Source organism: Mesorhizobium sp. USDA 3734 (assembly GCF_056279665.1).
Genome location: NZ_JBWCCW010000001.1, coordinates 1702251 through 1817593 on the forward strand (window position 1 = coordinate 1702251; position 115343 = coordinate 1817593).

The 115343-nt window shown below is 63.9% G+C and carries 101 protein-coding genes and 2 pseudogenes (2 of these 103 cut by a window edge); 65 read left to right on the forward strand and 38 right to left on the reverse strand.

What is annotated here, in order from left to right; translation table 11 throughout:
- Positions 1–198, reverse strand: partial view of a glycoside hydrolase family 5 protein gene (locus ACZ89F_RS08115; RefSeq protein WP_476091217.1) — the beginning only. 1059 nt of this gene lie to the left of the window's left edge; 198 of the gene's 1257 nt are visible here — the first part of the coding sequence; the start codon lies at positions 196–198; its stop codon lies beyond the left edge, outside the window.
- Entirely contained in the window at positions 195–1364 is a 1170-nt protein-coding gene (locus ACZ89F_RS08120) for a DUF1972 domain-containing protein (RefSeq protein WP_476097239.1), read from the reverse strand. Before ACZ89F_RS08120 ends, ACZ89F_RS08115 begins: the two co-directional genes overlap by 4 nt.
- Positions 1365–1736: 372 nt before the next feature.
- On the opposite strand from ACZ89F_RS08120, the gene ACZ89F_RS08125 reads away from it, so the two are divergent.
- From ACZ89F_RS08125 to ACZ89F_RS08185, 13 genes are all read left to right on the forward strand, one after another.
- The gene (locus ACZ89F_RS08125) at positions 1737–2906 is read left to right on the forward strand and encodes a glycosyltransferase (protein WP_476091218.1); all 1170 of its coding nucleotides are present in this window, start codon (positions 1737–1739) and stop codon (positions 2904–2906) included.
- Entirely contained in the window at positions 2903–4210 is a 1308-nt protein-coding gene (locus ACZ89F_RS08130) for a lipopolysaccharide biosynthesis protein (protein WP_476091219.1), read from the forward strand. The genes ACZ89F_RS08125 and ACZ89F_RS08130 overlap by 4 nt, the downstream gene beginning before the upstream one ends.
- 13 nt (positions 4211–4223) lie before the next feature.
- A complete protein-coding gene (locus tag ACZ89F_RS08135; protein ID WP_476091220.1) occupies positions 4224–5453 on the forward strand; it encodes a GNAT family N-acetyltransferase in 1230 nt (409 codons plus the stop codon).
- Positions 5454–5495: 42 nt separating this feature from the next.
- The gene (locus tag ACZ89F_RS08140; RefSeq protein WP_476091221.1) at positions 5496–6683 is read left to right on the forward strand and encodes a GNAT family N-acetyltransferase; all 1188 of its coding nucleotides are present in this window, start codon (positions 5496–5498) and stop codon (positions 6681–6683) included.
- Between the two features lie 71 nt (positions 6684–6754).
- The gene (locus tag ACZ89F_RS08145) at positions 6755–7945 is read left to right on the forward strand and encodes a glycosyltransferase family 9 protein (protein ID WP_476091222.1); all 1191 of its coding nucleotides are present in this window, start codon (positions 6755–6757) and stop codon (positions 7943–7945) included.
- Positions 7946–8249: 304 nt separating this feature from the next.
- Positions 8250–8426 carry a Flp family type IVb pilin gene (locus tag ACZ89F_RS08150; protein WP_476091223.1) on the forward strand — a complete coding sequence of 59 codons (177 nt, stop codon included), beginning with the start codon at positions 8250–8252 and terminating at the stop codon, positions 8424–8426.
- A gap of 121 nt (positions 8427–8547) precedes the next feature.
- A complete protein-coding gene (locus tag ACZ89F_RS08155) occupies positions 8548–8772 on the forward strand; it encodes a hypothetical protein (protein ID WP_476097240.1) in 225 nt (74 codons plus the stop codon).
- 45 nt (positions 8773–8817) lie between these two features.
- The gene (gene ligD / locus ACZ89F_RS08160; protein ID WP_476091224.1) at positions 8818–11304 is read left to right on the forward strand and encodes a DNA ligase D; all 2487 of its coding nucleotides are present in this window, start codon (positions 8818–8820) and stop codon (positions 11302–11304) included.
- Between the two features lie 225 nt (positions 11305–11529).
- Positions 11530–12435, forward strand: a complete 906-nt coding sequence (ku, locus tag ACZ89F_RS08165) for a non-homologous end joining protein Ku (protein ID WP_476091225.1) — start codon at positions 11530–11532, stop codon at positions 12433–12435.
- The gene (locus ACZ89F_RS08170) at positions 12432–13559 is read left to right on the forward strand and encodes a tetratricopeptide repeat protein (RefSeq protein WP_476091226.1); all 1128 of its coding nucleotides are present in this window, start codon (positions 12432–12434) and stop codon (positions 13557–13559) included. Before ku ends, ACZ89F_RS08170 begins: the two co-directional genes overlap by 4 nt.
- A gap of 211 nt (positions 13560–13770) precedes the next feature.
- Entirely contained in the window at positions 13771–14442 is a 672-nt protein-coding gene (locus ACZ89F_RS08175; RefSeq protein ID WP_476091227.1) for an alpha/beta hydrolase family protein, read from the forward strand.
- A 9-nt stretch (positions 14443–14451) separates the two neighbouring features.
- Positions 14452–15222 carry an exodeoxyribonuclease III gene (locus ACZ89F_RS08180; RefSeq protein WP_476091228.1) on the forward strand — a complete coding sequence of 257 codons (771 nt, stop codon included), beginning with the start codon at positions 14452–14454 and terminating at the stop codon, positions 15220–15222.
- A gap of 148 nt (positions 15223–15370) precedes the next feature.
- Positions 15371–16570, forward strand: a complete 1200-nt coding sequence (locus ACZ89F_RS08185) for a hypothetical protein (RefSeq protein ID WP_476091229.1) — start codon at positions 15371–15373, stop codon at positions 16568–16570.
- A 273-nt stretch (positions 16571–16843) separates the two neighbouring features.
- Here ACZ89F_RS08185 and ACZ89F_RS08190 read toward each other — a convergent pair whose 3' ends face one another.
- Positions 16844–16933, reverse strand: a complete 90-nt coding sequence (locus ACZ89F_RS08190; protein WP_136621924.1) for a putative RiPP precursor — start codon at positions 16931–16933, stop codon at positions 16844–16846.
- 175 nt (positions 16934–17108) lie between these two features.
- Here ACZ89F_RS08190 and ACZ89F_RS08195 point away from each other — a divergent pair, with 175 nt between their 5' ends.
- The 3 genes and pseudogenes from ACZ89F_RS08195 to ACZ89F_RS08205 all read left to right on the forward strand — a co-directional run.
- Positions 17109–18650, forward strand: a complete 1542-nt coding sequence (locus tag ACZ89F_RS08195) for a WD40 repeat domain-containing protein (RefSeq protein ID WP_476091230.1) — start codon at positions 17109–17111, stop codon at positions 18648–18650.
- Positions 18651–18692: 42 nt separating this feature from the next.
- Positions 18693–19244 (forward strand): isochorismatase family protein, encoded by a 552-nt coding sequence (locus ACZ89F_RS08200; protein ID WP_476091231.1) that lies wholly within the window; start codon positions 18693–18695, stop codon positions 19242–19244.
- Positions 19245–19532: 288 nt separating this feature from the next.
- Positions 19533–19885: pseudogene (locus ACZ89F_RS08205) on the forward strand (amidohydrolase family protein); the annotation flags it as partial.
- Between the two features lie 322 nt (positions 19886–20207).
- Here the strand turns inward: ACZ89F_RS08205 and ACZ89F_RS08210 are convergent.
- The 3 genes from ACZ89F_RS08210 to ACZ89F_RS08220 form a co-directional block, all read right to left on the reverse strand.
- Positions 20208–20474: a hypothetical protein gene (locus ACZ89F_RS08210; protein WP_476091232.1), complete on the reverse strand. Its 267-nt coding sequence runs from the start codon at positions 20472–20474 to the stop codon at positions 20208–20210.
- A 72-nt stretch (positions 20475–20546) separates the two neighbouring features.
- Complete coding sequence (locus ACZ89F_RS08215; protein WP_476091233.1) at positions 20547–20753, reverse strand: hypothetical protein; 207 nt, start codon at positions 20751–20753, stop codon at positions 20547–20549.
- 622 nt (positions 20754–21375) lie between these two features.
- Positions 21376–22116 (reverse strand): sulfotransferase family protein, encoded by a 741-nt coding sequence (locus ACZ89F_RS08220; protein WP_476091234.1) that lies wholly within the window; start codon positions 22114–22116, stop codon positions 21376–21378.
- A 242-nt stretch (positions 22117–22358) separates the two neighbouring features.
- Here ACZ89F_RS08220 and ACZ89F_RS08225 point away from each other — a divergent pair, with 242 nt between their 5' ends.
- Positions 22359–22577, forward strand: a complete 219-nt coding sequence (locus ACZ89F_RS08225) for an exopolysaccharide production repressor protein (RefSeq protein ID WP_476091235.1) — start codon at positions 22359–22361, stop codon at positions 22575–22577.
- 45 nt (positions 22578–22622) lie between these two features.
- Here the strand turns inward: ACZ89F_RS08225 and ACZ89F_RS08230 are convergent, their stop codons facing one another.
- Positions 22623–23666: a helix-turn-helix transcriptional regulator gene (locus ACZ89F_RS08230; protein WP_476091236.1), complete on the reverse strand. Its 1044-nt coding sequence runs from the start codon at positions 23664–23666 to the stop codon at positions 22623–22625.
- Positions 23667–24041: 375 nt separating this feature from the next.
- Between ACZ89F_RS08230 and ACZ89F_RS08235 the strand changes: the two genes are divergently transcribed.
- The 5 genes from ACZ89F_RS08235 to ACZ89F_RS08255 all read left to right on the forward strand — a co-directional run bounded on the left by ACZ89F_RS08235 (position 24042) and on the right by ACZ89F_RS08255 (position 27822).
- Positions 24042–25139, forward strand: coding sequence for a YadA-like family protein (locus tag ACZ89F_RS08235; RefSeq protein WP_476091237.1), 1098 nt, complete (start codon positions 24042–24044; stop codon positions 25137–25139).
- A 26-nt stretch (positions 25140–25165) separates the two neighbouring features.
- Positions 25166–25786 carry a hypothetical protein gene (locus ACZ89F_RS08240; protein WP_476091238.1) on the forward strand — a complete coding sequence of 207 codons (621 nt, stop codon included), beginning with the start codon at positions 25166–25168 and terminating at the stop codon, positions 25784–25786.
- 746 nt (positions 25787–26532) lie between these two features.
- A complete protein-coding gene (locus ACZ89F_RS08245; protein WP_476091239.1) occupies positions 26533–26835 on the forward strand; it encodes a DUF1236 domain-containing protein in 303 nt (100 codons plus the stop codon).
- A 193-nt stretch (positions 26836–27028) separates the two neighbouring features.
- Positions 27029–27637 carry a hypothetical protein gene (locus ACZ89F_RS08250; protein WP_476091240.1) on the forward strand — a complete coding sequence of 203 codons (609 nt, stop codon included), beginning with the start codon at positions 27029–27031 and terminating at the stop codon, positions 27635–27637.
- Complete coding sequence (locus ACZ89F_RS08255; RefSeq protein ID WP_476091241.1) at positions 27634–27822, forward strand: hypothetical protein; 189 nt, start codon at positions 27634–27636, stop codon at positions 27820–27822. The genes ACZ89F_RS08250 and ACZ89F_RS08255 overlap by 4 nt, the downstream gene beginning before the upstream one ends.
- A gap of 58 nt (positions 27823–27880) precedes the next feature.
- On the opposite strand, the gene yghU is transcribed toward ACZ89F_RS08255, so the two are convergent.
- The gene (gene yghU / locus ACZ89F_RS08260) at positions 27881–28747 is read right to left on the reverse strand and encodes a glutathione-dependent disulfide-bond oxidoreductase (RefSeq protein WP_476091242.1); all 867 of its coding nucleotides are present in this window, start codon (positions 28745–28747) and stop codon (positions 27881–27883) included.
- Positions 28748–29086: 339 nt separating this feature from the next.
- Here yghU and ACZ89F_RS08265 point away from each other — a divergent pair, with 339 nt between their 5' ends.
- Positions 29087–29992, forward strand: a complete 906-nt coding sequence (locus tag ACZ89F_RS08265; protein WP_476091243.1) for a S1C family serine protease — start codon at positions 29087–29089, stop codon at positions 29990–29992.
- Positions 29993–30168: 176 nt separating this feature from the next.
- Here ACZ89F_RS08265 and ACZ89F_RS08270 read toward each other — a convergent pair whose 3' ends face one another.
- On the reverse strand, positions 30169–30780 hold the full coding sequence (locus ACZ89F_RS08270; protein ID WP_476091244.1) for a hypothetical protein: 612 nt from the start codon (positions 30778–30780) through the stop codon (positions 30169–30171).
- Positions 30781–31058: 278 nt separating this feature from the next.
- Between ACZ89F_RS08270 and ACZ89F_RS08275 the strand changes: the two genes are divergently transcribed.
- Positions 31059–31652 (forward strand): YdeI/OmpD-associated family protein, encoded by a 594-nt coding sequence (locus ACZ89F_RS08275; protein ID WP_476091245.1) that lies wholly within the window; start codon positions 31059–31061, stop codon positions 31650–31652.
- 5 nt (positions 31653–31657) lie between these two features.
- Here ACZ89F_RS08275 and ACZ89F_RS08280 read toward each other — a convergent pair whose 3' ends face one another.
- The 3 genes from ACZ89F_RS08280 to ACZ89F_RS08290 all read right to left on the reverse strand — a co-directional run bounded on the left by ACZ89F_RS08280 (position 31658) and on the right by ACZ89F_RS08290 (position 33597).
- Entirely contained in the window at positions 31658–32287 is a 630-nt protein-coding gene (locus tag ACZ89F_RS08280; protein ID WP_476091246.1) for a glutathione S-transferase family protein, read from the reverse strand.
- Between the two features lie 105 nt (positions 32288–32392).
- Positions 32393–32962, reverse strand: a complete 570-nt coding sequence (locus tag ACZ89F_RS08285; RefSeq protein WP_476091247.1) for a hypothetical protein — start codon at positions 32960–32962, stop codon at positions 32393–32395.
- A gap of 323 nt (positions 32963–33285) precedes the next feature.
- The gene (locus ACZ89F_RS08290) at positions 33286–33597 is read right to left on the reverse strand and encodes a hypothetical protein (protein WP_476097241.1); all 312 of its coding nucleotides are present in this window, start codon (positions 33595–33597) and stop codon (positions 33286–33288) included.
- 257 nt (positions 33598–33854) lie between these two features.
- Here ACZ89F_RS08290 and ACZ89F_RS08295 point away from each other — a divergent pair, with 257 nt between their 5' ends.
- Both ACZ89F_RS08295 and ACZ89F_RS08300 read left to right on the forward strand, forming a co-directional pair.
- Positions 33855–35477 carry an ABC-F family ATP-binding cassette domain-containing protein gene (locus tag ACZ89F_RS08295; protein ID WP_476091248.1) on the forward strand — a complete coding sequence of 541 codons (1623 nt, stop codon included), beginning with the start codon at positions 33855–33857 and terminating at the stop codon, positions 35475–35477.
- Between the two features lie 117 nt (positions 35478–35594).
- Positions 35595–35948 carry a hypothetical protein gene (locus tag ACZ89F_RS08300; protein WP_476091249.1) on the forward strand — a complete coding sequence of 118 codons (354 nt, stop codon included), beginning with the start codon at positions 35595–35597 and terminating at the stop codon, positions 35946–35948.
- 64 nt (positions 35949–36012) lie between these two features.
- Here ACZ89F_RS08300 and ACZ89F_RS08305 read toward each other — a convergent pair whose 3' ends face one another.
- From ACZ89F_RS08305 to ACZ89F_RS08345, 9 genes are all read right to left on the reverse strand, one after another.
- Entirely contained in the window at positions 36013–36666 is a 654-nt protein-coding gene (locus tag ACZ89F_RS08305) for a glutathione S-transferase family protein (protein WP_476091250.1), read from the reverse strand.
- Between the two features lie 90 nt (positions 36667–36756).
- Positions 36757–38322: an FAD-dependent monooxygenase gene (locus ACZ89F_RS08310; protein WP_476091251.1), complete on the reverse strand. Its 1566-nt coding sequence runs from the start codon at positions 38320–38322 to the stop codon at positions 36757–36759.
- A 339-nt stretch (positions 38323–38661) separates the two neighbouring features.
- Positions 38662–38907: an alpha/beta hydrolase gene (locus tag ACZ89F_RS08315; protein ID WP_476091252.1), complete on the reverse strand. Its 246-nt coding sequence runs from the start codon at positions 38905–38907 to the stop codon at positions 38662–38664.
- A complete protein-coding gene (locus tag ACZ89F_RS08320; protein WP_476091253.1) occupies positions 38835–39263 on the reverse strand; it encodes an alpha/beta hydrolase family protein in 429 nt (142 codons plus the stop codon). The genes ACZ89F_RS08315 and ACZ89F_RS08320 overlap by 73 nt, the downstream gene beginning before the upstream one ends.
- Positions 39263–40240, reverse strand: coding sequence for a glutathione S-transferase family protein (locus ACZ89F_RS08325; protein ID WP_476091254.1), 978 nt, complete (start codon positions 40238–40240; stop codon positions 39263–39265). The genes ACZ89F_RS08320 and ACZ89F_RS08325 overlap by 1 nt, the downstream gene beginning before the upstream one ends.
- Before the next feature lie 154 nt (positions 40241–40394).
- Entirely contained in the window at positions 40395–41141 is a 747-nt protein-coding gene (locus ACZ89F_RS08330; RefSeq protein WP_476091255.1) for an NADPH-dependent F420 reductase, read from the reverse strand.
- Complete coding sequence (locus tag ACZ89F_RS08335; RefSeq protein ID WP_109660604.1) at positions 41135–42034, reverse strand: LysR family transcriptional regulator; 900 nt, start codon at positions 42032–42034, stop codon at positions 41135–41137. The genes ACZ89F_RS08330 and ACZ89F_RS08335 overlap by 7 nt, the downstream gene beginning before the upstream one ends.
- A gap of 128 nt (positions 42035–42162) precedes the next feature.
- Complete coding sequence (locus ACZ89F_RS08340; RefSeq protein ID WP_476097242.1) at positions 42163–44766, reverse strand: bifunctional diguanylate cyclase/phosphodiesterase; 2604 nt, start codon at positions 44764–44766, stop codon at positions 42163–42165.
- Positions 44767–44984: 218 nt separating this feature from the next.
- Positions 44985–45677, reverse strand: coding sequence for a response regulator (locus ACZ89F_RS08345; protein WP_476091256.1), 693 nt, complete (start codon positions 45675–45677; stop codon positions 44985–44987).
- Between the two features lie 824 nt (positions 45678–46501).
- Between ACZ89F_RS08345 and ACZ89F_RS08350 the strand changes: the two genes are divergently transcribed.
- The 3 genes from ACZ89F_RS08350 (at position 46502) to ACZ89F_RS08360 (ending at position 53186) form a co-directional block, all read left to right on the forward strand.
- The gene (locus ACZ89F_RS08350; RefSeq protein ID WP_476091257.1) at positions 46502–49864 is read left to right on the forward strand and encodes a beta strand repeat-containing protein; all 3363 of its coding nucleotides are present in this window, start codon (positions 46502–46504) and stop codon (positions 49862–49864) included.
- A gap of 214 nt (positions 49865–50078) precedes the next feature.
- Complete coding sequence (locus ACZ89F_RS08355) at positions 50079–51881, forward strand: type I secretion system permease/ATPase (protein WP_476097243.1); 1803 nt, start codon at positions 50079–50081, stop codon at positions 51879–51881.
- Positions 51882–51890: 9 nt separating this feature from the next.
- A complete protein-coding gene (locus ACZ89F_RS08360; RefSeq protein ID WP_476091258.1) occupies positions 51891–53186 on the forward strand; it encodes an HlyD family type I secretion periplasmic adaptor subunit in 1296 nt (431 codons plus the stop codon).
- 31 nt (positions 53187–53217) lie between these two features.
- Here the strand turns inward: ACZ89F_RS08360 and ACZ89F_RS08365 are convergent, their stop codons facing one another.
- Positions 53218–54111, reverse strand: coding sequence for a LysR family transcriptional regulator (locus ACZ89F_RS08365; protein ID WP_476091259.1), 894 nt, complete (start codon positions 54109–54111; stop codon positions 53218–53220).
- A 103-nt stretch (positions 54112–54214) separates the two neighbouring features.
- Here ACZ89F_RS08365 and ACZ89F_RS08370 point away from each other — a divergent pair, with 103 nt between their 5' ends.
- The 3 genes from ACZ89F_RS08370 to ACZ89F_RS08380 are packed head-to-tail and all read left to right on the forward strand — an operon-like array spanning position 54215 to position 56120.
- Positions 54215–54973, forward strand: a complete 759-nt coding sequence (locus ACZ89F_RS08370) for an SDR family oxidoreductase (RefSeq protein ID WP_476091260.1) — start codon at positions 54215–54217, stop codon at positions 54971–54973.
- Between the two features lie 7 nt (positions 54974–54980).
- The gene (locus tag ACZ89F_RS08375) at positions 54981–55877 is read left to right on the forward strand and encodes an SDR family oxidoreductase (protein ID WP_476097244.1); all 897 of its coding nucleotides are present in this window, start codon (positions 54981–54983) and stop codon (positions 55875–55877) included.
- 30 nt (positions 55878–55907) lie between these two features.
- The gene (locus tag ACZ89F_RS08380) at positions 55908–56120 is read left to right on the forward strand and encodes a tautomerase family protein (protein ID WP_127263805.1); all 213 of its coding nucleotides are present in this window, start codon (positions 55908–55910) and stop codon (positions 56118–56120) included.
- A 28-nt stretch (positions 56121–56148) separates the two neighbouring features.
- Here ACZ89F_RS08380 and ACZ89F_RS08385 read toward each other — a convergent pair whose 3' ends face one another.
- The gene (locus ACZ89F_RS08385) at positions 56149–57102 is read right to left on the reverse strand and encodes an AraC family transcriptional regulator (protein ID WP_476091261.1); all 954 of its coding nucleotides are present in this window, start codon (positions 57100–57102) and stop codon (positions 56149–56151) included.
- A 115-nt stretch (positions 57103–57217) separates the two neighbouring features.
- On the opposite strand from ACZ89F_RS08385, the gene ACZ89F_RS08390 reads away from it, so the two are divergent.
- A complete protein-coding gene (locus ACZ89F_RS08390; protein ID WP_476091262.1) occupies positions 57218–58258 on the forward strand; it encodes an SDR family oxidoreductase in 1041 nt (346 codons plus the stop codon).
- Positions 58259–58608: 350 nt separating this feature from the next.
- On the opposite strand, the gene ACZ89F_RS08395 is transcribed toward ACZ89F_RS08390, so the two are convergent.
- Positions 58609–59502, reverse strand: a complete 894-nt coding sequence (locus tag ACZ89F_RS08395) for a hypothetical protein (RefSeq protein ID WP_476091263.1) — start codon at positions 59500–59502, stop codon at positions 58609–58611.
- Positions 59503–59832: 330 nt separating this feature from the next.
- On the opposite strand from ACZ89F_RS08395, the gene ACZ89F_RS08400 reads away from it, so the two are divergent.
- Entirely contained in the window at positions 59833–60114 is a 282-nt protein-coding gene (locus ACZ89F_RS08400; RefSeq protein WP_476091264.1) for a hypothetical protein, read from the forward strand.
- A 44-nt stretch (positions 60115–60158) separates the two neighbouring features.
- On the opposite strand, the pseudogene ACZ89F_RS08405 reads toward ACZ89F_RS08400, so the two are convergent.
- Positions 60159–61133: pseudogene (locus ACZ89F_RS08405) on the reverse strand (nucleoside hydrolase).
- A gap of 115 nt (positions 61134–61248) precedes the next feature.
- Positions 61249–62907, reverse strand: a complete 1659-nt coding sequence (locus tag ACZ89F_RS08410) for an acyl-CoA synthetase (RefSeq protein WP_476091265.1) — start codon at positions 62905–62907, stop codon at positions 61249–61251.
- Between the two features lie 303 nt (positions 62908–63210).
- Here ACZ89F_RS08410 and ACZ89F_RS08415 point away from each other — a divergent pair, with 303 nt between their 5' ends.
- Together ACZ89F_RS08415 and ACZ89F_RS08420 are read left to right on the forward strand one after the other, a co-directional pair.
- Complete coding sequence (locus ACZ89F_RS08415) at positions 63211–64293, forward strand: transposase (protein WP_123150424.1); 1083 nt, start codon at positions 63211–63213, stop codon at positions 64291–64293.
- 325 nt (positions 64294–64618) lie between these two features.
- The gene (locus tag ACZ89F_RS08420; protein WP_476091266.1) at positions 64619–65728 is read left to right on the forward strand and encodes a KamA family radical SAM protein; all 1110 of its coding nucleotides are present in this window, start codon (positions 64619–64621) and stop codon (positions 65726–65728) included.
- Between the two features lie 2 nt (positions 65729–65730).
- On the opposite strand, the gene ACZ89F_RS08425 is transcribed toward ACZ89F_RS08420, so the two are convergent.
- Genes ACZ89F_RS08425 through ACZ89F_RS08435 form a run of 3 tightly spaced genes read right to left on the reverse strand, consistent with a single transcriptional unit; the run spans position 65731 to position 70959 of the window.
- Positions 65731–66336 carry a 4'-phosphopantetheinyl transferase family protein gene (locus tag ACZ89F_RS08425; RefSeq protein ID WP_476097245.1) on the reverse strand — a complete coding sequence of 202 codons (606 nt, stop codon included), beginning with the start codon at positions 66334–66336 and terminating at the stop codon, positions 65731–65733.
- A 47-nt stretch (positions 66337–66383) separates the two neighbouring features.
- Positions 66384–66833, reverse strand: a complete 450-nt coding sequence (locus ACZ89F_RS08430) for a GNAT family N-acetyltransferase (protein ID WP_476091267.1) — start codon at positions 66831–66833, stop codon at positions 66384–66386.
- 13 nt (positions 66834–66846) lie between these two features.
- Positions 66847–70959 (reverse strand): Pls/PosA family non-ribosomal peptide synthetase, encoded by a 4113-nt coding sequence (locus tag ACZ89F_RS08435; RefSeq protein ID WP_476091268.1) that lies wholly within the window; start codon positions 70957–70959, stop codon positions 66847–66849.
- A 737-nt stretch (positions 70960–71696) separates the two neighbouring features.
- On the opposite strand from ACZ89F_RS08435, the gene ACZ89F_RS08440 reads away from it, so the two are divergent.
- The 3 genes from ACZ89F_RS08440 to ACZ89F_RS08450 all read left to right on the forward strand — a co-directional run bounded on the left by ACZ89F_RS08440 (position 71697) and on the right by ACZ89F_RS08450 (position 72626).
- Positions 71697–71942, forward strand: a complete 246-nt coding sequence (locus ACZ89F_RS08440; protein ID WP_476091269.1) for a hypothetical protein — start codon at positions 71697–71699, stop codon at positions 71940–71942.
- A 190-nt stretch (positions 71943–72132) separates the two neighbouring features.
- Positions 72133–72480 (forward strand): DUF2934 domain-containing protein, encoded by a 348-nt coding sequence (locus tag ACZ89F_RS08445; protein WP_476091270.1) that lies wholly within the window; start codon positions 72133–72135, stop codon positions 72478–72480.
- Positions 72477–72626: a hypothetical protein gene (locus tag ACZ89F_RS08450; RefSeq protein ID WP_109660636.1), complete on the forward strand. Its 150-nt coding sequence runs from the start codon at positions 72477–72479 to the stop codon at positions 72624–72626. The genes ACZ89F_RS08445 and ACZ89F_RS08450 overlap by 4 nt, the downstream gene beginning before the upstream one ends.
- A 197-nt stretch (positions 72627–72823) precedes the next feature.
- Here ACZ89F_RS08450 and ACZ89F_RS08455 read toward each other — a convergent pair whose 3' ends face one another.
- The 4 genes from ACZ89F_RS08455 to ACZ89F_RS08470 form a co-directional block, all read right to left on the reverse strand.
- Positions 72824–73975: a sulfite oxidase gene (locus tag ACZ89F_RS08455; protein ID WP_476091271.1), complete on the reverse strand. Its 1152-nt coding sequence runs from the start codon at positions 73973–73975 to the stop codon at positions 72824–72826.
- Between the two features lie 304 nt (positions 73976–74279).
- The gene (locus tag ACZ89F_RS08460; RefSeq protein ID WP_476091272.1) at positions 74280–76160 is read right to left on the reverse strand and encodes a CHASE2 domain-containing protein; all 1881 of its coding nucleotides are present in this window, start codon (positions 76158–76160) and stop codon (positions 74280–74282) included.
- Positions 76161–76166: 6 nt separating this feature from the next.
- Positions 76167–76700 (reverse strand): FecR domain-containing protein, encoded by a 534-nt coding sequence (locus ACZ89F_RS08465; RefSeq protein ID WP_476091273.1) that lies wholly within the window; start codon positions 76698–76700, stop codon positions 76167–76169.
- Between the two features lie 157 nt (positions 76701–76857).
- Entirely contained in the window at positions 76858–77277 is a 420-nt protein-coding gene (locus tag ACZ89F_RS08470; protein WP_476091274.1) for a VOC family protein, read from the reverse strand.
- A 197-nt stretch (positions 77278–77474) separates the two neighbouring features.
- On the opposite strand from ACZ89F_RS08470, the gene ACZ89F_RS08475 reads away from it, so the two are divergent.
- From ACZ89F_RS08475 to ACZ89F_RS08495, 5 genes are all read left to right on the forward strand, one after another.
- Positions 77475–78776 carry an ImmA/IrrE family metallo-endopeptidase gene (locus ACZ89F_RS08475; RefSeq protein ID WP_476091275.1) on the forward strand — a complete coding sequence of 434 codons (1302 nt, stop codon included), beginning with the start codon at positions 77475–77477 and terminating at the stop codon, positions 78774–78776.
- 318 nt (positions 78777–79094) lie between these two features.
- Positions 79095–79916 carry a septum site-determining protein MinC gene (gene minC, locus ACZ89F_RS08480; RefSeq protein ID WP_476091276.1) on the forward strand — a complete coding sequence of 274 codons (822 nt, stop codon included), beginning with the start codon at positions 79095–79097 and terminating at the stop codon, positions 79914–79916.
- A 97-nt stretch (positions 79917–80013) separates the two neighbouring features.
- Entirely contained in the window at positions 80014–80829 is an 816-nt protein-coding gene (minD, locus tag ACZ89F_RS08485; RefSeq protein ID WP_136621761.1) for a septum site-determining protein MinD, read from the forward strand.
- Complete coding sequence (gene minE / locus ACZ89F_RS08490) at positions 80826–81098, forward strand: cell division topological specificity factor MinE (protein ID WP_056591728.1); 273 nt, start codon at positions 80826–80828, stop codon at positions 81096–81098. The genes minD and minE overlap by 4 nt, the downstream gene beginning before the upstream one ends.
- A gap of 226 nt (positions 81099–81324) precedes the next feature.
- A complete protein-coding gene (locus tag ACZ89F_RS08495; RefSeq protein WP_476091277.1) occupies positions 81325–82797 on the forward strand; it encodes a coiled-coil domain-containing protein in 1473 nt (490 codons plus the stop codon).
- A 115-nt stretch (positions 82798–82912) separates the two neighbouring features.
- Here the strand turns inward: ACZ89F_RS08495 and ACZ89F_RS08500 are convergent, their stop codons facing one another.
- Positions 82913–84157 (reverse strand): ATP-binding protein, encoded by a 1245-nt coding sequence (locus ACZ89F_RS08500; protein ID WP_476091278.1) that lies wholly within the window; start codon positions 84155–84157, stop codon positions 82913–82915.
- Positions 84154–84882: a response regulator gene (locus tag ACZ89F_RS08505; RefSeq protein ID WP_476091279.1), complete on the reverse strand. Its 729-nt coding sequence runs from the start codon at positions 84880–84882 to the stop codon at positions 84154–84156. Before ACZ89F_RS08505 ends, ACZ89F_RS08500 begins: the two co-directional genes overlap by 4 nt.
- Before the next feature lie 211 nt (positions 84883–85093).
- On the opposite strand from ACZ89F_RS08505, the gene ACZ89F_RS08510 reads away from it, so the two are divergent.
- The 13 genes from ACZ89F_RS08510 (at position 85094) to ACZ89F_RS08570 (ending at position 103083) form a co-directional block, all read left to right on the forward strand.
- Complete coding sequence (locus tag ACZ89F_RS08510) at positions 85094–85792, forward strand: hypothetical protein (protein WP_476091280.1); 699 nt, start codon at positions 85094–85096, stop codon at positions 85790–85792.
- Between the two features lie 160 nt (positions 85793–85952).
- Positions 85953–86147: a hypothetical protein gene (locus ACZ89F_RS08515; protein WP_476091281.1), complete on the forward strand. Its 195-nt coding sequence runs from the start codon at positions 85953–85955 to the stop codon at positions 86145–86147.
- On the forward strand, positions 86110–87282 hold the full coding sequence (locus tag ACZ89F_RS08520; protein ID WP_476091282.1) for an efflux RND transporter periplasmic adaptor subunit: 1173 nt from the start codon (positions 86110–86112) through the stop codon (positions 87280–87282). The genes ACZ89F_RS08515 and ACZ89F_RS08520 overlap by 38 nt, the downstream gene beginning before the upstream one ends.
- Positions 87279–90428, forward strand: coding sequence for an efflux RND transporter permease subunit (locus ACZ89F_RS08525; protein ID WP_476091283.1), 3150 nt, complete (start codon positions 87279–87281; stop codon positions 90426–90428). The genes ACZ89F_RS08520 and ACZ89F_RS08525 overlap by 4 nt, the downstream gene beginning before the upstream one ends.
- Positions 90412–91683 carry an efflux RND transporter periplasmic adaptor subunit gene (locus tag ACZ89F_RS08530; RefSeq protein WP_476091284.1) on the forward strand — a complete coding sequence of 424 codons (1272 nt, stop codon included), beginning with the start codon at positions 90412–90414 and terminating at the stop codon, positions 91681–91683. The genes ACZ89F_RS08525 and ACZ89F_RS08530 overlap by 17 nt, the downstream gene beginning before the upstream one ends.
- A 3-nt stretch (positions 91684–91686) precedes the next feature.
- Complete coding sequence (locus ACZ89F_RS08535) at positions 91687–94830, forward strand: efflux RND transporter permease subunit (protein WP_476091285.1); 3144 nt, start codon at positions 91687–91689, stop codon at positions 94828–94830.
- A gap of 11 nt (positions 94831–94841) precedes the next feature.
- Positions 94842–96332 (forward strand): efflux transporter outer membrane subunit, encoded by a 1491-nt coding sequence (locus ACZ89F_RS08540; RefSeq protein WP_476091286.1) that lies wholly within the window; start codon positions 94842–94844, stop codon positions 96330–96332.
- A 158-nt stretch (positions 96333–96490) separates the two neighbouring features.
- Positions 96491–97576 carry a sensor histidine kinase gene (locus ACZ89F_RS08545; protein ID WP_476091287.1) on the forward strand — a complete coding sequence of 362 codons (1086 nt, stop codon included), beginning with the start codon at positions 96491–96493 and terminating at the stop codon, positions 97574–97576.
- Between the two features lie 226 nt (positions 97577–97802).
- Positions 97803–98933, forward strand: coding sequence for an ROK family transcriptional regulator (locus tag ACZ89F_RS08550; RefSeq protein WP_476091288.1), 1131 nt, complete (start codon positions 97803–97805; stop codon positions 98931–98933).
- A complete protein-coding gene (locus ACZ89F_RS08555; protein WP_476091289.1) occupies positions 98930–99733 on the forward strand; it encodes an ABC transporter permease in 804 nt (267 codons plus the stop codon). The genes ACZ89F_RS08550 and ACZ89F_RS08555 overlap by 4 nt, the downstream gene beginning before the upstream one ends.
- Before the next feature lie 11 nt (positions 99734–99744).
- Complete coding sequence (locus tag ACZ89F_RS08560) at positions 99745–100503, forward strand: ABC transporter ATP-binding protein (protein WP_476097246.1); 759 nt, start codon at positions 99745–99747, stop codon at positions 100501–100503.
- A gap of 33 nt (positions 100504–100536) precedes the next feature.
- Positions 100537–101505 (forward strand): aliphatic sulfonate ABC transporter substrate-binding protein, encoded by a 969-nt coding sequence (locus ACZ89F_RS08565; RefSeq protein ID WP_476097247.1) that lies wholly within the window; start codon positions 100537–100539, stop codon positions 101503–101505.
- An 81-nt stretch (positions 101506–101586) separates the two neighbouring features.
- Positions 101587–103083, forward strand: a complete 1497-nt coding sequence (locus ACZ89F_RS08570; protein ID WP_476091290.1) for a sulfatase family protein — start codon at positions 101587–101589, stop codon at positions 103081–103083.
- A 21-nt stretch (positions 103084–103104) separates the two neighbouring features.
- On the opposite strand, the gene ACZ89F_RS08575 is transcribed toward ACZ89F_RS08570, so the two are convergent.
- Complete coding sequence (locus ACZ89F_RS08575) at positions 103105–103290, reverse strand: hypothetical protein (RefSeq protein ID WP_476091291.1); 186 nt, start codon at positions 103288–103290, stop codon at positions 103105–103107.
- Between the two features lie 37 nt (positions 103291–103327).
- A complete protein-coding gene (locus ACZ89F_RS08580) occupies positions 103328–104353 on the reverse strand; it encodes a LacI family DNA-binding transcriptional regulator (protein ID WP_476091292.1) in 1026 nt (341 codons plus the stop codon).
- A gap of 205 nt (positions 104354–104558) precedes the next feature.
- Between ACZ89F_RS08580 and ACZ89F_RS08585 the strand changes: the two genes are divergently transcribed.
- The 8 genes from ACZ89F_RS08585 (at position 104559) to ACZ89F_RS08620 (ending at position 113845) form a co-directional block, all read left to right on the forward strand.
- Positions 104559–105395, forward strand: coding sequence for an inositol monophosphatase family protein (locus ACZ89F_RS08585; protein WP_476097248.1), 837 nt, complete (start codon positions 104559–104561; stop codon positions 105393–105395).
- A 33-nt stretch (positions 105396–105428) separates the two neighbouring features.
- Positions 105429–106484, forward strand: a complete 1056-nt coding sequence (locus ACZ89F_RS08590) for an ABC transporter substrate-binding protein (protein ID WP_476091293.1) — start codon at positions 105429–105431, stop codon at positions 106482–106484.
- Between the two features lie 153 nt (positions 106485–106637).
- Positions 106638–108824, forward strand: a complete 2187-nt coding sequence (locus tag ACZ89F_RS08595) for an ABC transporter permease (protein WP_476091294.1) — start codon at positions 106638–106640, stop codon at positions 108822–108824.
- Positions 108825–108838: 14 nt separating this feature from the next.
- A complete protein-coding gene (locus ACZ89F_RS08600; RefSeq protein WP_476091295.1) occupies positions 108839–109942 on the forward strand; it encodes an ABC transporter ATP-binding protein in 1104 nt (367 codons plus the stop codon).
- Positions 109943–110082: 140 nt separating this feature from the next.
- On the forward strand, positions 110083–110964 hold the full coding sequence (locus ACZ89F_RS08605) for an EamA family transporter (protein ID WP_476091296.1): 882 nt from the start codon (positions 110083–110085) through the stop codon (positions 110962–110964).
- A gap of 207 nt (positions 110965–111171) precedes the next feature.
- Positions 111172–112131: an AraC family transcriptional regulator gene (locus tag ACZ89F_RS08610; protein ID WP_476091297.1), complete on the forward strand. Its 960-nt coding sequence runs from the start codon at positions 111172–111174 to the stop codon at positions 112129–112131.
- A gap of 217 nt (positions 112132–112348) precedes the next feature.
- Positions 112349–113050, forward strand: coding sequence for an outer membrane protein (locus tag ACZ89F_RS08615; RefSeq protein ID WP_476091298.1), 702 nt, complete (start codon positions 112349–112351; stop codon positions 113048–113050).
- Between the two features lie 78 nt (positions 113051–113128).
- A complete protein-coding gene (locus ACZ89F_RS08620) occupies positions 113129–113845 on the forward strand; it encodes an outer membrane protein (RefSeq protein WP_476091299.1) in 717 nt (238 codons plus the stop codon).
- A 176-nt stretch (positions 113846–114021) separates the two neighbouring features.
- Here ACZ89F_RS08620 and ACZ89F_RS08625 read toward each other — a convergent pair whose 3' ends face one another.
- Positions 114022–115343: the 3' portion of a xanthine dehydrogenase family protein molybdopterin-binding subunit gene (locus ACZ89F_RS08625; RefSeq protein WP_476091300.1), read on the reverse strand. The gene runs 970 nt beyond the window's last position; 1322 of the gene's 2292 nt are visible here — the last part of the coding sequence; the start codon falls outside the window, past its right edge — the gene reads right to left on this strand; it ends in the stop codon at positions 114022–114024.

Genomic DNA, 115343 nt, shown 5'->3' on the forward strand with positions numbered 1-115343 from the left:
CGACTGGAAGGGCGGCCAGTCATAGTCGGTGCGTGGTGCCGGAAATTCGCGCGTCAGCGAGAACCAGGGCCAGGCGTTGACGCCGCGCCGAAACAGCGGCCCGGCGGCGTGGGCGGTTGGCGCGATCGGGAGCGAACCAAGGGCCGCCGCCGCGGACAGCGCCGTCCGCAGCACCCGCCGGCGCGACCAGCCTGTCATACAGTTCCGTGCGATGCGTGATCCATCGCGGTGGTCTTGGCGGCGGTCACGCCGAGCAAGCGGTAAGCCTCATTTTCATAGGCAAGCAGGACTTCGTCCCAGCGGAAGGCTTCGCGGGCGCGCGCCCTGGCGGCAGCGCCGCAGGTCCTGACCAGGTCATCATCGTCCAGCGCCTGCTGCATCCGCGCGGCGCAACTGTCCTTGTCGGTGAAGTAGATCGCCGCGGCCCCCGCGGTCCACCTGTTGTAGGGATTGTCGTGCGCGATCACCATGTTGCCGGCCGCCAGCGCCTCGACCAGCGACGGGTTGGTGCCGCCGACCGTGTGGCCGTGCAGATAGGCGCGGGCGTGGAAGCGCAATGCCTTCACCGTTGCCTGGTCGTAAATGGCGCCCGGCAGGACCACCGAACCGTTCGCCGCCTTGCGGATGGCGGCATGGTAGGGGATGTCGTCGGACAGTGTTCCCAGCACCACCAGCTTCATGTCGCGTTTGCGGCTGCAAAAGGCTTCGACGATCGGCAGGATGTTGTTGTCGGGTTCGATGCGCGCGATCGAGACCAGGTAACGCCCCGGCTCGAGGCCGAGCGCCCGCACCGGCGCCTCCGGTGCCGATGTCACCGGATCGGCGCCATAGGCGATGGTGGCGATGGCGCTGCGCGGCCGGCGCGTCGCCAGGTGATCGGCGATGGCGGGATGATCGGCGACCAGCCGATGCGAGGCCCAGGCGCCGATCCATTCGTTGAGCCAGAACCAGGTGCGCGCCGCCATGCCCCATTTGGGGCGGCGCCACTCAATGCCGTCCATGTTGGTGAAGATCTTGCGTCGCTTCAGCCTGAGCCAGGTCAGGAAGACCGCGCCGTTGTAGCCGAGCACGAGGCAGACGCCCGGCCGTCCGGCGGCGTCGCGGACGCATTGCCAGTCGAATTCCAGGGTCGCGCGCGGCCCCTTGGAGGCAACCTGGATGTGGATGAGCTCGATGCCACGCCAGGTTTCGCTGCGCACCCGCTGGTCGATCCGCTCGACCTCATCCTGGCAATAGACGCCAACCTTCCAGCCTCGCCCGACAAGAAACAGCGCCAGTCTTTCGGCAAAGGTTTCAAAGCCGCCATGGGCCGCGGGTATTCCGCGGGTCCCCAGGATCAGAATGGCGGGCGTCTCTGGTTTCATGGCTGGTGGCACTTTCAGATGCATCATATATATTAGCTTCTGCTTAATTTTTAGGAAGCAGGGGGCAACTTCCGTGCCATCCGCCGATTTTCGGCGTACTGGCGGGTGATCATCGCGCGGGGTTGTAAAAAAAACGGTGTTGAACCCGGTGGTTGTTTCATTCTCGGTCAACCCTTCTGTGCGTAGCTGTATCGAAACGAGGCATTGCCAGGGTCGTGGCCAGGGTCGTGCGGCCGGCAGTCGGACATATCGACCGATAGCCGGGCATATCGACCGATAGCCGGGCATATCGAACCAGGCATGATTCTTGCGACAAGGATTCTGGACACCCTCGTCGAGCGCGATGGTTGCAGCACCTGGCGGGATACAAAGATGCGGATTGCCTGCGTTCATCAGGGCTATGAACTCTATGGTTCCGACCGCAGCTTCGCGGAGAGCGTTGCTGCGTTGCGCGCCGCGTTTCCGTCGGCCGACATCGAGGTGGTCTTGCCGCGCAGCGGGCCGATCGTGCAGATTTTGGAAGCGCATGCCAGCCGGATCGTTTTCGAACCGCTCTGGGTGCTGAGGCGCCAGGCCATAGCGCGCCTTGCAACGGTCGAGATGGCGCGATTGCCGGTTGCGGTCTTCAGGGCGTGGCGGCGTCTCAGGGATTGCGACCTGGTCTACGTCAACACCTCGATCGTGGCCGATTATGCGCTGGCCGCGCGCTTGCTGCCTCACAAGGCCGTCCTGCACATCCACGAAATCCCCGAAGGCGCCATGCGCAGGATACTCGTCGGCCTCATGCACTGGAGCCATGCGGATCTGATCTTCAACTCGCGCGCAACGCGCGCCGCTTTCGGAGATCCCAAGGCCGCGCGCACGCATGTCGTCTACAACGGCGTTGCCGGGCCGGCGGCGGTCGAACCGACGACCTATGACGGCAAGCGCCCGTTGCGCGTGCTGCTGCTCGGCCGCATCAACCGGATCAAGGGGCAGGAGGTTCTGCTGGAGGCGATCGCGTCGATGCCGGCAGAACTCCAGTCGAGGATCGAGGTGCGGCTGGTCGGCGGCGCCTTCGAAAGCACCGAGCGCGAGCGCGCTTTGGCCGAACTGGTCGAGACGATGGGCCTCACCGGGCGCGTCAGCGTCTTGCCCTTCGTGCCGGACCCTTCGGAGCACTACCGCTGGGCCGACATCGTCACCGTGCCGTCGCGGCGTCCGGAATCGCTGGGGCGTGTCGCCATCGAGGCGATGGCCTACGGCCGGCCGCCGCTGGTGTCGGCGATCGGCGGACTGGTGGAAGTGGTCAGCGACGGCGAGACCGGCTGGCATGTTCCGCCCGGCGACGCAGCAGCTCTTGCCGCGAAATTGCAGGAGATTGTCCTGCAGCCTCAGGCCTGGCGCGGGTTTGTCGCTGCCGGGCGCGCGCGCTACGAGGCAATCTTCAGCGAGCCGGTCGCGGCCGCCGCGATCGCGGCGATCGCCGCCGACAAGCTGAGGACGACCCTAGCGCGGCCGGGTAGGGCGCGGGCTCCCCGCCAAGCGGAGACAAGGCCGTGAAGCTCGCGTTCCCGAGCCATCTGGTTCGACGCCTCGTGCTGATGATCGGCGGCGAGGCGATGCAGAGCGGCTTTCACTTTGTCCTCAACATCATGCTGTTGCACATGCTGTCGGCGCAAGGCTACGGCCTCTTCGCCATCGGCATGGTGATGGGCGGCGTCGGCCTGTCCTACATCAGATCGCTCACCGCCGTTCCCGCCAGCATCTGGATGAGCAAAAGCACCAACAGCGCCGGCGTCGATGCCTATGACGTGGCGTTTGGAACGGCAGCGCTGATCGTGGCGTTGCTGATGGCCGTCGGTACGGCTGTTCTGATGCATCTCCTTGGCGATCCAAGCGGAATTGCCGCCGGCTGCTTCGTCGGCGCCTGGTCGTTGCGCAGCCATATGCGCACGGCTTTCTTCGCACGTCGCCAGCAGGTGGTCGTATCCATCAGCGATGGCGCTTTTACAATCGCCGGCATTGTCCTGACGGGGCTGACGATCTGGAAGGTCCAGGACCCGCTGCAGACCGTCTTTTATGCACTTGCCGCGGCAAATGTGTTCGGCATTTTCGTCCTGGCCCGGCTGGCGCGGCGCACACTTCGCATCAGCTTCCGCATGCCGACGCGGCGACGCTATATCGGGCTCTGGCACCAGTTGCGCTGGTCGGCATTCAGCGCGACCACCACCAACATCCAGGGTCAATGCCTGGCGCTGCTGGTCGCGGGCATTGCCGGGCCTGCCGCCTACGCACCGCTGGCGGCGGTCCTGGTGCTGTTTGCCCCGCTGCGCATCATCAGTCTTGCTTTCGTCAACATGACGCAGCCGGATCTTGCCAGACTGATGCGCAACAACGAAACAGGCCGTGTCTGGGCGCAGGCAAAGATCTGGGCGCTCGTCATGGGGTTCGGCGGCCTGGTCTATGGATGCGCCATCATGTTCGTCCTGCCGATGATAAAATCCCAGGCCCTCCAGGATGCTTCGATCTGGTTCATCGGGATTTTCGTGATCGCGAATTTTGTCCCGATCATGCTCTACATCATGCCCCGCATCGTGCTTGAGATACTCGGCGATTTCCGGATCGTCGCGTTCACCACGCTGGGCGGCGCGGTGGTCGGGCTGGTCCTGATCGCGATCCTGCTGGCGATTGCGTCTCCGCCGTGGGCGCTGGTGGGTTCCGCCGTCTCCGAGACCTTCGTGCTCGTGGCATCATGGTATTTCGCGCATCACCGCATATGGAATCTCGAGCATCCGGATGAGGCTCGCGACAGCCGGTTGGGCTCGTGGCGGCGGGCGGTCACGTTCGCGACGGCAAAACGATAGGAGAAGAGAAGATATGGCAGGCCAGGCAGTGCAAAGTGCTGCGGCGACCGGCTTGCCCGAAGGGCAGGCCCCCAATCCCGCAACCGTCGCCGCGAACGATGCCTACACGGCGCGATTGCACACCAGCCTGGAAGCGGCCAGACCACTCTGGCTGCGCTACGAGGCGGACGGTGTGTGCACCGCCCACCAGCATTATGCGTGGGCCGAGGGAATCGTCGCGCGGCTGATGCCGAAAGGCGCGGACGTGCTCATCGTGGAGGTGAACGACGCCGCGACGGGCGCGCCCCGTATGCTGGTGCCGCTGATGCGGCGACCGGCTTTTCGTCATCGGGTGATCGAATGGCTGAGCTGTGGCGTTTGCGACTATTCGGCACCGCTGCTGGCCGATGCGAGCCCGTGGACGAGGCAATCCGCACAGGCCGCGTGGGCCGCGGTGCGTTCCGTCCTGCCGCCGGCGGACCGCATCAACATCACAGGAATTCCGCAATCGATCAGCGGCGTCGCCAACCCGCTGGCCTTGCTCGCGGCCACGCGCGATTCCCCTCATACCAGCTTCGGCCTCGCTATCGACGGCGACCCGGAAACCGTCCTCAAGCGTCTATGCAGGCCATCCTTCGTCAAGGCCTTCAACAAGGACTGGCGCCGGATCGAACGGCTCGGCGGCGTGGAACTGGTCGAGGCCAACACACCGGCCCTGGTGGAGCTCATCTTCGGCAGCCTGGTACGGATGCGGCTCAGCCGCTTTCGCGAATTGGGCCGTTTCGACCTGCTGACGCAGGGGACGGTTGTCGACTTCTACCGAAACGCCGCCCTTGAGGGGCTGTCGGATGGATCGGTGCGGCTCTTCGGGCTGCGCGTTGGCGAAGCTCTGATCGCGGTCCAATACCTGCTGACCCATCAAGTCACTGTTCATGCTCTGCTGATATCAATCGACCAGGGCGCGGTGCCCAACGTCTCACCGGGACTTCTGATCATGGGCAAATTGATGAGCTGGGCGCGCGAGAAGGGTTTCGACTATTTCGACCTGTCGGTAGGCAACCAGAGCTACAAGGAACATATGGGCGCCACGGGTTCGGTCCTGCGCGAACTTTGCCACGGGATTACGCTCCGGGGCAATGCCGTGAGCACCGCCCTCGAGGCCCGCAACCGGACCGAGGTGTTCGTGCGCTCCAAACCGCGGCTGCTCAAGACGATCCAGGGACTGATGCGGGGTTTGCGGCGCTTGCGTAGGGGACCGGAATGACGGGACAAGCACGTGGCAAGCCGGGCAATGCAAGTGGTTGCGATGACGGACGATGGCCCGGTTTCCCCGATTGCCGCCAGCGCCGGCGCCGACGCGTGCTATACGGCGCGGCTGCACACCAGCTTTGAGACCGTCAAGCCGCTCTGGCTGCAATACCAGGCGGACGGCGTCTGCACGGCCCATCAGCACTATGCCTGGGTCGAAGGAATTGCCGCACGGCTGATGCCCAAAGACGCGGACCTGCTCTTCGTCGAGGTGAGCGACACCGCTACGGGCGCGTCGGCCATGCTGCTGCCGCTGATGCGGCGCCGGGCCCGGGGCCACCATGTGATCGAATGGCTAAGCTGCCGCGTGTGCGACTATTCGGTGCCGCTGCTGGCGGATGCGAGAGCGTGGACCAGGCAGGGTGCCGACGCCGTCTGGGCGGCGGTCCGCGCCGTGCTGCCGCCGGCCGATCGCATCCACATCGCGGGAATCCCGCAGCAGATCCACGGTGTGGCCAATCCGCTGGCGCTGCTTTCGGTGGCGCGCGATTCCATCCAGATCACCTCCGGCCTCGTCCTGCATGGCGAACCGGAGACGCTCATCAAGCGAATCTGCAAGCCGTCCTTCGCCAAGACCTTCCACAAGCAGTGCCGCGCCTTCGAACGGCGTGTCGGCCTCGCTCTGGTCGAAGCCGACACGCCTGATCTGACCGAGGAGCTCTTCGACACACTGCTGGAACTGCGGTTGAGGCGCTTTCGCGAGCTTGGGCGTTTCGACCTCCTGACGCAGGCCCCGGTCGTCGACTTCTACCGCCACGCGGCGTTGCAAGGCCTGTCCGACGGATCGGTGCGGCTGTTCGGGCTGCGCGCCGGTGAAGCCTGGCTCGCCTCCATCTATGTGTTGGCCAGAAAAGGCACGCTTCACACCCTCCTGCTCGGCATCGACCAGAACGCGGTCGCCAATGTTTCACCCGGCCTGACGACGATGGGCAAGCTGATGATGTGGGCGCGCGGACATGGGTTCGACTATTTCGACCTGTCTGTCGGCAGCCAGGGCTACAAGGAACATATCGGTGCCGCGAGCTCGGTTCTGGCCGAGATTTGCGAACCGATAACGCTGCGGGGCAGGGCTGCGAACGCAGCCATTCTGCTGAGCAGCCGGACCGAGCTTTACGTACGCTCCAACCCGCGGCTGCTCAAGGCCGTCCGGAGCCTGATGAGCCGCTTGCGGCGATTGAAGGACTGAGGGAAGGCCCGTTTTGCCGGTCACGCCGACGACTGACGCGACAAGGCCCCAGGGTCGGCGCGGCAAAATTGTTGACAGATTTGGTTGCCTCTATATTTGAAGGGCGCCGTTTGACGTTCAGAAATGAGTGTCATCTGCGGACTTTTTCAGGCGGAATTTTTCGGCAGATCATTTCAATGAATTCAATTTTAGGAGATGGGATTCGTTCCATCCTCATTATTCAAACAAAGTACATTGGAGATGTCACTCTGACATCTGCTTTGGTTCGCAATTTACGTCTCGCCTATCCGCAAGCATCGATAACAATGCTTTGCACTCCGGGCTTCAAGCAATTCGTTGTCGCGCAGCAGATTGCCGACATTGCTGTTGGCTTTGAATCCGGTGGCAAAAGAAGGACCCCGCTCAAGCGATTGACCCACTATTATGCCGTCATTTCTGAGCTGCGGCGTCGAAAATTCGATCTCAGCATCGATCTTACGGATACAAAAACCTCACGGATCATGCACCGTTTGACCGGCGCCCCACTTCGCGTTGGCTTCGATCCTCCCGAGCGTCCGCTTAAGTTCTGGGAAATCCAGCTGGCAAACGTTCTCGCGGCGACCTTCGGAGATGGCGGGTCCCATTATCTCTACAGGTACCTGTCTCCGCTGGGTGCCCTCGGGTTGGAGATTCAAGACCCAACGCCTCGACTGCAGCCAACCAAGATTGCCCAGGAGGAGTGTGCCAGGCTTCTTTCGGAAAACGCTTTGGCGAAGAAATCATATGTGGCCGTGCATGCGGGCGCGAGGTCTGAGGGGCGTCGTTGGCCGCCGCAATATTTTGCTGCCGTCATTGACGAGATCCATGCCAAAACCGGACTGCGGTCTCTGGTCATCGGCGGGCCTGATGAAAGGCTCGTCGCGCAAAGCATAATTGAAACGGCAATGTCGCCGGCGGCTACTGTCGTCGGCATGGCCTCGCTTGAAGTCCTTGTCGCGTTGTTGGCCGAGGCGGCAGTTTTCCTCGGCAATGACAGTGGCCCGATGCACATTGCAGCGTCTGTTGGAACTCCGGCTGTGGGACTGTTCGGTCAGCAGTCGCCTGATCTATGGGGGCCGTTTGGTGTCCCCAACAGAACGCTTCGGCCGCCCATGCCCTGTCCATGCACCACTCCATGCAACAATTGTGTTCAGCGGCTTCAGATTGCTGAAGTCGCGGAAGCGACACTGGATCTCATCGAGGAAGTTCAAAAATCTGTTCGTTCGGGCTTGCCTGCCTCATAGTTGGGTGGCTGGGCCAAGCTTTACGCGCGCTCCAATCCGGGGCTGCCCGAGGCCGTCCGGAGCCTGATGAGCCGCTTGAGGCGATTGAAGGACTGAACTTGGCCGCATGCGAACTCTCCGCCGCAAGGCACGGATCTGCTTTGCCGGCTCCGGGACAGCACAGGCGCTATCAATCGGCGCCAAAGCTTAACGTGTTGATTCAGGCCCAGACTCGAGTCCCTTCAAAAGTCCGGCAATATTTAACCTAGCTGCAACCTGCGGTCTGTATGGAGTGTGTGAGGGATAAGAAACCAGGGGCCTTAAAATGCCAAGAATAGTTTCTCGCTTCATGCGGGACGAATCCGGCGCGACTGCGATCGAATACGGTCTGATCGCCGCTCTCATAGCGCTGGCCATCATCACCGGCGCAGGTGCGCTCGGCAACGCAATAAATGGCAAGTTCACGAAAATCGGCAACACTCTGAACAGCAGCGGATCGTAAGCAGCGCAGAGCCGCCATTCACCGAAATTGACAGGACTGGGCGTCTCCGTCATCCTTGAGCCCAGTCGCCAGGCTGCGCACAGCGGCCATGTTGCGTGTCAGGGCGACCGAGGGCAGCGTCATGTTCAGTCCCGTCATCGGCCAGAATTCCAAGCGCGCCGCGGTGCGCAAGGCGCTCGACCGCCACAAGGTCTACATCACCGCGCAGAGTTTTTCGGCCGGCACCTACCAGGCCCGCGTTCTGGTCGACGGCGAGGCTTATTGGGTGGACGAATTCCGGTTGAGCCAGCTGCGGCAGGGACTGTCGCCGGCGGAGCTTGAGTTGACGCCGGCCACTGACGATTGAGAGCGTGACTGGCGTGTTCCTGGCCGCCGTGCTTCGCTCCTGGTCATGACAACTCCACCAAAACTCAAAGCCTATCGCGCCAAGCGCGAATTCTCGAAGACGCCGGAACCGGCCGGTGGGCTCATTGCCGGCGACGGCAACCGCTTCGTCGTCCACAAGCACCACGCCACCGCGGATCACTATGATCTACGCCTGCAGGTCGGCGATGTCTTGAAGAGCTGGGCGGTGCCGCGCGGGCCTTCGCTCAATCCGGTCGACAAAAGGCTGGCGGTCCAGACCGAGGATCATCCGCTTGAATATATCGACTTCGAGGGCGTCATTCCCGAGGGCGAATATGGCGGCGGGCCGATGATCGTCTGGGATACCGGCACCTGGGCGCCGATGGACGACGTCGAAAAGAGTTTCAAGACCGGCGCCTTCAAGTTCCGGCTGGCCGGCGACAAGCTCAATGGCGGCTGGATGCTGACCAGGCTGAAACCGAAACCAGGCGAGGATGCTGAGAAGAAGAACTGGCTGCTGTTCAAGGAGCGCGACCTTGCTGCAGACACTGCGCTCGACATCCTCACAGCGCGGCCGGAAAGCGTCAAATCCGGGAAACGCATCGAGGAGATGGTGGCGCCGGCAAAGCCGGCCGCCAAACCCGCACCGAGGCAGGGTTCGCTGAAGCCAGGCACGCTGCCGGGCGCTTTCAAGGCCCCGGCACTCAGCCGCATCGAGCCGCAGCTGGCGACGCAGGTGCCAAAACCGCCTGACGGCGAGGACACAAGGGAAGTCTGGCTGCATGAGATCAAATTCGACGGCTACCGCACCATGGCGCATTTGAGCGACGGCGTGGTCAAGCTGATCACCCGTGGCGGCATCGACTGGACGAAGCGCTATGGCGACCTGCCGCATGCCTTCGCGAAGCTGCCGTGCCGCGATGCCATCATCGACGGCGAGATCGTCGTGCTCGACGCCAAGGGCATCAGCCGTTTCGCGCTGCTGCAGGATGCGCTGGCCGAAGGCGCCGGCAGCAGGCTGCACTTCTACGCCTTCGACCTTCTCTATCTCGACGGCTGGGACCTGACCAAGGCGCCGCTGGTCCGGCGCAAGGCGCTGCTGGCGCAGGTGCTGTCCGGCCTCGGCGCCAATTCCGCCATCCAGTTCTCCGACCATGTCGAGGGCTCTGGGCAGGGGCTCTACGACCAGGCGTCGGAACTTGGGCTGGAGGGTGTCGTCTCGAAGCGCGCCACGGCTATCTACCAGAGCGGCCGCACCAAGAGCTGGACCAAGACCAAGGCGCTGCAAAGCGGCGATTTCGTCATTGCCGGCTACACCACATCGGACGCGGCGGAGGGGTTGGCAGCCCTTGGGCTTGCCGAATTCGAGGACGGCGAATTGCACTATCGCGGCAAGGTCGGCACCGGCTTCGACAGCGAAACCGCTGCAGAATTGCTTGCCCGGCTGGAGCCACTCACCTCCGGCGCGTCCGCACCGGAAGGCGCGCCGCGCGAAATCATGCGCGAGATGAACTGGGTCAAGCCGCTGCTCTCGGCCCGTATCCACTACGCCAACCGCACATCGGACAATGCGCTGCGCCACGCGGTGTTTCGCGGCTTGCGCGATGTCGGCCTGTCGACGCCGGTGTCCTCGACACGCAAGCGGCTGATCTCGGAGGCTGATCTCGCCACCATCTGGGTGACCAATCCGACGCGGCGGCTGTTCGGCAAGACCGGCCCGACCAAGCTCGACATTGCCGTCTACTACGCGCTGGTCGGCGACTTCATGCTGCCGCACATCCTTGGCCGACCGGTGTCGCTGGTGCGCTGCCCGACCGGCCTGCCGAAGGATTGCTTCTTCCAGCGCCATGCCTTCACCGGCATGCCGCCCTCGGTGGTGACGTTCGAGGCGACCAATTCCGAGGGTGAGACCAAGTCCTACCTCTCGGTCGAAGGGGCAAAAGGCTATCTGGCGCTGGCGCAGTTCGGTGTCGTCGAGTTCCACACCTGGGGCACCCACCGCACCAGCCTCGACAGACCCGACCAGATCGTCTTCGACCTCGATCCGGGCGAGGGGATCTCCTGGCGCGAGGTGGTCGAGGCTGCCGTGCACATCAAGGGTGAGCTGGAAGGGCTGGGGCTGGTGCCGTTCGCCAAGACGTCCGGCGGCAGCGGCATCCACATCACGGTGCCGGTGACGCGCAAGCAGAACTGGAAGAAGCTGCACCAGGCGACCAGCGCCATATCAACGCATCTGGCGGCAACCGCGCCCGACACCTTCACCACCACCATGGGCAAGGACAACCGCAAGAAGCGCATCTTCATCGACTACCACCGCAATGCGCGCGGCCACACCTCGGCAGCACCTTATTCGCTGCGCGCCCGCACCAACCTGCCGGCCTCGACACCGGTGAGTTGGAGCGATCTGGAGAGCATCGATGCGCCGCAGGATCTGAACTACTCCTCGCTGCCGGGGTTGCTGGCGACGTCGGGCGATCCATGGGCGGAGATCGAGGAATTTGCGCGGGATTTGCCGGCCTTCCCTTCGCCCTAGGATAACGAAGCTTCGAGGCATTCGGCCAATCGCCTGCGCCTCGCCCTCCATCGACGCTTCATACAATTTGAATTATCCTCCGCCGCGACCCCTCCGGCGACCTAAAACATTTCGTCAGGGATTTGCCTGTATTGTGCGGGGTCGGTGTAGGATTTGCGCAGCCTCGTTCGTCCTTCGGACGAAAACTGCAGCAAATGTCAGTGCATGGCCGCGTAGGAGTGTTTCATGGCGCCCAGAGCAAGTTGGAAAGGTTACCTCAAACTCAGCCTCGTCAGCTGTCCGGTGCGGTTATACCCCGCCACCAGCGCGAGTGAGCGCATCTCGTTCAACCAGCTGCACAAGAAGACCCACAACCGCATCAACATGAAGCCGGTCGACCCCGAACTGGGGCTGGTCGAACGTTCGGATCTGGTCAAGGGCTACGAATACGAGGACAAGCAGTACATCATCATCGATGACGCCGATCTCGACGCGGTGCGCATCGAATCCAACCACACGATGAACATCGAGGCCTTCGTCGACGAGGGCGAGGTCGACGTCATCTACCAGGATGCGCCATACTATCTGGCGCCCGACGGCGCGATGGCGGAAGAAACCTTCGCCGTGCTGCGCGAAGCGATGCGCAAATCCGGCAAGCTGGCGATCGCCCGCCTGGTGCTGTCCAGCCGCGAGCGTGTGGTGACGATCGGCGCGCGCGAGAATGGTATGTTCGTGTGCACGTTGAGGAACCCGAACGAAGTGCGCGGCACAGCTGAATATTTTGGCAACATCCCGGCCGGCAAGCCTGACGCCGAAATGCTGCAGCTCGCCGAAGCGCTGATCAAGCAGAAGGAAACCACCTTCGATCCGAAGAACTATGAGGACCGTTATGAGGCGGCACTCATGACGATGATCCGCGAGAAGCTGAAAGGCCACAAGCCGATCATCGCGGCCGCACCCGAGCGCGGCAATGTCATCAACCTGATGGATGCGTTGAAGGCGAGCCTGTCGCAATCGAAGCCGCCGGCCAAGTCGAAGAGCAAGGCCGACGAGGTCGCCAAGCCAGCCGCGAAGAAGGCGGCAGCGGGTGGTGCTGCTGAAAATCCGCTGAAGGCCAATCTGCTGAAGGCGGTCGGCAAGAGCAAGAAATGACGGCACCGGCCGTCCTGGTCCCGGAGGCCGTCTTCGGCACTATCGGTGCACTAGCGGCGTTTCCGCTCAGGCTGGCAGCGCGTGAAGTGGAACGCCAGCATGGCCAGCTGCGGCGCGGCATCACCAGGCGCACCACGCATGTCGTGTTCGGCCGGACATTGTTGGCCAAGGCCGGACTTTCCAAGAACGGGGATGCCGAGATCGAGCGCCGTGTCGCCGCCGAGCGCGCGGCCGCGCACAAGCTCCTCAGCGAGAACGGCTTCCTGCGCCTGCTCGGGCTGATGAAGGCGCCGGAGGCGTCCACGCTGTCGCGGCATTCGCTGATCGAGCAATCGCGGCTATCGGGCGCCGATCTCGACCTGTTGTCGCTGTTCGATGCCTTCGAGCATGACGCAGAACCCTATTCCTTCCGCGACCTGATCCTGGCGCGCAAATATGCCGGGCTCATCGCCGGCGGTGCGACTTGGGGCGCGATCGCGCGCTCCGTCCATCGCTCCGGCCCGGTGGCTTCGCTGACCGCCAAGTCGCTCAATGTCGGCTCGCAGCATGGGCGCGCTGACGCGATCTATCTCGAGGGTGGGCAGAGCGAACTCGACGGGCAGCTGCTGTTCGATTTGGGCACCGCCGGGGCGGAGGGCGATGACACGCTGGAAGAGTTGTTCGCCGAGGCCGAAGCGGCGGAGGAGGGCGATGACCACGATGGTGCAGCCGCACTCTACCAGCGCTGTCTGGCCATCGACCCGAGCGATGCGATCGCCGCCTTCAACCGCGCCAACTGCCTGCGCGCTGGCGGCCACGCGGCGGACGCCGCGCATGACTATGCCAGGGCGATAAAGCTCGATCCGGCCTTCGTCGAGGCCTGGTTCAACCTCGCCGGACTGATGAGTGAACAAGGCCGCGAGGCCTCGGCGCGACGGCACCTGCAGAAGGCGATCGCGCTCGACAAGAATTATGCCGACCCGGTGTTCAACCTGGCGAGGCTCGAATTCGATGCCGGCAATCTGCTGGAGGCACGCCGGCTGTGGGTGCGCTATCTGGAGCTCGACGCGGATTCGGAATGGGCGCGGGTGGCGGCCAAGGGGGTTCAGTTCGTGGATATGCAGTTGGCGCGGACGGCGGGGTGAGGGCAATGGTCGCGCTTGAACACCCCCCTCTGGCCTGCCGGCCATCTCCCCCGCAAGCGGGGAGATTGGCAGCTTCAGTGCTCCGCTTATACCTACAAAGTGGGAGATTGGCGAAAGCGGTTGAGCGCGCAATCTCCCCCCTTGCGGGGGAGATGTCCGGCAGGACAGAGGGGGGTGCGAAGGAACGCGACCTCTCCGGGAAGGCCGCCCCATGACCAGCTTCCTCTTCGACGGTCCCGACACCGCGCCTGTCACCATCCTGCTCGCGCATGGCGCCGGCGCGTCGATGGATTCTCCCTCGATGACCGCCACCGCCAAGGCGCTTGCCGCAACCGGCTTCCAGGTCGCGCGCTTCGAGTTCCACTACATGGCCGCCCGCCGCTATGGCCACCGCAAGCCGCCGCCGCGCGCCGAGACGGTGAACCCGGAATATGTCAAGGCGATCGCCGACCTCAGGGCGAAGGGCGTGGCCGGCCCGCTCATCATCGGCGGCAAGTCGATGGGTGGGCGTGTTGCCTCGATGGTCGCCGACGAGATGTTCGCCAAGGGCGAGATTTCAGGGCTGGTCTGCCTTGGCTATCCCTTCCACCCTCCGGGCAAGCCCGAGCAGCTGCGGACAAAACACCTCGCCGGTCTGAAGACGCCGACGCTGATCTTCCAAGGCACGCGCGATGAGTTCGGCACGCCGGACGAGGTTGCCGGATATGAGCTGTCGGACAGCATCGAAATTGTCTGGCTGGAGGACGGCGACCATGACCTCAAGCCGCGCAAGAGCATCTCGGGATTTTCGGCTGGCGATCATCTGAAGACGCTGGCCGAGACCATAAAAGCCAAGCTGGCGCGACCATCGATTTCGTCATCTTCGGGTCAAGTCCGAGGATGACGAAGCGCAATGAAAATCGCCACCTTCAACATCAACAACATCAACAGCCGGCTTGAAAACCTGCTGGCGTGGCTGGCTGCCGCAAAGCCCGATGTCGTCTGCCTGCAGGAGCTGAAGGCACGCGACATGCAGTTTCCGCGCACCGCGCTGGCCAATGCCGGCTATGGCGCGGTGTGGAAGGGCGAGCCGACCTGGAACGGCGTTGCCATCCTGGCGCGGGGGTCGGAACCGGTGCTGACCCGCGATGCCTTGCCCGGCGACGATGCCGACAGGCAGAGCCGCTACATCGAGGCGGCGGTGAATGGCATTGTCATCGCTTGCCTGTATGCTCCGAACGGCAATCCACAGCCAGGACCGAAATTCGCCTACAAACTGGCCTGGCACGAGCGGCTGGAGGCGCATGCCGAACAACTGCTCGACACCGGCCTGCCGGTGGTGCTGGCCGGCGACTACAACATCGTGCCCGAGCCGCGCGACATCTATCCCACCCGCTCCTATGACGATAACGCGCTGGTGCAGCCGGAAAGTCGGGCTTCCTTCGCCGCCTTGCTCGAGCAGGGCTGGACGGACGGCCTGCGCAAGAAGCATCCGAAGGAGACGCTCTACACATTCTGGGATTATCGCCGTAACCGTTGGCCGCGCGATGCCGGCTTGAGGCTCGACCACATCTTGCTTTCGAAGAAGCTGGCACGGCGCCTGACCGCCGCCGGCATCGATCGCGACGTGCGCGGTGAGGATGGCGCCAGCGACCATGCGCCGGTGTGGGTGGAATTGAAGTGAGCGATCTTCAAGCCTGCGGCCGCGGTCCCCCTTTGCCGCCGCCAGCGTCGTCTGTGCAGCGACGTCGACGCAGGCTAGTCTGTTGCAAAGTGCTCCAACGCAGCCGGATTGCCCATGATCACCAACAAGACCTGTGGATCGAGGCCCCATGTTTGACCTCGGCCCTGTCGGGATCCTGCTTGCCGCCATCGTGATGCTTGCGGCTGCTGCTGGCGTGGTCTGGCTGCTGTGGCAGAGGCGCAGCCGCCGCAAGGGGCGGCGGCAGGCCAATCCAGCGGACGACTACGCCGTTCGCAGCGATTGGAGCGGCAGTGGCGGCACTTTGAACTATTCGTCCTTCGTTTATTTCGACGTCGATCGCGACGGCAAATATGGCGTCGGCGACCGGCCGATGGCCGGCATCATGGTGCGGCTGTATGACGAGGCCGGCAAGCTCGCCGCTTCAGTGCGCACCAATAATGCCGGCTTTGCCAATTTCCCCATGTCGGTGAAACGCAGAAAGGCCGTGATCCGCGCGCCGGGCAACTGGCGCTTTGCGGTTTCAGTGCCGCCCGGCTGGCAGGCGAAAAGCGAAAACGACATCCAGTCCCGACACCTCCTGTCGATGCCGGGTTCGCCGGCCGGGCTGGTGTCGCACGAGATGCTGCAGCCGGTCGGTCTGGCGCCGCCCCGGCGCCTCGGCGGGCGCGTTGCCGGCGACGGGTCGGCGACGCTGTCGGTGTTGGAGAAAGGGCGTGTGCTGGAGACGCGGCCGCTGGCGCCAGGTGCCGCCTTCAACGTCGATCTGGCCGATGACGCCGATACGGTTCTCGTCAGTGGCGACGGGTTTGAGCGACGGCTGTCGCTGTCGCCCTATCCGGCCGATCTCGGCCTGTTGTCGCCGCAAACCGCTTGCATTGCGTCGGACGTCGCCCTGGAAACGATCGATTTCGACGATGTGACGTCGCGCACCTTCAGGAAGATCCCGTCCGGCCATGCCGGCTTGGCGTGGCGCAACCTGAATGCGATGGCACGCGACTACACCAAGGACAGCCAGGGCTATGTCAATGGCAACGTCTCCGGCGACCATGTGGTCTACACCAGCAGCGGGCTGCCGGCCGAATTCAGCTGCGAACAGCCGTTCGGCTTTCACTCGGTCATGTTGAGCGCTGCCTGGCTGAAGTCGGAAGGGGAGGTGGCGCAGATCGAAAGCTGGCTTGGCGAGCAGCTGATCTCAAGCGATCAGGTGACGCTGTCGGCGCTGACGCCGCTGCACTACGCGCCGATGCTCAAGGCGGTAACGCGTGTTCGCCTGTCAACGAAACACTATTGGCAAATGGTGCTGGACGATCTGGTCCTGACGCGCTGATATCAGGATATCGAGGCGCCGTTTGCCGCCGTGATCGCCGAAAGACGCTCTTTTTTCAAAAGGATCGGCTTCACATAAATCTTCTTCATTTTCAGACTCTCCTAAAATCCCAACTGGATGATGGCAGACTGCGGCCATCTGTCAACCATGCGGGCTGGAAGCAATAATCTTCAATAAATCCGAGGGCAAGCGACAAAGTGCTTGGTCTGTAATTCTTTGTTTTGCGCAATTCCGTCCGGAAAGCCGGCGCGATCCAGCCAGAATGCGCCGGGATTATATTGTGGGGCTGCTCGGGCCGTTTGCCGTGACGGCTGAAAGCTTGCCCTTCCTGACGAAGGTCGGCTTGGCGTAAGTCTTCTTCATCGTGGTCTCTCCTGAATCCCTTTGCGATCAGGGCAGATGCGCGACATGTGTCAACCAAGCTGGGCGCCCAAAGCGGGCTCTTGGCGACACGAGCTCGCCGCTGATAGTCTCGACCTCGAACCATGCGGCGGCGACCGTCACATCGTGAGGGCCGCCAACAACGCCCGGGGGAGTGATGAACAGGGTTGCCGACAGGTTGCTTGCGCTTGCCCTGGCCGTTGTCGCCATAGGCTGCCTGGCGCGGATCTATCCGTCGATCGACGGTGAGGCTCTCGCCTGGTGCGGCTTTTCAGGCCTGCCGGCGGATCCGGCCTCGTTGCGGCTGGTCGGCTTCCTGGCGGCGGCGCTCGCCTGCCTGCTTGGCGCCGGGCTGTTCTGGGCTGGCCTTCTGCCGGGCCGGTCAGGCCAGGCGGCAGGGGCGCCGCTGTTTGGCCGCGCGGCGGAAGTGCAAGACGGTGGCAGGCCCGGCCTGCGCAAGGCCTTTCTCCTGTTGCCATTGGTCGTGGTCGCAGCGCTGGCCGCCGACCGGTTCGGCCCCTGGCATGATGGCGGCGGCGAGATCGCCGGCCTGCCCGGCGAACCGAAGGTCGGCGAACCCAAGGGCAACGAACCCAAGGGGCAGGATGTCGCCAGTGCGCCGCCCGCTCCGCCGCCTGAAGCCGCCAATCCGCCTGCGGCACTCGCACCACCGACGCCGCCTGCGCTGGTGCCACCGTCGCCAGCGCCCGCCGCTCCGACGCCGCCGGAGGTCGCGGTCATTCCGCCGCCCACCGTGGCGCCGCTGCCGCCGGCTCCGCCACCGCTGCCAACGCAGCCCGAGGGCCACCGCGATGCCGTCGTCTGGCTGGCGGTCGCGCTCGACGGGCACTCGATCATGAGCGCCAGCACCGATCACACGATCAAGCTCTGGGATATCGTCGGCAAGCACCTGATCCGCAATCTCGGCATCCACAAGGATATGGCCCGCACGGCATTGTTCATGCCCGATGGTGTCAGCGCGCTGACGGCCGGTGACGACGGCGAGATCGTGCAGCGCAAACTCTCCGATGGCGCGGTGCTGCATGTCTTCTCGTCGGGCGGCAATGGCGGCGTCAACAAGCTGGCGATCAGCCCGGACGGCAAACGCGCCGTCAGCGGGCACGATACGGGCAATGTCATCGTCTGGGACCTCGAGAAGGGCGCCGTGCTGCACGTCATGAGCGGGCACGACTGGTCGGTCAGCGCCGTCGCCGTCTCGGCCGATGGCAAGCAGGCCCTCAGCGGCAGCATCGACGGCACGCTGAAACTCTGGGACATCGAGACCGGCAAGCAGCTGCGCAGCTGGCACGGGCACGAGCAGGGCACCTATGGTGCGGTGTTCACCGCCGACGGGCACCATCTGGTCACCGGCAGCGGCGACTACACGATCAAGCTCTGGGATCTCGACAGCGGCCGCGAAGTGCGCCGCTTCGAAGGCCATGAAGGCACAGTCTATGCATTGGCGCTGTCGGCTGACGGCAGGCGCCTGGTCTCCGGCTCGCTCGACGGCACGGCGCGGCTGTGGGACATGGACAGCGGCAACCAGGTCGCCATGTTCGACAGCCAGACCGGCCCGATCTATGCGGTGGCCTTCGCCGCCGACGGCACGGTGCTGACCGGCGGCAATGACCGCACCATCCGCGACTGGCCGGCCACCGGCGGTGATGGCGTGGTGCTGTTTGCTGGCGCGCCGGAGTGAGCATATCCTTGATCACCTTCCCCGCCGTGCTATGTAAAAACCATGTCAGCTCCCAACCTCCCAGACAACGCGCCGCTCATTGTCATCGATCTCCAGACCGGTATGTTCGACGGCGTGCACGAGCCGCCGATCCATGATGCGCCTGATATTGTCGAGCGCACCAGGACGGTGATCGACTGGGCGCGGCGCGGCGGACGCAAGGTCGCTTTTATCAGGCATGATGGACCCGAAGGCGATCCGCTGGCACCGGGCGAGCCGGGCTGGCCGGTATGGCCCGCACTTGGCCAGGCGGCGGACGAGCCGACTTTCGCCAAATCCGTGCGCGATGCGTTCAGCAATCCCGCCTTCGGCGACTGGGTTGCCGGGCAGGGCGCGGATGCTGTCGTGCTCTTGGGCGCACAGACCGATTTTTGCGTGGCGGCGACGGTCAAGGGCGCGATGGCCAGGGGGCTCGGCGTGACCGTGGTCTCCGATGCCCACAGCACGCTGGACAATGCCAGCGAGAGCGCGGAGCAGGTCATCATCAGGCACAATGGCGAGTTCACTGAAGCCGGCGTCAATTTGGTGACGACGAAGGCGCTGGTCGGCGGCTGAAGCAGCAAGCAATGTCGCGGCAGGTTGTCGCTTGGCGCGATGGCTCGCATGATAGCGCCAGGCGGCTGCCGTGGTCGACGCGGACGGGGGGGCGCATTGTTGGGATGGCTCGGGCGCCCGCGTCAACCAGGGCGGCTCGTACCGCCGCATTAGCAGCATTGCATATTGCGCGCCGGTCGAAACTTCCGCGAAAGCGGAATAGGCCGGGGCTAAAGTGCAGATTCGGCGTCTGGGATTTCGGCGTTCCTGCGCACTGACCGTCGGCGGGCGAGCGGCGACGACTCGCGCTTCAATCCATGGATGGCGCTCAGGCAAGCTGGCGTCATCGTGTTCGGCGGCTCCCACAACATCCGCGATTCCTGGTGGCCTTATGGCGATGGCGACATGCTGGGCCGCGCCAACTGATCGGCTATCGCTCCGGCTTCGTCGAGGACGACGAATTGGCCGCCGCCCTCGACGTGGTGACCCATGCCGGGGGCGAAAGCGCTGGGGCTGGTGGGCTATGGCCTTGCGGTCGGCGCCGGCGCCGACTTCGTCACTCTGCCGCGCAGCATGTGCCCGAGGCGGTGGTGGCGGTGCCCAAGAAGCGCACGGTTTATCGGCAGGGCAGGGCGGTGCCCAGCAGGATGGTGGTGCGCTGACGCATGCCGCATTGCCGGGCGCGTGAAGGCAAGGAGAAAAATGGCCCGGCGGCCAGGTGCAAAGGGAGGCACGCCGGGCCTGGCCGACTTCTGGCGGTCGCCGGCCGATTTATTATATTTTCTATCTCTAATATTAATTCAAGCGCGGTCAAACCTCTTCGGTGGATAAAGGCCGTCCACCTCGGCGTCAGAAGCCGACCGTTCCGGCCACCATCAGCACCAGCATGACGACCGCTGCGCTCCAGACAGCGGCCGTGGCTAAGGTTCTTCCGTTTGGACGAAACCTGCGGTGCGCCTTGGGCGGCGGTAATTTCGACATCGCTCAGAAGCGGTCGGAATTGCAGATGCGCACCTTCTTGATCACCCAGTGGTGGTGGCGCCATTGCTTCTTCACCTTCACGAAGCAGTGGCGATTGTGATGCTTGCGCCAGTGATGCTCGCGGTCGTGATGCCGGCGCCAGTTATGCCGGCCCATGCCGTTATTTCCGTTGTCCGTCGTGATGACGAGGCTGGCGGCTTGCGCTGGGGCGACGATGGTGGGTGACACGACGGAGATGGCGACAAGGGCCGAAAGAATGAAGTTCTTCACTATAGATCCTCCTTAATTAGTTTTTGCTCATGTTAATCTGAAAGACGGCTGTTTGTTCCGCCGTGGTGCGGATCAGTTTGCCGCTCTGCCATCCACCGCCTGGACCGATCGGGCCGGTGGGGAAGACAGTGCGCGTTGATCCGACGGCTGCTCGCTGAAGTAGAGCGAACTGCCCAGAACGAGGAATACGAAGCCCACCGCCATCAATCCGACCATGAGCACGGCGATAGCCGTGCCGGGGCCGTGGCCTGTTTTGATGATGGTGGATCGATGGGGCATTCGCGTGTTCTCCGAGTTGGGCGCGGGCTGTTGTCATACCGGAGCCCTGGCGACAAACGACAAGCAGGCCCCTATGTTCCCTTGTCCGGGCTTCAATCGGTCACATCGGACTTTTGCTTTGTCCTGTAGGACCAAGGTCTTAGCTGCAAAACGCAAAGGTCCGAGGGGCCCTGTTCGGTTCCGGCAATGTCCATTAGACGTTCCGTTATGTTAGTCAAAACTGATATAATGCCCAAGCAAAAACCTCAGCCGGCCAAGCGTCTTGGCCAAGAATTCGGGCATGGAAAATGTGGTTTTGGCAAGTTTCGAAGTCACGCCGTCACATCTCGGCGGGGGCTCGCGGCCCGGTCTGCGTCCCGGCTTGCAGGACTCGCGCCGGCCGAGCGGCGGTGGCGAGATGTCATGGTTCCCACGCGGCTGGATCGTTCGCCGGTGGGGATAGCTCCGGGGCATTATGTCGGCATTACGGGGAAGGCGCTTTATGGCGCAAGACGTCAGAGTGGCTGGGCGTCGCCGCCTAGCTCGCCTATCTCCTTCCTCCCACGTCCTAGTGCTCCGGCTCACGGCGTTTGTTCCCGCGCCCGCCGGGCAAAGACTGGTTCTGGATTGCCGGCGGCTGGAGTCAGCCCAGCCACCACCACAGCGCCGCAAGCACGGTCACTATCGCCGCGATCGCCAGCCCCAGCATGATATAGGAGCCCTTGATGATGTCGCGGATGATCTTCTTGATTGTTTCGCGGTCGTTGAGGTTGGGGAAGGGCTCGTTGGGCAGTGCCACGTCGAGGAACTCGCAAAGCGGGGCCCAGCCTTCGGTCACCTTGTAGACCAGCAGCTTTTGCGGCGGCACCGCCGCTCTCACCTCTTCGATATAGGCGTTGTAGCGCGCCACTGCCTTGGCGCGGCCGTCCATCACGCCTTTCAGGGTGCGGCCCCACACCAGCTTGCTCGACATGTCCCCGAATTTCCGGCCGAAGGGCGTCAGCCATTCCAGGATCTTGAACTGCCAGACAGTTTCGGTGAAATAGATCGTGTCGATCGTGCTCTCATACCATGCTTCGGCGCCGCGCGGGTGCAGAGTCAGCAACACCTTGGCGTCGGGGTAGGCGGCCATCAGTTCCTTCCACACGCAACAGCCGGGATTGTCGACGGTGGCCGTATAGTTGGCGAACACTCGGTTCCAGTCATGCTGGCTGCCCGGCGGGCTGTTGGCCACCTTGCGCCAGAAATCGAGATGGCCTTTGTTGGCCTTGTTCATGACCACTTCCTGCATGTGATAGGATGGCAGACCGAGCCTGTTCAACGCGGCAAAGGTGGACCACGTACCGGTGCGGCCGAAACCGGCCCCGATCAGTTTGAGCGTCATGCCCCCATCCCCCGAATTTGTTTTCTTCGTTACCCCAGTCCGTGAGCATCAAATTGCTCCCGACGAGGTCGGTGCGCAACAAATTTCGCGAGCGCCTGCCGGGCGGGCGATCACGCAGTTGCGAAGTTTCTAAAATAATGGAACGTTGTCCGCGGGTAACGGGAATCTGGGCAGGGAGTCGTTGGAACCGGGCGGTTTCGACGATTTTGGGAACGATGTATTTTGGACAGTTTCTTGTAGGGATGTCAGCCACGGCCGTCATCGTCGCGGTCTGGACCTACATGGCCACCGGTTCTTTCTGGGAGGCATTTGCCTGGACGATCGTGACGCTGCTTGTTGTGCAGGTCGGCTACTTCGTGCTCGTCGTGAGGCTGATCTTCAGGCGGGCGCACCATGCCGCGACGAGCCAGGATCCGGTCGACGCTGCCCCGCCGCTGCATCGCGACGGTGTCTGGCTTTGAGTCTTCCATGGCCTGTCGTTTCGTAGAAAATGTGGGCCGGGCGAGTTAGCCCGGCAGCGTGATCTCGCGGCTGAGCTTCACCAGGTCGCCGCGCGTGTGACGCCCGGTCTTCTCGAATACCTTGAGCAGGTGGGTGCGCACGGTGCTTGGCGCTACGCCCAGCGTCTGCGCGATGGCGGCGGTCTTTTCGCCGGCCACGACGAGCTCGAAAACGCGCTGCTCGGCTGGCGTCAGTTCGTAGAGCAGGCGCATGGCATCGGCGGGCATTTCGAGGGGAGCGGCGGCGTCGCCGATGAACACGGCGACCACGGCACGTCGGTCCACTCCGCCGCGCAAAGAGCGGTTCTCGAGCGGCATAACCTGCACTGCGAGCGCTGTTCCGTCTCGGGACTTTGCCGCGATGCCGATGCCGCGACGCCCAAGTTCCTGTTCGGCGCGAGCGGCGGCCTGCACCGCTGCTTGCAAACGGTTTGGCACGAGTTCGCGCGGCAAGGTGAGCTTGCCGCGCACGGAGGCTATCGGATCACCGTTACCAAACATGGCCCTGGCCACGGCATTGGCATGCACGATCGCCATGTCTTGATCGACCAGCACCACGGCCGAACGCGTTGCGTCGAGCGCGGCCTCGAATGTCGCGGCGGCCGAAGCCGAGTTGTCGAGCAGGCGGCTTATGATCGCCGCGCGCCGCACATGAGGCGCCATGAAGCGCAGGCCGTCCATACGCGACTGCGTGAGCGGTTGAGAGGATTCGTGAATGCCAAGCCCGATATTGCCCACCATTGTCCGGTCGCGCGCCAACATGATGCCGACCTGGTCGACAAGACCGAGCGGGCGCACCCATTCCTCATAGAAGCGGTTGCCTTCCCAGATATCCGGCCCTGTTATCCGCGACTGCAGGATGGGTTCCTCCAGCGGCATCTCGGCCATGCGAGCCACGCCGCCCCAAAGCTCGATCACATCGTCATTATAGGCCTCCATTCCAGCTGCGTATTCAGCGGGGATATTGGTGGATACCTGCACCACGGCGCTCCCCGTCGGCAGCGAGATCACCGAGATCGCCCCCAGGTGGAAGCCGAAATGGCGCCGCATGTCGTCGAGCGCCTTCTGCCACAGGCCAGGTTCAATGACGGCATCATAGAATGTGCCGATCATGCCTGCGAGTTCCGCGAATTCATCTGCCAAGGTTTGCTCCCCCGAAAAGCGCCCAATGGCCGAAATACAGCATAGTGCCGATGTCTTGGCTAGTTTGGACAGTGATCTTGTTCAGCTGGTGGTCGAGCCGCCGTCGATAAACTGATTCAAGCTTGATGTTCTCCACCAGTTGGTGGATGCCGTCCTTCAATCCCGCCGCTAACCTTCAAATCAATTGCGAATCTGGCGTTCGATCAGGCGGGGCGTTTGCGGATGGAAGAACAGTGTGGCGGGGCGCACAGTGCGTTTGAGGTTGGCGGTTCGCGGGGCGGAGTGTTTCCCAGTTCCCCGCCGAGGCTGCGAGCGCTGCTCGGCGTTTCATCGCTCGTGCTCGGCCTCATGATGTCTTCCGAAAGCTCGGCCCTTGCCGATGATTGCGGCGATGGCGACGGCCTAGACGGCGCCTACGCCTGCGGCGTCGACGCCCAGGCATCGGGCAGTGCTTCCAACAGCGCGTTCGGCAACGAGGCTCACGCCTTTAACGGCGGCCGCAACACCGCGGTCGGGGCCTCCGCCCAGGCCTTCAACGGGGCCAACGCCACGGCCTTGGGCGCAGGTGCCGTCGCATTCGGCGACGACACCACTGCTGTCGGCCAAGGCAGCAATGCGGGGTTCGCCGGGTCCACCGCCATAGGCAAGGGCGTTGCCACGACGCGGGCAAATCAGGTCGCCATCGGCGGCAGCCAGGCAACCTATACGCTAGCGGGCCTGCCTTCCGCCGCAAGCACCAGCGCCCAGTCCGGCACCACCTACATGGTGACGACCGACAGCGCCGGGAACCTCGCGGCCTCGACCTTCGATTTCGATTCGCTGGCGGATACGGTGGTGCAAAACAGCTCCGACATCAGCGCCCTGCAGGGCACGGTGAGCGGCCACACCACGGAACTCGCCGACCACGAGACGCGCATCACCAACAACGAGGGAGATATTGCGCAGCACACGACACAGATCGCATCGCTCGACACTAGAGTGACCACGACCACTGCCGACATCGCGACCAACACTGCCGATATCGCCACTAATACCAACAACATTGCCATCAACACCGCCGACATTGCGACCAACACCAACAATATCGCGTTGCTGGACGGCCGGGTGGGAAGCCTGGAGAGCGGGCTGAATGCGGTCAACGGCAGGATCGACAAGGCTTTCGAAGGCACAGCCATGGCGCTGGCGATGGCAGGCAGCGGTCTTCCCGGCGACAAGAACTATGCGGTCTCGCTGAACTGGGGCACGTTCCAAGGCGAAAACGCCTTCGCCGGCAGCGCTCAGGCCCGCATCAGCGAGAACGTCATCCTGAGCGGCGGCATTGGTGTCGGTGCCGGCAACCATACCGTCGGCGGGCGCGCAGGCGTGACAGTTGCCTGGTAGTACGGGATCGGGCCGGGCTATTGGCCATGAGCGCTGCCCACCGGTCAGCTTCGCCCTGGAGAGGAATTGTCCTGGCCGCGCTGCTGCTCGCGATGCAGACAAATGTTGTCGCCTGGCCGGCAATGGCGCAAGCGTCCGGCGCATCTGACAGGAAGCCCCAGCCCAAGCCGGCCCAGATCGATCGCAACGGCGTGCTGATCTTGACGCGCAGCGTCCTTTTGGCACTCGACCAGGCCAACAAGACCGGCAATTACACCGTGCTGCGCGATCTTGGCTCGCCCAATTTCCAGGCCAACAGCGCGGCAGGGCTCGGCGAAATCTTCGCCGCTCAGCGCAAGCAGGCGATCGATTTCAGCGCGATTGCCGTGCTCGAACCACAGCTGACACTTCTGCCGCAGATCGAGCCCAACGGCATGCTACACTTGGCCGGGTTCTTTCCCTCGGCGCCGCTGCAGGTGAATTTCGAACTGCTGTTCGAGCCGATAGACCGCCAGTGGAAGATTTTTGGCGTCTCGGTCAACCTCACGGCGGGCGGGCCGACGGCGCCGGATAGGCCGGCGCCCGATCAGCCCAAGCCTCAGTCATCACCGCCACCCGAGGCCCCATCGGTTGCCGTTGGGAAAAGGACCAAAACGACCAAGCCATAGTTTTGGTTTTGATTTACCCGGGTGGGTGCGAAGCCTACCAACCCATCCACTCGCGCGTGCGCCAGGCAAGTCCGGCGAACGGCGCCACCAGCGCGATGACGACGAATATCAAGGTGAAGGGATGCTTGGTCACTGAAGGTCGGGGCGCCATCCGGAGATCCTTTTGGAGATTTTCGCCACAACGTCATCGTAGCGACATGGTTGCATCCGCGACGGGCTTTGAGGCTGTGTCTGCACAGGCCGCCATAGGTCGGAACCAGTCCCGATGCGTCGCGTTTTCCTGGCGTGACCGGTGAGGCTGCCACCTCCGCCGGCGCTGTCTAAGGCTCGCTCTGCTCCCGGCAGGGCGAGCCTTTTTCGTGTGGAGCTTTTCTTGCGATGCCGGGACAGGCGCTGGAACGACATGGCTCGTCCTACGTTAGCCGTAGCTAAGGCAATTGAGCATTCGAGGCGCAGTTCCGGCCACTGCCGACCTGTCGCCTTGCCAGAGAAACGGGCACTTGCCGTTGCGGCTGCCGTGCGTCAGGCGCCGCTATGTGCTCTCAGCATAAACATACAATCCAGAAATGCAATTTATGCGCGAGATTTTAGCCGTTCTCGCGTGGAAAACCGAATATACGAGAAGCATATGATTACTATTATTGCCGATCCTGTGGTGTCTTGAATTCTGAATCTGAGATGGAACCTCACGGCAGTGGTGGAGTTTCAATGCAGGGCGGAATGAATTCAACCAGTAGGAGATGGTCATGAGATTTTATCTTAAGAGTGCGGCGGCTGCGGCCGTCCTGATTGGCGGCATGGGTGTTGCACTGGCGGAAAATGTCGTCGTCGTGCAGCCGGAGCAGGAGACGGTCGTTCGCGAATACGTCAAGAAGCAGCCGCTTGCATCGGTGAACCTTCTGGGCCTCGAGCTCAAGCTCGGCTCGCCAGTGCCCGATACGGTCGAGTTGCGTGAGGTACCCGACGTTAAATACCGCGTCGCCGTGATCAATGACCAGACTGTGCTGGTCGATCCCGAGACCCGTCAGATCGTCGAAGTCCTGCACTAAAAGTCACCACGTCAGACTTGCCTTGGGAAAAACCCGTCTCCGACGTCGCGTCGGGGGCGGGTTTTCCTTTTGAGGCCGGTTTTTGCGTTGGCCAATTGGGCGGTGAGGGTGCAGGTTGCAGCCGTGCGAAACGTTCGCAAGCCGGCATATTCGCATGCAGCCGGCCTTTCGGCCGAGACCTGAAAGCGCTTCGATGACCATCCCGCCCATCGAGACTGTGCGCGATGACGCACCCCGCATCCTGCTTCTGCTTGGCAGCGCGCCCGACGCGGTGCGCTGCGAGCCCTGGCCGAAGCGGGCGTTCAGCCGGATCGTCGCCATCAACAATGCCTGGCGGGTGCGCCCCGACTGGGATTTCCTCGTCCATGCCGGCGATTTCCCGTCGGACCGGCTGCCTCAGGACGCGACCTTGCGGCAGGCTCGGATATTCAGCGCCACGCAGTATGTCCCGGCGCAGAACGCCTTCGGTGGCTTCGTCTATGCCGGCGCCACGATGGCGCTGACCGCTGCATACTGGACCATTCATAGCCAGAAGCCCGATGTGCTGGCATTCCTGGGCTGTGACATGATCTACGACTGGCCGGACAAGACGCATTTCTATGGCATCGGTCGTCCCGATCCGCTGCGCGATGACGTCACCCTGCGCAACCTCGAGGCCAAGTCGGGGCGCCTGCTCGTCCAGGCGCTGAAGCACGGCTGCCTGTGCATCAATCTGTCGACCTGCCGCGCAGCCGGCTGGTCTTTCCCAGACTCGCCTTCGACGAACTTGGCGGCCTTTCGCAGCCGCGGATTGCCGAAATGAAGGCGGACATTCTTGGCAACATCAGGCTCGACAAGGCCGAAAAGGCCGAGGAGATCGAGAGGGACCTCGGCTATTTCTACGAGGACGGCATGTACTGGAACCACCTCGACGAGATCGACGAGACGTTTCTTGCCGACATCGACGGGCTGTGGATGTCGGCCGTCGAGAAGAGGTGGGCGGGTTGAAGTTGAAGCTGCCAACCTCCCCCGCAGCGGAAGGAGGTCGGCGCGCTAGCCGTTCAGCTCACTCGGCCGCCAGCTTGTCTTGCGTGTTCGTGTCGAAGTCGCTGGCGTCGTGGCGCTCATGCAGCTGCAGGGCCGGTTCGCCGAAGGCGCGGTTGACCATGCGGCCGCGCTTGACCGCCGGGCGGGCGTCGATCGCCTTGGCCCAGCGCTGCACATGCTTGTACTCCTGCACGGACAGGAACTCGGCGGAATCATTGTACATACGGCCGAGCGCCAGCCCGCCATACCAGGGCCACACCGCCATGTCGGCGATGGAGTAGTCCTTGCCGCCGAGATATTCAGCCTCGGCCAGCCGACGGTCGAGCACGTCCATCTGGCGCTTCACCTCCATCGAGAAGCGGTCGATGGCATATTCGAACTTTTCCGGCGCATAGGCGTAGAAATGGCCGAAGCCGCCGCCCAGATACGGCGCCGAGCCCATCTGCCAGAACAGCCAGGACAGCACCTCGGCGCGCGCCGGCTGTTCGCTGGGAAGGAATTCGCCGAATTTTTCGGCGAGATAGACCAGGATCGAACCGGATTCGAAGATGCGCACCGGCGTGGCGCCGCTGCGGTCCATCAAGGCGGGGATCTTGGAGTTGGGGTTGACCTCGACGAAGCCGCTACCGAACTGGTCGCCATCGTTGATCCTGATCAGCCAGGCATCATATTCGGCGCCCGTGTGGCCGCGTGCCAGAAGCTCCTCCAGCATGACCGTCACCTTGACGCCATTCGGCGTCGCCAGCGAATAGAGCTGCAGCGGATGCTTGCCGACCGGCAGTTCCTTGTCATGCGTCGGGCCTGCGATCGGCCGGTTGATGCTGGCAAAGGCGCCGCCACTCGGCTTGTTCCAGGTCCATACTTTCGGCGGGGTGTATTCGGTCATCTCGGGGCCTCGTGTCTTGGGGTAAAGGATGGGCGGGAGCGGGTCTGGCAGATCCACCTACAATTAGGGCTGCAAACAGGGAAGTTCAACTTGCGTTGAACTATTGTCGATGTCAGCGCCGCCCCTCATTGTCCTGCCGGACATTTCTCCCCGTATAGTGACGGGGAGAAAGACGCCTGCGCGGAAGCTTTCGCCAATTTCCGACGTTGAAAAAAGGGCACAACGTTGCGGCGGGGCAGCGCCAACATTGGCAATTGGATTTCTTCTACCCTTGCACCATCTCCCTTGCGGCATACCTATAAGAGATATCGCCAGAGCATTGCATCGCAGGACAAAAGCATGACCATCAATCCCAATCCGCGCTCGGTCGTTGCCGTGCGGGCCACTGTTCCCGAAGATGCCTTTACGGCCGGGGCACTCGGCACGCTCAGGGAAGGCAGCGGCGTCGTCATCCGCAATGACGGGCTGGTGCTGACCATCGGCTATCTCATCACGGAGGCGGAAGAGGTTTGGCTGACCAGCCATGATGGCCGCGTCGTTCCCGCGCACGCGCTCGCCTATGACCAGGAATCGGGCTTCGGCCTGGTGCAGGCGCTGGCGCCGCTCGGCCTGCCGGCCGTGGCGCTGGGCGATGCCGGCAAGGCCAGGATCGGCGACGCGGTGGTGCTGGCCGACGGCATCGGCCAGTCGGTGCAGGCCAGGATCGTCACCAAGCAGGAATTCGCCGGCTATTGGGAGTATCTGCTCGACGAGGCGATCTTCATCGCGCCGGCGCACCCGTCCTGGGGCGGCGCCGGGCTGTTCGGCGCCGATGGCTCGCTGCTCGGTATAGGCTCGCTGCGCCTGCAGATGAGCCGCAACGGCGAAGTCGCCGATATCAACATGGTGGTGCCGATCGATCTGTTGCCGCCCATTCTCGACGATCTCCTGACGCGCGGCCAGGTGGCCAAGCCGCCGCGCCCGTGGCTCGGCGCCCTGTCGGCCGAAAGCGACGGCAAGGTGGTGGTGATGAGCGTGACCGAAGGTGGCCCGGCGGCCAAGGCCGGCCTGCGCCAGGGCGACATCATCTCCGACATTCGCGACGGCGCGGTCGACGGGCTGGCCGATTTCTATCGCAAGCTGTGGGACAGCGGCTCGGCGGGTGCCGAGATCCCGATGCGGGTGCTGCGCGACGGCCGCGAAACCTGGCTGCGCGTCAAGTCGGCCGACCGCGGCAGTTTCCTGAAGAAGCCGCAACTGCAGTAGGCGCGTCAGCCACGCGATGCATCCCAGGCTGCTCAAGACCTTCCTGGCGGTGGCGCGAAGCCGCAACACCACGCGTGCCGCCGAGGCGGATCCAGGCGCTTGAAGGCCAGGATGATGGACATCATGGCTGACGCCGGCAGCGCCGCCACCAACCTGAAGTCGGTCGAAGGCGCCGGTCACGCGCCGCAAGCGGTGAAGGTGGTGCCCGGGTTCCAGTCCTTGAAGGCGATGGTCTGGCCTTCGACAGAGACGGTCTTGTGCTTCGTGCCGCCGTCCGGCTGCTTTTCACTGCTGGTGCCTTTGCCGGTCAGCACATTGTACTCGCAGGCGCTTTCGGCATTCTCCTCCATATAGTCATAATGGTCATAGGCAAAGCTGGCGACGATGAAGGCACCGTTGCGCCAGGCGATGGTCAGCGTCATATCGGTCCGTTCGCTGCCGACCGGCATCGCCGGAAGATAGAATTTGATCGAGCCGTTGGGCAGCATCGTCAGTTCCGGCTCGGTGTCGGAGTTCTCGTAGCCCGGGCGGTCGTAGTTGTTCCATTCGCCGAGGATCTGCCCGTGCACGATTTCAACGGGCTTGAGGTAGTTGTGCTCCTTGTCCCTGAGGAAGAAGTGAACGTCCAACGGATGGCCGGGCTCCGTCTCGACCACCATGGCAAGGTCGACGGCGCCGTCGCCGTTGAAGTCGCCGGTCACCGCGGTGATGATCTTGCGGGTTTCGATCGGCTCGGTGAGGGCGGTTGTGGGCAGCAGGAAGGTGAGGGCGAGCAGCAGAGATTTCATGGCAGCATATTCCCCCGAGGGCGCTATGACCTGCCCGAGCACGAGCATGGCAGGTATTCCGGGATTTTCTACAGCGGGGGCGGGAGAAAAATGTTTCAGGCCGCGAGACAGAGGGGGGCGCGAAGGAACGCCGTACGCGCCCGACAAGTTTGCTGACGGAAACTGACAGCAATTCATGCCACGATGCTGGCCAATGACGATGGGCACGATGCCGGAGGCGGGACGACAGTGAAAGCGATGGTGCGAGCGACAACAGCACTCAACGTGCAGGCCAACTGATGGCGCCGGTCAAGGTCGATCCCGAGAAGGTGCACGAATTCGCGGATCCTGCCAGCTTCCATGCCTGGCTCGGCAAGCACCACGCCACGGAAAGCGAAGTGTGGATCAAGGTGCACAAGGTGGGGTCGGGACTGAAGTCGATCACGCCCAAGGAAGCCATCGATGTGGTGCTGTGCTTTGGCTGGATCGATGCGGTGCGCAAGGGACTGGACGAGAAGAGTTTCCTGCAGCGCTACACGCCGCGCGGCAGGAAGAGCATCTGGAGCCTGATCAACATCGACAACGTCGCGCGGCTGGTCGAGGAGGGCCGCATGACCGAGCATGGGCTCAAACAGGTCGAGGCGGCCAAGGCCGACGGACGCTGGGCGCGCGCCTATGGCAGTGACATGAAAATCCCCGATGATCTGCAAGCGGCCATCGATGCCGAACCGGCGGCGAAAGAGATGCTGGCAAAGCTCAGCGCGCAGAACCGCTTCGCGCTCGCCTTCCGCACCCACAACATGAAGACCGAGGCTGGGCGCAAGAAGAAGATCGAGACTTTTGTGGCGATGTTGAAGCGCGGCGAGACGATCTATCCGCAGGGCAGGAAGTAAGCCCCTCAGGCGCCGGAGTGCGGATCGATGCTGTAGGGATGGACCGGATGGCCGGGACCAATGGCGTCGCGCACGCGGCCAGTCCACGCGGCGAAAGCCGGGTAGTCCGCCAGCGAGAAGCCGCAATCCTCGGCGCGATGGGCGTAGGCATAGACGGCGATGTCTGCGATCGTGACGTCGTTTCCGACGAGAAACGGCGTGTCGCCAAGGCTGCGGTTGAGTGCGGCGAGGGTGCGGGCTCCGGCTTCGCGCTTGCCAGCAACCATGCCCTGGTTGCGCTCAAGCCGTCCGGTCAAGGTCCAGAAGCGCAGCGAGCCGATGACCGGCTCGACATTGTATTGCTCGAAGAACAGCCACTGCATGGTTTTGGCACGCCGATAGCGGTCCGAAGGCAGGAACGGCGTTCCTTCGGCGAAGTAGGTGAGGATCGCATTGGATTCGGCGATGGCGCTGCCGTCTTCGAGCTGAAGCACGGGAACCGAACCGGCCGGGTTGAGAGCAAGGAAGGCGCCGGTGCGGCTCTCGCCCTCGAAAATCGAGACGATGCGACTGTTATAGGAGATGTCGAGCAGCCCGAGGAGGACGCGGGCTTTCCAGCCATTTTGCGATGGCAAATAGTCGTGGAGTGTGAGCATGGCCCATCCTTCTGCGGCGAGAGGTTGGCGTTTCTCATGCGGTCCCGCCACCCGATTCCTGCGCGGGAAATAGGGCGCCGGTGCGAGGCCGGCGTAATCCCGGCGCTAAAAGCTGCTGCCGGCAAGGATGATGCCGAAGCCGGCAAGGCAGATGGCGCTGGCTTGTCGCAGCGACCGCTGGCTGAGCAGGTTTGAACCGCTGCGGCGAACCGCCAGGCCGACGACGACCCAGGCCGCTCCTGCAAGGCCGACCAGAGCGGCGATCGTGGTCAGAAGCTGGGCCGCCATGCCTTCGGACTGAACCAGCATGGCGACGATCATCGCCTTGGGATTGATGAGCGTGGTGAGGAAAACCTGCCTCACCGTCACCAGCCGGACATCGCCGCCGCCGTCGTGCGCCGTCCAGACCCTGTAGGCCAGCCAGAGCAGCCACAGCACCGCACAGATCCTCACGCCGGTCCGCAGCTCGATCTGGTTGCCCGCCGGGACCAGTGCGGCCAGTGCGGCCACCGCCAGGATGATCGCCATATAGGCAAGCACGGCCGCACCCAGCATCGGCACCGTGCGCCGTGCCCCGGACGAGACGGCCGAGAAGGCCAGAAGGATGTTGGTTGGTCCGGGCGTCAGCAGCAGCCCGCCCAGTTCCAGGAGATCAAGCTCGAGCATCCAGGCCATTGTCCCGTATCGTGTCAACCGGACCGGACTGTTAGCGGCCGCGGCGCCACGAGTCGAGCCGACACGGAGCCGCGGCCGTGAGTGCCGCTTTGCCATCCGCATCAAGCAGTTGAACATCTGAATCGTCGGGCCGCTGTAACTGATTGATTTTACGCTATCCTGGGCAGAAAGTCTGCTGCGCGGTTTCCCTGGAGTCGCGGCCAAGAAAAAAGCCGCCCTCGCTTTTGCGAGCGGCGGCCTTTTCCCGGGAGGATGTGAGAAGGGGGGGATCAGGCAGCCTTCGCGTGCTTCTTGCCGGTGTGCTTCTTCACAATGGTTGATGGTCACTGGTTCAGGTCGACCGGTGTCACTCCAAGAAGCTTCAGGGCGTTGGCGAAGGTCCTGATGCCTTGTGCCTGCTTGCGATCGGCACAAAACCGATTCGCCTTGTCCTGGAGCGCGGTTGCCTCGGCGATCTGGCTTGCGTTGGCTCCGGGTTCGGCCTTCGCTTGAATGGCCCCGTCGAGTTGAAGACCGAGCCGGCTGCAATATTCGCTGCGGGTAACCGCCGCTGCCGCACCCGGCTGTGCGACCGCAAGCATGGCGAGCGAAATGCCTGTCAGGGCAGCCATCCATCCGGTCGAACGTCGTTGCATGTTTCGGGACCATTTCTTCGCGTTGCGCCGCAGCCCGCTTCGGCCGCCGCGAGGATGGTTATGACAGGCGATGTTTTCGCCAGTTTTTCCGGAGTGTTGAAACTTGTTTCTGGAGTGTGTCTGAGGTGAAGCTGCCAATCTCCCCCCTCGTGGGGGAGATCGGCTGTCTGCGGCGCTTGCGCCTCTTCCTTTGTAGCCATCCTTCGCGTAAGGCGCCGGGCAAATCCTTTCATCGCAGGCTCAGCCCCGGAAACCGCATGATCAGACTGGAAAGCATCAGCAAGCAGAACGGCCGTCAGCTTGTCTTCATCGAAGCGTCGGCGTCCCTGCAGAAGGGCGAGAAGGTCGGTCTTGTCGGGCCGAACGGCGCCGGCAAGACGACGCTGTTTCGCATGATCACCGGCCAGGAGCAGCCCGACGAGGGTCAGGTGCAGGTCGATCGCGGCGTCACCATAGGCTATTTCAGCCAGGATGTCGGCGACATGGAAGGCCACAGCGCGGTCGCTGAAGTGATGAACGGCGCCGGGCCGGTCTCCGAAGTCGCGGCTGAAATGGCAGCGCTCGAGGCGGCCATGGCCGATCCCGACCAGGCCGACCAGATGGACGAGATCATCGAGAAATATGGCGAGGCACAGCACCGCTTCGAGGAGCTCGACGGCTATGCGCTCGACGGCCGTGCCCGTGAGGTGCTCGATGGCCTGGGTTTCAGCCAGGAGATGATGGACGGCGATGTCGGCAAGCTCTCCGGCGGCTGGAAGATGCGCGTGGCGCTGGCACGTATCCTGCTGATGCGGCCCGACGCCATGCTGCTCGACGAGCCAAGCAACCATCTCGACCTGGAAAGCCTGATCTGGCTGGAATCCTTCCTGAAGAATTATGACGGCGCGCTCTTGATGACCTCGCACGACCGCGAGTTCATGAACCGCATCGTCAACAAGGTGGTTGAGATCGATGGCGGTTCGCTGACCGCTTATTCGGGAAACTACGAATTCTACCAGCAGCAGCGGGCCATCGCCGACAAGCAGCAGCAGGCGCAGTTCGAGCGCCAGCAGGCGATGCTGGCCAAGGAGATCGCCTTTATCGAGCGCTTCAAGGCGCGCGCCTCGCATGCCGCGCAGGTGCAGAGCCGAGTGAAGAAGCTGGACAAGATCGACCGCGTCGAGCCGCCCAAGCGCCGCCAGACCGTTTCCTTTGATTTCCAGCCGGCGCCGCGCTGCGGCGAGGACGTGGTCACGCTGAAGAATGTCCACAAGGGTTACGGCAGCCGCTCCATCTATGAGGGGCTCGACTTCCAGGTCCGCCGCCGCGAGCGCTGGTGCATCATGGGCGTCAATGGCGCCGGCAAGTCGACGCTCTTGAAGCTGGTCGCCGGCGCTTCCGACCCCGACACCGGCACGGTCGCGCGGGGGCCGAGCGTGAAGATGGGCTATTTCGCCCAGCATGCCATGGAAGTGCTGGAAGGCGAGCGCACCGTGTTCCAGACGCTGGAAGATGCGTTCCCCCAGGCCGGCCAGGCGCCGCTGCGGGCACTTGCCGGCTGCTTCGGCTTTTCCGGCGATGAGATCGAGAAGAAGTGCCGCGTGCTGTCAGGTGGCGAGAAGGCGCGGCTGGTGATGGCGCTGATGCTGTTCGACCCGCCCAATCTGCTGGTGCTGGACGAGCCGACCAACCATCTCGACATCGCCACCAAGGAGATGCTGATCACGGCGCTTTCGCAGTATGAAGGCACCATGCTGTTCGTCTCGCACGATCGGCATTTTCTGGCAGCCCTTTCCAACCGCGTGCTGGAACTGACGCCCGAAGGCATCCACACCTATGGCGGTGGCTATACGGAATATGTCGAGCGCACCGGGCAGGAGGCGCCCGGACTGAGGAGCTAGGAACCTGCGGCTATCGCTCCACGACGGTCATCCGGTCGGTGTCCAAGCATCGGAGCGGTCTGCTTGTGGGAAGAAGAGTTCTGTGTACTCTCCACAATGCTTAGGAAAGGCTTCGGGATGAGAATTGCCATGTCCGTCGCATTGGCCGCGACAGTCGCTGGATGCGCGACCTCTCCGGTCGACTATGGAGCGTCGCTTTCGCAGCAGGACCAGAAATGGGCGTCGCCGCAATGCCAGCAAGCCAGGGCAGCGGCTTCGGATTACGACGCTCGCGAAAAACAGCACCCGGGTTGGGCATTCGTCGCGCTTGGCCCATACGGGTTGGGGATTCTGGCGGCCGTCAAGGAGCACGAGCAGAAGCAACGAAAGTTGATCGCCCGCGAGGTGCACTTGCAATGCTCAAGCCTTCCACTGCCGAAGGAACTGCAGGGCGATTTAAGCCCTGCGAGCACAAATCAGAAATATCCATAGCCACGACAGCCTCCTTCGCGACGAAGCGGAGGTGCCCGCGAAGGGGCTCTGAGAAAGGCCCGCATCAGCCGGCCGGTTGCTTGCCGGCGTTGACCGCCAGTTGCGCGTCAAAGGCACGCTTGTAGGCGGGCCGCGCTTCGCCGCGGGCGACATAGGCGGAGAGGTTCGGATAGTCGTCGAGAATACCCGACATTTTCAACCTGAGCAGCACCGACACCATCATCAGGTCGCCGGCGCTGAACGCGCCATCGAGCCAGTCGGCATCGCCAAGGCGACGGGAAAGTTGGCCCAGCCGGTTACGGACGCGATCCTGGACGAGAGGCATGCGTTGCGCGGACCAGGGCTTGTCGCCCTCATGGATCCTGGCGATTCCGAGGTCAAGGATCGGCGGCTCCACCGTGCTGAGCGCGGCGAACATCCATGTGATCGCGCGCGCCCGGGCATTCGCATCGTCCGGCAACAGGCCCGCATGGCGCTCCGCGATATGGAACACGATCGCGCCTGACTCGAACAAACCGAGATCGCCTTCTTCGTAGGTCGGAATCTGCCCGAAAGGATGAAGCGCCAGATGTGCGGGCTCCTTCATCGCGCTGAACGAAACAAGACGAACCTCGTAGGGTTGGCCCACTTCTTCCAGCGCCCAGCGAACGCGCGTATCACGCGCCAGTCCCTTGCCGCCATCGGGCGACCGTTCAAAGGCTGTAATGGTGGGGGTCATTGGAAGGCTCCGGGTTGTCTGCTGTCCAGTTCTCGCTTTGCCTGCAGAGGACGAACGACCGGCGCGACTCCCGACACCTTATCTCGTTTTTTAGCCATGGGATTTCGCGTGCCTCACCTGTTCGGGTTCGCCGAACCATCGCAGCGCGACCTTTGCAGCTTCCTCAAGATCAGGAGCAGCGTCAGCGGCCCAGGCGACGACCCCGTCGGGGCGCACGAGCACGGCGCTCAAGCCGAGCTGCTCCCTGGCGTCACTTGCGACATAGGCGATCTCCCTCCAGCGGCTTGCAAGCGCTTGAAGGGAAGGGCTGATGTCGAAGTCCAGAAGCAGGCCTCGGCCATCCCTGAGGCGCTCGCCGAGCCTCGTCCCGTCGACCAGCTCGAAGTCGGGCGCGCTGCGGCCAACCAGTGGGTGCCCGCAGCCAAGATCGTAGCGGAGAGAAACGCCCCAGACGCGCTCGGCGAAGTATGTCGCGCCGTCGCGTGTGTCGATGAGGTCGCGGATGATCGCTTCGAGCGCACGCGAACTCCGGCTCGGTCGCATGAGGGCGACCTGGGCGCGCGACCAGTCAAGAACCTGCGCTCCCACCGGATGCCGTTCGCTCAAATAGCTGTCGAGCAGACCGGCCGGCGCGTCGCCACGGATCGTGGAAGCCAGCTTCCAGCCAAGGTTCATTGCGTCGCCAAGCCCGAGGTTGAGTCCCTGGCCACCCAGAGGGGAATGGATGTGCGCGGCGTCACCGGCGAGCAGCACCCGTCCCTTGCGGTAAGCGGTCGCCTGGCAGGCGCGATCCGTCCAGGTGGTGGCAAGCCGGAGTGCTGTCACCGTGACGTCTGTGCCGGAGATGTGCCGCAACACCGCCTGCACATGGTCAAGCGTGACCGGCTGGGTTCGGTGGAACGCGCCGTCATCGAAATCGACCATCGCGATCACCCCGGGCGGCGCATAAGTATACATGCCGGTCGGCGTGTAGTGGCGGCCCAGGTTGAGCTTGTCGGGATCGGCCATCTCGACCTCGACGGAATAGCCGGTGAATTCGGGATCGGTGCCGACGAACTCAAAGCCGCCAGCCTTGCGAACCGTGCTGCGGCCGCCATCGCAACCGACGAGCCAACGTCCGCGAAAAGTCTCGTCGCCGGCGCGAATGGTCACGTCTTCATCCGACTGGTCGAGGTCTTCGACGCCGACGCCGCGCCTGATCTCGACCCCCATCTCGCTTGCGCGGGCGGCCAGGGCGGCTTCGAGGGGCTCCATTGCGACCGCCATGCTGGTGCCGGCCGGACCTGGCAGGCGATACGGCCATTTCGAGGCGTCGATGTTGTCGTGGTAGAACTGGATGCCGGCGAAATGGCCAGCCGGGCGGCGTGGCTGTTGCATCCAGTGCGCGACAGCCGAAGCGCTGCCCGCGTCATCTTTCGTGCGCTGAGGCGCCGCGATGTCGTTCAGCAACCCGCGACGATGGAAGGCTTCAAGAGTGGGCGCTGAGAGGCCGCGCATGCCGAATGGAAGCCGCTTCAACGGCGAGCGCGGATCCTCGGCCTGCTCCAGCACCAGGACCCGGAGGTTCGCGAGGCGCAGCTCGCAGGCGAGAAACAATCCGACAGGGCCGGCTCCGGCGATTACGACGTCATAGAGAGGGGAATATCGTTCATACATGGAAGACTCCTTGGTCGATGTTCGACCGGAGCGTTCCTCAAGCTTGAGCACCACACGGACGAACGATTGAACGCTTGGGAAGCGTCCGATGTTCGTCGTGGGGATCTCGTGCACGAAGCCAAAGACCAGAGCTTTCCCTGGCGAAAGGATTTTCGCCTGCGAAAGGACTTGGGCTTACCAAACCAAGTCTGCCTTTTCCGACACGGGCTATATAACGATGTGGCGATTGATCCGCAACGGGTGGCGGTGGTGAAGAGGGTAGTGCCATCGGCCCAAACATTGACTGCCCGAAAGCCGCCTTTCGCTTGGCTGCCGTCCGGTCGTCGGGCGGTTGGACGGTCAGCTCAGCACCTCATTGAGAAACCTGGCCGCCTCGGCGAGGCCGGTGTTCGAAACCTGGTGGCCCAGACCGGGTTCAATCGACGTCCTGGCATGGACACCGGCCGCCGTCAGCAGCTCCGCCGCTCGCACGCTCTCGCTTGACGGCATGACCGGATCGGCGCCGCCGTGAATCAGGAGCAATGGGGTGCCGGTTGCAGGGACAAGCGGCGCTGGGGACGCCAGCCGCCCCGAGAAAGCGACCACCGCCCCGACAGGCCAGCGCCCGCTGGCCAGTGCAGTGCGTCGAGCGCCATGATGGAGCCTTGGGAAAACCCCAGCAGCACAACGCGGTCAACGGCATTCGAAAATCCATGTTGCTCGATCAGATTGGCGATGACCGCGTCAAAGCCGGGCCGCGCCGCAACGACGCGCTCCGGCCGATTGACCTCGGTAACGCCGATGACGCTAAACCACTCACGGCGCGGGCCGCTGCCGCCTGGCGCATCGGGGCTTTCGAAGACGAAGCTGGGCAGTGCGGGTGCCAGCGCCCGCCCGAGCGCTGCCATATTGGCGCCGTTGCTGCCGACTCCGTGCAAAAGAATGACCAGGCCGCGATCCATCAGTGCTGTCCTGTCACGGAGACGGGTGCGAGGCCCGGCAGGTCGGGCCCTTTCGGCACGATGCCGTTAGGGTTGAGAGCCTTGATCGAATAGTAGCCGGCCTTGATGTGCTCGATGCTGACGGTCTCAGCGACGCCCGACACGGCCAGAATCGCGGCCAGATAAGCACTCAGCGCCGGATAGTCGACCAGGCGCCGCAGATTGCATTTGAACAGGCCATGATAGGCGGCATCAAACCGTACCAGCGTGACGAACAGCCTGATGTCGGCCTCGGTAAGGGCGTTGCCGAGGAGGAAAGGGCCACCTTTGCCGAGCCGGGCCTCAAGGATCTCCAGCATCGAGAACACATCGTTGAAGGCTTCTTCGTAGGCGATCTGAGTGGTGGCGAAGCCGGCGCGATAGACGCCGTTGTTGAGCCGCGGATAGATATCGGCGTTGAGCGCGTCGATCTCGGCCCGCAGCGGTGCAGGATAGAGATCCGGCCCGCTGGCGAGGTTACCGAAGCCTGAATTGAACATGCGCACGATGTCGGCGCTCTCATTGTTGACGATGGTGCCCAGCTGTTTGTCCCAAAGCACCGGCACGGTGGCCCGCCCGGTATAGAGCGGGTCGGCCCTGGTGTAGATTTCATGCAGATGGCGGGCACCGTTTATGCCGTCCGGGCCAGTGCCGGGATAGCCGCCGAACGCCCAGCCTTCATCATCCAGGCGAGGGTTGACGATGCTGACGGAAATGGCGTCCTCGAGCCGCTTGAGCTTGCGCGCGATCAGCGTGCGGGATGCCCAGGGGCAGATGAGCGCGACATAGAGATGATAGCGGCCCGCTTCGGCGGCGAAGCCCGCATCACCCGTCGGCCCGGCGCTGCCGTCGGGCGTCACCCAGTTGCGAAAGCCGGAAATCTGCCTGACGAAGCCGCCCTTGGCATCGGTGGCCTGCACCGGCTGCCAGTTGGCCGTCCATTTTCCTTCAATGAGCATAGTCTTCGTCCTTCACCGCAATCGCCGGGGGATTGTCCACGGGTGCTGCGGCGCGTCACTTGGGCGATATCAAGTGACGCGTCGCGGCTTGCTATTTGTTGCCTTATGTCGCTCTCCGGCCATCGTCGCCGGGGAGCGATGAGTGCCTGGGTTATTAGATGCCGACCCAGGTCGGAGCGATATTGGTGCCTTTGCCCTGGCCATAGCCGAGCCCAATGTTGAGAGCGGCCACGGCTTCAATGTTACGCGACGCTGCTAGGGGACCGGCGACGATGGCCTTGAGGCCGGCTGAATTCACCAGCGCCTCGACCTCGGTGACAGCGTCGGCGTCGTCGCCTGCGAGCAGTACCGTTGCCGGGATGTCGGCGACCTGGCCGCCATTCTGCAGCACCGAGGCAAACAGCGTATTGAATCCTTTAACCACCTTGGCCCGCGGGGCGAGCCGCGCGATTTCTTCCGCGGCGCTGGTCGAAAAGCCGATGGCCAGGCCGGAAAAATCGGCCTTCATGGGATTGGTCAGGTCAACGACGATCTTGCCCGCCAGGTCGCCAGCCGCCTTCACCACTTCGGCCGCGGCGCTGTACGGCACGGCGAGGAAGATGATGTCGGCCTTGGCCACGGCATCCGGGATCGAGGCGGCGGAGACGGTGCCGCTAAAGCCAGCGGCGACCGAAGCGGCCTCCGAGGGATCGCGCGAGCCGAAGACGACGGCGTTGCCGGCGCGTGAAAAGACCGTTGCGAGGCCTTTGGCCATATTGCCGGTACCGATGATTGCGAGTGTCATGTTCTGTGCTCCTGTCAGCTTTGCCCTGCGGCGATGACGGGAATATGCATCTGTTCCGGATCGATTATTATCCAGCAAAATTGCAGAAGATTTCTTCCAAAATGGAAAGTCTACCAACCTTGGTCCCAGGGCGGGCTGTCCTGGAAATGCGAGACCAGGAAATCCACCATCACCCGCACCTTGGCCGCCAGGTGCCGGCCGGTGGTGTAGACGGCCCAGAGAGCCATCGGGTCGGCCTCGTGGTCGGCCAGCACCGGAATGAGCTGGCCGCTCCGAATGCGCTCGCCGGCGACGAAGCTCGGACCCTGCACCAGACCCAGACCGATCGCAGCCGCGGCCGCACAGGCCTCGGCGTTGGAAAAGCGCAGCCGGCCGCGGATTGGCACCGTCAAGCCGTGGGCAAAACGCCAGCTGGCCCCGTCGGCGAAGTTGGTGTCGAGAATGCAGGCGTGTCCGGCAACATCCTCGGGACGATCCGGAGCACCAAATGCCGTGAGATAGGATGATGCTGCCGTCGTCACCAGCCGGATCGGGCAAAGCTTTCGCGCAATGAGGCTGCTGTCGCGCAAGGTGCCGATGCGCAAGGCAAGGTCGAAACCTTCCTCCACCAGATTGACCATGCGATCGGAGAACGACACGTCGAGCTCGATCAGCGGATGCGCCCGCGCGAATTCGGCCAAAAGCGGCGCAAGGACCTGGGTGCCAAAAGTAATCGGCACGGACATGACCAGCCGCCCCCGCGGTTCCCCAGAAGCGCTGCGGATGGTGGAATCGAGTTCGTCCATTTCTTCGAGCAGGCCTTTGATCCGCTCGAAATAGGCGCGGCCGGCTTCCGTGGGCGATACGGAGCGGGTCGTGCGGTGGAGCAACTGCACGCCCAGTTCTTCCTCGAGCCGGGAAACCAGCTTGGACGCCTGGCCCGAACTCACGCCGAGCTTTTGCGCCGCGCCGGACAGGCTGCGGCGCTCAATGACCGCGACGAACATCCGGTCGCATGCCAGTCTGTCCATACTGGGGAACCTCAAGCGCGGAGACTCTTTGAGCACCCACCATAATCGCAAACAGTGCGAAGGGTTTTATGAAATACGGTCGGATCTTGGACGAGTTTCTCGATGGCGATCGGCGCGAAGCGGACAAATTAGCCCGCGGCCAGCCATTTGCGCGACTGGGCGAAGGCCTTGAAGGCCTTGGCCTCCATCGGGCGGCCAAAAAAGTAGCCTTGCAGGATATCGCAGCCAAGCTCTTTCAGGATGCGCGCATGCTCCATCGTCTCGACGCCTTCGGCAACCACTTCGATGCCGAGCGATTTGCCGATCTCGATGATCGACGCAACCAGGTGCCGTTGCGCCATCGAGCCGGTGATGGGCGTGATCAGCTGGCGGTCGATCTTGAGGCGGCGCGGCCGCAGCTTGAGCAGTGAGACGATCGAGGCATAGCCGGTGCCGAAATCGTCGATCTCGATGTCGATGCCGAGATCCTTGATGTGCTCGATGTTCCAGGTGACCAGATCATCGTTCTCGTCGAGGAAGATGGACTCCACCAGTTCGAACGATACGGTTCCCGGCTTGATGGCGAGCTTGCGCAGGCCCTCGATCAGGTCCTTGTCCTCCAGGCGCCTGGCCGAGACGTTGACCGACACGCGCGGGATGTTGAGATGGCTGCGTGACCAACGCTCGAGATTCTCCAGCGCGTGTTTGAGGACGATGCGGTCGATCAGCGCCACGACATTGAGCTCTTCGGCCACCTTCAGGTAGGCGTCTGGGGCCAGGATGCCGCGTTGCGGATGCTTCCAGCGCGACAATGCCTCGACGCCGACGATCTCGAGCGTCCGGGCATCGAACTGCGGCTGGTAGTAAGCGATGAATTCGTTCCGCTCCAGCCCGCTCAGGATCTCATCGGCGATCTGCTTGGTCCGCACGATCTCGCTCTGCAGCTCTTCGTTGAAGAACTCGTAGCGGTTGCGGCCGCGGCTTTTCGCCCGGTAGAGCGCGAGATCGGCGTTGACGAGCAGTTGCCTGGCATCGACGCCGCTGTTGGCGGCAATGCCGATGCTCACTCCGAACCGGCACGGATGGCCGCGATAGTCGACAGGCTGGCGCATTGCCTCGATGATGCGGTCGGCGAGCGCCGAGAGGTGTGCGTCGTCACGCCCATGGCTCACCACGACGAACTCGTCGCCGCCGATGCGCGCAACGAAATCGGCTGCGTCCGCATTGGCCTTGATGACATTCGAGGCATGCATCAGCATGGCATCGCCGGCGGCGTGGCCGAGCGTGTCGTTGATTTGCTTGAAGCGGTCGAGGTCGAGATGCAGCAGCGCCGTATGGCGGTCCGGTTCGCTGTTTTCGACCAGCAGCTCGTCGAGATAGCGGCGGTTTGGCAGGCCGGTCAGCGAATCGTGCAGCGCCGCATACTCAATATGCGCCTTGGCAAGCTTCAGCTCGGCATTCTTCGATTCCGTCAATTGGCGCTCGCGCACAAGGGTCTCGTTGAGCAGCACGTCGCTGGTCACGTCCCATTCGGCGCCGATCAGCTTTGGCGTGCCGTCTATATCCTGGAAGAAGCTGGCGCGCGTGCGCACATGGCGGATCGTGCCGTCGGGGCGCAGCAGCCGGTATTGTGAGGAGTAGAGGCCTTTTTTCGCGGTGGCCAGATCAAAGTCCCGCTGCGCCCGCCCGATGTCGTCGGGATGGATCGTGTGCGCCCAGTCATCATAACCGCGCGGCTTGCCATCGGCTGGCTTGCCGTAGATCTCGTTGACGCGGTCATCCCACAGCATTTTGTTGGTGGCGAGGTCGTGTTCCCATACGCCGATGCCCGAGGCCCCCAGCGCCAGCTCCAGGCGCCCGGACAGGCGTCTGAGCTCGGCATAGTGTTTCTGCCTTTCGCCGAACAGCCGCCCGGCAACGAGGATAGGCAGCACCACCAGCGCGCCAGCGAGCGTCATGAGCGCCCTTAGCAGCCACAAATTCTTCGGAGCGGCCGGCCAGCCACCCTTGGGTATGGCCGAAATCCGCCAGGAGCCTGAAGGCAGCTGCACATCGGCAGACACGGGGTTGCCGGCCACGACATTGTCGCCGCCAAAGAAACGTTCGCCGCCTCCGCCGAGCGCATCCGCGCCGGTGAGCGCGACATCGATGTCGAGTTCGGGGTTGGTCAGCCCGCTCGCCGCGTAGAGCCGGTCGACATCGACCACCGCCGAGACGATGCCCCAGAAGCGGTTGCCGCCGCCCGCCGTCGGCACGAAGACCGGAATGCGGCCGATGAAGCCGCGCCCGCCTTGCGCCAGATTGACCGGCCCCGCAAACACCAGCACGCGCTGGTCGCGCGCCCGAAGCGCTGCCATGCGTTGCGCCTCGTTCTTGCGATAATCGAGCCCGATCGCCTTCTCGTTGCCTTCCATCGGGTACATCAGCGAGATGACGAGGTCGGGCGCGCCGGCGATGTTGCGCAATTGCGATTTCTGCTGGAACAGATTGCGCGCGAGCGAGGCAAATCTCTGCTGGCCCATATAGGGCTCCGTGACGATGGTCGAGACGAGCCCCTGAACAAGCTGGAGATTTCCGCCGATGTTGCCTTCGAGCTTGGCGCGGATGATGTTGACCTTGGCCAGGACATCGGCGCGCGCCAGTTGATCCGAGACCCTGCTGTTCTGCTGGTCGGCAAAGACGGCGCAAGCCAAAAGCACGACAAAAGCGATCGTCGCCGGCAAGTTGGCGGAAGAAAAAACGGCCTGCCTCACGCGGCCGAGACTGAGGTTCGTTGTAACCAATTCGACCCGAATACCTGTCCTGAACAATAGCCCACTGGTCGAATCTAGTAGCAAACGCTTAAATTTGCCCTTCCAGGCTGGCGGGAAGTTTCAGCATCTGCCTATGCTGGTCGAGGCCGCGCTCAGCATGGCTTCGACGACATCGACGCCGTCGCTTCGCGCGAAGAACGCAGGAGCGTAGTGCGCGGCTACGCATCCCTGGCCGGATTTGCAAAACCAAACTGATCGCGAGGGGGGCCGGCACTCGTCGCGATCTGGCCGGCGGCCAGCTGCAAAAGCTGCACGCGCGAGGCGACCTCCAATTTGCGGTAGATGTTGTTCATATGGATCTTCAGCGTGCCTTTCGAGATGCCGATGTCGGACGCGACGCGTTCGTACGGCGTGTCCGTAGCAACCAGTCGGGTGATCTCCATTTCTCGCCTAGTCAGCCGCGACGACAGTTTCTGCCATTTGATCCGGCGCGACGCCTCGTCATGCACGGCCTTGCCGACAATCTCGGCCGGCAGCCAACGGCCGCCGCCTGCGACCTCGTGCAGACATCTGAGCAGCGCCTCGACGGCGGTCTCCTTGAACACGATTCCGGCAACGCCAACCGCGACCGCGTCGTAAAGCTGGGCTTGCGAGGCGCCGACCGTCAGAAGCACGCAAAGCGTCGCAAGGCCCTGCCTGCCGATTTCGGCGGCGATGTCGACACCGCTCAATCCCGGCATGCTGATGTCGAGCACGGCAACATCAGGCACGTCGCGCCGGATCATGGCCATGGCGACAGTGCCGTCCTGCGCCGAGCCGATCACCCGGAAACCGGGGTCGCGGGCAATCAGGTCGGTCAGACCGTGCAGCAACAGCGGATGGTCGTCGGCGACGAAAACCGTGGTGACCATCGTCAGATCGCCAGCAGCCGGCCTTTGGCGCCACGGCTCCACGCCGGAAAATTGCCTGCGATGGGTGGCGGCCTGGGCTCGTGCTCGGTCATGGCGTCTTCTCCCTTTACGTGTCTTCGTGACGCGCCAGTGACTGCTTCTTGCCGGAAGCGAGCATCGCAACCTGGCTCGCAACCCCCGAAGCGTGAAGCCATGTTGACAGAAGCAGTGCGGCTGCGCAAAACATTAGCAGTTGCTTAGTTAATCCCGAAGCGGCACCTCCAGCAAGGCGCGCGACGTCGGACTGAAAGAAGACGACGCTCCGGCCTACCGATGCTGGTCTTCATCTTGACAAATCCGCCGGTTGCGCCAGGAAATTTTCATAAATCCATCGTTAAGCTCACCTGATAAAAATAATTCAATCGATATCGTAGGTCTATTCTTTAAGGCAATAAGCACTTTTCCGAAATTAACGCTGCCTTGCTGTCTATAACCGGGGATATATAGACGGCCGCATTGCAACCTGCGAAATATGGTTTGGGAAATATTAACGTCTGGGCGATCGTTGGGGGTCGTGTAGGGGTTTGGGGCTTTGGGCGTGGGTGTAACAGTCAGTCCGACGACGGGCCAGTTCCGTCCGGGGATAGCTGTGTCTGGCGATCGAGAAGTAGTCTTCCCGCCCGCCCTTTCCCTGTTCAAGGCTTTTGTCACGAAACGATTGCTCGCCGGCCTGGCCGTGTTTTGCGGACGGCCGAACGCTCTGCGTTGCAAACAGGTTTGGGTAGTCAGCCGCCTTGCGCGGCCAACAAGGGAACGCGCCTGCGGGCGTAGGAGGAGTTGAGAAAATGGCCACAGAAATCGATCTGACCGGTGCAACCACCTCGGATACATTGACCGATGGCACCATTTTTGCGGCCGCACCTCAAGGTGACGCCGGTACAGGCAACTACGATACGTTCCTTGTGCTTGGCGCGCAGGGTACGGAGAGTGGCTTCAACACGGATGGAACTCCACTGCCGCTGAATGACGGCCAGCAGGAGCACACCAACGCGCTTCTGTTGAGCAACATGCAGGTGGTGACCTTAGAAGGCCACGATTATTACGTGTTCAAGCTCGACGCCAATGAGCCTAATAGCGACAAGGGATCGTTGCTGTCCCTCAATTCATTGCAGATCTATTCGGCCTCAGATCCAAATATCACCAGCCTCCCGACGCTTCAGGGCCAGCAATTGCTTTATAATATGGATGGGAACGTCACCGACGGCGACGTAACCGTTGACTTGAATGCCGGCAAGAACGCCCCCGCAGGCAGTGGCCAAGGCGATCTGTTCGTCTATATCCCCACCAGCTTCTTCGCGAACGCAAGCGGGAACTATGTCTATCTGTATTCGACCTTCGGCACTCCCAACCAATCGGACGGTGGGTTTGAGGAGTGGGGGGTTATCACCAAGGCCAGTGTCGACCACGCTCCAACGGTCGCGATCGAGAAGACGGCCGATCCGGCCTCGATCGACGAAGGCGACGCGACGGCCGTCACCTACACCTACAAGGTGACAAACACGAGCGCGGACGGAGCCGCCGATCCGCTGACGCTGACCTCGCTGGTCGACGACAATGCGACGCCGGGAAGTCCGGGCGACGACATCAACCTGCTCGACGGCTTCGTGGCCAACAGCACGCACGGCACCCACTACGTGTCCGGCGATGCCGACAACGACTATCTTGTCGACAGCAACGAAACCTGGACGTTCAATGCGACCGTCAACATCGCCGCGCACGATGCTGGAAGCAGCATCGTCAACACGGTGGTGGTGCATGCTCATGACGACGACAGCCTCACCGACGTGACCGCCAACGACACGGCGACCGTGACGGTGACGGATGTCGCGCCGTCGATCGCCATCGATAAGACGGCGGATACGGTCTCGATTAATGAGGGCGCGTCCGGCGATGTCACCTACACCTACAAGGTGACGAACACGAGCCCGGCCGGTGCGTTCGATCCGCTGACGCTGACCTCGCTGGTCGACGACAATGCGACGCCGGGAAGCCCGGGCGACGACATCAACCTGCTCGACGGCTTCGTGACCGGCAGCACGCACGGCACCCACTACGTGTCCGGCGATGCCGACAACGACTATCTTGTCGACAGCGACGAGACCTGGACCTTCAACGCGACCGTCAACATCGCCGCGCACAATGCCGGCAGCATCGTCAACACGGTGGTGGTGCATGGCCATGACGACGACAGCCTCACCGACGTGACCGCCAACGACACGGCGACCGTGACGGTGACGGATGTCGCGCCGTCGATCGCCATCGATAAGACGGCGGATACGGTCTCGATTAATGAGGGCGCGTCCGGCGATGTCACCTACACCTACAAGGTGACGAACACGAGCCCGGCCGGTGCGTTCGATCCGCTGACGCTGACCTCGCTGGTCGACGACAATGCGACGCCGGGAAGCCCGGGCGACGACATCAACCTGCTCGACGGCTTCGTGACCGGCAGCACGCACGGCACCCACTACGTGTCCGGCGATGCCGACAACGACTATCTTGTCGACAGCGACGAGACCTGGACCTTCAACGCGACCGTCAACATCGCCGCGCACAATGCCGGCAGCATCGTCAACACGGTGGTGGTGCATGCCCATGACGACGACAGCCTCACCGACGTGACCGCCAACGACACGGCGACCGTGACGGTGACGGATGTCGCGCCGTCGATCGCCATCGATAAGACGGCGGATACGGTCTCGATTAATGAGGGCGCGTCCGGCGATGTCACCTACACCTACAAGGTGACGAACACGAGCCCGGCCGGTGCGCTCGATCCGCTGACGCTGACCTCGCTGGTCGACGACAATGCGACGCCGGGAAGCCCGGGCGACGACATCAACCTGCTCGACGGCTTCGTGGCCAACAGCACGCACGGCACCCACTACGTGTCCGGCGATGCCGACAACGACTATCTTGTCGACAGCGACGAGACCTGGACCTTCAACGCGACCGTCAACATCGCCGCGCACAATGCCGGCAGCATCGTCAACACGGTCGTGGTGCATGCCCATGACGACGACAGCCTCACCGACGTGACCGCTAACGACACGGCGACCGTGACGGTGACGGATGTCGCGCCATCGATCGCCATCGATAAGACTGTCGATGCCAATCATGATGGCATCTTCCATTCTTCCGAGACCGTTCAGTCAGGGGCACAGAACGCCACCTATCACTATGCGATAACCAACACGAGCCCGGCCGGCGCGCTCGACCCGTTGACGCTGACTTCGCTTGTCGATGACAACGGCACGGCGAATACCGGCGACGACATCAATCTGCTCAGCGGCTTCGTGGCCAACAGCTCGCACGGCACCCACTATGTGTCCGGCGATAGCAATGGCGACTACCTGGTCGACAGCACCGAGACCTGGGTCTTCGAAGCGACCAGCGCCTTCAACCTGGCTCCGAATGCCGCCTCCAGAACCAACACCGTGGAAGTCGCCGCTCATGACGATGACAGTCTGAATGAGGTCACCGCCCAGGACACCGCAACTGTATCGTCGTTCGCCGGCCCCGGGGTGCGCACGCCAGGGTTCTGGAGCAATCTCGGCAAGTCGTTCTGGGACGGGGTTGCGGGTGCCGACAAATCAGGCCCGAACTTCGCCTCGGGCGAACTGCGCTACGTTGTCGATGCCGATCACAACGGAAGCCTGGATGCAGGTAAACCCGGTCTTCTGATCGGAGACTACAATAAGAACGGATTGAGTGACGCCGGGGAAGACACGTTCTTCATCTCCTATGCCGATGCGCTCAAGGTGATTGATGCATCCTCCAAGGACTTGCAGGATACGCGCTTTGTGCTTGCCCGCGACGCGGTGGCCACCTGGCTCAACTTCCTCGCCGGGAATCCGATCGGCGATGCTGACGATGCCAACAGCCCGCACAAGTATCTCGACCAGGCGATCGACTGGCTGCAGGTGACGAATGGCGGGAACTCTTCCTCTCAGTTCGAGGATTGGGGTGGCGGGACCGCGGTGAAGGCGAGCACTGCAGCCTGGAACGTCGGACTGGATGCTGAGTCTCTCACCGCCGGATCCGAACTTGCCGGAAACCTCATCCACCAGGAGCTCGATTTCTACAACAACACCGGCATGACGTTCCAAGGGGCGATATTGCACATCTACGCCAATGATGGCGGCTGATCAGGAAGCGCTCGGCATGACACCGCTGATCAGATTTCTCAGGCTCATCATCGGCGCCAGCGTGTTTACGCTTGTATTGGGCGGAGTCGAACTGACAGCGCTGGAAAGCAGCACACGCTGGGCGATTCTTGGGGGAACGCTCGGCGTGCTGCTTTTGCTCCATGTATGGAGCTCTCCTCGGCGCGGGACCGCTGACGATCCGCGCCCGGCTCGCATGTCCGACGGCAAGCCACAGTCGGGGAGGGCAAAGCGGCAAGGGGCGCGACCCTCCGAACTCGCGGCCGCATTGGCCGCGTGCCGTTCAGCCCTCGCTTCGGTCGCGCTTTTCAGCGGCGTGCTCAACGTGCTGATGCTCGCCGGCTCGCTCTACATGCTCGAAGTCTACGATCGCGTGCTGCCGAGCCGCAGCGTGCCGACGCTCATCGGCCTCAGCGTGCTCGTCGCAATCCTTTATGCCGGGCAGGGCGTGCTCGATTTCATCCGCGGCCGCATCCTGGTGCGCATCGGCGGTGCGCTTGACGAGGCGCTCGGCGCCCGCGTCTATTCGAGCGTCCTCAAGCTGCCGCTCAAGGTCGGGCGCAATGGCGACAGCATGCAGCCGGTGCGCGACCTCGACAGCGTGCGCAATTTCCTGTCGGGCACCGGTCCCACCGCACTGTTCGATCTGCCATGGCTGCCGCTCTATCTGGCCATTATCTTCATGTTCCACGTGCTTCTCGGCCTGACCGCCCTGGTCGGGGCGATCGTGCTGGTGCTCTTGACGGTCTATGCCGAGCGGCTGACGCGCAAGCCGGTCACCTCCGGCACCCAGGCCGGCATCGTCCGCAACGGCCTGACCACGGTCGGCAACCGCAATGCGGAAGTCATCGCGGCACTCGGCATGGGCGGCCGGATGGCGAAGCGATGGGAGGAGGCCAATCGCGACTATCTGGCCGAGCAGCGCAGCGTCAGCGATATCGCCGGCGGCTTCGGCGCCGTGTCCAAGGTGCTGCGCATGCTGCTGCAATCGGCGATGCTCGGCGTCGGCGCCTGGCTGGTGATCGAGCAGCAGGCGACGGCCGGCATCATCATCACCGCGTCGATCCTGAGCGGTCGCGCGCTGGCGCCCGTCGATATGGTCATCGCCAACTGGAAAGGTTTCCTGACAGCGCGGCAAGGCTGGCAGCGGCTGAACAGGATTCTCGCCTCCGTGCCGGCCGACGCCGAGCCGATGGCGATGCCGACCCCGAACCGCCACGTTTTCATGCAGGTCGTCAGCGTCGCGGCGCCCGGCACGCAGCGGCTGCTGGTGCAGGATGCCAGCTTTGCGCTGGAGGCTGGACACGCCGTCGGCATCATCGGCCCTAGCGGTTCGGGCAAGTCGACGCTGGTCAGGGCGCTTGTCGGGGTCTGGCAGCCGGCCGCCGGCAGGATTCGGCTCGACGGCGCCGATCTCGACCAATGGTCGCCGGAGGATCGCGGCCGCTTCGTCGGCTATCTGCCGCAGGACGTCGAGCTGTTTGCCGGCTCGATTGCCGAAAACATTGCCCGTTTCGAGTCCGACGCAGATCCCGCGTTGATCATCGCCGCCGCCAACGCAGCCGGCGCGCATGATCTCATCGTCGGTTTCCGTGACGGTTACGAGACGCAGATCGGCGAACTCGGCGAGGCCATCTCGGCCGGCCAGCGCCAGCGCATCGCGCTGGCCCGCGCGCTCTATCGCGATCCTTTCCTGGTGGTGCTTGACGAACCGAACTCCAACCTCGACGCCGAAGGCGAGCAGGCGCTGTTCCAGGCGATTGTCTCCGTGCGGCAGCGCGGCGGCATCGTCGCGCTCGTGGCGCACCGTCCAAGCGCGCTCGTCACGGTCGACTTCGTCCTTGCCATGAACCAGGGCCGCGTCCAGGCGTTCGGTCTCAAGGAAGACGTCCTCAACAAGCTGTTTCCGCGGCCGCAACCAGTGACTGCCGTGCCACACCTCAGGCTCGCCACCGAAGAGCCGGCGCCGCGGCCTGGCGTGGCAGCGGCTGGTGAATGAGGCTCCACGATGCTTAGCTCCTCCCACCAATCCATTCGAGGCTACATGCGTTTAGGCCTCATTGCGGTCGCTCTGCTGGTCGGCGGCGTCGGCGGCTGGGCCTCGCTGACCCGGATTTCGGGAGCGGTCATCGCATCGGGGGTTCTCGTCGTCGATTCCCACGTCAAGGACGTGCAGCATTCGACCGGCGGCATCGTCGGCGAGATCGCCGCGCGGGACGGCGACCGTGTCAAGCGCGGCGCGCTGCTTGTGCGGCTCGACCCGACCATGCCGGCGGCCAATCTGGCCGTCGTCACCAAGGCCCTCGACCAATTGTCGGCACGCGAGGCGCGCCTCGAAGCCGAACGCCAGGGCGCCGACGCCATTGCCTTCCCGCAGGACCTTGTCGATCGCCGCGGCGATGCGGCGATCGCCGAGATCATTGCCGGCGAGGAGCAGGTGTTCGAGACGCGGCGGGCGGCTCGTTCCGGTCAGAAGAGCCAGTTGCAGGAGCGCATCCTCCAGCTGCAGAAGGAGATCGGCGGCGACACGGCCCAGGCGGATGCCAAGTCGCAGGAAATCGCGCTTGTCGAGGAGGAACTGGGCAGCATACGCGCGCTGTGGAAAAAGCGGCTGATCTCGATCGACCGCCTGACCGCGATGGAGCGCGAGTCAGCACGGCTCGACGGCGAGCGCGGCCAATTGACGGCGGCGCTGGCGCAGGCCCAGGGCAAGATCGCCGAGATCAATTTGCAGATCATCCAGATCGATCTCGAGCTCAGCACCGACGTCAACAAGGATCTGCGTGAGATCGACAGCAAGGTCGGCGAACTGACGGAGCGCAAGATCGCCGCCGAGGACCAGCTCAAGCGCATCGACATCCGCGCGCCGCAGGACGGCGTCGTGCAGCAGTCCATCACCCATACGATCGGCGGCGTCATCACTCCTGGACAGACGATCATGCAGATCGTGCCCGACAGTGACAGCCTGACCGTCGAGGCCAAGATCGCGCCGAGCGACATCGACCAGCTCTGGATCGGCCAGCCGGCGGCGCTGCGCTTCTCGGCCTTCAATCAGCGCACCACGCCGCAAATCAACGGCACGGTCGAACGGACCTCGCCGGACACCACGACCGACCAGCGCACCGGCATCAGCTACTACACCGTCCGCATCTCGACCACGACCTCCGAAGTGGCGCGCCTCGGCGAGGTCAAGCTGGTTCCGGGCATGCCGGTCGAATCCTTCATCAAGACCGCCGACCGGACCGTGATCTCCTACCTCGTCAAGCCGCTGCAGGACCAGATCAGCCGCGCCTTCAGGGAATGAGCGAACGCTCGGGCCCCTTCGATCCTTACCCCTACAGGTTCGCCTCGGCGAAGATGTGCGACGCCCAGTCGAGGAAGACGCGAAGGCGTGGCGAGAGCTGTCTGTTCTGCGGGTAAAGCGCCGACAGCGGCGTCGGCGATGGCGGGTAGTCGGCCAGAACCTCGACGAGCGTGCCATCGGCGAGATCCTTCTCGAAGCGATAGCGCGGCGCCTGGATGAGGCCGAGGCCAAGCCGCGCCAGATCGGCGGCGGTGTCGGAATTGTTGGCCGCCACGCGCCCCGGCAGCCTGACTTCAAGGGTCTTGCCGGCGACAGTGAATTCGAACGGAACGGTCTCGCCGGTGCGCGACGAGACAAAGCCCACCGCCTGGTGGCCATCGAGCGCGTCGGGGGAGGCGGGTGTGCCGTGGCGCTCAAGATAGGCGGGACTGGCGCAGGTCATCTCGCGGATGACAGCCAGGCGGCGCATGATCATGCCGCTGTCGGGCGGCTCGCCGACGCGGATGACGCAGTCGACGCCTTCGCGCACGAGATCGACCAGCCGGTCGCTCTGGCCGATCTGCAGGTCGATGCGCGGATACCGGGCGAGGAACTGCGGCAGGCGCGGCAAAAGGAAGGTGCGGGTGAGCAGCGTGCTGGCGTCGATGCGCAGCAGGCCGAAAGGCTCGGCGTTGCGGAAGGCGGCCTCGGCATCCTCGATCTCGGCCAGGATCGACAGGCAGCGCCGGTAATAGGCTTCGCCGTCCTGCGTGGCGTTCACCTGCCGCGTCGTCCGTTCCAGAAGCCGCGCGCCGAGATGCTCTTCCAGCCGCCGGATCGCTTCCGTCGCGGTTGAACGCGCCAGGCCGAGATCGGCCGCGGCAGCGGTGAAGCTGCGCCGCTCCAGAACGCGAACAAAGAGCCGCATCGTGTCCAGTCGATCCATGGTCTTTGTTCGCAGTTTCCGAATAGTGATGTCAATAGGCGGCTGATTATCCGGAATGCGGCTTGTCCTATATCCGTGTCACCAACAACACGGAGACACTTCCATGACATCCAATCAAACAAGTACGGGTGACCAAACCAGAACGGCGATCGTGACCGGCGCCTCCAAGGGCATCGGTGCCGCCATCGCACAGCGGCTCGCCCGCGACGGCGTCGCCGTCGTCGTCAACTATGCAAGGGGCCGCGCGGAGGCCGAAGAGCTGGTGCGCCGCATCGAAGCCGGCGGCGGCAAGGCGATCGCCGTTCAGGCCGATATCGCCGATCCGAACGGCATCGCGACGCTGTTCGACGCCGGCGAGAAGGCGTTCGGCGGCATCGACATCCTTGTCAACAATGCCGGCATCATGAAGACTTCGCCGATCGCGCAGACCGACGATGCTTCGTTCGACACGCAGATCGCGATCAATCTCGGCGGCGTTTTCCGCGGCATGCGGGAAGGTGCGCGCCGGCTTCGCGACGGCGGCCGCATCGTCAACTTCTCCAGCAGCGTCGTTGGCCTCTACCAGCCGGGCTACGGCGTCTACGCCGCCACCAAGGCGGGCGTCGAGGCGATGACCCACATCCTGGCCAAGGAGCTTGGCGCGCGCCGCATCACCGTCAACGCGGTGGCGCCCGGGCCGATCGAGACCGCCCTGTTCACGGACGGCAAGAGCGAGGCCCAGATCGAGGCCATCGGCAAGATGATCCCGCTCGGCCGGCTTGGCCAGCCTGACGACATTGCCGGGCTGGTCTCGTTCCTGGCCGGGCCGGACAGCTTCTGGGTCAACGGACAAATCATCCGCGCCAATGGCGGCGTGGTCTGAGGAGATAATCATGCAAAAGACAATCCTGATCACCGGTGCTTCCAGCGGCTTCGGCGCGATGACCGCACGCGCCCTGGCTGGAGCAGGCCACACGGTCTATGCCTCGATGCGCGACCCCTTGGCGCGTGGCGGCGCGGCAGCCGCCGAGATGGAAAAGTTCGCTCGCGACGAGGGCCTGGCGCTCAAGCCGATCGCGCTCGACGTCACCTCGGACGCTTCGGCCGAGGCGGCTGTCCGACAGATCCTCAGCGAGGCCGGCCGGCTCGACGTGCTGATCCACAATGCCGGGCACATGGGGTTCGGATCGACCGAGGCGTTCTTGCCCGAGCAGCTGGCGCAGCTCTATGACGTCAACGTCGTCGGCACGCAGCGCGTCAACCGTGCGGCCTTGCCGCACATGCGCTCGCTCGGCCGGGGACAGATGATCTGGGTCGGTTCGAGCAGCACGCGCGGCGGCACGCCACCGTTCCTGGCGCCCTATTTCGCGGCCAAGGCCGGTATGGATGCGCTGGCGCAGAGCTATGCGCTGGAACTCGCCCGCTTCGGCATCGAAACGACGATCGTCGTGCCGGGCGCCTTCACCAAGGGCACCGAGCATTTCCACAATGCCGCGGCACCCGCCGACGCCGAACGCGCCGACGCCTACTGGTCCGGTCCCTATGCCGGTGCCGATCAGCAGGCGCTGAAGGGGCTGGCCGCACTGGAGCCGGCGGATGCCGATCCAGCTGATATCGCGGCGGCCATCGTCGATCTCGTGGCGATGCCGCATGGGCGGCGGCCGCTGCGCGTGCACATCGACCCGTCCGACGATGGCGCCGCGATCGTCAACGGCGTTGCCGACCGCGTGCGCGCGCAACTGATGGAACGGATCGGCCTTGCCGACCTGCTCCATCCCAAAGCCTGAAATCCATCCTCAAAAGCAAGGAACACGATCATGCCATTCGCCAACATCAAGATGCCGCAGGCCGCTCTCTCCAAGGCGCAGAAGGAAGACCTCATCCATCGAACCACAGCCATGTTCGTCGACTTTTTCGGCGAGGGTGTGCGCCCGTACACGATGGTGCTGGTGGAAGAGGTCGCCGATGGCGGCTATGGCCGTGCGGACGAAGTGTTCGTTGTGCCGGAGGCCTATCGCGCGAAGGAGTAGGAATCTATCCCGGAAGAGGGCTGCGCTCTCAGGACACCAGGCTCAGTGGTTGCGATGCCTGGTCATCCGGGCGGGCTTGCCTGGCCATGCGGTAGCGTTTGGGGGCGCTGCCGGTGACGCGCTTGAAGGCGTTGCTGAAGGCGCTTTCCGAGGTGTAGCCGAGCGAGCGGGCGAGCACCGCCACTGGCATGTCTTCTTCGCGCAAGGCGCGTTCGGCCAGATGCATGCGCCATTCCGTCAGGTAGGTGAGCGGCGCCACGCCTGCGGTCTGCCTGAAATGGAAGGCGAAACTGGTGCGCGACATGGCCGCTGCCCTGGCGAGTTCCTCGAGATGCCAGACGCGGCCGGGATCGCCATGCATGAGGCGGAGCGCCGGCGCCAGACGCGGGTCGGCGAGCGCGCGCAGCCAGCCGGCGGGCATCAGGTCCGATGTCTGCAGATGCGCCCGCAACACCTGGATGAACAGCAACTGGGCGAGTTGCGCCGAGGCAAGACTTGATCCCGGCTGGCCATCCGCCTGCTCGCGCACCAGCTGGTCGAGAATCCAGCGCAGGATCGTCGCCTGCGGCGATGATGCCTGAATGTGGATCCATGGCGGCAGCACATCGGCCAGCAGCCGCCCGCTCGCCTGGTCGAGAAGGACATGGCCGCCAATATGCGCGAAGTCGCTGCCGTCGCCGAGCTGCGCGATCTTGCAGCCGGCGAACACCGCCATTGCATCGAGCGGCGCGACCGCGAGGTTGCTGGCGAGAATGAAGGCGCGCCGTGAGGCGAGCAGCAGCACGTCGCCGGTTTGTGCATGCACCGGCTCGTCCTCGCCCTCGAGGCGGATCCAGCAATCGCCCTTCACGACGGCAAAGAACTTGATCTTGTCGGGTGCCGGAAAGCGCAGCGCCCATGGCCCGCCGGCGGTGAAGCCGCCTGTCACCATGGTTTGCGCGCTGGTGAATTTGAGGATGTCGGAGAAGGGATCAGCGGTCATTTTCGTACTCTCACGCAATTTATGCGGATTTTCAAGCATTCACAATCCGAATAGCTGGGCTTAGCTGATGGTCAACAAATGGCCGCCTCGACGGTGGGGATATCAGGAGACCGACATGAATGACGAATTGGTGCTGGTGACCGGCGGCTCCGGCTTCATTGCCTCTCACTGCATCCTGAAGCTGCTCGACGCCGGCTATCGCGTGCGCACGACAGTGCGATCGCTTGCGCGAGAAACCGAGGTGCGCGCGATGCTCAGGGAAGGCGGCGCTGAACCCGGCGACCGGCTGTCCTTCGTTACCGCGGACCTGTCCGCGGATGCGGGTTGGGCGGCGGCGGTGGCCGGCTGTACCTATGTGCTGCATGGCGCCTCGCCGACGCCGTCGGGCAGCCAGACGCGCGAGGAGGATTGGGTGAGGCCGGCCGTCGACGGCGTGCTGCGGGTGCTGCGCGCTTCACGCGATGCCGGTGTGCGGCGCGTGGTGCTGACCTCGGCCATCGGGGCAGTCGCCATGGGCCATAAGCCGCAGACAAGGCCGTTCAACGAGACGGACTGGTCCGACCTCAGCGGCGCTATCGCCCCCTACCAGAAATCGAAAACGCTGTCGGAACGTGCCGCCTGGGATTTCATCGTCCGCGAAGGCGGCGGCTTGGAACTGTCGGTCGTCGATCCGGTCGCTGTGCTTGGCCCGGTTCTGAGCGCAGACTTCTCGCATTCGATCGGGCTGATCAAGCGGCTGATGGACGGCATGCCCGGCTGTCCCAAAGTCAATTCCGGCTTTGTCGATGTGCGCGATCTTGCCGATCTGCATCTGCTGGCGATGACCCACCCGGCCGCCAAGGGCGAGCGCTTCATCGGCATTTCTGGCAACAGCTTGTGGATGCTCGATGTCGCCAAAGTGCTGCGGCAGCACTTTGGCGAGGCGGCGGCCAAGGTGCCGACAAGGGAGATCCCCAATTGGGTGATCCGCCTGCTGGCGTTGCGTGGCGATCCGACGACGAAGATGCTGGCCAGGCATCTCGGCGTGATGATGAATGCCACCAGCGAGAAGGCGACGCGTCTGCTCGGCTGGACGCCGCGCCCGACCGAGGATGCGATTGTCGCCACGGCCGAGAGTTTGCTGCGGCTGGGTTTGGTGGGTGAGGAGCGGGGTTAGGCGAGGGGCCGAGACATCGAGGTGGTAGGGCCGGAGCGAGGCGCTGAAGCTTCCAATCTCCCTCGTGGGGGAGATGCCCGGCAGGGCAGAGGGAGGGCAGAGGGGGCGCTGTCCCGCCGACCTGTCCTGCAACCAATGTGCTCCGCTTGTTCTACCGCCTCGGCTTGACGCACTTCTCAGGACACCGTTGCTCGGCCTTGGTGGTGGATAAACGAGGTTGGTTCTCTACGGCGCCCCCCTCTGTCCTGCCGGACATCTCCCCCACGGGGGGAGATCGGCAGTTCGGGTGCCTGGGAGTCGTTGGAACTGGTCACCTGAGCCGGGACGGCTGAGAATTTTCTGGCGCTTGTCTAACGGCCAGCCATGTGATCGGCCAGCTCCTGGGCCTGGGCGAGAAGCGCCGGGAAGATCGGTTCGCTCGGCAGGTGCTCGCCCATGCAGGCGCGATAGTCGGCGTCTCCTTTTTCCCAGGCGACGTTGGCGGCATCGTACGCCGTTTCGTCCTTGAGGTCCGAGGCCTGGTAGGCTTCCTGGAATTTCTGGGCGGCGGCGTCCGCCGAGGCCCACACGGCGTCGCAGGCGGCGATCTTCGGTACCGGCGCTGCCGCGGGCGTCGAGGCGATCATGACGCTGTTGCCCTTGACGATGGTGACGATGACCTGCTGGTCGGGGTTGGGCCCTATGTCCTGGGCCCAGCCGCCGAGCCGCGCAAAGGCAATGTCGGCGCCTTCGGGCTTCTTCAGGGACAAGTCGAGCGTCCCCGTGAACGCGGCGTCGCTGTTGATCGCCTGGGTGTAGAAAGCATCGAGCTTCAGCGCCGCATCGATGTCGGCGGGCAGTCTGAAGTTTTCGTCGAGTTCGGCTGCCCTGGACTGGAGCCAGCGCTCGAGCAGCCCCCGCGTCGTTGCCACGAGGCTCGGGCCGTCATCGCTTTTGGCGTATCGCAAACCGTCGAGCATGCCGAATCCGATATCGGCATCGCTCAGGCTTCCGAGATTGATGGTGCCGTTTGCGGGGAAATCGGCAACCGACAAGGGGCCGATAATGGTGGACAGACGCCCTTCGAGATCGGCCAGGGCCTTCGTTCCGGCGGCATCGAGCGTTTCCACGGGTTCGTTCGCGCTTGCCATTGCCGCGATGGCGGAAATCGCCTTGTCGCGTGCTGCGATATAGTCGTCCTCCGGCGAGGCCGCGAAAACCGCGCCGGTCACGAACGCGAAGATGATGGTCCAGACCAGCCGCATGACATACCCCCTGTGGCGATCCACAAGCCGGGAGCCATCGAGCTGCTTTGCGGCAATTGCGCGGCAGCGACCCTCGAAGCCAAACATCCTGATCCGTGAGGGATGCAACCGGCCCATTAACCATCGATTAACTATCCGGTCGCCTTTGAATCAAATTTGGCGGATACTGTTTTTGGGCCGAACGAGGCTGCTCGAGGGACCTAGAAAGACAGCAATTGTCAGCGTGGCGTGCCGTTTTCGGTCGCCCTGCAGTCTGAACTCAAAGAAGAAGCGACGGACCACCGTCGCCTTGCGGGGAGGCGCCAGCATCATTTTTGATGGAGCGCCAGAATGAAGATCGAAGACGCAGTTACGGCGGTGACAGCCGAGGCCAACGCGCTGCTGTCTTGCCTCGGCCAGCCCGTCGTCGCCTACCACGTCACGGCAATCATGCGAGAGGCGGACCTGGAACACGCAAGGCAGATGCAGCTTGCCTTGATGCGGCGAAGCATCGAGGCGCTCGTCGATGACGGCCTCGAGAGTGTGGCCGCCGAACATTTTGCCTCGCAGTTCCACGGTCGCGTTGGTTTGACCTGGAGGCTGCTCCACGCGTCGGATGGCGTGGCACACTGAGGCGATGGCTTACGAAGCGACCAGGTCATAGGGGCATAGCTTGGTCACGCCTTCTGGCTGGCCAACCGCTCCAGCGCATCCACGATCAGATCACAAAACTTCGGATGGTCGAGCTTCATCGCCACGGTGTGGCGGAAATTGGTCTGCTCGCTCGCCGTGCCGCCGAAATGGTGCATGCCCCCCATCTTCTCGAAATTGCAGACCGTCATGCCCTTGGTCCACCGGCCCGCAAGCTCGACGCGGATATCGGCCTTCTCGGTGGTGAAGACGGTCGGGTCGATCATGGCCGCGACGCAGCATGCGTCATGGACGGCGGGATACTCGATCTGCAGCAGGCCGCCATGCGTGGTCGCGATGAACTCCCAGATATCGAGGATGAACTTGGCCATCGGGCCGCCGACGGCGCGCACCCGGTCCTGAAGCTCTTTGGTGGCGAGCGCCTGATGGGTGAGGTCGAGACCCACCATGGTGACGTCCCAGTTGGCCCGGAACACCACGTCCGCGGCTTCCGGATCGCCATAGACGTTGAACTCCGCCGCGGGCGTGATGTTGCCCCTGGTATAGCTTCCGCCCATGACGACGACCCGCTTCACCCGCTCGACGATGCGAGGATCCTTGCGCACGGCAAGCGCGATGTTGGTGTAGGGACCGACCGGCACCAGCGTGACCGTCTTCGGCTCATGCGCCATGACGGTGTCGATGATGAAGTCGACGGCATGGCGCTTGTCGAGCTCGAACGAGGCGGGCGGCAGCACGGGGCCGTCGAGCCCGGTTTCGCCGTGGATCTCGATCGCCAGCACCTGGTCGATGAGGAGCGGGCCGGGAGAGCCCTTCGCCACCGGCACCTTGATGCCATAGGCGGTGCACACGGAAAGCGCATTGCGGGTGGTGTTCTCGACATTGTGGTTGCCCTAAACCGTGGTGATGCCGAGGAGATCGATGTTCGGGTTGCCGGCCGCCAGCAGGATGGCGATGGCGTCATCATGCCCAGGGTCGCAGTCCAGGATGATCTTTTCCATGGTGGCACTCCCTTGTCGGCCGAACCTGTTGGGAACAAGAGACTGCCGTGCCCGCGCCGTCAAGGTTCCGGTCCTCGACCGATCCAGAGCCACTCGGGCACCCGCGCAGCTCCGCTCACCCCTTCCGCTTCTCCACCTCCGCCTTCCTCAACAGGAACCGCTGGATCTTGCCGCTTGGTGTCTTCGGCAACTCGCTGACGAACTCGACCTCGCGCGGATAGGCGTGGGCCGAGAGGCGCTTGCGGACGTGCTGTGCCAGTTCCTCGGCCAGTTCCGGGCTGCCGCTGTATGAAGGCGCCAGGATGACGAAGGCCTTGACGATTTCGGTGCGCTGCGGGTCGGGCACGCCGACGACCGCTGCCTCGTTGACCGCCGGATGCTCGATCAGCGCGCTTTCGACGTCGAACGGGCCGATGCGGTAGCCGGCCGAGGTGATGACGTCGTCGGCACGGCCGATGAAGGAGATCGAGCCATCGGGCTCGAACTCGACCGTGTCGCCAGTGCGGTAGTAGCCGCCTGCTATCGCCGGGGTTTCGGCCTGATGATAGCCGCCGAACCAGCGCAGCGGCGAGTTGGCGATGTCGACGGCGAGGATGCCGGGCTGGTTGGGGCCAAGTTCGTGGCCGGCCTCGTCGAGCACGACGATGTGGTAGCCCGGCATGGCAAAGCCGGCCGAGCCGTGGCGCACGGGGTGCGACAGGCCGTGATGGTTGTTGACCATCATTCCGTTCTCGGTCTGGCCGTAATGGTCATGGATGGGTGCGGCGAGATGGGCGTCGAACCAACGGATCACTTCCGGATTGAGCGGCTCGCCGGCGCTGCTCACCACGCGCAGGCGGCCCTTGACGCGGGCGGCCGCTTCCGCGCCTTCGGCCAGCAGCAGGCGGAAGGCGGTGGGCGAACCGGCAAGGCTGGTGACGCCGAGGCGCTCGATGATGTCGTAGGTGCTCCTGGCGGTGAAGGCGCCCTCGTTGAAGGTCGTGGCGATGCCAAGCAGCAGGGGGCCTGTGATGGCGTAGTAGAGGCCGTAGGCCCAGCCGGGATCGGCGATGTTCCAGAAGACGTCGTCGGGCCTGAGCCCGATGGCATCGCGCATATAGGCGCCGAAGGCCATCAGCGCGCTGAGCGGCACCGGCACACCCTTGGGGAAACCGGTCGTGCCCGAGGTCGACATCATCATGAATAGGTCGTCGCCCTTGCGCATCACCGGCTGGCACTCGGGCGAGGCGGCGGCAAGGGCGGCGCGGAAATCGATGTCGCCGGCCGGCGAGGGTTCGCCGGGGGCAAGGATGGTCGCAACCTCAGGGCAATCCTCCACCTCGTCGAGCTTGCCGCGATTGGCAATGTTGGTGACGACCAGCTTCGCGCCGCTGGTCTTCAGCCGGTGGTCGATGGCCTTGGGGCCGAAGGCGGTGAACAGCGGCTGGTAGACCGCGCCGATGCGCCAGGTGCCAAGGATCAGCGCCACCAGCTCGGGAATGCGCGACAGCATGCCGGCAACGACATCGCCGGGGCCGACGCCGGCCTGTTTGAGGACATTGCCGACGCGTGCGGACATGTCCTTGAGGTCATCGAAGCTGAATTCCCGCAGCTCGCCACCGGTGGAGATGGCGCGCAACGCCAGCCGATTCTGGCCGGTGTGACGGTCGCAGCATTCGATGCAGGCATTGATGCCTGTCGCGGGATCGCCGTGAAGTTTTGCGATCTCATCCTCGATGCGAAAGCGCGCAACGGCATCGCTATAGCGCGGCGGCGGCGCCGGTGTGTTGGTCATGGCAGTCCTCCCTGGCGGCGCCGCATCTCCCCATGCGGCGCTGTCGCCTGTGAGCTTGCCCGAAATTGCAGGCGTGGTCGATGCGGCGAAAGTTGGTGGATGGGAAGGTTGGTGCTTGAACACCCCCCTCTGCCCTGCCGGGCATCTCCCCCGCAAGGAGGGAGATCGGCGCTTCAATCACGGCGCTTGTCTTGCGACTTTGACGGTTGGCGAAAGCGATGGTGGCATCCAATCTCCCCCCTTGCGGGCATATGCGCTAAGATAGGTGTTGCAGCGGGGAATCGGTTGTGATTCTACGCTGCGATGACTCACGAATCGCTTGTAGATGACGGCTGGGCCGAGACGATTGAACTCCTCGGCGGTGAAGAGTTGATCACAGGGAGTGCTCGCGAGACGAGGGCGTTCCTGCGGCCGCGGGGTGTCAGGTCGGCTACTGATCTGTTGCGCCTGACGCTGGCTTATTGCCTTGGCAAGGTGGGCATGCGGGGCGTCGTGGCCTGGGCGGCGGCAAGCGGGATCGCCGACATCTCGGATGTGGCGTTGCTCGGCCGGCTGCGCAATGCAGGGCCGTGGCTGCAGCAGTTGATTGGGTATCTTTTGAAGCGCGAGGAGAAAGGCCTGGCCAAAGGCCGGCTGATCCGCATCCTCGATGCGACGGCGGTTGCCAAGGCCGGTGTGCATGAGAAGAAGAACAATGGCCTTTGGCGGATGCACTGCGCCTTCGAGCTTGAGCGCGAGCAGTTCGATTTCATCGAGATCACCGACCAGAGCGAGGCCGAGCTGATCGACCGCGTGCCGGTGATACCGGGCGAGATCCGCATCGGCGACCGCGCCTATCTGCAGGCCGAGCGGATCGCAAAGGTCCTGGCGCAAGGCGGCGACGTTCTCGTGCGCGCGGCGTGGAAGAATGTGCGATGGCTCGACGCCAGCGGCACGGCGTTCGATCTCATCGGCCACCTGAAGAGCTGCCGCGAGGAGGTCATCGAAACGCCTGTCTGGCTGGGCCTCAAGAAGGGCGATCCCCTGAAGATGCGCCTGATCGCCTTGCGCAAATCCGAGGCCGCGGCACAAGAAGCACGACGCAAGATCAACAAGGAAGCCAAGGCCAAGGGCACGCAGGTTCGACAGGAGACGCTGATTGCTGCCGGCTTCGTGATCCTTGTGACCTCGCTCGACCAGGATGAGTTTGACGCCGACACAGTTCTCAAGCTCTATCGCATGCGCTGGCGCATCGAGCTCGCCTTCAAACGTCTGAAGAGCCTGATCGGACTGCGCGCTCCCCCCGCCAAAGACCCAAGGATCGCAAAGCCTTGGATTCTTGCCCACTTCCTCATCGCGCTTGTGACCGAACCCCTCTCGCAGGAGTTTGGTGTCTCTCCCCCTTGAGCGACGGGCGCCCGCTACTGTGGCGCGCCACCCGCCAGATCGTCGCCTCTCTGATCGCAGCGATCTTTGCTCAACCTCCCTTGGCAATCCTGCGCCAAAATCTCCCTGCCTTGCGACATCGATGGCGTGAGCCACCACGAAAGCGCAAATTTCAGTCCATGCCAAAACTATCTTAGCGCATATGCCCTTGCGGGGGAGATGTCCGGCAGGACAGAGGGGGTGTGAAGGATCGCGGCGCTGACAATCTGCGGCAAAGCACGTGGTTGACCTCACCAGCCATCCGCCCGATAGCTCCGCCCCAAGCATGCCACCCCGAGAAACTCCGATGCCTTCAGACACCAACCTCCACGATGCGCCCGCCGACCCCGACACCGCCTGGCAGGCCGATGTCCGCGCCGGCGTTCGCCATGTGCGCGATCTCGCCTCCCTGCCGCTGTCGATTGCCGAACGCGCGGCGGCTCAAGGTGCTGCCGCGAACCACAAGGTGCGCGTTCCCAAAGCCTATCTCGACCTGATCGACTGGAACGACCCCGCCGACCCGATCCGGGCGCAGGTCATCCCGTCGCCGCAAGAACTTGAGGAAACGGAGGGCGAGCTCGACGATCCGATCGCCGACCATGACTTCAGCCCGGTGCCGCGATTGACGCATCGCCATGCCGACCGGGTGCTGCTGTTCCCGACCTATCAATGCGCGGTCTATTGCCGGTTCTGCTTCCGCAAGGAATCGCTGACCGCGATCGGCAGGGGTTATACGCGCGAGGCGCTGGAGCCGGCGCTGGCCTATATCGCCGGCCACCCCGACATCCGCGAGGTGATTCTGACCGGCGGCGACCCGCTCTCGCTGCCCGACAAGGCGCTGGCCGAAATCTTCGCGCGCATCGAAGCGATTCCGCATGTGCGGCTGCTGCGCATCCACACCCGCGTGCCCGTTGTACTGCCGTCGCGCATCACGCCGGGGCTGGTCGCGGCCTTGCAGGGCCGGTTGATGGTCACGGTCGTCACCCATTTCAACCACGCGCGGGAGATCACACCCGCGACCGAGATAGCCTGCCGCGCGCTGCGCCATGCCGGCTTCGTGCTGCTCAACCAGAGCGTTCTGCTCAAGGGCGTCAACGACACGGTCGAGGTGCTGGAGGAGCTTTGCCGCGAGCTGATGTACCGGCTCGGCGTCAAACCCTATTACCTCCATCATGGCGACCTCGCGCGCGGCATGGCGCACAGGCGCACGACGATCGCGCAGGGTCAGGCGCTGGCCGGCGCGCTGCGGGCGCGGCTGTCGGGCATCTGCAACCCGGTCTATGTGCTCGACCTGCCGGAAGGCGGCGGCAAGGTGCCGATCGGACCCTGCTATGTCGAGGGACGGGAGGGGGAGAGCTGGCGGCTGCGCGGGCTGGATGGGGCGGTGCGGGAGTATACGGAGATCGTTGGCGAATAACGCTACCGCGCATCACTCTCGACAAACGCCAGCACGACCACACGCGGGGTAACGCAGTACGCGAGGCTGACCTTGCGGCCTGTCTTCGTCGTCGCGTGGTCCGCGTTGAGATCGACGGTGATGTCCTCATAGCCCAGCACCTCGCGATCCAGCGGATAGACGGCCTTGTAGACCGCTTCCTTGGCGGCAAAGAGGATGCGGCCGGCAAGATGGCTGTCGGCTGCGTCCGTCCGGTCAGCGGGCGTTGCAACGAGCGCGAAGATGTCGTCCGGCAGAGGCTGCGCGGGCTCGACGTCGATACCCAGCGAGCTGAAATGGCCAACGGGCGCAACCGCCGCCACGGCCATGTCGTCGTCATGAGCGAGCGAACCGGTTATCCCTTGGGGCCAGGCGGGTGCGCCGGATGGCGTGCGCAGGAGGGCGAAGTCGTCGACGCCAAGTTCCGCCAGCAGCCGGTGCGCGATCCACCGGGCCGCGCCGCTGGCTCGCCGCATGGCCGGCTGGCGCGCGGGGATGGAATGCGCCTCTTCGGGCAGCAGATGGGCTTCATCGCCTTCGCGGATCAGGCGGCATCCGATCCGGACACCGCTCGGCGCGAGCGCAGCCATGGCTTGCAGCAGGGCTGTTTCCCCCGATGAATTCGCGGCGGGCGGCGTCAACGGTCGCCCACCGGCAGGACGGCGATCATTTCTCCGTCCTCGTCGATCCCTTGTTCCACGAAGCCGGCGGCGCGATAGAGGTGGCGTGCGGCCTCATTCTCGGGCTCGTAGCAGATCGAAACCGAGCGCACATGGGCGAGATTGCCGATCTCGCCGAGCAGGGCGCGCAACGCGGCCTTGCCATAGCCTTTGCCCTGCTGGGCACGGTCGATCATGAAGCGGTAGACCAGCGCCTCGCGCTCCGACGCATCGTACATCAGGAACCCGACGACACGGGTCCCGGCCATGACGACGCGCGGCCGCGCGTCTTCGTCGGTTTCGGCTTCTTCCAGCGAGTCCGCGTTGCTAGCGACGAAATCCATCTGCTCCGGAGCAAGCTCCAGGGCCGCGACCAGGGGTCGGTTGGCCTCGGTCACGGCAACGAGACGGATGTCCGCGGTCTTCAAGTCGATGCCTTCTTCAAGCCGACGTTGGGGAGCCATCGTCCGTGATCGGCTCGACGAAGCGATGCAACTTGGCCGGGTTGCCGCGCCATATGGAGTTGGGCTCCAGCTCTTCGCCCTTCATGACGAAGGAGTCGACATCGACCACCGAGCCTTCGCCCATCACCACGCCGTAGTGGACAAAGGCTGAAGGTCCAAGCGTGCAGCCCTTGCCGATGCGGATGAAGTCGGACTTGAAGGCGCCTTCTTCCAGCGAATGGGCCTGGATGACGCAGCCCTCGTTGAGGGTGACATCATCGCCGATCTCGACCAGGGAGCGTTCGGTGAGGTTGCTGCCGCCGTCATAGACACGGCTGCCGACCTTGACGCCCAGCAGGCGCAGGATCATCGGCCGGAACGGCGTGCCGGCGAACAGGCGCACGATCGGCGAATCCGCGAGCTTCCAGTGGCGTTCGTGGCGCCAGAACGCGACGTCGTAGATCGTCGTCATCTGCGGCTTCAGCCGGCCAAAGCCAAGGCTTGCCCGCTCGACCAGGATGTAGAACGGAATGGTGATCGCCGAGGTCAGGAGCACGGCGACGAACAGCGCGACCTCCGCCCATTCGGTATAGTAGTTCAGCGCCCGGTCCCAGATTGCCAGCGTGGCGAACAGCATGACCCATTGCGTTGCCACGAACAGAAGGATCGTCACCAGATTGTGCAGGTTCTTGTGCGGGATGCGCTGGCGTCGGTCGGCTTCGTCGACGCCAGCGATGAGTTCCTTGTCGCGGTTCACCATGCGCGGGATTTCAAAGGCAGGCGAGCCGAGAAGCCCGACATTCTCGCGCAGCGGCCCGTCGATGGGGATCATCACCTTGGTGCCGAGCAGGACGTTGTCGCCGGTGCGTCCATCCGGCGGATAGTAGATGTTGTTGCCGAGATAGTTGCGCTCGCCGATGCGCGTCGGCTCGAGCCGGAATGCGGAGGCGGACTTGTGCATGTTGATCATGAAAAGCCCGTCCGACACCATGGTCTCGCTGCCGATCTCGCACAGAAGCGGGTTTTCGTGCTGCTGGTTGGAGCCGAAATTGGAACCGGTCTGCACCACCTTGTTGAGGTTCCAGCCGATGGCCCTGATATAATACACGATGGCCGAACTGTCGCCGAACAGGAGGCCGAGCACGCGGGAATTGCTGGTGAATTCGGCGACGGTCTGCAACCAGTAGCGGAAGCCATAGAGCGTGTAGGTGCGGCCCGGCTTCAGGATCAGGTTTGTCAGGCGCGGTACCAGCGTCGCCGCCAGGAAGGCCACGGCGATGTAGCCGAACAGCGTGACCGTGGTGCCGATCGCGACGATGCCGATCGTCTCCTGATAGTCGTCGCCGACATTCTCCCAATAGCTGTGGAACAAAAGCGGCAAGGGGGTGACGATGGCAAACAGGCCGATCAGCTGGACCGCCTCGAAGAGGAAGCGCCGGATGTTGGAAGGATCGACATTGCGCACCTTGCAATAGTCCGCCGTGGTCGGCACGGCCGGCGATCCATGCCAGCGTTCGCCGTCCGGGATGCTTTGCCCGCGATGCAGCGAGGACGAATGGCCGAGCTGGGCGCCGTCGCCGATCCTGGTGTCGATGTCGAGCGTGGAGCCCACACCGACGAAGGCATCGCGGCCGATGGTCAGCGGCCCGGTGTGGATATAGCCGGACTGCGCCCGGAAGCCGAGGATCATCGATTCCTTGCGCAGGATGGTGTTGGCGCCGATGGAAATGAGATCCGTGCAGACGGGCACGGATTTCGATTCGATGACGGCGTTCTTGCCGAGCTTGGTGCCCAGAAGCTGTAGGTAGAAGCTGTAGAGCGGGCTGCCGCGAAACAGCACGACGGGTGCGGTGCGGATCAATGTCTTGACCACCCAGAAGCGGAAGTAGCGCACGCCCCAGATGGGAAACGCCTCGGCCTTCCAGCGGCCGATGAGCAGCCATTTGACGATGACGGCAAAGCCCGACATGCCGAAGAACACGGCGGCCGAAAGCCCCACGCAGCGCAGGTACAGCTGCAGCGGATCGTCGAGCGCGTCATACATCCAGTTAAGGCCGTCATTGATCGCCCACAGGGCGACATAGCTGTAGAGCCCGTAGAACATGAGCTGTGCGGCGCCGCAGGTCCAATAGGCAAAGTTCGATGCCCGGCGGGTGAGGACAGGCTCATTGGTGGCCATGGTCATCTCGTCCGCCACGCCCAGATGCCGCGCCAGGCGCGCCACGGTCGGATGCAGGTAGATGTCGCGCATCGACGCCGTCGCCCATTCCTTCCTGGTGCGCACGCGCGCGCAGAAATGCGCCATCAGCAGCGAGTTGGCGCCGAGATCGTCGAAGAAATTGTCCTCGACCGACACCGCGTCGAATTTCAGCACGGTCGCCAGCGCTTCGGCCAGGAAACGCTCGTCGTCATTGCCGGGCGGCACCATGGCGCGGTCGGCCGAAAGCCGGATGCCTGTCGGTTTCGGCAGCTGGCGCAGGTCCACCTTGTTGGAAACCGTCATCGGGATGGCAGGCAGTTCCTCCAGATAGGAGGGCACCATGTAGTCGGGCAGGCGCCGCTTCATCGTCTGGGCGAGATCGGCGCGGGAAATCGCCGGCTGGCCGGCCTTTGGCGCATAATAGGCGACGAGTTCGACGCGGCCGGGCTCGATCTCCCAGGTGGTGACGGCGGCCTGCGCGATCTCGGGCTGGTCGAGCAGCACTGCCTCGATCTCACCGAGTTCGATGCGGTAGCCGCGGATCTTCACCTGGGTGTCGATGCGCCCGGCATATTCGATCTCGCCACTGTCGTTGATCCGGCCAAGGTCGCCCGTGCGGTAGATGCGCTTCGACGGGTTGTTGGGCAGGCCGACGAAATCGGCGATGAATTTCTGTTCGGTCAGGTCCGGCCTGTTGAGATAGCCGACCGCGAGCCCGATCCCGGCAATGCCGATCTCGCCCAGTTCGCCCGGCTCGGCAAGCTGCGGCAGCGAAGCGTCGAGGATGACGATCGAGTAGGTGGGCAGCGGCGCGCCGATGGTGACCGGGCTGTCCGGCGTCAGCGCGCCCATGGTTGCGGTGACGGTCGCCTCGGTGGGGCCATAGGTGTTGAGGATCCGACGCCCCGGCTTCGACCAGCGCACCACCAGATTGTGCGGGCAGGCCTCGCCGCCGACCAGAAGCGTCCGCAGGCTGGGGACATCAGATGTCATCGAAGACAGCAGCGTCGGGCTGCAGGCCATGCAGGTGATGTCGTGTTGGCGCAGGAAGTCAGCCAGTTCCTCGCCCACCAAGGGCATCTGGCCCGGCGCCGGCACGACCGTCGCGCCGGCGACGAACGGCACCCAGATCTCTTCGGAGGAAAAGTCGAAGGCGATGGTCATGCCCTGATAGACACGATCGCCCGGCCGGTAGCCGTAGGAGGCGGCGGCGACGCGGATGAAGTTGACGAAGCTCTGGTGCCAGATGACCACGCCCTTGGGCTTGCCTGTCGTGCCCGAGGTGTAGAGGATGTAGCAGGTGTCGTCCGAAGTCCTGGCATGCGGCTTCAGCGGCGCGCCGGACTGTCTGGAGATCTCGGTGGCCGCGCTGTCGATCAGCAGATGCGGAACCGGCAGTTGACCGGCGCGTGAGGCATAGGCGGCGATGGTGACGATCAGGCTCACGCCGGCGTCCTCGATGATGAGCGTCATGCGCTCCTGCGGAAACGCGGTGGCGAGCGGCACGAAGGCAGCGCCCGCCTTCATCACCGCGAGCAGCGCGACATAGGTCTCCGCCGAACGGTCGAGGATGAGCCCGACGCGGTCGCCCGGCCGCACGCCGCGCTTGACCAGCAGGCGGGCGAACTGGTTGGCACGGCTGTCCAGCTCCCGATAGGTCCAGACGCGCCCGTCGGAGATCACCGCCGGCAAGGCGGCAAAAGTCTGCGCAAGCTGTTCGAACACCGTATCGAGCCGCTCGCCGGGCAGCCCTTGTCGGGCAAAGTCGGCGCCCGTCAGGATTTGCCCGCGCGCGGCTGTCGCGGGGGCCGTTCTTACCAGCGCATCGAGGCTTGCCAGGCCGGCTTCGGGCTCCGGTCTCACCGCGTCCATGTCCAGTCCGGCGATATCGAGACCGTGATCCATTTCCATGCTTTCCCGTCCTGGCCGGGCGACGCCCGGCGCGGCCATTCTCCCGGCCGTTGCGGGAGGCTTATGCCATCCGATCTTTTCGCCAGTTTTTCCGAACTGTTGAATATTGTTTCTGAAGTGTGTCTGGGCGCTGTTGCTGGCACGCGCCTGAGGGCTGCGAACTCAGGTCAGGCCCGACGACGGCCAGTCCGGCGGGTGGCTTTCGATAGGAATTTATTCTTGACGCTGTGCGGTCAGCCATGCTACATGTCCGTCCATGGTGCTGATCCGCGCCAGTGACCCGCCCGCACCGGCGGGTTTTTGCGTTCCATGCTTCGTCAACCAACGCGCCGGGGCCCGCTAACCCGGATTCTTGCGCTGCTCTCCCCTTGTTGGCCCTTGCGGGGGAGGGAACGCTGCCGCCCTCTCTGTGGATGTGGGGTTGCGGGTTCAAGGCGCGCGCTGACCCTCGCGGCCGGCATTCGCCGCGCTTTCCGGCCGAATTCAACGCAAAATTCCACTCTTGCAATGGTTGCTACCACGCCGGTTCCCACGCCGGCACAAACACCACGCCCCTATAAGACGCCCCAACAGCGCAGCAACGAACCAGGACGGTCGTGCGCTGACAACCTGCCGCCGCGGATCCCTTGGGGATCGCGGCTGGCCGGTTTCGCCCGAAGAGCAAAAGACAGCCTCATGAACGCGATGCGGGCGGCGCGTCGAGGCCGATGTCAACTTTCAAAAGATGGAGACTTGAAATGAAGAAGATCATTCTCAGCATTGCCGCGTTCCTGTTTGCCTCCGGCATGGCTTTTGCCGGCAGCGACCACTTTGGCTCGGACTTCGTCCCTGCCGCCGGCAGCTATCCGAACACCCATTCGATGGTGTCCGGCGGCGCGGTCGACATGAGCGTCACCAAGAGCGCTACCGACAGCGCGGTGGAGGGCAATGCGACCTCCGGCATGCCTGCACCGGGCTATGGCCAGGGCATCTGGGGCCGCTGACACCAAAGCCGGCCGCCACGGCCGGCATCCAGGCGGCGGACCGCCGCCTGGATCATCTCGCCCGGGCTCTGCCCGGCGCCTTGCGTTATCCTGACCGCCAGCGACCCGACGCCGGCCAACGATCACGCAAATTTTTTGGATCGTTCGGATCGGCGCGGCGTTCTTCCCTGACGCAACCGGAGGAATGATCATGGGCGACGAACGGCACGAGAAAATCCAGCAGCGCGCCTACGAGATCTGGCAACGCGAGGGAGGCCTTCACGGCGACCCGGAGCGGCACTGGCACCAGGCCGAGGCCGAGATCGACCGGGAGGCGGCGCTGCCGCTGACGGCAGGCGATGCACTGCCTGAAACCGGCGAGATCGCCAGCTCCGACGTGCTGGAGGTCGAGGCGCTGGCGGTGCGCACCGGCATATCGGGCGACGAGGCGCAGGCGCTGATCGACAGGCTGGGCAGCGACCGCGCCGCCGTCGAACAAGCCGCGCGCACCCTCAAGACCAAAAGGCGGCGAAGCACTGATGAGGGACAAGCGAAATGATCCGAAAACTGAAAGGTGGAAAATACCGCCTCTATTCGCGCAAGAAGGACGAAAAGACCGGCAAGCGGCGCAACCTGGGCACGTTCGATACCCGCGAGGCGGCGGAGAAGCATGAGCGCGAGGTGCAGTATTTCAAGCGGCATTGAGGAGGCATGGTTGGCACACCTTTCAACCGTCCTCGCGAGGTCACGTCAGGTACCGAACAGCAGCACCTGGCCGCCCGCGCGGTCCAACTCGCGGCGTGAGCACGATGCACCGCTGACCGAATTGTCATGCCGCGTTGCCGCGTTGGCATGACAATTTTCGCCACTGCGCTGGCCTCCCGCAGGCTTCCCGGCTCTCCTCAAGCGATCTTGACGCGCCGCGTGACCTGGCCATTGCTCTCCCAGTATGTGTGCTTCCTGGCGATCAAGGGATCGTCCATTGCCGGTTGGACCTGTCCCGTGGTGCTGACCGCGCGCGAGGTCACCGTGTGTTCTCCCGGCGAGGGGTTTGCCCAGGGCAGGGACCAGATTTTCCAGGCGTGTTCGGCCTCCTCACTATGGTCAATGGTCGCCGGCGCCCAGGGCGCTTTATCGATCTGCACTTCGACCCGGTCGATCGGTGCCCCCCAGGCTGCCCCGACGATGGCGTAGTCCGAGCCTTTCCGGGTAACCTTCGCGGGCGCCGACTTCAGCAGCGCCCGGCCCACCGAGGTCTCTGCCCATACGGTCTCGCCATTGTGGTCTTCCTCCCGGATGGTGACATAGTCGCGGGCCATCAAAAGGCTCATGAACCTTGTGTCGCGAACCTCGATGCGCTTCAGCCACTTGACGTTGGCGATCCCGTACCAGCCCGGAGCAATGAGCCGCAGCGGGGAACCGTTGGCCGCCGGCAAGGCGGCGCCGTTCATTTCATAACAGAGAAGATTATTGGGATTCATCGCGTCGGCGAGCGACATGCTGCGCGCGAAATTCTGCTTCATCTTCACGTCGCGTATTGCGACCTCGCTTTCGTCAGTACCGAAAAAGACGACCTCGATGCCCTCTTTCAGAACGCCGGCTTCCTCGAGGATCGGCGCCAGCGGCGTCCCTGCCCATTTGGCATTGCCGATGCCGCCGGTGAAGAAGGGAAAACCGTGGTTGCCCGAGCATTCCACCGTAAAAACCACCTCCTGGCGCGGTCGCGCCTTGATGTCGGCGAGCGTCAGCTTCAGGGGCTTCTTGACCAGGCCCTCGATCCCCATGGACCATGTCTTCTCGTCGATCGTCGGCCGATTGAAATGCGAGATGCTGAAGAACTTGTCGTTTGGCGTTATCCAGCTATCCAGATCCTCCCAGACAAGCTGCGTCTTGATACCTTCCGGATTGGGGTTTTCGGTCGGCTGATCCAGCCACGGAACAACTTCCTCGCCCGCCTGTGTTGGAAAAGCGTAAGCGCGACGCGAGAGAGCAGTGATCGCGACAAGAGCAGCACTTCCTTGAACAAGAAATTCCCTGCGTTGAAAGCTATGCATGTTGATACCTCCCAGTTGATCCGGAACAGGCTGCAACGTGCGTTAGGCCGTAGCCTGATCACGGATAGGCGACAATAAAAGTCCTGCCCATCCGGAAGTATCCGGGTAGGTCAGACAATCACCGACGCACCTCAAGCATGTGAAGCGTTGGGCGAAACTCTAGCTGCGTTTCGCAATCCAAGAGTGCGCTTTTGAAAGGGACATGTCCACAACTTGGACGGGACATGACAATTTTGTGGCATTCCAGAGCGATCTCCTGTCGCGCCGGGATCATTGCTGCTCAGATCGCACAGGCCGGCCTTGGTCAGGGCCTGATCTGCCGCGGCGTCCGTGCACTCTGCCAAAACCAGATCGCGAGCGCGCCGGATCGTCCACGGATCTGTGTTTCCACAGGTCCTCTCATTGTGCCGGATTTGAACAACGCGCAGTCGCGGCCGGCGACATCGAGCATTTTGTCACTCACCGCGACGTCGGCATTCTGGTCGGCCGCGATCTCCATCAAGCGACTGGCAACGTTGACTGTGTCACCGATGGCCGCGATGTGCTGACGGCCTTCGCCGCCGAGCCGGGAGGCCACGATTGTTCCGTGGTGGGCTCCGATCTTGAAGCCGAGCCGGGATGCGGTCGATACAGGCAACGAGGCGAGCCAATCGTTGGTGCGGCTGGAGAGCCCCACGCAACAGCGGGCGGCATTGGACGCGTCATTCGGCGCTGGTTCCGGCAGACCGAACAGGATCATGGCTCCGTCACCCATGAAACTCGTGACGACGCCACCGCAGCGCGTCACTTCTTCGTCGACCAACGCATGAAAATTGTTCAGGAGTTCGCGTGTGGCGACCGGCCCCAAGGATTCACTCAGTCCGGTGAAGCCGGACAGGTCGATGAACAGGATGGCGGCGTCTCCCCGGACGGGGTCCGAGAGGAAGTCGCCATGCTTGGCGAGCCACTCCCCCATGCCCGAGGCTTCAACGCGTTGAAGCAATTGGCTCTGCGTTGCGAAAAATTGGGCCCGGCTCCTGCCCAGCCAAAGCTGCGCGGCTCCAAACAAGATAGAAGGCGGAACGGCGGCGGCCATCGGCAACGCGGCGCTCAGCCAGATGTGGTGCGAGAAAGCGGTCATGTTGACCACGAACCAGATCAAGACCACGCCGGCGATCGCCGCGAGGCCGCTGGCGTTTCGCCGCCATGCCAACAGCCCCACGAGAATCATGGGCAGCACCGTTGCAAAGCCGGCATCCGCAAGCCGGACATTCTGGTCCCGCACTGTTGCGTCGCCGGTCATCAGATGGGCAATCGCCGTCGACATGACTTCGACGCCCGGGAGTATGGGATCGAACGGTGTCGGGAAGACATCGCCGGTGCCGGTCGCGGTCGCTCCGATCACGACAATTCTATCCCGGATGATGCCGGGATCGAGTTGGCCCTCCAGCACGGCCGCCGCGCTGATCGTGCGGATCGTGCCGCGAGGGCCGTAGAATGTCAGAGGCAGGATGTGACCAATGTCCGTCCGGATCGGCCGTCCGCTTAGGGATAGATGATCGGGTGCGATTTCCGGATCCTCACCCGCCGCCATGGTGGCGACACGCAAGGAGAAAGACGCTTCCAGATGGTCTCCCGCCCGAAACAGCAACGGCACGAAGCGAGGCGTTCCCGTCTTGTCGGTGACCACGTTGACGACGCCGACAGCGGCGGCATCCGAGAACGCTTTCAGGGGCCACAGGAACCGCTCGGCATTCGGCACGCGGGCGAGGGGCCCTTCGCCCTCGGCCATCGTCCATTGTTCACCCGCGGGGTAGACGGCCGCGGCAGCGATGACGCTTCTGCCCCCGCTCAGCGAACGCGCGAGCGCCTCGTCGTTGTCTTTTGCCCCGGGGTCGACCAGCAGCAGGTCGAGCGCAATGGCTTTTGGTCCAAGGCCAGCTATCGTATCGACAAGCCGGGCAAGCGTGGTGCGGCTGAGGGGATATGTGCCCTCGTGGCGCACCGCTTCATCGTCTATGGCGACAATGGTGATCAGCTCTGGTGGCTTTGCCGTTCCTCGAACGAGCGTTCGAAGGTCGGTCATCGTTGCTTCGACGCGATCGAGAAACCACAGATGACCGCGCCAGTGCGCGAAGCCCAGGCCGGCGCCCCAAAGACCTGCCAGGATGAGCGCGATCAGCGTCGGAAGCGCCCGCCTGCTCACCGCGGCTCACAGGCCGAAACGGGCCAGCAACCCGGAAACGCGCTTGGCGGGCCAGCGCTTGACGGTCAGTGGTGCCGTTCCGGGCTCGACGTCGACGCCTTCGCCCGGCGCCAGCACCACACCGGCATCGGACGCCGACCTGTGCACGGCGACGCGACCCCTGAGGACGAAGACAGACGTCTTGCCCTCGCCAGTGTCGACCGCCCATTTGGTGCCGCGCACCGCGGCGATCGCCTGCGGGGTGACGACCGCGAAGCCACCCGGGACCGAGCCGGCCGGAGCATCGAGCAGCAGCGCCTTGCGCCGCAACCTCACCGCATCGGCCTTGCCGTTTCGATCGCCGTCCTCCAGTCTAAAACGAGCGCCCTCTTCCACAATGATGGTGAGGCCCTTGCGACATTTCAGGATCTGCCGGGCCGTACCGGCCACCGGCTCCAGCCTGCACCCCGCGTCCTGCGCCAGGGCGGCATCCACCCGGAAGACACCGGCAAACAGACCAGCCGCCATAAGGCTGCGGAAAAATCGGTCGCTTGCGTTCATCGACGTCCCCCTTGCTCCTTCGAAATCCGCGACAAGAAAATCTTGCCGGCGCCAGCCCGGCAGCATCCTTGCGAACTGGCGCTTGCAGCCGTGTTGCGCCGAGGGATGCCGACCGGCGATCCTAACACGACAACCCTGCTCCGATGGAGTAATTATGTCAGTCCGCCTCGTCGCCAGAAGGCATTGCGGAAATGTCCATCCACATCGCGCCCACGGCATGGCCATCGGGATCAGCGAGGTCGCGGGTATACATGAGCCCATGATCTTCGATTGGATTGATGTCGGCGGTGCCACCGTTTGCGGCAGCCGCGGCGGCCATCGCGTCGACCGCCTCCCGGCTGTCCAGCGACAGCGCCAGCATGACCTCGCTGGACGTTGATGGCGGGATGGGACGCGTAGTCATGGTCTGCCATTTTTCACGGCTGAGCAGCATGAAGTTGATGTCTTCACTCCACACCATTCCCGCAGCCGTCTCACTGGTAAACCTGGGATTGTTCTTGAACCCGAGAGATTCATAGAACGCCATGGATGCCTTCACATCGGTCACCGGCAGGCTCACGAAAATCTTCTTGCTCATCGACTATTCCTTTGGTTGTCGAGACCAGCGAATGGCGCCTGCTTTAAGACGGTTGACCGCCTGCGGATCCGACACCGCATCTCAACTTTTTTAAATCGCCAGCGCAGCGGCGTGCCACGCAAGGCGCCACCAAATTAGGAGTATCAAAGTAGCAGGAAAAATTGGATCATAACACTTGTCTAATTTGAGGACCTCTCGTGAATACAGCGGAAAAAGGTGATGATCTAGAGGCCAGGTTTTATGAATATCTCGTCGAACAAAAAATCAAAGGCGAGCTCGTATATGGACTCTATCCACCAGAAAGTTGCAAGGTATTTTATAAGAAAGGGTATCATTGCAATGAAAGAATGGCTGATGTTCAATTCGATATTGTGATAGAGATTTATCAGAAAGGCAGGAACAAACCGTTTTCTTATGTTGTTTTTGAATGCAAAAACTATGAAAACACCATCCCAGAGACGTGCGTAACTGATTTTTCGGACAAGCTGGCGCGGATATTCAGGCATGCAGCCAAAGGTGTGTTAGTCGTATCTTCACGTTTGCAATCGGGTGCAGAGAGCGTTGCCCGCAGCAGATCCATGGGGATCGTGAAATATGACCAGGCCGGACTCGAAGTCGTAGCCGACCGCAGAGTCCGTTATTGCTTAGAGAACCGCTTCGTAAAATCACAAATTTTTCAAAGCGAACGTCCTGTCAAGGCTCTAAAATTCTCAGCCTTTCATGACGGAAGGTTCTTCGGCACCCTCAATGATTTTCTTCGCGGCCTTGAATTAGGACCAGCCTTCAATGTTGAAAGTGAGGATGAAAAGACCAGAGTATCTGTGCCCTATCTCCCCGCTGAACACATAGAAAAATCGGCCGATGAGATATTGGAGAAGGTGGGTTACAAGCTTGGCCCAGTCGACCTCACGAAGGTTTGCTCGGTTCTATGCTTAGACCTTCAGTTCAGCGAAAATTTTGTTGAGCATGAGGACGGAACACCGATACTCGGTTCGGCAAATTTTGATCGTAAATCGATCCAAATCAATTCTCATGCGAACAAGGGCCGAGAACGTTTTACGCTGGGGCATGAGATAGGTCATTTTTGTTTAAGGCATGACAAGTATCTACGTTCAGAGACAATTGTTGAACGGGATTTATTTATTAGTAGGGAGGCTGGTGGTGGAGATTTTGATTTTGAGCGTCTCGAATTACAAGCCAATTACTTCTCTTCCAGTATTATTTTGCCTAATAAAATATTCCATGCTGCGGTTGGTCTAGCTCGGAAAAAATTTGACATCCGAGATCGAGGGCATGGCTACATATTCGTTGATGACCAGGCGTGCAACTTTATTCCCTACGGTCAATTGCTTCAAGAATTATCGTCATACTTTGAGGTCTCAAAGCGGGCGACCGAAATAAGATTGAAAAACTTGGGTTTGTTAACTGATCAGAGGACGGTAAACCAAGCCTCCTCGACTGCGCAGCTGTTGGAACATATTATTAGACCTGGGCGGTGAACTACCTTCGACTGGCCGTACAGGGGCACGCGCCAACAACGCTTGGACAATGCAATGCTCGCCTTAATAAAAAACGAATCAGTTGTCCGACCGAAATGGGGTCTTCCGCAGAACGACAGCGATCCGCTGAGATCGCATAAATTGCGGACAGTCCGCTCTCGCCCCTATAAGACATCCAGTGCGTCGCCGGGTAGCGGCCCAACTGGCTTTTGGCCGACCTTCTAGTTCTCGGCACAGTAGCCAAGCTCCCCCACCCCGTTAACCATTCGTTAACCATTCCCTCGCTAGCGTTTACCTATCAGTAAGGATTCGCAGCCCGTGACTTTTTCCGCTCCCCTCGAGGCCAAATCCATTCGTTTTCGCGCCCGCTCTTTCGTCGCTTTCACATTGACTCCGGAAGATCCCTTGGCGGCCTGGCTGGAGGGGCTGGATCACTGGATCGGCAACTCGCCGGGCTATTTTGCCGGCCGGCCGGTGGTGCTTGATCTCAACACCTTGAAGCCCGATGTCGCCGCGATCGAATCGCTGGTCGATGTGCTTGGCCATCGCGGCATCCGCATCTATGCCATCGAGCTCGACGGCCACACCGCACTCGAGCCCAACCTGCCGCCGGTGCTGGTCGGCGCCAAGGAGGCGACGACGGATGGGTTGCTGCCCCGCAAGGCGCGGGCGGAGGGTTTCGACAAGGCCGAGGGCAGGGCGCTTGAAGATCGCGGGAATGCGCGCGCGGACGCGGGCAGCGCGGATAAAGCCGGCGGCGGCAAGGCTGACGCAAGCAAGGCGGGCGATAGCGAGCCGCAGGTTGAAGCTTCCGGCACGCTGATGATCAAGGCGCCGATCCGCTCCGGCCAGGCGATCGTGCATCCGCATGGCGATGTCATCGTGCTGGGCTCGGTCGCGTCCGGTTCGGAGATCATCGCGGCGGGCTCGATCCATGTCTATGGCACGCTGCGCGGGCGCGCTTCGGCGGGTGCGCTGGGCAACAAGGGCGCGCGCATCTTCTGCCGCAAGAACGAGGCTGAGCTTCTGGCGGTCGACGGCTGGTACGTGACGGCCGAGGAGATGGAAGGTGTTTCGCGCGGCAAGCCGGTGCAGGCGTTTCTCGACGGCGAGAGCCTGCGGGTTTCGACGCTGAGCTGATTTCGACATTGGGGCGGCCGAGGGCCGTCAAGAACACGATATTGGGCGGCCGGGCCGCCCGGCAACAAAACAAATGAACAACAACGGAGGCTTTTCAATGGGCAAGGTAGTGGTGGTCACCTCGGGCAAGGGGGGCGTCGGCAAGACGACCTCGACGGCGGCCCTTGGGGCCGCGGTCGCCAAGACCGGCAAGAAGGTGGCCTTAGTCGATTTTGACGTCGGCCTGCGCAACCTCGACCTGATCATGGGCGCCGAACGCCGCGTGGTGTTCGACCTCGTCAACGTCATCCAGGGCTCGGCGAAACTCTCGCAGGCGCTGATCCGCGACAAGCGGGTCGAGACGCTGTTCCTGCTGCCGGCCTCGCAGACGCGCGACAAGGATGCGCTGACCGAGGAGGGCGTCGGCGAAGTCATCGACAAGCTGCGCTCGGTGTTCGACTACGTGTTCTGCGACAGCCCGGCCGGCATCGAGCGCGGCGCGCAGCTCGCCATGCGCTTTGCCGACGAGGCGGTCATCGTCACCAATCCGGAAGTGTCGTCCGTGCGCGATTCCGATCGCATTATCGGCCTGCTCGACGCCCGCACCATGAAGGCCGAACAGGGCGAGCACATCGCCAAGCATGTGCTGGTCACCCGTTACGATGCTGCCCGTGCGTCGCGTGGCGAAATGCTGTCCATCGACGACGTGCTGGAAATCCTGTCGGTGCCGCTGCTCGGCATCATCCCCGAGAGCCAGGATGTGCTGCGCGCCTCCAATCTCGGCTCGCCGGTGACGCTGTCGGAGCCGCTCAACGCCGCTGCCCGCGCCTATCTCGACGCCGCCAGGCGGCTCGAGGGCGAGGACCTGCCGGTCGTCGTGCCGTTCGAACGCAAGGGTTTCCTCGATCGTCTTTTGGGAAGGAGGGCGGCATGAGCCTGCTCGACATCTTCAAGCGGCGCTCCAGCGCGCCGGTGGCGCGCGAGCGGCTGCAAGTGCTGCTCGCCTATGAGCGCCGCAACCGCAGCCAGCCCGACCTCGTCTCCATCCTGCGCGAGGAGATCATGGCCGTCATCGCCAAGCATGTGCAGATCGACCAGGATTACCTGCAGGTCTCGATGGACCGCGGCGAGACCATGTCGACGCTGGAGATCGACATCCAGATCCCCAACAAGAGCGCCGTGCCGCTGGCGATGGCGGGGTGACTAGCAAGATTTGGGTTCCTCTCCCCCACTCCGTGGGGCGAGGAACCCAGGTTCTGCAAGGCCAGCGCCGAACCCTCACGTCGCGTCGCTCGCGGCATCCAACCCCCAAATGTCCCAAATTTACCTTGCCGCCAACGGGGGCTTCCCCTGTGCGGTCAGCGGATGTAAGGTCATGTTAGTAATTCGTTAAGTACCGAGTTGGGGTAGGCGTAAAAGGAGTTCGGACATGAACTTCAAGGGCTTGATCAAGCGGGCTGAAGACGTAGACAAAGCATTCCAGGAACTGCAGATCGATCTGGCCGATGCGCTGGATTCGGATCTCGGCGCCGAGGGCCAGGCGCCGCCAGAGAGCGACACTGTCGCGGATGCCTCGGATCAGGCGGCAGGACCGGACGACGCGCCGCCCGAGGCGAATGCGGCAAATTCGGATGGCGCGGACAATACGGATGATGCCGATACGGGCAGTCCCGAAAACGCGCCACGGCTGACCCCCCATACCCAGACCCGGCTGGCTGCGTTGAGTGCCTTCGAAGGGCTCTTCCACGACGCCAGGGATTATCTGGACGAGATCAACGGCAAGCTGTCGGAGATCGCGACCTCACACCATTTGACGCGCGAATTCCTCAACATCCTGCACAACGACATTCTTCGCGCCAACGAGTTCGAGCTTGCCAATGCGGGCCTCGGCGCGGAACAGAGAACGCTGTCGGAAAAGCTGCACGACGCGGTGAGAAAGCTGCGCGAGCGTGAGGGCGCTTTCGAAGCGCTGCAGCAGCGCGAGACAAGCCTGGTTCAGGACAGGGAGGCGCTTCGCGCAGCGCTTGCCGCGGTCAGGCTGGAGCTTGTGGAGACAGCCAATGCGAGCGCAAAACGCGACGCGGAGTTCGGCGACATCGCCAAGCGGCTGACCGCCAGGACGGTCGAGGCCAACAGGCGCTTGCGCGAGAGCAAGATGCTGCGCGAAAAGCATGTCAGCCTGTCGATCGAGCTCGACAAGGCGCTGAAGCGGGAATCCCAGGCGCGCCACAGGCTCGACGAGCTCTCGACGATCCATGCCAGCGAAGCAGCGCGGCTTGCGGAACTGCTGGCCGCGCTGGGCAAGAGCGAGAAAGAGGAGATGCGACTGCAGAAGGCGCTCGAGGCCGCGCAGGCGAAGTTGTCGGAAACAACCGAAGCGACCCGCATGATGGAGAGCGACAGGGAAGCCGAGCTGGCTCGCAGTCAGGCGGAAATGCGCGGGTTGCGTTCGGAGATCGAGGACCTGCAATCGCGACTGGAGCAGGCCTCGAACGAGAACAGCGAGGCCGCCAGCGAAATCGCCAGGCTCAAGAGCGAATTGAACGACACGCTGGCCGAAAAGAAAATCGCCGACGAAAGATTGTCCGCTCTCACGCATGAGAACGAAAACGACAAGATGAGCCTTTCCAGGTTGAACGCCGATCTTTCACAGCTGACGCTGCAACAGGCATCGGAACAGATACAGCTCGATGTCCAGAGGCAGGAATGCGAAGACCTCAGGGCCGAAATCGAGTCACTCAATGCCCGGGTCAAGGAATTGCTGCCCTACGAGCGGCTGCACAAGGCCACCAACGGCAGATCGCGCGAGAGCGGCGTGGTCGAGATTGCCGGCGTGGTGGCGGAGAAGGCACGGGCAACGGGCAGGCGGCGCATCCGCAGGAACCTCCGCGCGGCGACGTAGCTCACGTCGTCGTTCCAGCGTTTCCGCGACGTCGCTTCGCTCCGCTTCCATGAATTCGTCAAGCCCATAACGCCGTTTCGGCGACCCCGGTGTCATCTGGTTCCTTGCGTCGACATCAGGCAACCGCCTCGAACACCACCGTCTGCTCCAGCCCGCCGCCCCGCCGGTTCTGCAGCGTCACCGTCCCGCCGTAGCGCTCGATGATTTCCTTGGCGATGGCGAGGCCCAGGCCAGCGCCGGGAATGGATTGCAGGCGGCCAGGGTCGACGCGGAAGAAGGGCTCGAACGCCTTGTTCAGCAGCTCCGTCGGAATGCCCGGCCCATGGTCTGATATGGTCAGCACGGCGCGATTGTCGGCCACGGCAAGGTCGATGCTGCACGCCTTGCCATGGGTGGCAGCGTTGACGATCAGGTTGCGGAGCGCCCGGCGCAGGCCGAGTGCGCCGGCCCGCACGCAAACCTTGTCCAGGTGCCCGATGGAGACGGGATGGCCGAGCGACACCATCTCGGCTTCGATGTCGCGCACGGTCTTTTCGAGATCCACCGGTTCGACGGCGTCCTGGTTCACCTCTTCGCGGACCAGCCGAATGGCGCTGTCGGCGATGCGGTCGAGCTCGTCGAGGTCGTGAAGCCATTTGTCGCGCTCGTCGTCGAGGAATTCGGCGCGCAGCCGCATGCGCGTCATCGGCGTGCGCAGATCATGGCCGGCGGCGGCGACCAGCCGCATGCGGCTTTCCATGGCCACCTTCAGCCGCGACGAGAGCTGGTTCAGCGCCTGCGCGGTGGCCTTGACCTCGGCCGAACCCACTTCCGGCACCGCCGCCAGCACGCCATCCGAACCGATCTTGGAGACGGCGGCCTCCAGCATCTCGAGCGGCCGGATCAGCACCGAGGTGAAATAGACCGACACCGCCGTGGCGCCGGCGACGATCAGCGAGATCCAGCCGGCCAGAATCAGCCATTCGCGCCTTGGCGGATCGATGTGGGGGACCTCCATGATCGCCCAGCGATGGTCGGGCAGGCGCACCGATGCAAGCTGGCCGGGTTCATTCGCCTTGTCGCTGACGACGGCCAGGACGTCGAAGCCCCGGCGGCGCAATATGTCGTTGAGCATCGCGGTTTCCGGGCGAGCCACCTTGCCGCCCGCCGGGTGGTCGGCGAATTGCACTTGCAGGACGTCCGGGATCGGGCCGGGCAGCAGCCGCATCACCAGCTCCATCTGCTGGGCAATCCAGGGCACGGTCAGTTCCGGAGGCGGCCCGCCGCCGCGCACGCTGATGACGGCGGCCGTCGCCAGGCCGACGACGCCGACGATCGAGGCGACCAGCAGCAGGATGAGGCGGCGGCGCAGCGAGTTCACGCGTGGCTCTCCACTGTGTCGACGCGCGCGGTGAGCTGGTAGCCGCCATTGCGCACCGTCTTGAACAGCGGCCCGTCGCCGGTATCGCTGAATTTGCGGCGCAGCCGGCTCACCAGCACATCGACCGAGCGTTCGAGCGGATCGCGTTCGCGGCCTTGCGTCAGATCAAGCAGCTGGTCGCGCGACAGAAGCCGGCCGGGACGGTCGAGAAACACCTGCAACAGGTCGAACTCGGCGCCGGTCAGATCGACGGCGACGCCTTGCGCGTCCGTCACCTTGCGGGTGTCCGGCTCCAGCCTGTAGCTGGCAAAGCGGTAGATGCGGGCGCGCGCCGGCGCCGGCGCCTCCTCGGGCGTCGAGCGCCTGAGCACCGCGCGGATGCGGGCGATGAGTTCGCGCGGGTTGAACGGTTTGCCGAGATAGTCGTCGGCGCCAAGCTCCAGTCCGATGATGCGGTCGACGTCTTCCTTCAGCGCCGTCAGCAGGATGACCGGGATGTGCGGCTTGCGGTCGCGCAGGCTCCGGCAGATATCGAGCCCGGAGCCGTCCGGCAGCATGACGTCGAGCACGATCAGGTCGAACTGGCCCGTGCCGAGCCGCTGCTCGCACTCGCGCCGGTCCGCCGCCGCGGTGACGCGAAAGCCCTGGCTGTCGAGATAGCGCTGGAGAAGCGTCCTGATCTCGCGGTCGTCGTCGACGACGAGGATATGGGGTTGTGACTGCATCAATCGTGCCCTTGCCTTGGTCGCGATTATAGGGAGAGCCGCGCCCAAGCGGCATGGAAAATTGCAACCGAACGTTTCTGGCAGGTCGGTGGAAACATTCGGAAACAAATTGCCCTTTTGCGGAAACCTTCGGCAACATGCCGACGCGAAGCAGACAAACACGCTTCCTATCCTCTCATTTGTCCGAAGCATGAGAGAAAGGAACACCGTCATGCGTAGCAGACTTCTTGCGCTCGGCCTGTTTTCCGTCGCCGCAATTCACCCCGCGCTGGCGGCACAGCCCGACCCGGGTGCTGCCCCCGGCGAGCCGCCACCGGCCATGGCGATGCAGGATGGGCCAGACCATGGCCCGATGGCTGGACCGGGCCCGCATGGACCGATGCGGCATGGTCCGCAGAGCTTTGGCCCACAGGGTTTTGGCCCGCAAGGTTCTGGACCCGAAGGCTTTGGGCCCCGCCGCATGGGTCCGCCGCCGGAGTTCATGCTGGCCGCCCGGCTGGCCGCGCTCGAGACCCGCGTCGGCATCCGCAGCGAACAGCTCGACGCCTGGCGCGACTACACCAGCGCGCTGCAGGCGGTGCTTTCGCCGTCACGGCCCGACCATGGTCCCGGCGGGCCGAAAGCAAAAGGCCCTGACGCGGCAGACCCGGGTGGCAAGCCCGATCCCTTCGCCTTCCAGGAAAAGCTGGCCGATGACGTCACCGCCCGTGCCGTTTCGGCCGGCAAACTGAAGGACGCGATCGCGGCACTGCGCGCCAAGCTGACGCCCGAACAGCTCGAAATCCTCGCTTCGGCGGAACGTCCCCACGGACCACCCCCCGGTCCCTGGGGCGGTCCGCCGGATGATGCAGCCGGCCCCAGAGGCCTGCCCAACGATGGCAGTCGGCCGCCCCAGCCCGGGAACGGCTGATAACCCTGACCGGCTGCGCCGGCCGGCCCGGTACCCAACCCGTTCTCGGGCCGGCCGGTCTCTTCAGGGATGGCGGGCGTATCTCCGCCATCCCTCGTATTCAAATCATGCCCAGTTCAAATCATACAATGGAAGCACGACAATGTGGGAAGCCATGATCATGCTGCGGCTCCTCGCATCCGCCAGCCCGAGATTGTCGCTCGGCCATGCCGGACGCGGTCTTCCGCTGTCCTTGCCGGCCGACACGCTGAAGGGCGCGATCCGCCTGAGCTTCGCCGCCTGGCGGCTGTCGCTTCCACCAAGCAGTCACTCAGATCATGGCAACCACGCAAATCATGACCGCCAGATCGCGTAAGACCTATCTTGTCCTGGCCGGCGTGCTGATCGTCCTGGTCGCGATGGCGGCGCTGAGCGCCTATGGCCGCGCGACAGTCGAGCCCGCCGCGCAGGCCGTGGCGCCGTCGCCTGCGGCCAGCCTGACGGTTTCGGTCGAAAAGGTGCGCTCCGAGCCGATCGCCTCGTCGATCAGCGCCACCGGCACCGTTGCCGCCTGGCAGGAAGCGACCATCGGCGCCGAGGCATCGGGCCTGAAATTGACCGAGGTGCTGGTTGCCGAAGGTGACCATGTGCGGGCCGGCGACGTCGTCGCGCGGCTCGACGCCTCGGTGCTCAAGGCACAACTGGCGGAGCAGAAAGCCGCGGTCGACCAGGCCCAGGCGACACTGGACACGGCGATCTCCGCCGCCGGCCGCGCCGACAGGCTGCTGGCAAGCAAGGCGATCAGCACCGAGACCGCCGAGGAAAAGGCGACCGCCGTCAAGACCGGCCGGGCACAGGTCGAGCAGGCCAAGGCCGCCGCCGACAGGCTGCAGGCCGAACTCGAACAGGCAACCATCCGTGCGCCCTTCGACGGCATCGTCTCCAGCCGGCCGGCGGTGGCCGGTTCGATCGTCCAGGCCGGCACCGAATTGATGAAGATCATACGCGACGGCAGGCTGGAAGTCGGCGCCCTTGTGCCCGAAAAGCAGCTTCCGGCGGTTTCGGTCGGGCAGGCGGCAAACGTCGTCGACGCTTCGGGCCGGACCTTTTCCGGCAGCGTGTCCTCGATCGCGCAGACGGTGAGTTCGACGACGCGGCTTGCCACCGTCTATGTCGCGCTCGGCGAGGGCTCGGGGCTGCGGCCCGGCATGTTCGCCCGCGTCTCGATCGCGTCCGCCGCCGCGCAGCGGTTGAGCGTCGCTGAAACCGCTCTTGTCTGGCAGGACGGCAAGCCCATGGTCTTCGTGGTCGACGCCGGCAAGGCCGGGGCGCGGCAGGTAACGGTCGGGGCGCGCCAGAACGGCCGGGTCGCCATCGAAAGCGGGCTGTCGGAAGGTGACAGCGTCGTCATTGCCGGCGCCGGCTTCCTCGGCGACGGCAATCTCGTGCGGGTTGCCAATGCCGAAACGGCCAATGGGGCCGAAGCGGGTGCGACGGAGACGGCGCGATGAACGCCATCTCGTCCTGGTCGATCCGCAACCCGGTGCCGACCATCGTGCTGTTCCTGTCGCTGACCATCGCCGGCCTCTACGGCTTCACCCAGCTGCGCACCAACAACATGCCCGACATCGACCTGCCGACGGTCACCGTCACGGTCTCGCAGCCGGGCGCCGCACCGAGCGAAATGGAGGTGCAGGTCGCCCGCGTGGTCGAGAACGCGGTGGCGACGCTCGAAGGCGTCGACGACGTCTCGACCACGATCAGCGAGGGATCCTCCGTCACCATGGTCGAGTTCACGCTGGGTACCGATCCCGAGACGGCCACCAACGACGTCCGCAACGCTGTGTCCGAGGTGCAGTCCAGCCTGCCGGCCGCAGCCCAGACTCCTGTTGTGGCCAAGGTCAGCGCATCAGGCAATTCGGTGCTGACCTATGTCGTCGAGGCCCCCGCAATGTCGCCGGACGCGCTGAGCTGGTACATCGACAATGACGTCGCCAAGGCGCTGCTCGGCGTCGATGGCGTCTCCAAGATCACCCGTTCCGGTGGTGTCGATCGGGTCATCCGCGTCGAGCTCGACCCGGACCGGCTCGCCGCGCTCGGCATCAGTGCTGGCGACGTCAGCCAGACGCTCGCCTCCAACAACGTCAACCAGCCGGGCGGCCGCGCGACAGTCGGCGGCCAGGAGCAATCGGTGCGCACGCTGGCAAGTGCTGCAAGCGTCGAGGCGCTGGCCGATACACGCATCGCGCTGTCGGGCGTCGGCGACGTCAAGCTCGCCGATCTCGGCACGGTGGTCGACAGCTGGGAAAAGCCGCGTCAGGCCGCCTATCTCGACGGCAGGCAGGTCGTTGCCTTCAACGTCTACCGGTCGGTCGGGTCGAGCGAGATCGACGTGGTCAAGGCCGCGCGCGCCGCGATCGCCGGGATTGCGTCGAAGACCGACGCGGCAAAGTTCACCGAGGTCACTTCGTCCTCCGGTTTCGTGCAGGAAAGCTACGATGCCGCGTTCGAAGCGCTCTGGCTCGGCGCGCTGCTCGCCATCGGTGTCGTCTGGCTGTTCCTGCGCGACATCAGGGCGACGCTGGTGTCGGCAGTCGCCATGCCATTGTCGCTGATCCCGACTTTCGCGGTGATGGCGGCGTTCGACATCTCGCTCAACAACATCACCTTGCTGGCGCTGTCGCTGGTGGTCGGCATCCTCGTCGACGACGCCATTGTCGAGATCGAGAACATCGTGCGCCATATGCGCCAGACCGGCGCCAGCGCCTACCAAGCGGCGATCGAGGCAGCCGATGAGATCGGCCTTGCCGTGGTGGCGACCACGGCGACCATCGTTGCCGTGTTCCTGCCGGTCGCCTTCATGCCCGGCATTCCGGGAAAATTCTTCTTCTCCTTCGCCGTCGCGGTCTGCGTGTCGGTGCTGTTCTCGCTGCTGGTGGCGCGCATGCTCACGCCGCTGATGGGCGCCTATCTGGTGCGCGCCGGCGGTCATAGCGAGGACGACATGCCGGCCTGGGTGCCGACCTATCTGTGGCTGCTGCGCAAGGCGCTCCATCACCGCTGGATCACGCTTTTCGCCGGCATCGCCTTCTTCGCCGGCTCGCTGGTGCTGGCGACCAAACTGCCGACCGAATTCATGGCGGCGACCGATCGCGGCCGCTCGATGATCTCCGTCGAGTTGCAGCCGGGATCGACGATCGAGCAGACGACCGCAGTCGTGCAGCAGATCACCAGCCGCCTGAAGGGCGAGCCGGCGGTCGACAGCATCTTCGCCACCATCGGCACCGCCGCGGCCTCGGGCGGCGGGCCGAACCGGGGTTCGACATCAGCCGAGGTGCGCACCGCCAACGTCACCGTCAATCTGAAGCCGCGCGGCGAGCGCGCCGTGAGCCAGCAGCAGTTCGAGGCCGAGGCATCGCCAAAACTCAACGACATTCCCGGCGCGCGCATCCAGTTCGGCGCCGACGGCTTTGCCGGCGCCAAGGTGGCGATCACGCTGGTCGGCGACGATGGCGAGGCGTTGCGGAAGGCGAGCGATGCGCTGATCGACGGGATGAAGTCGGTGCCCGGCCTCATCAACCCGACCTCGACGGCGGCGACGACCAAGCCGGAACTGATCGTGCGCCCCGACAGCGCCAGGGCGGCCGAACTCGGTGTCACGCCGACCGAGATCGCGGCGACGGTGAAGATCGCCACCATCGGCGATACCGACACCAGCCTGGCCAAGTTCAATCTCGGCGACCGCCAGGTGGCCATCGTCGTGACCTTGCCCGACGGCGCCATCGCCGATCCGTCGAGACTGGCGCTGCTGCCGCTGAGAGGCAGCAAGGGCACCGTGCCGCTCGGCGCCGTCGCCGATATCGGCTTCAATGCCGGGCCGAACAGCATCACACGGGTGGAGCGCAGCCGCAGCGCCACCGTCGAGGCGGACCTTTCCGGCCTGACGCTCGGCGAGGCGACGACTGCCATACGCGCCTTGCCGGCGATGCGAAACCTGCCGGCGGGCGTCCGCGAACTGGCGCGCGGCGACGCCGCGCGCATGCAGGAACTGTTCTCGGGCTTCGCCACCGCGATCGCGGCCGGCATCCTCTTGATGTACCTGACGCTGGTTCTGCTTTTCCGCAGCTTCGTGCAGCCGGTCACCATCCTCGTCGCGCTGCCGCTTTCGGTCGGCGGTGCGCTCGGCTTCATGCTGGTCACCGGCAAGGCGCTTGGCATATCGCCGTTGATCGGGATATTGATGCTGATGGGCATCGCGGCCAAGAACTCGATCCTGCTTGTCGAGTACGCTCTGGTCGCAGAGAAGGAGCGCGACATGAGCCGCTTCGAGGCATTGCTCGATGCCGCCCGCAAGCGGGCACGGCCGATTGTCATGACATCGATCGCCATGGGCGCGGGCATGCTGCCGATCGCGCTCGGCATCGGCGCCGACGCCGAGACCCGCGCGCCGATGGCGATCGCCGTGATCGGCGGCCTTATTTCCTCGACAGTACTCAGCCTCGTCTATGTTCCGGTGATCTATACTTTCATGGACGACATCCAGCGCTTCCTTGGCCGGCATCTCGGCCGGCTCCTGGTCGAACGATCCGATCCCGACAGCCAGACGGCGACCGCAACTCAAGCGAAAGATCATCCAGGCCATGTCTATCCAGTCTAGTCCGTCTTCCCTGCCGGCACGCCGTCTCGCACCCTGGGCGGGACTGTTTGCCGCCACCGTTCTGCTGGCCGCCTGCTCGCAGGAGAGCAGCGCTCCCGCCGGCATGGGCGCGGCCGGCAAGCCGGAAGTCGGCGTCGTCACCTTGCATCCGCAGTCGGTGGCGATCACCGCCGAACTGTCGGGGCGCACGGCGGCCTCGCTGATTGCCGAGGTGCGCCCGCAGGTGAACGGCATCATCCAGCAGCGCCTTTTCAAGGAGGGCAGCGAGGTGGCGGCGGGACAGCCGCTCTACCTCATCGATCCGGCAAGCTACAAGGCGTCCTATGACAGCGCGGTCGCCGCACAGCAGAAGGCCGAAGCGGCGGTGCCTACCGCGCAGGCGAAGTTCGACCGTTATGCTGGCCTGTTGAAGCAGAACGTTGTTTCCAAACAGGATTATGACGATGCCGCCGCCACGCTGGCGCAGGCGCAAGCCGATGTCGCCTCGGCCAAGGCCAGCGCTGAAACAGCGCGCATCAGCCTCGACCGCACCTCGATCACGGCGCCGATCGCCGGCCGCATCGACAAATCCACGCTGACGCCCGGCGCGCTGGTGACCGCCAACCAGGACACGGTGCTGACCACCATCCGTGCGCTCGATCCGATCAACGTCGATGTCACGCAGTCGAGCACCAATCTGCTCAATCTGCGCCAGGCCATCTCGGAAGGGCGGCTGAAGTTCAGCGGCCCCAATGTCAGCGTCAAGCTGAAGCTCGAGAACGGCACCATCTACACGCAGACCGGCAAGATGGAATTCGCCGGCGCCAATGTCGACCAGACCACCGGCACCTTCGCGCTCAGGGCCGAGTTCCCCAATCCCGACCGCCTGCTTTTGCCCGGCATGTATGTGCGGGCGCTGGTCGAGGAGGGCGTTGCCCAGAACAGTTTCCTGGTGCCGCAGCGCGGCGTCAGCCGCAACACCAAGGGTGAGGCGACGGCCATGGTCATCAATGCGCAGGGCAAGGTCGAGACGCGGGTGCTCACTGTCCGCAACAGCGTCGGCAACAACTGGCTGGTGGATTCAGGGGTCGGCGACGGCGACCGCGTCATCGTCGAGGGCATGCAGCTCGTGCGCCCCGGCGGCGACGCAACCGGCGTCGAAGTGACGATCGACGAGACGACCGGCGAGGTCAAGGACCGCGGGCAGGGCGCTTCGGCCGCGCCAGCCGCGTCCAACGCCGCCAAACCAGCGGCTGCCGCCGCGACCGGGAACTGAGCGATGTCCGTATTCTTCATCAACCGGCCGATCTTCGCCTGGGTGATCGCCATCGTGATCATGCTGGGCGGCCTCTTGGCGCTCACCTCGCTGCCGATCTCGCAATATCCGCAGATCGCGCCGACCACGGTCAACATCAGCGCCACCTATCCGGGCGCCGACGCATCGACGGTGGAGAATTCGGTGACCAAGGTCATCGAGCAAGGCATGACCGGCATCGACAATCTCGACTACATGACGGCGACGTCGACCTCGACCGGTTCGGCCTCGATCACGCTGACCTTCACCACATCAGCCGATCCCGACACCGCCCAGGTGCAGACGCAAAACAAGCTGCAGCTGGTGCAGTCGCAGCTGCCGCAGGTGGTGCAGAGCAACGGCATCACTGTCTCCAAATCCTCGACCGGCTTCCTGATGGTCATCGGCTTCGTCTCGACCGACGGCAAGATGAACTCGACCGATCTCGCCGACTATGTCGACGCCACCGTCAACGACACGCTGAAGCGCGTCGAGGGCGTTGGCTCGACGCAGCTGTTCGGTTCCGGCTATGCCATGCGCATCTGGCTCGACCCCGACAAGCTCGCCAAATATGCCCTGATGCCGAGTGACGTTGCCTCGGCGATCGAGGCGCAGAACACGCAGGTTTCGGCCGGTCAGCTCGGCGGCCTGCCGGCGCGCAAGGGTCAGCAGCTCAACGCCACTGTGACGGCCAAGAGCCGGCTGCAGACCGCTGAACAGTTCCGCAACATCATCCTGAAGAGCCAGACGGACGGGTCGCTGGTTCGCCTCAACGACGTTGCTACCGTCGAACTCGGCGCCGAAAGCTATACGACGCAGGCCAACTACAATGGCAAGCCGGCGGCCGGCGTGGCCGTCAACCTGGCGACCGGCGCCAACGCTATCAACACCGCCGAGGCGGTGCGCTCGACGATCGCCCGGCTGAGCTCGACCTTTCCGCAAGGCGTCGAGGTCGTCTATCCCTACGACACTTCGCCCTTCGTGCGGCTGTCGATCGAGGAGGTGGTCAAGACGCTGGCCGAGGCGATCGTGCTGGTGTTCCTGGTGATGTTCATCTTCCTGCAGAATTTGCGGGCCACCATCATCCCGACAATCGCCGTGCCGGTGGTGCTGCTCGGCACGTTCGGCGTGCTGTCTTTGTTCGGCTATTCGGTCAACACGCTGACCATGTTCGCCATGGTGCTCGCCATCGGCCTGTTGGTCGACGACGCCATCGTCGTCGTCGAGAATGTCGAACGCGTGATGCAGGAGGAGGGCCTGTCGCCGAAGGAGGCGACGCGCAAGTCGATGCACGAGATCACCGGCGCGCTGATCGGCATCGCCACCGTGCTTTCGGCCGTGTTCGTGCCGATGGCTTTCTTCGGCGGCTCGACCGGCATCATCTACCGGCAATTCTCGGTGACCATCGTGTCGGCGATGGTGCTGTCGGTGCTGGTAGCACTCGTGCTGACGCCGGCACTGTGCGCGACCATCCTGCGGCCGCCCAAGGACCATGCGACGCAGACCGGTCCGTTCGGCTGGTTCAACCGGGTCTTCGATCGTGGCACGCTTGCCTATCGCGATGGCTCGCAGGGCATCATCAACCGGTCCTGGCGCTTCCTTGTCGTGTTCCTCGCCATCGTCGTTGCCGTGGGCTGGATGTTTGCCCGGCTGCCGAGTTCGTTTCTGCCGGAAGAGGACCAGGGCATCCTTATCACCAGCGTGCAGCTGCCGGTCGGCGCGACGCAGGACCGCACCGAGCGCGTGCTGGCAGAAGTGACCGACCACTATCTGAAGGACGAGAAGGATGTCGTAGACGGGGTGTTCACCGCTTCCGGCTTCGGTTTCGGCGGTGCCGGACAGAATGTCGGCATCGCTTTCGTGCGGCTGAAGGATTTCGACCTGCGGAAATCACCGGCTTCCGCCGCACAGGCGATCGCCGGCCGCGCCATGGGAGCGTTTTCGAAGATCAGGGATGCGCAGGTCTTCGCGCTTGCGCCTCCCGCCATCCAGGGCTTCGGAAACACCAATGGCTTCGACTTCTACCTGCAGGACGTCAACGGCGCCGGCCATGACGCCCTGATCCAGACGCGCAACCAGCTTCTGGCCCTTGCCGGGCAGAGCAAGGTGCTCGCCAACACCCGCCCCAATGGCCAGGAGGACCAGCCGCAATTCTCGGTCGATATCGACCAGGAAAAGGCCAGCGCGCTGGGCGTCAGCCTGGCCGACATCAACAACACGCTGTCGACCGCCTGGGGCAGCGACTACGTCAACGATTTCATCGACCGTGGGCGGGTGAAGCCGGTCTATCTGCAGTCGGACCCGAACTTCCGTATGCAGCCGGAAGACCTGGAGAAATGGCAGGTCCGCAATGCCAGCGGCGCCATGGTGCCGTTCTCGGCCTTCGCCTCCAGCCACTGGACATTCGGCTCGCCCAGGCTGGAGCGCTACAATGGTTCGGCGGCGGTCGAAATCCAGGGCGCGGCGGCCACGGGCGTCAGTTCGGGTGCCGCCATGGACGAGATCGACAAGCTCGTCGCGCAGCTGCCAGCCGGATATTCGCACGAATGGACCGGCCTGTCGCACCAGGAGCGGCTTTCCGGCAATCAGGCGCTGTCGCTCTATGCGATCTCGGCGCTGGTCGTGTTCCTGTGCCTGGCAGCACTTTATGAGAGCTGGTCGATCCCGTTCGCGGTCATGCTCTCGGTGCCGATCGGCATCTTCGGCGCGCTGCTGGCGGCGAGCCTGTTCGGCCAGTCCAACGACGTCTATTTCAAGGTCGGCCTTTTGACCACGATCGGTCTCGCCGCCAAGAACGCCATCCTCATCGTCGAGTTCGCCATCGAGCGGCAGACCGCCGGAATGGGGCTCGTCGAGGCGACACTGGAGGCGGCGCGACAACGACTGCGACCCATCCTGATGACGTCGCTGGCCTTTATCCTCGGCGTGTTGCCGCTGGCGATTGCCAGCGGTGCGGGCTCCGGCGCGCAGAACTCCGTCGGCATCGGCGTCATGGGCGGCATGATCGCGGCGACCGTGATCGGCGTGTTCCTGGTGCCGCTGCTGTTCGTCACGGTGCGGCGCATCTTCAAGGGCAAGGTGGCAAAACAAGATACGGGCGAGACGCCGGTGACGGCCAACCAGCAATAAGGGTTCTTTCCATGACAGGTTTTCAACGTGGCTCGGTGGCCGCGAGGCGGCTCATTGTGCCTATGCTTACCGCTATCCTGCTGGCAGGATGCGTCGTCGGTCCGGATTATCAGGCACCCATGCTGGCGATGCCGGCGAGCTGGAGCGGCCAGAAGCCGACAAAGCCGGCCCAGCCCGCGCAACTGTCGAAATGGTGGCAGAGGCTGCGCGATCCGCAATTGAACACACTGATCGATGAAGCGGTGGTCGGCAATCTCGATGTCGCCACCGCCAAGGCCAAGATCCGCGAGGCGCGTGCCAGCTATCGCCAGAGCGCCGGCACCTTGCTGCCCTCGGTGGACGGCTCCGGCTCGGCTACCCGCAACAAATCGTCCGCAACCACGTCCGGCTCAAGCACCACCTACAGCGAGTACCAGGCCGGCTTCGACGCCAGTTGGGAACTCGACCTGTTCGGCGCCAACCGCAGGGGTGTCGAGGCCGCACGTTATGGGCTGGACGCCTCGCAGGAGGAGCTGCGCTCGACGCTTCTGACGCTGGTTGGCGATGTGGCATCCTATTATGCGCAGGCGCGCGGCTATCAGGCCCGCATCGCGCTCGCCCGGCGCTCTGCCGCGTCGCAAAGGCAGACCGCCGAACTCACCCGCACGATGGCAGTGGCGGGCACGGCAACCGCCGCCGACGTCGCCAAGGCGATGGGGCAGGCGGCGAGCACCGAAGCCGCCGTGCCGACACTGGAAGCAAGCTATGCCGAGGCCGTGCATCGTCTCTCGGTGCTGACCGGCCGCCCGCCGGCCGCACTCAGTGATCGGCTGAAGCGCAGCGCGCCGATCCCGACGCCGCGCCTGCCGATCCCGACCGGCATTCCCGCCGACATCCTTTTGTCGCGGCCCGATGTGCGCATGGCGGAACGGCAATACGCGCAATACACCGCCAAGATCGGCCAGGCCGAGGCGGCCCGCTATCCCTCGGTCAGCCTGACCGGAGACATCAGCACGGCGGCGCTGAAGCTCGGCGACCTCGGCAAGAATTCGTCGATCGGCTGGTCGTTCGGGCCGACGCTCAGCGTGCCGGTGTTCAATGCCGGCCAGTTGCAGGCGGCCGTCGAGGTCGCCAAGGCGCAGCGCGATCAATATTTCATCGCCTACCGTTCTTCGGTGCTGACGGCGCTCGAGGATGTGGAGAACGCGCTCGTGCTGTTGTCGCAGGAGCGTATCAGGATCGGCAAGCTCGCCTCTTCGGCGAAATCCTATGGCGATGCCGCGCGCCTTGAAGGCACGCTCTACAAGGCCGGTGAGACAAGCCTCCTCGATGTGCTCGACGCCCAGCGCTCGCTCTATTCGGCCGAGGACACGCTGCTGCAAAGCCGCGTCTTGCTGGCGACCAACTACATCGCCCTCAACAAGGCGCTCGGCGGCGGCTGGGATGGCACGGTCGACAGCGCCAAGCCGGAGATCGTCGACGTCAAGACGGGGCCTCGGCTGGCGTCGAAGCCGGCCTCGTGAGGCGCTCCCAAGGCCTCGGTTGCTTGCTTCGAGGCGGCTGCGCCACACGTCGCTCATCGCCGATGCGGCGCGTGAAAATGCCGCCTCCAGCTTTGGTGATGGCGGGCGCGTCGCTTGGCTGATATTGATGACGTCCACGCATAGTACAGGCGCCACAGATGACATCCGATACACAGAAGGCCGAAGCGGTCGGGCAGTTGCTCGAAACGCCGGACCTTGCCAGCGCGCTGGAGAGCGAGCAGTTCAAGAAGTTCCTCGATCAGGTGCCGATCGCCATTGCGGTCTCGGACCTGGGTTCGAAGGAGCGTGTCGTCTATGCCAACCCGGAATTCGAGAGACTGTCCGGCCTCAAGGCGGCGACGCTCGCCCAGAAGCACTGGGCGGCTCTTTCCGGCACCGGTCTGCACCGGCAAAAGGACCGGGCGCTGTTCGAGGCCGTGGTCGAGGAGACCGATTTCGTCGGCACGTTCCGGCTGGAGCGGACGGAAGACCAACCGGCGATCGTTGACGTCTATTCCAATGTCATCGAGGACGACAATGGCAAGGTCTGCTTCCGGCTGGTGGCGCTGGTCGACGTCTCGGCCCACGGCGAAACGGAGGATGCGCGATCGATCGAGGAGCGCATCCGCGAGAAAGACACGCTGTTGCGCGAACTGCAGCACCGGGTGAAGAACAATCTGCAGATGATCACCGCGCTGATCCGGATGGAGACGCGCAACGCGGCCGAGCCGGACCAGAAGCGTTTCGAGAGGCTGGCGGGGCGCGTCGACGCGCTGGCGATCCTCTACCAGACGCTGTCGGGGGACGATGACAAGGATGAGGTCGATCTTGGCGTCTATCTCAGCCAGATCGCGTCGGCGGTGATGAACTCGCACGCCGTCGAGGGCATCCGCCTCGATATGAGGGTCGATACCTATCCGGTGTCGATCAATGTCGCCATGCCGACCGGGCTGGTGGTGAATGAACTTTTGACCAATGCGCTCAAACATGCCTTCCAGGGGCGCGACGGCGGCACGATCACGCTGCATAGCATCGTTGACGGCGATGGCTGCCGCATCGTGATCGCCGATGACGGCATCGGTCTGCCGGAGGGCGAGACCTGGCCCAAGAGCGGCAAGCTCGGCGCGCTGATCGCCCGTTCGCTGACCGAGAATGCCAAGGCGGAATTCGACGTCAATTCGAGCGCCGGCGAGGGCACGAGGGTCACCATCGTCTTCAAGCGCTCGGCTGCCGCCGCCGGCTAGTCCGGGAAACCAAGCGGAACGGATGGCCGTAACCGCTTGGTTGATTTTCGACCTCATACCGGCCCTTGCCCCAGCCTGCAGCTCCCCTCCGCATCCATGCCGCCTAATTCCAGCGGCAGGGAAGGGCGGAACCCAATTGCATCCACGCCAGTCGCGAAGCCGTGCTTTCCCGTGCTTGACAGGCATAATTAATTTATTAACATTAGAAAATAATAGGGAGGAAGGAATGGGCGCGCATCACGGAGCGATCCTGCGAATCCTGCGCGACGACGGTCCGCAGTCGCGCGCCAAACTGGCGCGGCGCACCTCGCTGTCGCCCACCGCGCTTACCCATCTGACGGCCCATCTCCTGAGGGAGGGCACCGTGGTCGAGCTCAACCAGGCCACTGCCGGCGATGCGCCCGTCGGCCGGCCGGCGATCGGCGTCGCGCTGGTGCCCGACGCCCTGTCCGTGGTTGGCGTGCACATCGGCGCCGGAACCATCCATGCCACGATCACCGACCTCAGGGCCGCCTCGAAAGCCATGGCTTCGCAGCATTTCGACACCGCCACCAGCGAACCCGCCGCGGTGATCGGCATGGTCGTACGGATCGTCGAGCAATTGATCAAGAAAACCGGCGTCGATCGTTCGCGTCTCATCGGCCTGGGGCTCGGCGTGCCGGGACCGGTGGACACCAAGCGGCGCCGCAACCTGCAGTCGGTCAACTATGACTGGAAGGATGTGCCGTTCGCCGACGAGCTCGAAACGGCGCTCCGCATGCCGGTGGTGGTCGAGCACAATGTCAGCGCGATGGCGCTGGCGGAATCGCGCTACGGCATCGGGCGCGACACGACCGCGCTGCTCTACATCTACCTGCGCACCGGCCTCGGCGCCGGCCTGGTGATCAACGGCATGCCGTTCCGCCCCGGCGGCTACGGGGCCGTCGAGCTCGGCCATGTCCAGGTGGTCGAGGATGGCGAGCGCTGCGCCTGCGGCAATGTGGGCTGTCTGGAGACGTTTCTGTCCGAACGCGCGCTGGCCCGCGCGGCCCATGTCGACACGCCTCATCCCAGGCACCTGCTGGCCGCGGTGGAAAAATACCCCGAGGCGTGGGACGCCGCACTCCGGCATCTGACGACGGCGATCGCCACCGCGACCAACCTGCTCAACCCCGACCTGATCGTCTTTGGCGGTCATCTGGCCGAAGCGCCGGAAAGCTTCATCGATCATATAAGGCGGGGCGTGCCGCCACGCGTGCTACCGCCGATGCGCGACGTTCTGCGGATCGAGCGGTCGAGCCTTGGTCCCGGCGCCGGCGCCATCGGCGCTGCTGCGGCGGCGCTCGACCATTTTTTCTACTCGGGGGTGTCGCGATGAGCGAGGCGCCGAAGACGGCACGCTCCAGCGGCGGGCCGCCGGAAGGTTCGGGCGTCGATTACGCCGGCCTTGCGCTCAATCTTTGCGGGCTCGTCGCCGGCATTGCCATCTGGTGGGTGCTGACGGCGGGCGGTGCGGTTGGCCTGCCGCCGCCACCCGAGGTCGCCTCGAGGTTTGCCGATCTCATCGCCAACGGGCAGCTCGCCACCGACATCATGTCCAGCCTGGCGCGGGTGCTGACCGGCTTTCTCCTCGGCGTCATCCTGGCGATCCCGGTGGGCTTCGTCATGGGCTGGTACAAGGTCGCGCGTTCGCTCATCGAGCCGTATCTGCAGTTCTTCCGCATGATCCCGCCGCTTGCCATCATTCCGCTGGCGATCGTGACGATGGGCATCGACGAGACGCCGAAGGTCTTCGTCATCTTCCTGGCGTCCTTCCTGGCCAGTGTCGTCGCCACCTATCAGGGCGTCATCAGCGTCGACAAGACGATGATCAACGCCGCACGCGTGCTCGGCGCCAGGGACATGACGATCTTCCTGCGCGTCATCATTCCCGCATCGACGCCGTTCATCCTGGTCGGCGTGCGCATCGGCCTCGGCTCAGCCTGGGCGACGCTGGTGGCCGCCGAACTGATCGCCGCGCAGACCGGCCTCGGTTTTCGCATGCAGCAGGCGCAGCTCTACTACGACCTGCCGACCATCTTCGTCAGCCTGATCACCATCGGCCTTCTCGGCCTCGCCATGGATCGCATCCTTTTGGTGATCGAGCGCCGGCTGACCATCTGGCAGGAGCGCGTGTGATGCCGCCCAAGATCGTCCCAAAGATCGTCTTCGACAATGTCACGCGCCGGTTCGACCTCAAGGACAATGCCTTCATCGCGCTCGACCGGCTGTCGCTCGACATTGCCGACGGCGAGTTCGTCACCGTCGTCGGTCCGTCCGGCTGCGGCAAGTCGACGGCGCTCAACATCGCGGCCGGCCTGTTGAAGCCGAGCGAGGGCACGGTGCTGGTCGACGGCAAGGCGGTCGAAGGGCCGGGCCCGGAGCGCGGCATGATCTTTCAGCAATATGCGCTGTTTCCCTGGCTCACCGTGCGGCAGAACGTCGAGTTCGGGCTGCGCATCAAGGGCGAGGGGGCTTCGCGCCGCAGGCAGATCGCCGAGCGCTTCATCGACCTTGTCGGCCTCGGCGATTTCGCCGATGCGCTGCCGAAGACGCTGTCTGGCGGCATGAAGCAGCGCTGCGCGATTGCCCGGGCCTATGCGGTGGACCCCTCCATCCTTTTGATGGACGAACCCTTCGGGGCGCTCGACGCGCTGACCCGCGTGCAGCTCCAGGACCAGTTGCTCGACACCTGGAGCCGGGAGCGGCGCACCGTGATGTTCATCACCCACGATGTCGACGAGGCGGTCTACCTCGCCAACCGCGTCATCGTCATGGCGGCGCGGCCCGGCCGGCTGAAGGAGATCATCGACGTCGGCCTGCCTTACCCAAGGACCGAGGAAATCCGGCTTTCGGCGGCATTCATGAGCATTCGCAACCGCGTCTGGCAAGCCGTTTACCACCAGTAACAGTGACAGTGACAGGAGGAGAGTATGGTGACACTGACAAGACGTAAACTCATCGCATCATCGGCGGCACTTGCCGCGTTCGCTGCCTCTGGCATTCGTGCCGGGGCGGCGGGAACGGCGGCGCGCATCGGCTACAATGGCGACTTCTGGGGCGCCAGCGTTGCCGGCGTCGCCGCCGACCAAGGCTTTTATGCCAAGCACGGCGTCGATGCCAATATCAAGGTCTTCACCAACGGCCCCATCCAGGTCCAGGCGCTTGGCGCCAACAGCCTGGAATTCGGCTATCTCGGACCGGGCGCGTTGTGGCTGCCGGCAAGCGGCAAGGCCAAGATCATCGCCGTCAACGATGTCGGCTTCTCGGACCGGGTGATCGCCCAGGCGGGCATCACGTCCATCGCCGCCCTCAAGGGCAAGAAGGTCGCGATCGCGGCCGGTACGTCGGGCGACATGCTGTTGCGGCTGGCGCTGCGCAAGGCCGGCATGGCGATGACCGACCTCGACATCGTGCAGATGGACCCGAGCACCATCGTGGCGGCCTTCGCCTCCAAGCAGGTCGACGCGGCCGGCATCTGGTATCCGTTCGTCGGCATCATCCAGAAGAGCGTTCCCGATCTGGTGGAACTGGCCAAGAACGACGACTTCTATCCGCAGACCACTTTTCCGAGCGTCTTCATTGCCCGCAACGACCTGATCGAGGGCAATCCCGATCTCGTCCGCAACGTGGTGCGCGCCATCAAGGACGCGCAGGATTTTCGCGCCGCCAACCAGGACAAGGCGATCGAGATCACCTCCAAGCTGCTCGGCATTCCGGCCGACCAGCTGAAGACGGAGGCCGGCTATGGCCGTTTCATGACGTCGGCCGAGCTCATCAAGCTGACCAAGGACGGCACCGTGAACGGCTGGTTCTCGACGATGAACGACCTGTTCAAGACCTTCGGCAAGCTCGAGACCTCGCTCGATCCCAAGGACTATTATCTCGGCGATCAATACATCTCGGCCTGAAACCGGCATGCATTAAACCGCAGGCCCCAGCGTCGAGCCGGGGCTTGCCTTCTGACAATCACAGCAGCGGCGAGGCCATTCATGAACGTTCTCTACATCGACATCGACAGCCTCAGGCGCGACCATCTCGGCTGCTACGGCTATCACCGGAACACCTCTCCCGTCATCGACGGCCTTGCCGGTGACGGCATCCGCTTCGAGAACGTCTATGTTTCGGATGTGCCTTGCCATCCGTCGCGCACGGCGCTGTGGAGCGGCCGCCACGGAATGCGGACCGGCGTGGTCGGTCATGGCGGCACCGCCTGCGAGCCGTTCCGCGAAGGCGCCGAAAGGGCCTGGGCCGGCACCTTCTACGAAGAAGGCTGGATGCGGGCGCTGCGCGATCTCGGCTACCACACCACGACGATCAGCAGCTTCGGCGAACGGCACGGCTGCTGGCACTGGTATGCCGGCTTCAACGAGATCATCAATCCGGGCAAGGCCGGCATGGAAAACGCCGACGAGGTCTCGGGCCTGGCGATCGACTGGCTGAAGCGCAATGGCTCGGCAAAAAAATGGTTCCTGCATGTCAATGTCTGGGATCCGCACACGCCCTATCGCGCGCCGGACGCCTTCGGCGACCCCTTCGCCGACCAGCCGCTTCCCGACTGGATGACCAAGGCGGTGTTCGAGAAGAGCCATGCCGGCTACGGCCCGCACAGCCCACAGGAACCCTCGGGCTTCGACATCGAGCCGGGCGGATCGAAATACCGGCGCATGCCGTCGCCGATCAGCGACATGGACACCGTCAAGGCCTGGTTCGACGGCTACGATACCGGCGTGCTCTACGCCGATCATCATGTCGGGCTCATCGTCGAGGAGTTGAAGCGGCAAGGCCTGTTCGATGACACGATCATCGTCATCGGCGCCGATCACGGCGAGAACCTCGGCGAGCTCAATGTCTGGGGCGACCATCAGACAGCAGACGAATTCACCTGCAACGTGCCGCTGGTCATCCGCTGGCCCGGCGCCGAGGACATGCGCGGGGTCAACCGCGGCCTGCACTATCATTTCGATTGGGCCGCCACGCTGATCGACCGGCTTGGCGGCAGCGTGCCGGCGCTGTGGGATGGGCGCTCCTTCGCGCCGGCACTCGCCGCGAACGAGGAGGGCGGCCGCGAGTTCCTGGTGCTGAGCCAGGGTGCGTGGGCGGTGCAACGCGGCGTGCGGTTCCGGCTCGGCGGGGCCGACTGGCTGATGCTGCGCACCTATCACGACGGCTACAAGGATTTCGGCCCCGTCAGCCTGTTCAATTTGAGCGAGGATCCGCATGAGCAGCACGATCTCTCCGGTGTTCGAACCGATGTGGTCGATCATGCCAGCCGGCTGCTCGAGGACTGGCGCAGCACGATGGCCGTCCGCAGCGACAGCGATGTCGATCCGCTGGTGACGGTGATCAGGGAAGGTGGGCCGTTCCATTGCCTTGGCGAGTTGCCGGGCTACCTCGAAAGACTGCGCCGGACCGGCCGCACTGATGCGGCAGCGGCACTCGAGCAGCGCCACCCTGCACCGCCGCCGCGGCGCAAATCCCTGAACTGACGCGCGCTCTGACGGGCGCCATCATGAACCTTGCTGTCCATGTCCGGTGCCGACGCCGTCGAGGGCGGCGTGGCACTCGCGCATCATGCGTAGCGCCTCTTCCTCGGTCAGCCCGAACTTGCGCATCAGCCGCCGGATCTCGGGCCCGACCGTCATCTGAACCGGTTCGGCGGCAAAGCGGGTCTTCTTCGCTTTCTTCTTGGACATCAGAGCCTCTCCCGGCCTTGTCGGTGCGCCCTTCGCATCAGCCTTGACCTGGTCTCACGGTGCCGCGCCAGACCATCGGTGCATGGCAGGTCAGGCGGCTGCCGGCGCCGGCTTCCCCCAGCGAACCCGTCGCCAGCCGCACGGCCTGCGTGGCGATCTCCTCGATCGGCGGCGCGAAGGTCGTCAGCCGGTACGAAGCCCAGTCGGCCTGTTCGATATCGTCGAAGCCGATGACGCAGAGATCGCGCGGTACGTTGATGCCGAATTCGTGGCGTGCCGTGTCCAGGAAGCCGCACGCTATCAGGTCGGTGACGCAGAACGCCGCGTCCGGCCGCTGCCGTCCGGAAAACAAGCGCCTGGCGCCTTCGGCGCCGGTGGCGTAGCTGGTGCGGCCCTCGCGCCACAGGATCACCTCCAGCCCTTCCTTCTGCGCCGCGGCGATGAAAGCCGTCTCGCGGGCCAGCAGGCTGGGCGTGCCGGCGGCCGATGTCACCAGGGCAGGCCTGGTGCACCCGGCGCGGATAAAGGCATGCAGGGCCGCCTCGGCGGCGGCGGCGTTGTCGACGCCGATGTTGTGCGGCCCGTCGAAGCGGTCGTCGCGATTGATGAGGATCAGCCGCTGGCCGTTTTCCAGGCAGGTGCGGATCAACAGCTGCGGCGGTGAGCCGGACAAAACGATGGTCGCGTCGGCGCGGTAGTTCAGCGTGTTGCGCAGCGCCTGGTCGACATGGTGGCTGGGGCCGGAGGTGTTGAACACCATCGCCACTTTGCCGGCATCGCGCAGATGCTGGGTCAGCGCCCGCTGCAGCCGCGCGTGATAGGGCGTGTCGCCATCGGCAACGATGAGGCAGACGATGCCGGTCGACGCCCGCATCAGGCCGCGCGCCAGATGGTTGACGTGGTAGCCGAGCTGCTCGGCCGCCAGCAGCACCCGCTCGCGGGTTTCTTCCGAAACACTGGCGCCGGGCGTGAAGGTGCGTGATACGGCCGAGCGCGAGACGCCGGCGAGGTCGGCGACCTGCTGGGCGCTGGAAAAACCATTGCGGACCCTTGGAACTGTCAAGCGAACACTCTTGCTGCTGTTTCTCGTAATTCTTGCACGGCAGTGCAACATAGCGCAAGTTCGACACTGTTTCTACTGCCCCACTTGACACCTGCGCGGCGATGAAACAGTTTTGCACAGCCGTGCAAGGAAAAACGGCGTGGGAGGATACCCTGTTCATCTCTGTGAAGACGCCCTTGCGACCGTCATCGACCGGGCCGGCTGTATGAGCGGCGCGGCGCTGCACCTGGAGGCGGCCCGGCTGTCGGAGGCCGAGCTCGACAGGCGTGCCGATGTCTGCCGGCAGTTGCTGGTCTCGGCGGGGAAGCTGGCGATGGAGGGCTATAGCAGGCTCGACGCCGCCGAACCGGTGGCAATGAAGGGTCCGCAGGATTTCCTGACCGAAACCGACGGCAAGGTCGAGGAGCACATCCGCGCGATACTTGCCGCAGCCTTTCCCGAAGACGGGTTCCTGGGCGAGGAAGGCGGCGGCAGCACCGGCGCTGCCTGCCTCTGGGTCGTCGATCCAATCGACGGCACGGCGAATTTCATGCGTGGCATTCCGCATTTCTGCATTTCGATCGCCTTCATCCAGGACGGCCGCAGCGAGATCGGCGGCATCGCCAATCCGGCCATCGGCGAGGTCTATTTCGCCCGTCGTGGGCAGGGCGCCACACGCAATGGCGCTGCGATCCATGTTTCGCGCACGCAAGCCTTCGATCGTGCCTTTGTCGAGTTCGGCTGGTCGCCGCGGATTCCCAACCGCGAGTATCTGGACAAGGTGAGCCTGGTCTGGGCGCTCGGCGCCAATGTGCGCCGCTCCGGCTCAGGGGCGCTTGGGCTCGCCTATGTCGCCGACGGCCGCTCGGATGCCTATGCGGAGCTTCATATCAATGCGTGGGACTGTCTGGCCGGATTGCTGCTGGTGGAGGAGGCCGGCGGCCGCGTGAACCGTTTTCTCGACGGCGATGGCATGGCGAAAGGCAATCCGGTGCTGGCCGCCGCACCTGGCGTGGCGGCGACCTTGTCCCAGGTGATCGGAGTGCCACTCGACGACGGCTAAGTTATTCAAGAGCAAGAAAGGGAGGAAATATCAATGACAGGTCCATCTGATCGCAAGCAGCGCAGGCATGGTGTCTGGCTCGCACTCACCGCGGCGCTGGCCATCTTCGGATTGTCCAATGCTGCCCATGCAGCCGATCGCAACCTCGTGATGTATTGCGCCGTTGACGAGGCCTGGTGCCGGGCCATGGCGACCACCTACCAGAAGGAGACCGGCGTCAGCGTCGACATGACCCGCATGAGCGCCGGCGAGATCTACGCCCGCCTGCGGGCCGAGAAGGACAATCCGCAGGCCGACATCTGGTGGGGCGGCACCGGCGACCCCCATCTCCAGGCAGCGGAAGAGGGGCTGACCCAGGAATACAAGTCGCCACAACAGGCAAACCTGCGCGACTGGGCGCTGAAGCAAGCCGAACGGGCCAAGAACCGCACCGTCGGCATTTATCTCGGCGCGCTTGGCTATGGCTACAATGAGGACGACCTGAAGCAGCGCGGGCTGACCGCGCCGGCCTGCTGGGCGGATCTGGTGAAGCCCGAATTCCAGGGCGAGGTCGAGATGGCCGATCCGAATTCCTCAGGCACGGCCTGGACCATGCTCGCCACCATCGTCCAGCTGATGGGCGAGGATAAGGCGTTCGACTATCTGAAGCAGCTCAACAAGAACATCGCCGAATACACCAAGGCCGGTGCCGCGCCAGCGCTCGCCGTCGGCAAGGGCGAGACGCTGGTCGGCATCGCCTTCCAGCATGACGTCATCAATGCCGCCAAGCAGAACCCGGCGGTCAAGGTGGTTTCGCCTTGCGAAGGCACCGGCTTCGAGATCGGCTCGATGAGCATCGTTGCCGGCGCCAAGCATGTCGAAGAGGCGCAGAAATTCTACGACTGGGCGCTGACGCCTGATGCGCAGAAGCTGGCGGCGCCGAACGGCAGTTTCCAGATCCCGTCGAACACCGGCACACCGGTGCCGCCCGAAGCGCCGGATCTCACCAAGATCAAGCTGATCGAGTACGACTTCGCCAAATACGGCTCGTCGGCCGAACGCAAGCGGCTCTTGAAGAAGTTCACGGAAGAGGTCCGCAACGGCGGCTAACTGCCAGTTTCCAGAGTCTATCTTGCGCGGCCGCATCATCGCGGCGCCGTAAAGCCGACCGCCTGTCCTGTCGTCGGCTGCCCACGCGGCAGCCGACGCCTGACCTTCGGCATCGCCAGCACAGAAAGGCATCGCATGGCCTCGGCCTCATCCATGGTCAATTCCGCCCCGGCACGCAGTGCGACCGCCTGGCTGATGGCGGCGTGGGCGAGCTTCGTGCTGCTGCCGTGGTACAAGGTCGAGGGCGGCTTCCTGTCGCTCGACTGGCTGGCGCGCCCGGCGGATGCCGCGCCGGCCATCCTGTTGTCACTGAACGGCCGGCTCTGGCTACTGGCGTTGATCCTGCCGCTTGCCCTGGCAAGCTGGCTCATCGCGCGCCAAAACCTGCGCGGCCTTGCTGTAGCGGGCGCGGCCGGCCTTGCCTGGCTGGCCATCGAAGGCTTTTCCATCATCCATTCGGGCTGGGGATTTGCCTGGCTCAACCAGCTTGCCGGCACGCCGGGACCGATGCAGCCGGGGCTTGGTTGGGGCGCTGCGCTCTATGCGGTGGCGATGCTGATGTTCATCGCCGAGGCGCTGGCCGCACGCGGCTGGTGCAAGGGCGACCGTTTCGTCGTCGGCTCGCTGCTGATCGTCATCGCCTCGCTGGTCCTGTTCGTCGCCTATCCGCTGCTGTCGATCCTCGCCTCCGCAGTCGAGGACAATGACGGCAATGTCGTGCCGGCGCTGTTCATCGAAAAGATCTTCAGCGCCAACATCTGGAGCCTGCGCTGCCTCCATGGTGACGGTTCCTGCGGCGTGGCGTGGAACACGGTGGCGATCGCGGTCCTGGTCGGCTTCTTCTGCACAGCACTTGGGCTGGCCTTGGCACTGATCGCACTGCGCACCAGGCTGCCGGCCAAATGGCTGCTGCGCGGCCTGTCGATCCTGCCGATCATCACGCCGCCTTTCGTCATCGGCTTGGCGCTGATCCTGCTGTTCGGCCGCGCCGGCATCGTCACCAATTTGCTGTCCGAACATTTCGGCATTCCGCGCAGCCGCTGGATCTACGGCATGGCCGGCATCACCATCGCCCAGGTGCTGGCCTTCACGCCGATCGCATTCCTGGTGCTGGTCGGTGTGCTGCAAGGCGTCAGCCCGAGCATGGAGGAGGCGTCGCAGACCTTGCGCGCCAGCCGCTGGCGCACGTTTCGTACCATCACATGGCCGCTGATCCGGCCGGGACTGGCCAGCGCCTTCCTGATCTCGTTCATCGAGAGCATGGCCGATTTCGCCAATCCGCTGGTGCTGGGCGGAAATTTCAACGTGCTGTCGACGGACATCTTCTTCGCCGTGGTCGGTGCCGCGCATGACCAGGGCCGCGCCGCGGTGCTGGCGATCGTGCTTTTGATGTTCACGCTCGCCGCCTTCGTCATCCAGCGCCGCTGGATCGGCAGCCGCTCCTATGTCACCGTCGCCGGCAAGGGCGATGGCGGCGTGCCCGCCACGCTGCCCAGGGCCTTGCGCATCGGCTGCTATGCCGCCGTCATTCCGTGGCTGCTTTTGACCATCGTCGTCTACGGCATCATCCTGGGCGGCGGCTTCGTGCAATCGATCGGCCGCGACAACACGCCGACGCTGGAATATTTCCTCACCGCCTTCTCCATCTCGCAGGGCGTCAATGGCTGGTTCCTGAGCGGCTCGGCCTGGCCGTCGCTGCTGATGACCATCGGCCTGGCACTGGTGGCGATGCCGTTCACCGCCGCCCTTGGCATCCTGACGGCCTATCTGCTCGACCGGCAGCGCTTCGCCGGGCGCACGATGTTCGAATTCCTCGCCATGATGAGCTTTGCCATTCCCGGCACGGTGGTCGGCGTCAGCTACATCCTCGCCTTCAACGTGCCGCCGGTGCAACTGACCGGCACCGGGCTGATCATCGTCATCTCCTTCATCTTCCGCAACATGCCGGTGGCGATCCGCGCCGGGCTCGCCAATCTCGGGCAGATCGACAAGAGCCTGGACGAGGCATCGCTGACGCTCGGAGCGCGGTCCTTCGCCACCTTGCGGCGGGTCATCCTGCCGATCCTGAAGCCGGCGATCGTGACCGCGATGATCTACAGCTTCGTGCGCGCGGTGACGGCGGTCAGCGCCGTCATCTTCCTGGCGACCGGCCGCTTCAACCTCGCCACGGTCTATATCGTCGGACGCGCCGATGTCGGCGAATACGGCATCGCAATCGTCTATTCGGCGGTGATGATCGTCGTCATGATGCTCATCCTCATCGGCATCCAGCTTCTGGTCGGCGAACGCCGGCTTGGCCGGCGCCGGGCGAGCACGCAAGCCGTCGTGGTTCCAATCTGATGGGGAGAAGTGGCATGGATCAAACGGCCAAGACGGCTGCCCCCGGCATGGTGGAGAAGCCGGCGGTGCGCTTCGAGGGCGTCACCAAGAAATACGGCGCTGTCACCGCCGTCGACGATGTCAGCTTCGACATCGCGCCGGCAAGCCTGGTGACGCTGCTCGGGCCTTCGGGCTGCGGCAAGACGACGACGCTGAGGCTGATTGCCGGACTGGAACACACCAGCACCGGGCGCATCATCATCGACGGCAAGGACGTCACCTTGCTTTCCGCCGCCGAGCGCGACGTCAGCATGGTCTTCCAGTCCTACGCGTTGTTCCCGCACATGAATGTGATGGAGAATGTCAGCTACGGACTGCGGGCTATGGGGCTCGGCAAGGCCGAGACCGCCGAGCGCGCCGCCGAGAAGCTGAAGCTGGTCGGCCTGTCCGGCTACGAGAAGCGCCAGCCGAGCGAACTGTCCGGCGGCCAGCAGCAGCGCGTCGCGGTGGCGCGCGCCATCGTGCTGGAGCCGAAAGTGTTGTTGTTCGACGAGCCTTTGTCCAATCTCGATGCCAAGCTGCGCCGGCGCGTGCGCGACGAGATCCGCGGCCTGCAGCAGGATCTGGCGCTGACCATGGTCTATGTGACGCACGACCAGGAAGAGGCGCTGGCCGTGTCGGACCGCATCATCGTCATGAATGCCGCCCGTGTCGCCCAGGACGGCACGCCGCGCGACCTCTACAACGAACCGACGAACCGCTTCATCGCCGACTTCATGGGCGACGCCAACCTGCTCGATGTCGAGGTGATCCGCTGCAACGAGACCAGCGCCGACGTGAAGGTTGGGCCGCTTCGGCTGGAATTGCCGCATCGCGGCATCGCGCCGGGACCGGCCGTGCTGGCTGTGCGGCCAAACGCCGTGCGCATCCTTGCCGGTCAGCCGGCGGCCGGCGGAATGAGGGGGCGCGTGGTCAAGAGTTCGTATCTTGGCGACCATATGGAGTACCGGATAACGGTCAGCGATCCGGCGATCGAGCTGTTTGCGACGTCGCCTGATGTCACGCCCGCCGTGGCCGAGGGATCCATCGTCACCGTCGAGTTCGATCCGGCCAAGATCGTGCTGATTGCCAGCGACTAGCTTTGCCAGGTGTTTGCAGCGTATCCGCACTGCCTTGCCCTAGCAGGCAGTCGCCGCTGCATCACGACAGCCGGGCCGGTTCACCCTATTGCGGTGCTGCCAGGCAGGTTCTTACCCGGCGGCAGGAAGGGTGAATTGAAGTGACATCGACGTCCGTTGCCCGTCGCGAAGCGGCGCCCTTGCCGGTCGCGGCACTGATGGGCGCCATGGTGTCGATCCAGATCGGCGCCACCTTCGCCAAAGGTCTGTTCCCGCTGATCGGCGCTCAGGGCACGACGACGCTCAGGCTCGTCGTCGGTGCGCTGATGCTGATCGCGGTGCTGCGGCCGTGGCAGATGCGGCCCTCGCGCGCCACTTTGCCGTGGCTGGTCGCCTATGGGGTGACGCTTTGCGTGCTCAACCTTCTGTTCTACGCAGCACTCGCCAGGATTCCGCTCGGCATCGCGGTGGCGCTGGAGTTTTCCGGCCCGCTTCTGGTGGCGACCTTGACCTCGCGGCGCGCCAGCGACTTTGCCTGGATCGCGCTGGCGGTGGCCGGCATCCTGCTGTTGTCGCCCTTCGTTCATTCACTCGTGCCGCTTGATCCGATCGGGGTGATGCTGGCGCTGGCGGCCGGCGGCTTCTGGGCGCTCTACATCGTGCTGGCCCAGAAGGCGGGCGCGGAGCTTGGCACCCGCACCACCGCCTACGGCATGGCGATCGCCGCCGTGCTGGTGCTGCCCTTCGGCATCGCGCAAGCGGGAACCGCGCTGCTGGCGCCCTCGATCCTGGTCAGCGCTTTGCTCGTCGGCCTGTTCTCCAGCGCGCTGCCGTTCTTTCTGGAGATGGTGGCGCTGACCCGGATGCCGGCACGCATCTACGGCACGCTGACCTGTCTGGAGCCGGGGCTGGGCGCACTGGCCGGCTTCCTGTTCCTGCACGAGAGCCTGACCGCGACGCAATGCGCCGGGATCGCCGCCGTCATTGCCGCCGCTTTCGGCACGGCGATCACCTCAAAGCCACCGGTACCGTCGCCGGAGTAGGGGAGGGACGCGCGGGGTCCTGGACATCTCCGAGTATTTCTGGAATTCAACCGACCAAACGGCGAAGCTTGGCCGCATTCTTGTCCAGAACAGCACTGAAATTGTCGCCTGCGGCATCAGTATTTCCGGCTCTGGACAGAGGGTGATCTGGTCCAATACGGTGTGCGTCGAAGTGAAGACGCGTGTGTGGAAAAGGCCGGTCGCTGCTTGCAAAAGAATGTCTTCTCATCGACCGACCTGCCGCCGCATCTGGACCACCGCGCGCGGTTCGCGCTCTGGCAGGACATCCACGTCGCCGAGATCTGGTCGGTCGAATATACGATTTCCGAGAAGCTGTCGTTCGAGGCCGCGATCGAAGCCACGGCCGTCGGGTCGCTGGTGCTGGGGCAGATGGCGGGGACGATTCGCCATGCCAGCCGCAAGGCGAGCAACATCGTCGCCGACGGCCGCGACGGCTATCTGCTGCTGGTCAACAATGGCGATACGGTGCTCAGCGGCACCCAGATTGGCCGCGACTATCACGTGGGCAAAGGTGAAGCAGCACTCGTTTCGGCTTCGGAAGCGTTGCAGATGACCGGCGGCGACAACAATGTCTGGGCCAATGTGGTGCTGCCGCGCGAAGTGCTGGAGAACGCCTTCACGCATGTCGAGGACCGGTTGGCGTTGACCATCGGAGCCGACAATGAGGCGCTCGACATGCTCAAGCGCTATTGCAGCTTCCTGGAAGCAGGCCCCGTCTTGCTCTCGCCCGATCTCGTCGGCCACGCCACCGAAACGATCGTCGATCTGATCGGCCTGGCGACCGGCGCCAAGGGCGAGGTGGCCGAACTGGCCGGCCTGCGCGGCCTGCGCGCGGCAAGGCTGCAGGCCATCCTGCAAAAGATGCGGGACAATTTCGCCGATCCCGCCATTTCAGCGCAGAGCGTTGCCGGGCAATTGCGGCTGTCCGTGCGCTATGTCCATGATCTCCTGCAGGAAACCGGGGTGAGCTTCGCCGAGCGCATCCTCGAACTACGCTTGCAGAGAGCCCATCGGATGCTCTCGGACAGGCGCAACGACCGGATGCGGATCAGCGAGATCGCGCTGCTCAGCGGCTTCTCCGACGTGTCCTATTTCAACCGCTGCTTCCGCCGCCGCTTCGGCTCGACGCCCAGCAGCGCCAGGTAGTCTCGCCGGCCGCTAATCCCGCCGGATGCACGGCGCGCCCATCGACTGAGGCTGAATGGCCACACCGATCGGGAAAGCGCCGCGGTGCTTTCCCGGACAATTCGGGTGCGGCCCAGCCCAAGACGCGGCCGGCGGACAATGCAACACCGGATTTCTCGACAACAGCTGGATCTTCGCGAGGCGAGGACCACACCATTTCCGGGGCGGCAGACAAACCATGAAAACTCTTCTTCTCGCTACAGCCATCATTCTTGCGCCGGCCGGCATGGCATGCGCGGCCGACATCAATGAGCCTGTTGCCGCCTATGACTGGTCGGGTCTCTATGCTGGCGTTCACTTCGGCTACGCGGCCGGTCAATCGAATCTTTTCATCGCCGGCGGCGGCCTCGGTGGCGCCTCCGACCTCAACGTTCCCGTCGATCCGAACGGCTTTGTCGGCGGCATCCATATCGGCGCCAACTACCAGATGGAGAACAGCTTCGTGATCGGCGCCGAGGCTGACATTGCCTATAGCAATGTGGATGGATTGACGCCCCTCGACGCTGGCGGCGGCGGGGTCTCCACATTGCTCAAGAGCGAACTCAAATGGTCGGGGTCGGCGCGGCTGCGGGCCGGCTATGCGTTCGATCGGACCTTGCCCTACATCACCGCCGGCGTCGCCGCTGCCAAGTATGAATTGATTGCAGCCAGCGCCGGCGGCCCCGCCGCCGAAATAACGCTGCACAGCGACAGCCATGTCGGCTGGACCGTCGGCGCCGGCATCGAGCACGCCTTCACCGACAGGTGGATCGCCCGGGCCGAATATCGCTACTCCGACTTCGGCAGCCAGGACCTCTCGGTGGCAGCCGGTCTGCCAACGGAAACCCATGTCGATCTCCAGACACAGGATGTCCGGGTCGGGCTGAGCTACAAGTTCTGATCTGCCGAAACGGGCAGAAACCCGCGGCGGCCTTTTCCGCCGCGGGGAACGCACATTTTTTGAGGTAGCAGACAGACAATGAAATCCATTCTTCTCGCCACGGCCTTCATCCTCGCACCTGTCGGCATAGCGTGCGCGGCGGACACCAGCGAGGTCTTGCCTGTTGCGGCCACCTACACCTGGTCCGGCGCCTATGTCGGTGCGCAGGCCGGCTACGCCAGGGGGGACGCAAGGGTCGGGCAGAACTTTGCACCCGGCAGCTTCGACAATTACGGCTGGGGCTACAGTCCGTCCGGTGGTTTCGGCGGTCTTTATGCCGGCTACAACAAGCAGTTCGACGGCGGGCTGGTTCTTGGCATCGAGGGCGACTACAGCTTCGCAAGCGTGAAGGGCACGACGCTGTATCGGGCGCTCGGCGTCGATGACCCTGCCTTTGGCGGCGAGCTCGAGCTTGATACGGTCGGGTCGGTGCGCTTGCGGGCCGGTTACGCGATGGATCGCTGGCTTCCCTTTGTCACCGGCGGCCTGGCGGTGGCAAGCTACAAGCACACTACCACCGACATTCCAGGCGGTCCCTATGCCGACGCCAGAGACACCGTCACCGGCTACACGCTGGGCACCGGTGCGGAATACGCAGTCACCGACAATTGGGTGGTCCGCGGCGAGTACCGGTTCGCCGATTTTGGCCGCCATGCTTCCCAGCGTCACCTGATCGTCAACGGCGCTCCTCTCAATCCCGACGAGATCGAGTTGACGACGCACGATGTCCGGATCGGTGTTGCCTACAAGTTCTGATCGCTGAAGCTGCCGATCTCCCCCCTCGAGGGGGAGATGGCCGGCAGCCCAGAGGGAGTCGGTTCGACTGGGCTCGGCCTGCTGCTGCAGATGAGGTTGGCGCTCTATGTGCGGCGATCCCCTCTGTCGCCTTCGGCGACATCTCCTCCTCAAGGGGGAGACAAAGCCGGCGCTGGTTAAATCAGCTTTTCCAGTGTGATCGGCAAATCCCGCACGCGCTTGCCTGTCGCGTGGAACACCGCGTTGGCGATCGCCGGTGCGACGCCGACAATCGCCAGCTCGCCGACGCCCTTGCCGCCGAGCACCGAGGAATGCAGGTCGGGGATGCCGACCGAGATCACCTCGATGTCGGGGATGTCGGCATTGGTCGGCACCAGGTAATCTGCGAGATTGTTGTTGACGATGCGGCCGTGGCGGCGGTCGACGATGCCTTCTTCCAGCAGCGCCTGGCCTATGCCCATGATGATGCCGCCCTTCCACTGGCTTTCGGCCAGCTTCGGGTTGTAGAGCCGGCCGGAATCCAACGCCGACACCACGCGTGAGACGCGCACCGTGCCGAAATCCTCGTCGACGCGCACCTCGATGAAATGCGCGCACCAGGAGTGGCGGGAATAGTCGCCCTCGGTATGTGGCAGCGCCATGGCGATGGTGGTGTAGTTCTTGTAGCGGTCCTCGGCCGTCGAATTGGCTGGCATGGTGTCGCCGGTGGCTTCGATCTGGTCGCGGCCGACACTCTTGAGCAGTTCGGCGATCGAGACATCAGGGCCGTCGCCGCGCGGCGAGCCGATACGGCCATTGGCAACGACCAGCGTGTTGGCCTGCAGCGCATGGAAAGGCGAGCGCGGATCGCTGATGGCGAGGCCGACCAGCTGGTCGAGCGCCGATGTCGCCGCCTTGTAGACCGCACCCGTCATCACGCCGGCCAGCCGCGAACCGCCGGTGACGCCGGCACGGGGAAAGCGCGAGTCGCCGAGCTTCACCACCACGTCGTCAGCTCGCACGCCGACCGTTTCGGCGGCGGTCTGCGCCAGGATGGTGTAGGTGCCCTGGCCCATGTCGATCGACGAGCTTTCGACCTCGACGGAGCCGTCGGCCAGGATGCGCACGATCGCCTCGCCATAGGCGCGCCGCACCGGATAGGTGCCGGCCGCGACGCCCCAGCCAATCAGCTGGTTGCCGTCGCGCATCGAGCGCGGTTCGGGCGAGCGCCTGGACCAGCCGAAGCGCTCGGCGCCGGTGGCAAAAGCCTCGCGCAACTGTCTGGTCGACCAGGCTTTTTTGGCATGCGGATCCTGCTCGGCATAGTTCCTCAGCCGGATCTCCAGCGGATCGATGCCGACCTCGTAAGCGAGCTCGTCGATGGCGCTTTCGATGCCGAAGGCGCTAGGGTTTTCGCCCGGCGCGCGCATGGCGCCCGGCACCACCGAATTGACCCGCACGACATTCTGCCTGGAGGAAAAATTCGGTGTCGCGTACATGATCGAGGTGACCGAGCCCA

Coding starts and splice junctions, on each gene's coding strand:
- ACZ89F_RS08120 (WP_476097239.1), bottom strand. CDS start 1,364: ATGAAACCAGAGACGCCCGCCATTCTGATCCTGGGGACCCGCGGAATA.
- ACZ89F_RS08125 (WP_476091218.1), top strand. CDS start 1,737: ATGCGGATTGCCTGCGTTCATCAGGGCTATGAACTCTATGGTTCCGAC.
- ACZ89F_RS08135 (WP_476091220.1), top strand. CDS start 4,224: ATGGCAGGCCAGGCAGTGCAAAGTGCTGCGGCGACCGGCTTGCCCGAA.
- ACZ89F_RS08140 (WP_476091221.1), top strand. CDS start 5,496: ATGACGGACGATGGCCCGGTTTCCCCGATTGCCGCCAGCGCCGGCGCC.
- ACZ89F_RS08150 (WP_476091223.1), top strand. CDS start 8,250: ATGCCAAGAATAGTTTCTCGCTTCATGCGGGACGAATCCGGCGCGACT.
- ACZ89F_RS08155 (WP_476097240.1), top strand. CDS start 8,548: ATGTTCAGTCCCGTCATCGGCCAGAATTCCAAGCGCGCCGCGGTGCGC.
- ligD (WP_476091224.1), top strand. CDS start 8,818: ATGACAACTCCACCAAAACTCAAAGCCTATCGCGCCAAGCGCGAATTC.
- ku (WP_476091225.1), top strand. CDS start 11,530: ATGGCGCCCAGAGCAAGTTGGAAAGGTTACCTCAAACTCAGCCTCGTC.
- ACZ89F_RS08170 (WP_476091226.1), top strand. CDS start 12,432: ATGACGGCACCGGCCGTCCTGGTCCCGGAGGCCGTCTTCGGCACTATC.
- ACZ89F_RS08175 (WP_476091227.1), top strand. CDS start 13,771: ATGACCAGCTTCCTCTTCGACGGTCCCGACACCGCGCCTGTCACCATC.
- ACZ89F_RS08180 (WP_476091228.1), top strand. CDS start 14,452: ATGAAAATCGCCACCTTCAACATCAACAACATCAACAGCCGGCTTGAA.
- ACZ89F_RS08185 (WP_476091229.1), top strand. CDS start 15,371: ATGTTTGACCTCGGCCCTGTCGGGATCCTGCTTGCCGCCATCGTGATG.
- ACZ89F_RS08190 (WP_136621924.1), bottom strand. CDS start 16,933: ATGAAGAAGACTTACGCCAAGCCGACCTTCGTCAGGAAGGGCAAGCTT.
- ACZ89F_RS08195 (WP_476091230.1), top strand. CDS start 17,109: ATGAACAGGGTTGCCGACAGGTTGCTTGCGCTTGCCCTGGCCGTTGTC.
- ACZ89F_RS08200 (WP_476091231.1), top strand. CDS start 18,693: ATGTCAGCTCCCAACCTCCCAGACAACGCGCCGCTCATTGTCATCGAT.
- ACZ89F_RS08215 (WP_476091233.1), bottom strand. CDS start 20,753: ATGCCCCATCGATCCACCATCATCAAAACAGGCCACGGCCCCGGCACG.
- ACZ89F_RS08220 (WP_476091234.1), bottom strand. CDS start 22,116: ATGACGCTCAAACTGATCGGGGCCGGTTTCGGCCGCACCGGTACGTGG.
- ACZ89F_RS08225 (WP_476091235.1), top strand. CDS start 22,359: ATGTCAGCCACGGCCGTCATCGTCGCGGTCTGGACCTACATGGCCACC.
- ACZ89F_RS08230 (WP_476091236.1), bottom strand. CDS start 23,666: ATGCGGCGCCATTTCGGCTTCCACCTGGGGGCGATCTCGGTGATCTCG.
- ACZ89F_RS08240 (WP_476091238.1), top strand. CDS start 25,166: ATGAGCGCTGCCCACCGGTCAGCTTCGCCCTGGAGAGGAATTGTCCTG.
- ACZ89F_RS08245 (WP_476091239.1), top strand. CDS start 26,533: ATGAGATTTTATCTTAAGAGTGCGGCGGCTGCGGCCGTCCTGATTGGC.
- ACZ89F_RS08250 (WP_476091240.1), top strand. CDS start 27,029: ATGACCATCCCGCCCATCGAGACTGTGCGCGATGACGCACCCCGCATC.
- ACZ89F_RS08255 (WP_476091241.1), top strand. CDS start 27,634: ATGAAGGCGGACATTCTTGGCAACATCAGGCTCGACAAGGCCGAAAAG.
- yghU (WP_476091242.1), bottom strand. CDS start 28,747: ATGACCGAATACACCCCGCCGAAAGTATGGACCTGGAACAAGCCGAGT.
- ACZ89F_RS08265 (WP_476091243.1), top strand. CDS start 29,087: ATGACCATCAATCCCAATCCGCGCTCGGTCGTTGCCGTGCGGGCCACT.
- ACZ89F_RS08270 (WP_476091244.1), bottom strand. CDS start 30,780: ATGAAATCTCTGCTGCTCGCCCTCACCTTCCTGCTGCCCACAACCGCC.
- ACZ89F_RS08275 (WP_476091245.1), top strand. CDS start 31,059: ATGGCGCCGGTCAAGGTCGATCCCGAGAAGGTGCACGAATTCGCGGAT.
- ACZ89F_RS08280 (WP_476091246.1), bottom strand. CDS start 32,287: ATGCTCACACTCCACGACTATTTGCCATCGCAAAATGGCTGGAAAGCC.
- ACZ89F_RS08285 (WP_476091247.1), bottom strand. CDS start 32,962: ATGGCCTGGATGCTCGAGCTTGATCTCCTGGAACTGGGCGGGCTGCTG.
- ACZ89F_RS08290 (WP_476097241.1), bottom strand. CDS start 33,597: ATGCAACGACGTTCGACCGGATGGATGGCTGCCCTGACAGGCATTTCG.
- ACZ89F_RS08295 (WP_476091248.1), top strand. CDS start 33,855: ATGATCAGACTGGAAAGCATCAGCAAGCAGAACGGCCGTCAGCTTGTC.
- ACZ89F_RS08300 (WP_476091249.1), top strand. CDS start 35,595: ATGAGAATTGCCATGTCCGTCGCATTGGCCGCGACAGTCGCTGGATGC.
- ACZ89F_RS08305 (WP_476091250.1), bottom strand. CDS start 36,666: ATGACCCCCACCATTACAGCCTTTGAACGGTCGCCCGATGGCGGCAAG.
- ACZ89F_RS08310 (WP_476091251.1), bottom strand. CDS start 38,322: ATGTATGAACGATATTCCCCTCTCTATGACGTCGTAATCGCCGGAGCC.
- ACZ89F_RS08320 (WP_476091253.1), bottom strand. CDS start 39,263: ATGGATCGCGGCCTGGTCATTCTTTTGCACGGAGTCGGCAGCAACGGC.
- ACZ89F_RS08325 (WP_476091254.1), bottom strand. CDS start 40,240: ATGCTCATTGAAGGAAAATGGACGGCCAACTGGCAGCCGGTGCAGGCC.
- ACZ89F_RS08335 (WP_109660604.1), bottom strand. CDS start 42,034: ATGGACAGACTGGCATGCGACCGGATGTTCGTCGCGGTCATTGAGCGC.
- ACZ89F_RS08345 (WP_476091256.1), bottom strand. CDS start 45,677: ATGGTCACCACGGTTTTCGTCGCCGACGACCATCCGCTGTTGCTGCAC.
- ACZ89F_RS08350 (WP_476091257.1), top strand. CDS start 46,502: ATGGCCACAGAAATCGATCTGACCGGTGCAACCACCTCGGATACATTG.
- ACZ89F_RS08355 (WP_476097243.1), top strand. CDS start 50,079: ATGTCCGACGGCAAGCCACAGTCGGGGAGGGCAAAGCGGCAAGGGGCG.
- ACZ89F_RS08360 (WP_476091258.1), top strand. CDS start 51,891: ATGCTTAGCTCCTCCCACCAATCCATTCGAGGCTACATGCGTTTAGGC.
- ACZ89F_RS08365 (WP_476091259.1), bottom strand. CDS start 54,111: ATGGATCGACTGGACACGATGCGGCTCTTTGTTCGCGTTCTGGAGCGG.
- ACZ89F_RS08370 (WP_476091260.1), top strand. CDS start 54,215: ATGACATCCAATCAAACAAGTACGGGTGACCAAACCAGAACGGCGATC.
- ACZ89F_RS08380 (WP_127263805.1), top strand. CDS start 55,908: ATGCCATTCGCCAACATCAAGATGCCGCAGGCCGCTCTCTCCAAGGCG.
- ACZ89F_RS08385 (WP_476091261.1), bottom strand. CDS start 57,102: ATGACCGCTGATCCCTTCTCCGACATCCTCAAATTCACCAGCGCGCAA.
- ACZ89F_RS08390 (WP_476091262.1), top strand. CDS start 57,218: ATGAATGACGAATTGGTGCTGGTGACCGGCGGCTCCGGCTTCATTGCC.
- ACZ89F_RS08395 (WP_476091263.1), bottom strand. CDS start 59,502: ATGCGGCTGGTCTGGACCATCATCTTCGCGTTCGTGACCGGCGCGGTT.
- ACZ89F_RS08400 (WP_476091264.1), top strand. CDS start 59,833: ATGAAGATCGAAGACGCAGTTACGGCGGTGACAGCCGAGGCCAACGCG.
- ACZ89F_RS08410 (WP_476091265.1), bottom strand. CDS start 62,907: ATGACCAACACACCGGCGCCGCCGCCGCGCTATAGCGATGCCGTTGCG.
- ACZ89F_RS08415 (WP_123150424.1), top strand. CDS start 63,211: ATGACTCACGAATCGCTTGTAGATGACGGCTGGGCCGAGACGATTGAA.
- ACZ89F_RS08420 (WP_476091266.1), top strand. CDS start 64,619: ATGCCTTCAGACACCAACCTCCACGATGCGCCCGCCGACCCCGACACC.
- ACZ89F_RS08425 (WP_476097245.1), bottom strand. CDS start 66,336: ATGGCTGCGCTCGCGCCGAGCGGTGTCCGGATCGGATGCCGCCTGATC.
- ACZ89F_RS08435 (WP_476091268.1), bottom strand. CDS start 70,959: ATGGAAATGGATCACGGTCTCGATATCGCCGGACTGGACATGGACGCG.
- ACZ89F_RS08440 (WP_476091269.1), top strand. CDS start 71,697: ATGAAGAAGATCATTCTCAGCATTGCCGCGTTCCTGTTTGCCTCCGGC.
- ACZ89F_RS08445 (WP_476091270.1), top strand. CDS start 72,133: ATGGGCGACGAACGGCACGAGAAAATCCAGCAGCGCGCCTACGAGATC.
- ACZ89F_RS08450 (WP_109660636.1), top strand. CDS start 72,477: ATGATCCGAAAACTGAAAGGTGGAAAATACCGCCTCTATTCGCGCAAG.
- ACZ89F_RS08455 (WP_476091271.1), bottom strand. CDS start 73,975: ATGCATAGCTTTCAACGCAGGGAATTTCTTGTTCAAGGAAGTGCTGCT.
- ACZ89F_RS08465 (WP_476091273.1), bottom strand. CDS start 76,700: ATGAACGCAAGCGACCGATTTTTCCGCAGCCTTATGGCGGCTGGTCTG.
- ACZ89F_RS08470 (WP_476091274.1), bottom strand. CDS start 77,277: ATGAGCAAGAAGATTTTCGTGAGCCTGCCGGTGACCGATGTGAAGGCA.
- minD (WP_136621761.1), top strand. CDS start 80,014: ATGGGCAAGGTAGTGGTGGTCACCTCGGGCAAGGGGGGCGTCGGCAAG.
- minE (WP_056591728.1), top strand. CDS start 80,826: ATGAGCCTGCTCGACATCTTCAAGCGGCGCTCCAGCGCGCCGGTGGCG.
- ACZ89F_RS08495 (WP_476091277.1), top strand. CDS start 81,325: ATGAACTTCAAGGGCTTGATCAAGCGGGCTGAAGACGTAGACAAAGCA.
- ACZ89F_RS08505 (WP_476091279.1), bottom strand. CDS start 84,882: ATGCAGTCACAACCCCATATCCTCGTCGTCGACGACGACCGCGAGATC.
- ACZ89F_RS08510 (WP_476091280.1), top strand. CDS start 85,094: ATGCGTAGCAGACTTCTTGCGCTCGGCCTGTTTTCCGTCGCCGCAATT.
- ACZ89F_RS08515 (WP_476091281.1), top strand. CDS start 85,953: ATGCTGCGGCTCCTCGCATCCGCCAGCCCGAGATTGTCGCTCGGCCAT.
- ACZ89F_RS08520 (WP_476091282.1), top strand. CDS start 86,110: ATGGCAACCACGCAAATCATGACCGCCAGATCGCGTAAGACCTATCTT.
- ACZ89F_RS08525 (WP_476091283.1), top strand. CDS start 87,279: ATGAACGCCATCTCGTCCTGGTCGATCCGCAACCCGGTGCCGACCATC.
- ACZ89F_RS08530 (WP_476091284.1), top strand. CDS start 90,412: ATGTCTATCCAGTCTAGTCCGTCTTCCCTGCCGGCACGCCGTCTCGCA.
- ACZ89F_RS08535 (WP_476091285.1), top strand. CDS start 91,687: ATGTCCGTATTCTTCATCAACCGGCCGATCTTCGCCTGGGTGATCGCC.
- ACZ89F_RS08540 (WP_476091286.1), top strand. CDS start 94,842: ATGACAGGTTTTCAACGTGGCTCGGTGGCCGCGAGGCGGCTCATTGTG.
- ACZ89F_RS08545 (WP_476091287.1), top strand. CDS start 96,491: ATGACATCCGATACACAGAAGGCCGAAGCGGTCGGGCAGTTGCTCGAA.
- ACZ89F_RS08550 (WP_476091288.1), top strand. CDS start 97,803: ATGGGCGCGCATCACGGAGCGATCCTGCGAATCCTGCGCGACGACGGT.
- ACZ89F_RS08555 (WP_476091289.1), top strand. CDS start 98,930: ATGAGCGAGGCGCCGAAGACGGCACGCTCCAGCGGCGGGCCGCCGGAA.
- ACZ89F_RS08570 (WP_476091290.1), top strand. CDS start 101,587: ATGAACGTTCTCTACATCGACATCGACAGCCTCAGGCGCGACCATCTC.
- ACZ89F_RS08575 (WP_476091291.1), bottom strand. CDS start 103,290: ATGTCCAAGAAGAAAGCGAAGAAGACCCGCTTTGCCGCCGAACCGGTT.
- ACZ89F_RS08585 (WP_476097248.1), top strand. CDS start 104,559: ATGAGCGGCGCGGCGCTGCACCTGGAGGCGGCCCGGCTGTCGGAGGCC.
- ACZ89F_RS08590 (WP_476091293.1), top strand. CDS start 105,429: ATGACAGGTCCATCTGATCGCAAGCAGCGCAGGCATGGTGTCTGGCTC.
- ACZ89F_RS08595 (WP_476091294.1), top strand. CDS start 106,638: ATGGTCAATTCCGCCCCGGCACGCAGTGCGACCGCCTGGCTGATGGCG.
- ACZ89F_RS08600 (WP_476091295.1), top strand. CDS start 108,839: ATGGATCAAACGGCCAAGACGGCTGCCCCCGGCATGGTGGAGAAGCCG.
- ACZ89F_RS08615 (WP_476091298.1), top strand. CDS start 112,349: ATGAAAACTCTTCTTCTCGCTACAGCCATCATTCTTGCGCCGGCCGGC.
- ACZ89F_RS08620 (WP_476091299.1), top strand. CDS start 113,129: ATGAAATCCATTCTTCTCGCCACGGCCTTCATCCTCGCACCTGTCGGC.